The following is a 113,917-nucleotide window of genomic DNA, read 5'->3' as shown; positions in this document are numbered from 1 at the left end:
CATTTCCAGCTGCAGGCTGACCAGGTTGGTGGCCATCGGGCGCAGCAGCAGGTTGGCATACTCGGTGTCGTTTTCATCGACATCCACGCCAATCAGCAACTGGCCGCGGCCGTCCTGCTGAATCCACACTTCCTTGCCTTGCCAGACCACAGCAAAACGGGTGCAGGAGGTTTCCAGCTGGGTGCCGTCTTCGTCTTCGAGGATCAGGCGCAGGGCATCGGTCATTACTTAGTCTCTCTTCAAGGTTGGCGTTGGAACGGATAGACCGAACCCAATTTCAGAATCTGGGTCAACTCATCCAGTGCCGTACGGCATTCGACCAGCAGTTGCGGATCGGCCAGCTCCGCTTCGCCAAGGCGATCGCGGTAATGCTTGTCGACCCATTGCAGCAGGGTGTCGTACAGCGGCGCGGTCATGATAACGCCTGGATTCACCGCCGCCAGTTCCGATTCCTTCAATGCCACGCGCAGACGCAGGCAAGCAGGGCCTCCGCCGTTCTGCATGCTCTGCTTGAGGTCGAACACTTTGACCTCTTTGACCGGGCCGCCCTGCTGGGTCAGTTGTTCCAGGTAGGCCCAGACGCGCTCGTTACTGCGGCACTCCTCCGGCACTACCAGCAGCATGGAGCCGTCGTCACGGCTGAGCAGCTGGCTGTTGAACAGGTACGAACGCACGGCGTCGTCTACTGCCACCGCCGCACGCGGCACTCGGATGGCCTGGAAGTTGCCGCCCTTGTGGGCCAGTTTAGCTTGCAGCTGGCCAAGCACCGCTTCGGTCTCGAGGAAGGCGTCCTCGTGGTAGAACAGCACCTCGCCGTTGCCCACCGAAATCACGTCATTGTGGAACACGCCCTGGTCGATCACTGCCGGGTTCTGTTGAGCGTAGACCACGCCGTCGTCGCGCAGGCCGTGCAGCCGCACCACGGCCTGGGAAGCCTCCAGGGTTTGCCGTGCCGGGTACTTCTGCGGCGCAGGGTAGCGGCTGTCGAAGGCGCTGCGGCCGTAGACGAAGAATTCGACGCCCGCCTCGCCGTAGCTGCGACAGAAGCGGGTGTGGTTGGCCGCGCCCTCGTCACCGAACTGCGCCACCGCCGGCAATGCCTCGTGGTGGGCGAAGTGTTTGTCATCGGCGAACATCGCCCCCAGCACACGGCTGGTGGTCGGGTGCTCGATGCTGCGGTGGTATTTGCAGTTGAGGTTGGCAGCAGTGAAATGCACGCGGCCATCGGCGGTGTCGGCACTGGGGCTGACCGTGGCAGCGTTGGCCACCCACATGCTCGAGGCCGAGCAGCTGGCCACCAACAACGGCATGGCCTGCTTGGCAGCGCGCTGGATCACCTCGGCATCGCTGCCAGTGAAGCCCAGGCGGCGCAGCGCAGCCACGTCCGGGCGCTCCTGCGGGGCCAGCACGCCCTGCTTGAAGCCCATGTCGGCCAAGGCCTTCATCTTTGCCAGGCCCTGGCGCGCCGCTTCACGCGGGTTGGACGCCTGCTGGCTGTTGCTTTGCGAAGCCACATTGCCGTAAGACAAGCCGCCATAGTTGTGGGTAGGCCCCACCAGGCCATCAAAATTCACTTCATAGGATTTCATCGGCTAGGCTCCGAGACCGTTTGTTATAGGGTGACGCCCGGCGTCAAGGTTGCCGGCAAGGCGAGGCTGGCGGTCTCCAGCGAAGCCACGGGGTAAGCGCAGTAGTCGGCCGCGTAATAGGCGCTGGCGCGGTGGTTGCCGCTGTTGCCGACACCCCCGAACGGCGCGCTGCTGGCGGCGCCGGTCAACTGTTTGTTCCAGTTGACGATGCCCGCCCGGCTGCGCAGCCAGAAGTACTGGTAACGGGCGCGGGAGTCGGACAGCAGACCGGCGGCCAGGCCGTACTGGGTGTTGTTGGCCTCATCGATGGCGGCCTCGAAATCGGCGTAGCGAATCACCTGCAGCAACGGGCCGAAGAACTCTTCGTCCGGGCGGTCGGCAACGGCGCTGACATCGAGAATGCCTGGCGTCAGCAACGCGGCATCGGCCTCGGGTTGGGTCATTTCCAGCAACTTCACGGCGCCCTTGCCCACCAGCTCGGCCTGGGCTGCGATCAGCGCCTGCGCTGCCTGCAGCGAAATCACCGAACCCATGAACGGCGCTGGCTGCTGGTCGAAAGCGCCAACGGTGATGCCTTTGCACACCTCGACCAGCCGCGTGATCAACGAATCGCCCCACGCCCCTTGCGGCACCAGCAGGCGTCGTGCACAGGTGCAGCGCTGGCCAGCAGAAATGAAGGCCGACTGGATGATGGTGTACACCGCGGCGTCCAGGTCCTTGACCTCGTCCACCAGCAACGGGTTGTTGCCGCCCATTTCCAGCGCGAGGATCTTGTCCGGGCGCCCGGCGAACTGCTGGTGCAACAGGCTGCCAGTGCGGCTGGAGCCGGTGAAGAACAACCCGTCGATACCCGGGTTGGCCGCCAGCGCCACGCCGGTTTCACGCGCGCCCTGGACAAGGTTGAGCACTCCGGCAGGCAGGCCAGCGGCGATCCAGCAGTTGACCGTCAGTTCGGCCACCTTGGGCGTCAGTTCGCTGGGTTTGAAGACCACGCAGTTGCCCGCCAGCAGTGCCGGCACGATGTGCCCATTGGGTAAGTGGCCGGGGAAGTTGTAGGGCCCGAACACCGCCACCACACCGTGGGGCTTGTGCCGCAGCACGGCCGTGGCATCGGCCAGTGGGCCGCTTTTTTCACCGGTGCGCTCACGGTAGCTCTGTACCGAAATCGCCACCTTGTTGATCATGCTGGTGACTTCGGTCGCTGATTCCCACAGCGGCTTGCCGGTTTCTTCGCCGATGCAGTGCGCCAGCGCTTCGGCATGCTGCTTCAGCTGTTCGGCAAACTTTTCCAGCACATCGATACGTGCCTCCAGGCTCAACTGTGCCCAGGCCGGAAAGGTCTGGCGCGCAGCCTTCACGGCAGCGTCAACCTGGCTGGCGTCGGCGCCCTGCCCGTCCCAGACAACCGCCTGGGTCACGGGGTTGAGCGATTGCAGGGGTGCTCCCTGGCCGGCCTGCCAATGGCCGGCGATGTAATGCGTAGTCATTTACTGGGCCTCCCGGCTCGCCGACAGCGGCACGGCACGCACGTTGTCGCCAGCCCCCATGCGCAGGCGCTTGGCGGTCAGCGGGTCGACCACTAGGGTGCCAGCCGCCAGGCGTGCAGGCGCGGCCGTGATGCGGCAGTCGTCGCGTTTGCGGTTGTGGATGATGTAAGGGGTGGCGTCATCGCCCGGGGTACCGACCGCCAGCACCAGGGTCTGGCTTTCGCGCACGGCACGAATCTTGGCGGTCTCGCACTCGATGGCGGGGCCTGCGTCGAAGATGTCGACATAGCCCTGGTAGTTGAAACCTTCCTGCTTGAGCATGGCCAGCGCAGGCTCGGTGTCGGTGTGTACACGCCCGATCACGTTGCGCGCGGCTTCGGAGAGGAAGCAGGTGTACAGCGGGAACTTGGGCATCAGCTCGGCGATGAACGACTTGTTGCCCACCCCGGTCAGGTAGTCGGCCTGGCTGAACTCCATCTTGAAGAAGTGGCGGCCCAGGCTTTCCCAGAACGGCGAGCGGCCCTGCTCGTCGGACATGCCGCGCATCTCGGCAATGATCTTCTTGCCGAACAGCTCCGGGAACTCGGCGATGAACAACATCCGCGCCCGCGACAGCAAGCGGCCATTGAGGCCAGAACGGTAGTCACTGCGCAAAAACAACGAGCACAGCTCGGAGTTGCCGGTCAGGTCGTTGGCCAAGAACAGGGTGGGGATCTCGCGGTAGATGTTCAGCTCCTGCGAGGCGCTGACGGTGAGCCCGACCCGGTAGTTGTACCAAGGCTCACGCAGGCCAACGGCCCCGGCGATGGCACTGATGCCCACCACCAGGCCCTCGTCGTTTTCCAGCACGAACAGGTAGTCGGTATCGCCCCGCTCGGCTTCGCCACGGAAGCTCTTCTCGGCCCAGCCCACGCGATGCCCAAGGCGCTCTTCGTTGGCTGGCAGCGTGGTCAGCCCGGTGGTACCAGTGCTGCGAGCCAATTCGATCAGCGCGGGTAAATCGCTGCTGCGTACGGGACGAACGATCATGCTATCTCCTTGAGCGGCGACCTCTGCCACCGCGAAACGCTTCGTTTCGAGCTTGCTGTTTCGAGCTGCCTGCGCAGGCTCACGCCTTACACGGCAACCAGCCGCACGCTTGCACCCTCACCGACACCCAGGGCCTCGGCCGCGTCGCGCCCCAGGCTGACCGGTTTGCCGGGCACCCAGTCGAGCTCCAGCAACACCGCGCGGTAGTCCTGCAACTGGCCGTTGCATACCAGGTACGGGCGCCCACCCTTGGCCGGGGCCTCCTCCAGCTTGACCGGTACTACACGGCTCTGGGCAATCGAGCGGATGCCCGAAGCCCGTGCGTGCAAGGTCGGCCCGCCGTCGAAGATGTCGATGTAGTGCTCGGTCTCAAAGCCTTCACGCATCAGGATGTCGAAGGTGATCTGCGCGCGCGGATGCACTTGGCCCATGGCCTCCTGGGCTTCGTCGGGCAGCAGCGGCACGTAGATCGGGTAGTGCGGCATCAGTTCGGCCAGGAAGGTACGGCTCTTCAGCCCGCACAGGCGCTCGGCATGGGCGTAGTTGAGGTCGAAGAAGTTGCGGCCTATTGCATCCCAGAAGGGCGACTCGCCCTGATCGTCGCTGTAACCCACGATCTCGGTCACCACCGAATCGGCAAAACGCTCCGGGTGCGAGGCCATGAACAGCAGGCGGCCACGCGAGTTGAGCTCGGCCCAGCCGCTGCCGACCAATTCGGGCAGCACGTAGAAGCTGGTCAGCAAGCTGTTGCCAGTCAGGTCGTGGCACAGCGAGAGAACGTGGATCTTGTTGTGGATCTTCAGCTCGCGCGAGGCGTGCACGAAGGTCTCGTTACGGAAACTGTAGAACGGCTCGGAGTAACCGGCCGAGGCGACGATGGCCGAGCAGCCGGCAAGCTTGCCGGTGTCGCTGTCTTCGAGCACGAAGAAGTAGCTTTCTTCGCCATTGAAGCTGACCTCGGCGGCGAAGGAGGTTTCCGACGCGGCGATCTTGTCGCCAAGACGGGCGGTATCGTCCGGCAGCGAGGTGACACCAATGGGGCTGTCGGCAGCCATGCGCTGCACTTCGTTCAGGTCAGCCATTTGCGCGGGGCGCATCACCAGCATGGTGTCACTCCTTTGGTAAAGCGGGCCGTTCTTGACGGCGCGAAAAAACGGCGGGCGCGTGATTGAAACGGCAAGCACGCGCCCGCACTGGAATTCAGCTATCGCCGGCCCGCTAAGGGCCGGCGAAGGGACCGCTGGCGAATCAGCCTTGGGTCAGTTTGGCCACGGCGCGCTCGAAGCGGTTCAGGCCTTCATCGATGTCGGCGTCTTCGACCACCAGGCTAGGCGCGAAACGCACCACGTCCGGGCCGGCCTGCAGCACCATCACACCTTCTTTCTCGGCGGCGTTGAGCACGTCCTTGGCCTTGCCCTGCCAGGCGTCGGTCAGCACGCAACCGATCAGCAGGCCGACGCCACGCACCTGGGAGAACAGGCCGTACTGCTGGCCGATCTGCTCCAGGCGGGTTTTGAAGCGTGTGTGCTTGGCCTTGATGCCGGCCAGGGTTTCAGGGGTGTTGATCACGTCCAGCACCGCGCAGGCGACGGCGCAACCCAGTGGGTTACCGCCATAGGTGGTGCCGTGGGTGCCGACGGCCAAGTGTTTTGCCAGCTCCGTGGTAGTCAGCATGGCGCCGATTGGGAAGCCGCCACCCAGACTCTTGGCGCTGGTCAGGATATCTGGGGTTACACCGTAGTGCTGGTAAGCGTACAGCGAACCGGTACGGCCAACGCCGGTCTGCACTTCGTCGAAGATCAGCAGGGCATTGTGCTCATCGCACAGCTTGCGTGCGCCTTCCAGGTACGCCTTGTCGGCCGGTACCACACCACTTTCGCCCTGGATCGGTTCGATTACCACGGCGCAGGTCTTGTCGGAAATCTGTGCTTTCAGTGCTTCCAGGTCGTTGTACGGCACATGGCTGATGCCGGTGATCTTCGGCCCGAAGCCATCGGAGTACTTCGGCTGGCCACCGACGCTGACGGTGAACAGGGTACGCCCGTGGAAGCTGTTCACGGTGGCGATGATTTCGTGCTTTTCAGGGCCGAAGCGGTCATGGGCCACGCGACGGGCCAGCTTGAAGGCGGCCTCGTTGGCCTCGGCACCGGAGTTACAGAAGAAGGCACGGTCGGCAAACGTCGCGTCTACCAGCTTGTGCGCCAGGCGCAGGGCCGGCTCGTTGGTGAAGACGTTGGACACGTGCCAGAGGGTGTTGGCCTGCTCGGTCAGCGCCTTGACCAGTGCCGGATGGCAGTGACCCAGGGCATTGACAGCGATACCGCCAGCAAAGTCAATCAGCTCGCGACCCGACTGGTCCCAAACCCGGGAACCCTCGCCTCGGACAGGAATGAAGGCCGCCGGCGAATAGTTGGGAACCATGACCTGGTCGAAATCGGCACGTTGCACCGGGGCTTGCTCAACGGACATCTGAGTCTCCTGAAGAGGAACGCTGGCCTGGAAGTGGCGAGCGATGGGGGGATTGTAAGGACTGATCAGCGCCTGTCCTTGCGGCCAAGCGACAACTTGTTACAGCGCAAAACCCTGTTTTACCCAGGCTTTCGGCAATGCGACAAACACTGTCGCAATCGCGCAGTGTAACGGGAGTGGATGGCTGGGTGAACGGGTGTTCACAAGGGATTCGGTGCCTTTGGGCGTACGCCGATAGTTTAGCGGCGCCTGGGAGATCGAGCGCCGCCCTCACCCCCAAGGCATTCGCCCGAACCCAACCAGAATCTCAGCCTTTTTCAGCCGGCGCCGAGCTCAACTCGAACGGGCTGCTGTTACGCCGCTGGTTGCGATCTTCCCGCGGCGTCGCGCCAAAGAAGTTACGGTAGGCACTGGAAAAATGCGGCCCCGAAGAGAACCCGCACGACAAGCCGATCTGGATGATCGACTTGCTGGTCTGCATCAGCATCTGCCGCGCCTTGTTCAGCCGCAGCTCAAGGTAATACTGGCTAGGCACGCGGTTCAGGTACTGCTTGAAGATTCGCTCCAACTGCCGACGCGACACGCACACATGCTGGGCGATCTCGTCGGTGGTCAGCGGCTCTTCGATGTTGGCTTCCATCAGCAGCACAGCCTGGGTCAGTTTGGGGTGGCTGGAGCCCAAGCGGTTTTGCAACGGAATGCGCTGACGCTCGCCGCCCTCGCGAATGCGCTCGACCACCAGCTCCTCGGACACCGCCCCCGCCAGCTCCGCGCCATGATCACGCGCCAGCACGGCCAGCAACAGGTCGGTCACCGCCATGCCACCACAGGCAGTCAGGCGGTCGCGGTCCCAGTCGAACAGGTGGCTGGTAGCGATGACCTTGGGGAAGCGCTCGGCAAAATCATCCTGCCAGCGCCAGTGCACCGCCGCGCGGTAACCGTCGAGCAGGCCAAGCTGCGCCAGCGGATACACACCGGCAGACAAGCCACCGATCATGCAACCACTGCGCGCCAGTTGCTTGAGTGCAGTCGACAGCACCGAACCCACGGCCTGCGGCGGCTCGTCGGCCAGCAACAAGAGCTTCTGGCACCCTTCGAGGCGGCCATTCCACGGCTCGCCCGGCAGGCGCCAAGCGCCCTCCACCGCAGGCTCCGCCTGCAGAAACGCCAAGTCGTAGACCACGTCCGGATGCACCCGCTGGGCCACCTGCAACACTTCCTCGGCCAGCGCCAGGGTCAAGGGCTTGGTGCTGGGCCAGATGAGAAAACCGATTCGCTGGGTGGTCATAGGGTGCGGTCCGAAACCTTGGGGGCGTTCACGTCAGTGGCACAGGGTCAGGCTGCGCTCGCTGCGCAGCATGCCCTATTCTGGTGCAAAGATGCAGCCTACTTTACTTGAGGCTGCCGGAGAGGAATTGCTTGAGCCGCTCCGATTGCGGGTTGGCCAGCACCTCGCGCGGGCAGCCGGTCTCTTCGACCAAGCCTTTGTGCAAGAACACCAACTGGTTCGACACCTCGCGGGCAAAGCCCATCTCGTGGGTCACCACCACCATGGTCCGGCCTTCCTGGGCCAGCGCCTGCATGACCTTGAGCACATCGCCCACCAGCTCGGGGTCAAGGGCCGAGGTCGGCTCGTCGAACAGCATCACCTCAGGCTCGACGGCCAGGGCACGGGCAATCGCCACGCGCTGCTGCTCACCACCGGACATGTGCCCCGGGAAGGCATCCTTGCGGTGGGCCACACCGACCTTGGCCAGGTAGTACTCGGCCTTTTCCAGGGCTTCTTTCTTGCTCACCCCAAGCACGTGCACGGGGGCTTCGATGACGTTCTCCAACGCGGTCATGTGCGACCACAGGTTGAAATGCTGGAACACCATCGACAGGCGCGAGCGCATGCGCTGCAACTGGCGCGCGTCGGCCGCCTTGAGCGCGCCATCTTTGCCGGCGACCAGTTTCAGCTCTTCGTTATTGAGCAGAATCTTGCCGGCGTGGGGCTGCTCCAGCAGGTTGATGCAGCGCAGGAAGGTTGACTTGCCCGAACCGCTGGAGCCGATGATGCTGATCACATCGCCTGCCTTGGCCGCCAGGGACACGCCCTTGAGCACTTCATGGCTGCCATAGCGCTTGTGCAGGTCTTGGACTTCGAGTTTGTACATGCTGTCGATTCTCACAAAGCGGTCAGTGCTTGCGCGGCGCCAGGTAGCCGAGCCAGCGGCGTTCGGCCATCTTGAACAGGCGCACCAGGATGAAGGTCAGGCACAGGTAGAACACGCCCGCCGTGATGTAGGCCTCGAAAGGCAGGTAGTACTGGGCATTGACCGTGCGCGCCGCACCCGTGATGTCGATCAGGGTGACGATCGACGCCAGGCTGGTGGTCTGCAGCATCATGATCACTTCGTTGCTGTACTGCGGCAATGCCCGGCGCAAGGCCGAGGGCAGCAGGATGCGGCGGTACATCTTGAAGCGCGACATGCCCATGGCCTTGGCCGCTTCGATCTCGCCATGGGGCGTGGCCTTGAGGCTGCCGGCGATGATTTCTGCGGTGTAGGCGCTGGTGTTGACGGCAAAGGCCAGGCAAGCGCAGAAGGTCGCACTGGACAGCAGCGGCCAGAAGATACTCTCGCGCACCGCTTCGAACTGGGCCAGGCCGTAGTAGATCAGGAACAACTGCACCAGCATCGGCGTACCGCGGATCACATAGGTGTACAGCCAAGCGGTGAGGTTCACCAGCGGCTGCTTGGACACCCGCATCAGCCCCAGCGGAATCGCCGCGAGCAAACCGAACAACAGCGACAGCGCCAGCAGCTTCAGGGTGGTCAGCAACCCGCCCAAGTACAGCGGCATGGCCTCCCACACCACGTTGTAGTCGAAGATCATAGCTCAACCACCTTGACGCCTACCGAGTAGCGTTTTTCAAGATACTTCAGCGCCAGCAGCGAGACACTGGTCAGCACCAGGTACAGGGCCGCCACCGCCAGGAAGAAGGTGAAGGGTTCACGGGTAGCGTCCGCCGCCTGCTTGGCCTTGAACATCATGTCCTGCAGGCCGACCACCGAAATCAGCGCCGTAGCCTTGGTCAGCACCAGCCAGTTGTTGGTGAAGCCCGGGATGGCCAGGCGGATCATCTGCGGCACCTGGATGCGGAAGAACACCTGACGGTTGCTCATGCCGTAAGCCACGCCGGCTTCGGCCTGGCCCTTGGGGATGCCGAGGAAGGCGCCGCGGAAGGTTTCCGACATGTAGGCGCCAAAAATGAAGCCCAAGGTCCCGATACCCGCCGCCAGCGGATTCAGGTCGATGTAGTCTTCGTAACCGAGCAGCGGCGCTACCCGGTTGATGATGTCTTGCCCGCCGTAGAAGATCAGCAGGATCAGTACCAAGTCCGGAATACCACGGATGACCGTGGCATACATATCGCCCAGCCAAGCCAGCCAGCGCACCGGCGACAAGCGCAGCGCCACACCGATCAGGCCGAGCACGATGGCCAGGGCCATCGACGACAGGGCGAGCTGCAGCGTCAGCCACGCCCCGTCGAGGATGACTGCCCCGTAGCCTTTCAACATGATGAGGTCCTCGACCTAGAGAATGAAAAATGGTGCAAACCTCAGAGCCCTCTGCTGTTTGCACCATTGCACAGGTTTAACCCGACGTCTTACTTCGAGTCTGGACCGTAGATATCGAAATTGAAGTACTTGGCTTCGATTTGTTTGTACTTGCCGTTGGCACGGATGGCGTCGATGGCCGCGTTGATGCGGTCGACGTTGGCCTTGTCGCCCTTGCGCACGGCAATGCCGATGCCGTCACCGAAGTACTTGGCGTCGGTGAATGCGGGGCCTACGAACGCGAAGCCTTTGCCAGCGTCGGTCTTCAGGAAGCCATCTTCCAGCAGGGTGGCGTCAGCCACGGTGCCATCGAGGCGACCGGCCGCGACATCCAGGTAGATTTCGTTCTGGGTGCCGTAAGGGACCACGGTGGCACCTTTGGCGCCCAGCACTTCCTTGGCGAAGCGGTCATGGATCGAGCCACGCTGCACGCCGATCTTCTTGCCCTGCAGTTCGTTGAGGTTGTCGCTGACGGTGGTGCCTTCCTTCATGACCAGGCGCGCTGGGGTCAGGTAGTAGCGCTTGGTGAAGTCGACCGATTTCTTGCGGTCTTCGGTGATCGACATCGACGACAGGATAGCGTCGATCTTGCGCACCTTCAGTGCCGGGATCAGGCCGTCGAACTCTTGCTCGACCCAGGTGCACTTGGCTTTCATCTCTTCACACAGGGCATTGCCGATGTCGTAGTCGAAACCGGCGATGCTGCCGTCCGGCTGCTTGAAGGCGAAGGGTGGGTAAGCGGCTTCGATGCCGATTTTCAACGGTTTTTCATCGGCCTGCGACACCAGGGAAAACACGGACAGCGCCAGGGCGCCAAGCAGTGCGAGCTTCTTCATCAGGTAACTCCATCGGTACGGGGCAATACAAGGCAGGGTAACAACTGCCCGATATGCGAATGGGTACAACGCGAGCCGCGCAGGGTTCGACCAAGGCCGCAGACCACGAGCGAGTGAGTGGCATTTTAACGACAGCCCGGTAGTCGATATTTCTTCAAAGCGACAACTACTTACAGAAGCGCTTGAAACCACTGCGGGCGATGTTGACAGCCATTGCAAAACATGCAAAGGCGCAAGGAAAATAACCTATAGACCTAGCAATTACTGGGCCTATTATTCGCAAAGCCTTGTACGACGGCAAGTGTAGCGTGCTGTGTTGCAGAAAATGGCTCGGCGAACGCACCGAAACAGGTCATAACTGTTTCCGCTCGCCCCGCGCCTGTGCGTAATCGGTGACAGAAGAGTTACCGATGAATGTCGGGTAACAGTAAAGCAAAAAACCCCGCCGGTTGCCCGTGCGGGGTTTCTACTTGGAGGGGACTGCGCTGCAGTCCAATCGCCGGCAAGCCGGCTCCCACAGGTTCGGCGGTGCTCCTGAATACTCTGCACCCCCTGTGGGAGCCGGCTTGCCGGCGATAGGGCTGCAAGGCAGCCCCGCTCATAGCATCAGGCCGTAGCCAGGTTCATGGCCTTGTGCGTGTCGATCAGATGCTGCACCACACCCGGGTCGGCCAGGGTCGAGATATCACCCAGCGAGCCGTATTCCGCCGTGGCGATCTTGCGCAGGATACGCCGCATGATCTTACCCGAACGTGTCTTCGGCAGCCCTGGCGCCCACTGGATCACATCCGGCGAGGCAATCGGGCCGATCTCCTTGCGCACCCAGTTCTTCAGCTCCAGGCGCAATTGTTCACTAGGCTCCACGCCGGCATTGAGGGTGACATAAACATAGATGCCCTGGCCCTTGATGTCATGCGGCACGCCCACCACTGCCGCTTCGGCAACCTTGGAATGGGCAACCATGGCGCTTTCGATCTCGGCAGTCCCCATGCGGTGGCCAGACACGTTGAGCACGTCGTCCACGCGCCCGGTGATCCAGTAGTAGCCATCCTCGTCGCGGCGCGCGCCGTCGCCGGTGAAGTACATGCCCCGGAAGGTTTTGAAGTAGGTGTCGACGAAGCGGTCGTGGTCACCATACAGCGAGCGCGACTGGCCCGGCCAGGAATCGAGAATCACCAGGTTGCCTTCGGCAGCGCCATCGATCAGGTTGCCCAGGTTATCCACCAGCGCCGGCACCACGCCGAAGAACGGACGGGTCGCCGAACCCGGCTTGAGACCAGTGGCGCCCGGCAGCGGGCTGATCAGGATGCCGCCGGTCTCGGTCTGCCACCAGGTGTCGACGATCGGGCAACGCTCCTTGCCGACGGTCTTGTAGTACCAGTTCCACGCTTCGGGGTTGATCGGCTCGCCGACCGAACCCAACAGGCGCAGGCTGGAACCATCAGCACCCTCTACCGCAGCCTGCCCTTCGGCCATCATGGCGCGGATTGCGGTCGGTGCGGTGTAAAGGATATTGACCTTGTGCTTGTCGACGATCTTCGACACACGGGTGATGTCCGGGTAGTTCGGCACGCCTTCGAACAGCAAGGTGGTGGCGCCGTTGGCCAGCGGGCCGTAGACGATGTAGCTGTGACCAGTGACCCAGCCAACGTCGGCGGTGCACCAGTAGACTTCACCTGGGCGGTAGTCGAACACGCGCTCGTGGGTCAGCGCGGCGTAAACCAGGTAACCCCCGGTGGTGTGCAGCACGCCCTTGGGCTTGCCGGTGGAGCCGGAGGTGTAAAGGATGAACAGCGCTTCTTCAGCGCCCATCTCTTTCGGCGCGCAGTGGCTGGAGGCCACTTTCATCAGGTCTTCGTACCAGATGTCGCGGTGTTGGTGCCAGGCGATATCGCCACCGGTGCGCTTGCACACGATGATCTTCTGCACGCTGCTGGTCTCAGGGTTGGTCAGCGCCAGGTCGACGTTGCCTTTGAGCGGCGTACGGCGCCCGCCACGCACACCTTCGTCGGCGGTGATCACCACCTTGGACTTGCAGTCGATGATTCGGCCAGCCAACGCCTCAGGGGAGAAGCCGCCGAACACCACCGAGTGGATTGCACCGATGCGGGCACAGGCCAGCATGGCGACCACGGCCTCGGGGATCATCGGCATATAGATAGTCACCACATCGCCACGGTGCACGTCTTGGCCGCGCAGGGCGTTGGCGAACTTGCAGACCTGCTCGTGGAGCTCGCGGTAGGTGATGTTGCGGTGCTCGGAAGGGTCGTCGCCCTCCCAGATGATCGCCAGTTGGTCGCCACGCTCTTCGAGGTGACGGTCCAGGCAGTTGGAGGAAACGTTCAGAGTGCCGTCGGCAAACCACTTGATATCGACATGGTGGTCATCGAACGAGGTCTGCTTGACCTTGGTGAACGGCTTGATCCAGTCGAGACGCTGGGCCTGCTCGCGCCAGAAGCCGTCCGGGTTGATCACCGATTGCTGGTACATGGCCTTGTAGGTGGCCTCGTCGGTCAGGGTAGTAGCCGCAACCTCGGGACGAACGGGATACAGTGGAGCCGCACTCATCTGTGTTACCTCGGTGTAATAGTTGTTTTTGTATGGAACCGTTTGTAACTGTACCAGAGCGGCAAAAGCCATTCGACGTTGGTAGTAAAGCAGCAGATTTTGGTACTGACGTACGAGCAAAGCGCTCTAGCACGCGGCTCGCAGCCCTGGGCAGAAAGAATCGCAGTTTTTTTCGCGTGATTGTTACAGATTCTGTCAAAACACTTTATCAAAAGTCCCACTGTTTCAGCGGTTGCCACCTGCCTAGAATTCATCTCGCCAACAACGGCAAGGCGATTAACTTCTGGCAACAGCCCCCACGAAGGCAAGCGTTAATCACCCGCTTAATCCCGATCGTTAAAACTAGCAGCACTCGCGGCGCCACAAGCGCCGCGCACCCCCTCACGACCTTAGACAGGTAAATAGAAAATGAAAGCGTTACTGGTATTGGTACTTGGCAGTCTTTGCGGCGCGGCAATGGCCGGCGAAGCAAACGATGCCGAGCAGATTCCGGTTGAACAGTACAGTTACTCGCAGCACTTGGACATTGCCCGCGTCATCTCCATGAGCGAAGTGCCCAACGTCTGTGAAGTCGTGCCCGCCCGCATGACCTACGAGGACTCCCAGGGCCAGAAGCACATTCTTGAATACCGCGTGATGGGGAACGGTTGCTCTAACGGCTAACCCTTGAGATCGGGGCCCCGCTGGGGCCCTTCGCGGGTTTCCCCGCGAACAAATAAACCCAGTCGGCTGGCATTATTCAGTTGACTTTCCCAATGCATAATCCCGCAACTTATTGGCAATCGTGGTGTGCGAAACACCCAGTCTTTTGCCCAGCGCGCGACTACTTGTAAATTCCCCCATCAAACTTTCCAGCACGGCTTTTTCAAAACGGCCGACAATCTGTGAAAGGTCCCCTTCCAATGAAAACTCTCCCAACGGTTGCCGCACACCGTAGTCCGGCAACCGTATATGTTCACTTTTAACTACACCGCCTTCACATAACGAAACCGCCTGGAACAATACGTTTTCCAGTTGCCGTACGTTGCCTGGCCAGTGGTATTGGCTTAGTTTATCCATCGCGGCCGGTAATAACCGTGGCAAGGCGCAGCCGATCTGCCGGCTGGCCTGGTCGAGAAAGTGCTGCACCAAGCCTTCCAGCCCGTCCATGCACTCACGCAATGGCGGAATGTGCAGCGACAGCACGTTGAGGCGGTGGTACAGGTCCTGGCGGAACTCACCGCGCGCGCACAGCTCGGACAAATCCACCTGGGTGGCGCAGATCACTCGCACATCCAGGTACACCTCTTCATCACTGCCTACGCGGCGAAAGCAACCGTCCTGCAGAAAGCGCAGCAGTTTCACCTGCAAACGCGGGCTCATCTCCCCTACCCCGTCAAGGAACAGCGTGCCGCCGGCCGTCAGCTCCAGCAGGCCCAGCTTGCCCTCGGCCCGCGCACCCTCGAAAGCACCCGGCCCGTAGCCGAACAGCTCGGTCTCGGCCATGGATTCTGGCAACCCCGCACAGTTGAGCGCCATTAACGGCGACTGCCCACGCGGGCTGGCCAGGTGGCAGGCACGTGCCAGCAACTCCTTGCCGGTGCCGGTCTCCCCTTCGATCAGCAAAGGGGCATCCAAGGGCGCCATGCGCCGTGCCTCCCGCACCACCGCCGCCATCACCCGCGAGCTCTGGAAGATACTGTCAAAGCCGCGCAGTTCCTGCTTGCGCACGTTGTAGATGCGCTCACCGATACGGTCCGCGCGGTGCAGGGTCAGCACTGCGCCGGCCAGCGCCTCGCTGTCGTCATGCTCGGATTGCAAGGGGGCGATGTCGGCGAGAAACACATCCCCTTTCACCTTGACCCGCAGGCCATTGATGCGTGACTTGTTGGCGCGCACCAACTCGGGCAGGTCGAAGTCTTCCACATAACGCGCCAGCGGCATGCCCGGCACCTCGTCGACGCGCACCCCGAGCAACTGCGCCGCAGTGCGGTTGGCGGCGACGATGCTGCCGCCCATGTCGATCGACAGCACCGGAAAGTCCAACGCACCCAGCAACGCGTTCAGCTCCATGTGCCGGCGCTCGCTGGGCATCAAGCCGACGCGTTTGACGCCGAACACCCCGGCAATGGCTTCGAACTTGGGCCGCAGTGCCTGAAACTGCAAGTTGATTAGGTTCGGGCAGTGCAGGTAGATGGCGTTGCCATGGTCGCCGCCCACCTCACCACGCAGCACGTTGATGCCGTACTCCACCAACAGGTTGAGGATGTCGCGAAGGATGCCGATGCGGTTCTGGCAATGCACTTTGATACGCATGAACGCTCTCGAAGCGCCGAAGTTTTTCAACCCGACGCAGAAAATTCGTAAAGATAAGCTGACAAAAACCCGTAAACCATCAGCCCTTTGCCCCGGATTTTCCGACACCTACGCCTTTTTGTAAAATTATCGTTACGAACCAGGACCGATCCTGGACCGGGGTGGCTGCCCTACCCCCGTGCAAATCGGGCAATGAGGGGATATTCCTTAGGTATGTCGTGGACATAACAAGAAAAGCCCTCACCAGGAGAGCCACATGAAACAGACGCAATACGTGGCACGCGAGCCCGATGCGCATGGTTTTATCGACTACCCGCAGCAAGAGCATGCGGTGTGGAACACGCTGATCACGCGTCAGCTGAAAGTCATCGAAGGCCGTGCCTGCCAGGAATACCTGGACGGCATCGATCAGTTGAAGCTGCCCCACGACCGTATCCCGCAATTGGGCGAGGTCAACAAGGTCTTGGGCGCCACCACCGGCTGGCAGGTTGCCAGGGTGCCAGCGCTGATCCCCTTCCAAACGTTCTTCGAACTGCTGGCCAGCAAGCGCTTCCCGGTCGCCACGTTCATCCGCACGCCGGAAGAGCTGGACTACCTGCAGGAGCCCGACATCTTCCACGAGATCTTCGGCCACTGCCCGCTGCTGACCAACCCGTATTTCGCCGAATTCACCCACACCTACGGCAAGCTCGGCTTGGCTGCGACCAAGGAACAGCGCGTTTACCTGGCGCGCCTGTACTGGATGACCATCGAGTTCGGCCTGATGGAGACCCCGCAAGGTCGCAAGATCTATGGCGGCGGCATCCTCTCTTCGCCGAAAGAAACGGTCTACAGTCTGTCGAACGAACCGGAACATCAGGCGTTCGACCCGATCGAGGCGATGCGCACGCCGTACCGTATCGACATTCTGCAGCCGCTGTACTTCGTGCTGCCGAACCTCAAGCGCCTGTTCGACCTGGCCCATGAAGACATCATGGGCATGGTGCAGCAGGCCATGCAGTTGGGCCTGCACACCCCCAAGTTTCCACCCAAGGTTGCTGCCTGAAGCCACCTGATAACAACTCGAACTGGAAAAAGACACCATGAATGCCTTGAACCAAGCCCACTGCGAAGCCTGCCGCGCCGACGCCCCGAAAGTCAGTGACGAAGAGTTGGCCGAGCTGATTCGCGAAATCCCGGACTGGAACATCGAAGTGCGTGACGGCCACATGGAGCTGGAGCGCGTGTTCAAGTTCAAGAACTTCAAGCACGCCCTGGACTTCACCAACGCCGTGGGTGAAATCGCTGAAGCCGAAGGCCACCACCCCGGCCTGCTGACCGAGTGGGGCAAGGTCACCGTGACCTGGTGGAGCCACTCGATCAAAGGCCTGCACCGCAACGACTTCATCATGTGCGCGCGCACCGACAAGGTGGCCGAGACGGCCGAAGGCCGTAAGTAACAAGCGAAAACGGGGCCGCAATGGCCCCGTTTTTTGTAAGGCAAATGTCCGCTATTCGCCCGTAAAACCGACAAACGAACGGGAAAAATTTCAAACTGTCATCCAGACTGCTGTATCCTGCCCCAGCTTTTTAAAGCCCCATACGCGCCTGGCGCAGCCTTTTCACTCACACTTGCGAGGAACGACGAGATGCATGAAATCCCGAATCTTCCCTTCCCAAGCCTGAACCCAGAAGAGCAAACCGTTACCGTCCATGCCGAGCCGACGCCTGCCGTCGACCAGGATGGTGACGATCAATCCAGCGCTGACCAGGAATAACTGCGCATCCCCCGACTGTGTGAAAACGGCTGACCTGCGGGCCACCCCCGTCATCACGTTTTCACACCGTCCAGAACTCTGCCACGAAGGCCCCCATGCCCCACTCACCGCGCCCTCTTGCGGTCACCCTGCAAGTCGTCTCCATCGTCCTCTTCACCTTTATTGGCTACCTGAACATCGGCATCCCCCTGGCCGTATTGCCCAGCTATGTGCATAACGACCTGGGCTTCAGCGCCGTGGTCGCTGGCCTGGTGATCAGCGTGCAATACCTCGCCACGTTGCTCAGCCGCCCGACGGCCAGCCGCATCATCGACAACCTCGGCAGCAAGAAGGCGGTGATGTATGGCCTGGCCGGTTGTGGGCTCAGCGGCGTATTCATGCTGGCTTGCGCCTTTCTCACCCACCTGCCCTGGCTGAGCCTGACCTGCTTGCTGATCGGCCGCCTGGTGCTGGGCAGCGCCGAAAGCCTGGTGGGCTCTGGCGCGATCGGCTGGGGCATCGGCCGGGTGGGCGCTGAGAATACCGCCAAGGTCATCTCCTGGAACGGCATTGCCAGCTATGGCGCTCTGGCCATTGGCGCGCCGCTGGGTGTGCTGATGGTCAAGACACTGGGGCTATGGAGCATGGGCGTGAGCATCATGCTGCTGTGCGCGGCCGGCCTTCTGCTGGCCTGGCCCAAGCGCGCGGCGCCCATCGTCAGCGGCGTGCGCCTGCCATTCCTGAGCGTACTGGGCAAGGTGTTCCCGCATGGCTCAGGCCTGGCCTTGGGCTCGATCGGCTTTGGCACCATCGCCACGTTCATCACCTTGTACTACGCCAGCCGCGACTGGCCGAATGCCGCACTGACCTTGAGCCTGTTCGGCGCCAGCTTCATCAGTGCCCGCTTGTTGTTCGGCAACCTGATCAATCGCATCGGTGGTTTTCGCGTGGCGATCGCCTGCCTTTCGGTAGAGACCGTGGGGTTGTTGATGCTGTGGCTGGCACCCAGTGCCGAGCTGGCATTGGCAGGTGCGGCACTGAGTGGGTTTGGTTTTTCGCTGGTGTTCCCGGCGCTGGGCGTGGAAGCGGTGAACCAGGTGTCGGCGGCCAACCGCGGCGCGGCGGTTGGGGCGTATTCGCTGTTCATCGATTTGTCGCTGGGCATTACCGGCCCGCTGGTGGGCGCAGTGGCGGCGGGGTTCGGGTTTGCTTCGATGTTCTTGTTTGCGGCAGGGGCTGCGGCGTGCGGGCTGGTGTTGAGCCTTTATCTGTACAGGCAGGCGCGCCGGGCTCGGGATACCCTGGAGCTGTCCTGATGATGCAGTGGCTGTACCGGCCTCTTCGCGGGCTTGCCCGCTCCCACAGGAATCACCACAACCGTCGAGCCAACGGTATCCCTGTGGGAGCGGGCTTGCCCGCGAAGAGGCCGGTGCAGGTTTAACGCTGCGCGTACTGCAACACCACTTCCAGCGGATGGCGCATCTGCCGTTCGGTCATGCGCTTGACCTGACTGCGGCACGAATACCCCGTCGCCAGCGGTTCGTCTTGCTTGTCCAGCTTGGTCGCCCAGGACTGCTCGAAGATGGTCCGCGAGGTCTCCTGGTTTCGCGCTTCATGCCCATAAGTACCGGACATGCCACAGCAACCCGTAGCCTCGGTCACCAGCTTCAAGCCCAGGCGGGCAAACACTTGCTCCCATTGACGGGTGCTGGCCGGCACGTTGGTCTTCTCGGTGCAGTGCGCCATCAGGCGGAAGCTGCCAGCATTGGCCGCCGCTTGCTCGGGCAATGCATCCATCAACCATTCCTGCGGCAACAGCACCTTCGGGCAGTCTTCCAGGCCTGGCACCTTCTGGTACTCCTGGCGATAGACCAAGGTCATCGCGGGGTCCAACCCCACCAGCGGTACACCACAATCGGCCAGGGCCTTGAGCTGGGTGCCATTACGGATCGCCGCCTTGGCGAACGCGCCAAGGAAGCCCTGTACGTGCAGCGGTTTGCCGTTGGCACTGTACGGCGCCAGGAACACCCGGTGGCCAAGACGGTGCGCCAGGTCGATGAACGCGGCCAGCAGCGGCGTCTCGAAGTAACGGGTGAAGGCATCCTGCACCAGCACGATGCTGCGCTCACGCTGGGCCGGGGTCAGCTCGCGCAGCGCTGGCACGCTGGCCACGCCAACGCGGCAGCGGGTCAGGGTCGCCTGGAAGTTGAAACGACTGATCAGCGGGCTGTCGACCATGCCGACCTTGTCGGCCAACAGCTTGCTCACCCACTTCGAGCCCATCACCGCGTTATACAGCCCCGGCGCATGCGCCAGGTACGGAATGGTGAACTCCAGCGAACCGATCAGGTAATCCCGCAATGGGCGCTGGTAGCGGCCGTGGTACAGCTCGAGGAAACGCGAGCGGAAGTCCGGCACGTTGACCTTGATCGGGCACTGCCCCGCGCAGGACTTGCACGCCAGGCAACCGGCCATGGCGTCGTAGACCTCGTGAGAGAAGTCCGCCTGCCCCTGGTCACGCCCGCGGTTGTTGCGCAACCGTGCCGGCAGGCCCTTGAGCCAGGACACCTTGTTACGCGCCGCCGCCAGCACGTCGATATCCGCCGCGCCTTGCAAACGCAGCCACTCACGCATCAACGAGGCACGGCCCTTGGGCGAATGCTGACGCTCCCGGGTGGCCTTCCACGACGGGCACATGGCATCGTTGGGGTCGTAGTTGTAGCAGGCGCCATTGCCGTTACAGTGCACAGCGCTGCTGAAGTCCTGCCAGACACGCTCGTCGATGGTGCGGTCGAGGTCGCCGCGCAAGGTCACGCCATCGACCCGGGTCAGGCCTTCGGCGCTGTCGGGTGGGGTGCAGATCTTGCCTGGGTTGAGCTGGTTGCGCGGGTCGAAAGCGCCTTTCAGGCGCTGCAGCGCCGGGTACAGCTCGCCAAAATATTCGGGCACGTATTCTGAACGCAGGCCCTTGCCGTGCTCACCCCACAGCAGGCCGCCGTAGCTTTTGGTCAGCGCCGCCACGGCATCGGAGATCGGCTTGACCAGCGCGGCCTGGGCCGGGTCTTTCATGTCCAGCGCCGGGCGCACGTGCAGTACACCGGCATCGACGTGGCCAAACATGCCATAGGCCAGGCCGTAGCCATCCAGCAATGCGCGGAAGTCGGCGATGTAGTCGGCCAACTGCTCCGGTGGTACTGCGGTGTCTTCAACGAACGGCTGCGGGCGCACCTCGCCCTCGACGTTGCCCAGCAGGCCCACCGAGCGTTTGCGCATGGTGTAAACGCGGGTGACCGCCTCGGCGCCCTCGGCCAGGGTGTGCCCCAGGCGCTCGACGCTGGTGTCGTTTTGCAGGTGCTGGATGAACGCCTGCACCCGTGCATTGACCTCGTCCGGCTGATCGCCGCAGAACTCCACCAGGTTGATACCCAGGGTCGGGCGCTCGGGGTCGGCCGGGAAATACTCGGCGACGCTGTGCCAGACGATGTCCTTCATGGCCAGCATCAGCACCTTGGAGTCGACCGTTTCGATCGACAGCGGCTTGTGCGCCATCAGCGCATTGGCGTCACGCAGGGCGTCCATGAAGCTGGTGTAGCGGACGTTGACCAGCACCGCGTATTTCGGAATCGGCAGCACATTGAGCTTGGCTTCGACCACGTAGCCCAGCGAGCCTTCGGCGCCGCACAGCACGCTGTTGAGGTTGAAGCGCCCCTGTTCATCGCGCAGGTGTGCCAGGTCGTAGCCCGTCAGGCAGCGGTTGAGCTTGGGGAAGGTGCTTTCGATCAGCTCGGCCTGGGTTTCCTGGATCACGCGGGCCACACGGTAGACCTCGCCAACCCGGCCTGGCGCTGCGCAGGCCTGCGCCAGCGCAGCGTCATCGATGGGCAGGCTGTGCAGGCGCTCACCGCCGAGCAGCACGCTGTGCAGTTCGAGCACGTGATCGCGGGTCTTGCCGTAGGTGCAGCTGCCCTGGCCGCTGGCATCGGTGTTGATCATGCCGCCGACGGTGGCGCGGTTGGAGGTGGACAGCTCAGGGGCGAAGAACAGCCCGTGGGGCTTGAGCGCGGCATTGAGCTGGTCCTTGACCACACCGGCCTGGACCCGCACCCAACGCTCCTCGGCGTTGATTTCGAGGATGGTGTTCATGTGCCGCGACAGGTCGACGACGATGCCATCGGTCAGCGACTGGCCGTTGGTGCCGGTGCCGCCGCCACGCGGGGTCAGTTTGACCTGGGCAAAGCGCGCCTCGGCCATCAGCGTGGCGACCCGCGCCACGTCATCGGCGTCACGCGGGAACACCGCTGCCTGGGGCAGGCGCTGGTAAATCGAGTTGTCGGTGGCCAGCACGGTACGGGTGGCGTAATCGGCACTGATCTGGCCACGGAAGCCGCTGTTACGCAGGGCCTCGAGGAATTCGGGGTAGTTGGCGGTCGGTGCACTTGTAGGCAGCTGGGCGATCATCGACGGATGGCCTCTTGATATGGGCTAATTCACGGAAAACCTGTCAAGCCGGCATGGGTTGTTTCACACCAGATGACGAATAGGCCAATGTTCCTGTAGTTTCGCGCCAAGGGCAAACGGATAATCCTGCCGCTATCGATGACTTTTATGAATGAATTACCGCCACCTGACACCGTCCATGTCGCTGCTGCTGGCGTTCGAGGCTGCCGCCCGGCATGAAAGCTATACCCGCGCCGCCGCCGAACTGTCGTTGACCCAAAGCGCTGTCAGCCGCCAGGTGCAGGCACTGGAGCAGCAATTGGGGCTGACGCTGTTCCGCCGTGAAGGGCGCCAGGTGCAGCTGACCGACGTCGGCCGGCTGTACCAGCGCGAGCTGAGCGAAGCCTTGGGGCGCATCCGCAGCGCCACCTTGCAGGCGCTGGCCTACCAGTCGGGTGTCGGCACGTTGCGCCTGGCCACCCTGCCCACCTTCGGCTCGAAATGGCTGCTGCCGCGGCTGCATGCGTTCTACAGCGCCCACCCGGGCATGCTGGTGCATATCCATTCACGGATCGAAGCGATCAACTTCGACACCAGCGAGATCGATGCGGCAATCGGCGTGGCGAGCCACGACCTGCCGGGGCTGATCTGCCACCGCCTGCACGCCGAAGAGCTGCTGGTGATTCTGCCGCCAGAGGCCGGCGCCGACGCGCATGGCTGGAGCCCTGCCCGGGTCAGCGAAGAAGTGCTGCTGAACGTCGCCAACAACCCGCATGCCTGGGGCGAGTGGTTCTCGCACCACAGCCTGCCGCACCGGGCGATGCGCCTGGGGCCGAGCTTCGAGCTGACGTCGCATTTGATCCAAGCGGTACGGGCCGGCATCGGCATCGGCTTGGTGCCGCGGATACTGGTGGAAGAGGAACTGGCCAAGGGCGAGCTGTTCAGCCCCGGCGAGGCGTTTGCCAGCCAACGCAGCTATTACCTGATCTATCCGCCACGCAACGAAGCGCTGCCGTCGTTGCGGGCGTTTCGCAGTTGGTTGCTGGAGCAGATCTGAGTTTTGTGCTGGTTGCACTGGCCTCTTCGCAGCACAAGGCTGCTCCTACAAGGGGCGCGTAACAAAAAAAACCCGATGCCAGTCACCTGGCATCGGGTTTTTCGTGCCGCCTATGGCGATTACTTGGCCACAGTACCGGCAGCCCCGTTAGCCTGTGCGTCACGCTTAGGCTTGATGAGGTAGAAGAGGAACATCACCACCACCCACACCGGGATCGCATACACCGAGATCTGGATACCCGGGATCTGCAGCATGATGCCCAGGATCAGCACCACGAAAGCCAGGCAGATGTAGTTGCCGTAGGGGTACCACAGCGCCTTGAACAGCGGCTTCTGGCCGGTGCGGTTCAGGTGCTGGCGGAACTTCAGGTGCGAGTAGCTGATCATCGCCCAGTTGATCACCAGGGTCGCCACGACCAGCGACATCAGCAACTCCAGCGCGTTCTGCGGGATGAAGTAGTTGAGCAGCACGGCAATCAGGGTCACCGCCGCCGAGACCAGGATCGAACGCACCGGCACACCGCGCTTGTCGACCTTGGCCAGGGCCGCCGGGGCATCACCCTGCTCGGCCATGCCCAGCAGCATGCGGGCGTTGCAGTAGGTGCCGCTGTTGTACACCGACAATGCTGCGGTCAGGACCACAAAGTTCAGCAGGTGGGCGGCCACATCGCTGCCCAGCAGGGAGAACACCTGCACGAACGGGCTGCTGCCGTAGCTGCCGCCGGACGCGTCGATGCTGGCGACCAGGTTGTCCCATGGGGTCAGCGACAACAGCACGACCAACGCGCCGATGTAGAAGATCAGGATGCGGTAGATGACCTGGTTGATAGCCTTGGGGATCACGGTTTTCGGTTTGTCGGCCTCGGCTGCGGTAAAACCGAGCATCTCCAGGCCACCGAAGGAGAACATGATGAACGCCAGGGCCATGACCAGGCCGCTGACACCATGCGGGAAGAACCCACCGTGTGCCCACAGGTTGGTCACCGACGCGTCCGGGCCACCGCTGCCGCTGGTCAGCAGGTAGGCACCCAGGCCGATCATGCCGACGATGGCCACGACCTTGATGATCGCGAACCAGAACTCGGCCTCACCGAATACTTTCACGTTCATCAGGTTGATGAAGTTGATCAGCAGGAAGAAGCCCGCCGCCGTGACCCAGGTCGGGATCTCCGGCCACCAGTAGTGGATGTACTTGCCGACCGCCGTCAGTTCCGACATGCCCACCAGGATGTACAGCACCCAGCAGTTCCAGCCCGACATGAAGCCCGCGAAACCGCCCCAGTATTTGTGGGCAAAGTGGCTGAACGAACCGGCCACCGGCTCTTCGACGATCATCTCGCCCAACTGGCGCATGATCATGAAGGCGATGAAGCCGCAGATGGCGTAACCAAGGATCATCGACGGGCCGGCGGATTTCATCACGCCTGCCGAGCCGAGGAACAGACCCGTACCAATCGCACCGCCGAGAGCGATCAACTGGATGTGGCGGTTCTTCAGGCCCCGCTTTAGCTCGCCTGAATGCATGTTTTGTCCACTCATGAACGAAGTCACCTGCATTGTTTTTATCTGTGACGAAATCGGACCCACCGCGCTCGTGGCGCAGCGGAATGGGCAAGGTGGTTACCTTGGGTTTCTTGAACGCGGGCGCCGCCGAGGCGGTTCAGCCGGGTGTGATCAAGAGTGCGCGGTACGCAAGAGGGTCACAGGTAAAACGCGGCGCACTGTATACCCCTGCAAGCGCGCAGGCGTCAACGCGTTGCGTCATTTCCTTGGGAAAAAACGCAGCGATCCTGTGGTGTGAGCCTTGAAAGGCGGAGTGATCGGCGTACATGGCGCCTCCATTTGTTGTTTTGTCAGCACGCCTCTGTGGGCGGGCTCTTGCACACGGCAATGCCTGCTATATCAGCGTGTGGCGGGGGTTTGGGCAATAGGTGGCCACGGTATAGGGGGAGCGCTGGCGACATTGGCGCGGCAAGTTCTGTTTACAGGTGTAGGAAAATGCGCATTCGATGGCCGGAAAGGGATGATTTTGTATAAAAAACGTTACACGGTGGTTTGCCAGCTTTCCACTCGTCAGAAAAAGGTTGATTGATCAATGAGTTGGGCCCGCTTTACGCCCCAGGTCCGCGCTTCATTCGGGTTGGGTGGAGGCGAAAAAAAACCAGCCCGAAGGCTGGTTTTTTATCTCACGCTGCGGATCAACCGCGCGGCTTGCCGCGGCCACGGCCTGCCGGCTTGTCGCCCTCTGGCTTGCCGGTACGCTTGCGCATCTCGCTCGGGCGCTCGGCCACCGTGCTGCCACGGTTGCCTTTGCGTGGCGCTTCATCACGCGACGGGCGCGCTGGGCGCTCGGCGGCGGTGTCACGCGGCTGACGCGCTGGGCGCTCGCCAGCCGTCGCATCGCTGGCCGGGCGCAGGTTACGCACGCGCTCGCCACGCCCCATCGGACGGCTCGACTTGCGCTGCATGCGCTCCATCTTGTCCTTGGCCTTGAGGTTCAAGGTCGGCAGCGCCACCGGCTGCAGGCCCACTTCGGCGGCCAGGATGTCGATTTCGCCCTGGGTCATTTCGCGCCAGCGGCCCATCGGCAGGTCGGAGTTGAGGAACACCGGGCCGAAACGCACGCGCTTCAGGCGGCTGACCACCATGCCCTGGGACTCCCACAGGCGACGCACTTCGCGGTTACGGCCTTCCATCACCACGCAGTGGTACCAATGGTTGAAGCCTTCGCCGCCCGGGGCCTTCTGGATGTCGGTGAACTTGGCCGGGCCGTCTTCGAGCATCACGCCCGCCTTCAGGCGCTCGATCATCTCGTCGTCGACCTCACCCCGTACACGCACCGCGTATTCACGGTCCATCTCGTAGGACGGGTGCATCAGGCGGTTGGCCAATTCACCGTCGGTGGTGAACAGCAACAGGCCGGTGGTGTTGATGTCCAGGCGGCCGATGTTGATCCAGCGCCCTTCTTTCGGGCGTGGCAGGCGGTCGAACACCGTCGGGCGGCCTTCCGGGTCGTCACGGGTGCAGATTTCGCCGTCGGGCTTGTTGTACATGATCACGCGGCGGGTGGCCTCGGCGGCTTCCTCGCGCTTGATCAGCTTGCCGTCGACAGCGATGGCATCGTGCAGGTCGACGCGCTGGCCGAGGGTGGCGGCAACGCCATTGACCTTGATCCGACCCTGGCTGATCCAGGCCTCGACGTCACGGCGCGAACCAACGCCGATGCGCGCCAGTACTTTCTGCAGCTTTTCGCCGGATGGAGGGGTAATTTCGGTATTTTGCAGGTCTTGCTCACTCATCTGGGCACCTCCCGGTGTAGGAATGAAAAAGGGGTCTTGGCGACGAACGCGCCAAAGGGCCGCGCATCATACGCGGTTCGTGTCGGGAACGCACTGGAGCGTAGTGGGTTTTGTGGGGGTGGCAGTGATTTTCAGCCCAGTGGTTCTTTAGTGGGCTGTACCGGCCTCTTCGCGGGTAAACCCGCTCCCACACAGAATGCCTGAAGCTTGCTACTTACCTGTGGGAGCGGGTTTACCCGCGAAGAGGCCGGCACTGGTGGTAGAGAGCTCAGGGCTGTACCGGGTCTTCACCCTCAACCGAAGGCTCTGGCTCAACCACGTCCTGCTCGCGCAAATCATCGAAGTCAGTCTTCAACCCTTCTTCCATCGCATCCAACTCCACCAGCAAGCTGCGGAAGCTGGTCTCATCCTTCGGCGCCTCGGCTTCAGCCTCATCCCCAAGGCTTGCATCGGCCAACGCCTGAAGGTGCGCAGGCACCGGCGCCTCGTCGGGGTCGAGCAAGGGTTCGGGCTCCAATTCGCGCAACTCGGCCAACGCCGGCAGCTCCTCAAGGCTCTTGAGGTTGAAGTGGTCGAGAAAGGCCTTGGTGGTGGCGAACATCGCCGGCCGGCCCGGCACTTCGCGGTAGCCGACGATGCGGATCCACTCGCGCTCCATCAGGGTCTTGATGATGTTGCTGTTCACCGCCACACCGCGCACGTCTTCGATTTCGCCACGGGTAATGGGCTGGCGGTAAGCGATCAGCGCCATGGTCTCGAGCAGCGCACGGGAATAGCGCTGCGGCCGCTCCTCCCACAGGCGCCCGACCCAAGGGGCAAAGTCTTCGCGGATCTGCAGGCGATAACCGGTGGCCACTTCCTTGAGTTCGAAAGCGCGGCCATTGCACGACTTGCCAAGTACTTCCAGGGCCTTCTTGAACACCTTGGGCTCCGGGCGCTCCGCCTCTTCGAACAACTCGTACAGGCGCTCAAGGGACTGCGGTTTGCCCGAGGCAAGCAGAAAGGCTTCGATCAGCGACGCCAGGTCGCGGGGTTCATTCAGGTTCATCAGGTTCTTCAACAAACTCGGCGCGAAGCCGCACGTGGATCGCGGCGAAAGCCTCATTCTGCACCAGTTCGATCAGCGATTCCTTCACCAGCTCAAGAATCGCCATGAACGTCACCACGACCCCCAGCTTGCCCTCTTCTGCCGTAAACAGCTCGATAAAGGGCACGAAAGCGCCGCCCTTGAGGCGGTCGAGCACCTGGCTCATGCGCTCGCGGGTCGAGAGCGTCTCGCGGGTGATCTGGTGGCTTTCGAACAGGTCATTGCGGCGCATGACGTCGGCCATCGAGACCAGCAGCTCCTCCAGGCTGACCTGTGGCAGCAGCTTGCGCACCTTGGCCTGGGGGGCCTCCAGGCGTGGCACGACAATGTCGCGGCCCACCCGTGGCAACGTGTCGATACCTTCAGCCGCCGCCTTGAAGCGCTCGTATTCCTGCAAGCGGCGGATCAGCTCGGCGCGCGGGTCGCCCTCTTCTTCCTCGACCTCGGTGGAACGCGGCAACAGCATGCGCGATTTGATCTCGGCCAGCATGGCAGCCATGACCAGGTATTCGGCAGCCAGCTCCAGGCGCACGCTTTTCATTAGCTCAACATACCCCATGTACTGGCGGGTGATCTCTGCCACGGGGATGTCGAGGATGTCGATGTTCTGTTTGCGGATCAGGTACAGCAGTAAGTCCAACGGGCCTTCGAACGCTTCAAGAATGACTTCCAGGGCGTCCGGTGGGATGTACAAGTCCACCGGCATCTCGGTCAGGGCTTCGCCGTAGACCAGGGCCAGTTGCAACTGTTGAGGCGACTCGACCTCCTCGGCCGGCGCCTCGGGCGCTTCCACCTGGCTCACGCGTTGACCAGGAACGGGGTCGGGTCGCCGCAGCCTTCGCGGATCAATGCAGGCTCATCGCCCGTCAGGTCGATCACCGTGGACGCCTTGAGGTCGCCGAAGCCGCCATCGATGATCAGGTCGACATGGTGCTCCAGGCGTTGGCGGATCTCGTAGGGGTCCGTCATGGGTTCTTCATCGCCCGGCAAGATCAGACTCACACTCATCAACGGCTCGCCCAGCTCCTCGAGCAGCGCCAGGACGATGGGATTGGAGGGCACGCGCAAGCCGATGGTGCGGCGCTTCTCGTGCATCAAGAGCCGCGGCACTTCCCGGGTGGCGTTGAGGATAAAGGTATAGGGCCCCGGAATGTGCGCTTTGAGCAGACGGAACGTGGAGGTATCGATCTTGGCAAACAGGCCCATTTGCGACAGGTCGCAGCACAACAGGGTGAAATTGTGTTGCTTGTCCAACTGGCGCAGACGGCGGACCCGTTCGATGGCGTTCTTGTCACCGATCTGGCAGCCCAGTGCATAGGCCGAGTCGGTGGGATAGACCACCACACCGCCCTTGCGAATGATTTCGACGGCCTGTTTGATCAGGCGCGCTTGCGGGTTTTCCGCATGTATCTGGAAAAATTGGCTCACATAGTCTTCCTGTTCATACCGCCATAGGCTGTTCATGGCTGAATCGGCGCCACAGAGGTGGCAGGTCCTCGGGCAAAGGCCGGTAGGCACCGATCTCTCCCCAGGTGCCGGGGCCGTGGAAGTCACTGCCAGCGCTTGCCAGCAGGCCGAACTCACGGGTGAGGATAGACATCGTGCCCACCTGCTCGGCTGGCATCATCCCGTTGACCACCTCAAGTGCTTGCCCGCCTGCCTGAATATAGTCGGCAATCAGCCGTCTGCGCTTGCTGCGGGTCAGATCGTAATGCATCGGATGGGCCAGGCTCACCCAAGCATTGGACTGGCGAAGGGTCGCAATGGTTTCGTCCAGGGTCGGCCAATGCTGCTTGACGTCGCCGAGTTTGCCGGCGCCCAGCCACTTGCGGAAGGCCTCGCCGCGGTCCTTGACGTGCCCCGCGCGCACCAGAAACTCGGCAAAGTGCGGGCGCGCTGGGGCGTTGCCGCTGTCGCCGAGTTCTTGTTGCACGGCCCTGGCACCGTCGAGCGCACCCGGCATGCCCTTGACCGCCAGCCGTTTGTCGATTTCCTCCGCGCGCAGCCAGCGGCCACGGTGCAACGCCTCGATGGCGTCGAGCAAGGGCGGTGCGTCGAGCGGGAAGTCATAGCCCAGCACATGGATGGTTGCCCCGCCCCAGGTGCACGACAGCTCTACCCCGCTGACCCAGTGCATGCCGTGCGCGTGGCAGGCCTGGCGTGCTTCGACGAGCCCTTCGAGGGTGTCATGGTCGGTCAGTGCCAGCGTTTGCACCCCGTGCTCATGGGCCCGGGCGACCAGGACCGTGGGCGACAGGGCGCCGTCGGAGGCCGTGCTGTGACAGTGCAGATCAACATTCATGGAGGAGCGCTACCGCTGGAATCGATGTTTGTTATTATGCCGTCACATCCCGATTCTGGCTGCCATTGTGAAACAATTCATCGATTTCATCCCGTTGCTGCTGTTCTTCATCGTCTACAAGCTCGACCCGCGGCCCATGGAGGTCGCCGGCCACAGCTTCGAATTCGGCGGTATCTACAGTGCCACGGCCATGCTCATCGCCAGTTCCCTGGTGGTGTACGGTGCCCTGTTCCTGCGCCAGCGCAAGCTGGAAAAAGGCCAATGGCTGACCCTGGTCGCCTGCCTGGTGTTCGGCGGCCTGACCCTGACCTTCCACAGCGAAACCTTCCTCAAATGGAAAGCGCCAGTGGTCAACTGGTTGTTCGCCCTGGCGTTCGCCGGCAGCCACTTCATCGGTGACCGGGTGCTGATCAAGCGCATCATGGGCCACGCCCTGACCCTGCCCGATGCCATCTGGACCCGCCTGAACCTGGCCTGGATCTGCTTCTTCCTGGTCTGCGGCGCAGCCAACCTGTTCGTCGCCTTCACCTTCCAGGCCTTCTGGGTCGATTTCAAGGTGTTCGGCAGCCTGGGCATGACTGTGATCTTCCTGGTTGCCCAAGGTGTCTACCTGTCGCGTCACCTGCACGACGACCCTTCTACCTCCAAACCCAAGGATTGACATGCTCTACGCCATCATCGCCAGCGACGTCGCGAACTCCCTGGAAAAGCGCCTGGCTGCCCGCCCTGCGCACATCGAGCGCCTGCAGCAACTCAAGGCCGAAGGCCGCGTGGTGCTGGCCGGGCCACACCCTGCCATCGACAGCAATGACCCAGGTGAAGCCGGTTTCAGCGGTAGCCTGATCGTGGCTGAGTTTGATTCACTGGCCGCTGCACAGGCCTGGGCCGATGCCGATCCGTACATTGCCGCGGGCGTGTACGACAGCGTCATCGTCAAGCCATTCAAGCAAGTTCTGCCTTGATTCAAGGCCGTGTCGCCTGCTTTCGCGGGCAAGCCCGCTCCCACAGGGAAAGCGCAAGCTTCGCGCTTTGCGCAAACCTGCAGGTGCGAGCTTGGCCGCGAAAGCAGGCCACGCGGTGCTGCTGGTTACACACTTGCCATCAGTCTGCGGTATCTTTGCCACTGGCGGACCAATATGACGCCGTCGATGGTTGAGTTGAGTGAGTCATGAGTGAGCTGTTACTGATTGATGATGACCAGGAGCTGTGCGAGCTGCTCGGCAGCTGGCTGACCCAGGAAGGTTTTTCTGTACGTGCCTGCCACGATGGCCTGAGCGCTCGTCAGGCCCTGGCCGCGCATGCGCCAGCGGCGGTGGTGCTGGATGTGATGCTGCCTGACGGCAGCGGCCTGGAGCTGCTCAAACAACTGCGCAATGACCATGCCGAGCTGCCGGTGCTGATGCTGTCGGCGCGCGGCGAGCCGCTGGACCGCATCCTTGGCCTCGAACTGGGCGCCGACGATTACCTGGCCAAACCCTGCGACCCCCGCGAGCTCACTGCCCGCCTGCGCGCCGTGTTGCGCCGCAGCCACCCGGCCGCCACCACCACCCAGGTAGAGATTGGCGACCTGATCTACAGCCCGGCACGTGGGGTGGCCAGCATCGATGGCCGCGAGATGACCCTGACCCTGTCCGAAAGCCGCATCCTCGAAGCCCTGCTGCGCCAGCCCGGTGAACCGCTGGACAAGCAGGAACTGGCGCAGATTGGTCTTGGCCGCAAGCTGACCCTGTATGACCGCAGCCTGGACATGCACGTCAGCAACCTGCGCAAGAAAATCGGGCCCCATGCCGATGGCCGCCCGCGCATCGTTGCGTTGCGTAGCCGGGGCTATTACTACAGCTCGTGAGATCGCTGGGGCTGCGCAGCGGCCCCAAAATCTCAGCCACCATCTTTACCCAGCCTTTACCCTCCCCTGACCGCCCTTGACGGTGAGCTGCGTAGACTGTGCTCATCCGGTAACCACCGGCCTATGAAAGGAGAGACACCATGCGCAAGACCCTTATCGCCCTGATGTTCGCCGCCGCCCTGCCGACCGTGGCCATGGCCATGCCTGAAGGCGGCCCGCGTCACGACGGCCCGCATCATCGCGGTGATGCGCCTTTCGCCCAACTGGACCTGAGCCGCGACCAGCGTCAGCAGATCGGCAAGCTGATGGGCGAGCAGATGAAGCAACGCCGCGACATCACCGAGCGCTACCTGTCCAAGCTGCCTGCCGCCGACCAGAAGGCCATGCAGGATGAACTCAAGGCCAGCCACGACAAGACCGACAGCCAGGTCCGCGCCCTGCTCAAGCCTGAGCAACAAAAGCAGTTCGACGAACTGCAGAAAGAGCGGGCTGCGAAGAAAGCCGAATGGCAAGCGTTCCAGGCCTGGAAAGCTGAAAAAGCCGCGAAGGCCCAGTAAGCTAACCGCCCGACGCCCGGCCCGCACCCCTGCGGGCCGGGCTTTTCCCGTTTGCAGGAGGTGCACTTGCGTTCACTGTTCTGGCGCATCCTGGCCAGTTTCTGGCTGGCCATTACCCTGGTTGCCGGGCTGTCGATCCTGTTGGGCCACATGCTCAACCAGGACGCCTGGATCCTCAGCCGCCACCCGGGCCTCAACACCCTCGCCAGCCACTGGGCCAAGCACTACGAACAGGAAGGCACGGCCTCGGCGCAGCAGTTCCTCGAACGCCGCAAGCAGCGCTTCAAGATCGATGTGCAAGTGCTCGACGACAGCGGCGAGGCGGTGGTGCCCGGCACCTTCCCGCGCCGCGCAGCGGCCTTCGAGGCGCGCCAGCACAATGACGAGCGGCGCTTGCCGTGGCGGCGCCTGACCGAGGAATACACCAGCCCCTACAGCGGTGAGACGTACCTGCTGATTTACCGGATCCCGCACCCCGAACTGGACGCGTGGCACCGCGAGAGCCTGCTCTGGCCACTCAGTGCACTGGGCATCGCCTTGGTGGTACTGACCTTGTTCAGCCTGTTGGTGACCCTGTCCATCACCCGCCCCTTGAGCCGCCTGCGCAGCGCAGTGCACGACCTCGGCCAGACCAGCTACCAACAGAACAGCCTGGCGCGCCTGGCCGCCCGGCGCGACGAGTTCGGGGTCTTGGCCAACGACTTCAACAAGATGGGTGCCCGCCTGCAGAGCACCATCGGCAGCCAGCGCCAGTTGCTGCGCGACGTCTCCCATGAACTGCGCTCACCGCTGGCGAGGCTGCGTATCGCGCTGGCCTTGGCCGAACGGGCTGAGCCCGAGCAGCGTCAGGCGCTGTGGCCGCGCCTGACCCGCGAATGCGACCGGCTGGAAGACCTGATCAGCGAAATCCTTGCCCTGGCCCGTGTCGATGCCGAGCAGGCGCATGCCGAGCCGGTCGACCTCAACGCCTTGCTGGGCGGCGTGCGCAAGGATGCGTTGCTCAGCGCGCCGGAGCAGGAGGTCCGCCTGCAGGCGCAACCTGGGCTGACCTTGCAGGGTTGGCCAACCTTGATCGAGCGCGCCGTCGACAATCTGCTGCGCAATGCCTTGCGCTTCAACCCGGTCGGGCAGCCGATCGAAGTCAGCGCCGAGCGTGAGCAGGGCCGCATCGTGCTGAGCGTGCGTGACCATGGGCCTGGGGTGGCGGCAGAACACCTGGCGCAGCTGGGTGAGCCGTTTTTCCGCGCCCCGGGGCAGCAAGCCGCTGGGCATGGATTGGGGCTGGCGATTGCGCGCAAGGCGGCCGAGCGCCATGGCGGCAGCCTGGTGCTGGCGAACCATCCGCAAGGGGGATTTGTGGCACGGCTGGAGTTGCCTGTGGCACAGGTTGTTGGTTGAGCCTGGGGCGGGGCCGCTTTGCGCCCCATTCGCAGCACAAGGCTGCTCCTACACGGGTTACGCGATAGCGGCCCCAACCCTCTCAGCGTTTACTCGCCCCAGGCACTGACAAAATCAGCAGTGTCCAGCACGGGCGCGGTACGCGGCTCGTTCACCGGCGTGCCGACATACAGGTAACCGATCAACTCCTCATGCTCGGCCAACCCCAGCCCTTTGTGCACATGCGCATCGAACGCCATGTCACCGGTACGCCACACCGCACCGACACCCTGGGCATGCGCCGCGATCAGAATACCGTGGGCCGCACACCCGGCCGCCAGGCGCTGCTCGGACTTGGGCACCTTGAAATGGTCCTGCAGCTTGGCGATCACCACAATCAGCAACGGCGCACGCAGCGGCATGGCACGTGCCTTGTCCAGCGCTGCCTGGCTGGCATCGCCCTTGTGCTGCACCGCTTCGGCGAACAGCTCGCCCAGCTTCTCACGGCCCTGGCCTTCGATGGTCAGGAACCGCCACGGGCGCAGCTGGCCGTGGTCCGGTGCACGCAATGCAGCCTGGAACAACGCCTCACGCTGGGCATCATTTGGCGCGGGGTCGGTCAGACGTGGCACGGAAACACGGTTGAGCAATGCGTCGAGAGCCTCCATCGGCTACCCTCCTGGCAGGTGAATGTGCGGCCATTCTAGCGTTTACATCACCAGACCCATAGGTAGAATGGCGCCCTTCCGTTCAGAGTCAGAGCAGATCACATGGCGTTGCCGACCTTAAGGATCATTGGTTTCATCATCGGCATCTTCCTGATCACCCTGGCCGTCAGCATGGTCGTGCCCATGGCGACCCTGGTGATCTTCGAGCGCACTGGCGACATGCCGTCGTTCCTCTGGTCCAGCCTGATCACCTTCATCGCCGGCCTGCTCATGGTCGTGCAGGGCCGGCCCGAGCACGTGCACCTGCGCCCGCGCGACATGTACCTGCTGACCGTCAGCAGCTGGCTGGTGGTGTGCGTGTTCGCGGCCTTGCCGTTCCTGTTGACGCAACACATCAGTTACACCGACGCCTTCTTCGAGAGCATGTCCGGCATCACCGCGACTGGCGCCACGGTGCTCAGCGGCCTGGACAGCATGTCGCCGGGGATCTTGATGTGGCGCTCGATGCTGCACTGGCTTGGCGGCATCGGCTTTATCGCCATGGCCGTGGCGATCCTGCCGCTGCTGCGCATTGGTGGCATGCGCCTGTTCCAGACCGAGTCCTCGGACCGCTCCGAAAAGGTCATGCCGCGTTCACACATGGTCGCCAAGTCGATCGTCGGCGTGTACGTCGGTTTCTCCGTGCTCGGCGCGCTGGCCTTCTGGTGGGCCGGCATGCGGCCATTCGATGCCATCAACCACGCCATGTCGGCGATTTCCACCGGGGGCTTCTCGACCTCCGACCAGTCGTTGGCGAAATGGGATATCCCTGCTGTGCATTGGGTCGCGGTGGTGGTGATGATCCTCGGCAGCCTGCCCTTCACCTTGTATGTGGCCACCCTGCGCGGCAACCGCCGGGCGTTGATCCGTGACCAGCAGGTTCAGGGGTTGCTCGGCATGTTGGTGGTCACCTGGGTCGTGCTGGGTACCTGGTATTGGGCCACCACCAACCTGCACTGGCTGGATGCCTTGCGCCACGTGGCGCTGAACGTGACCTCGGTGGTCACCACCACCGGCTTCGCCCTGGGCGACTACAGCCTGTGGGGCAATTTCTCGCTGATGCTGTTCTTCTACCTGGGCTTCGTCGGCGGCTGCTCCGGCTCGACCGCAGGCGGTATCAAGATCTTCCGCTTCCAGGTCGCCTACATCCTGCTCAAGGCCAGCCTTAATCAGTTGATCCACCCGCGCGCGGTGATCAAGCAGAAGTACAACGGGCACCGCCTCGACGAAGAAATCGTGCGCTCGATCCTGACGTTCTCGTTCTTTTTCGCGATCACCATCTGCGTGATGGCGCTGCTGCTGTCGCTGCTGGGCGTGGACTGGATGACCGCGCTGACCGGTGCTGCCGGCACCGTGTCGGGCGTAGGCCCAGGGCTGGGCGAAGTGATCGGCCCAGCCGGCAACTATGCGACGCTGCCGGACGCCGCCAAGTGGATCCTCGCCGGCGGCATGCTGCTCGGCCGGCTGGAGATCATCACGGTGCTAGTGTTGTGCATGCCGGCGTTCTGGCGTCACTGACCCCTTCAGGCTCCGCGCCCAGGCGGGCGCGGTATTCGCTGGGGGTGGCATCAAACCAGCGGCGGAACGCGCGGTAGAAATTGCTCGGGTCGGCGAAACCCAGCAGGTAGGCGGTTTCCAGCAGGGTCATGCCGGGCTGGGCCAGGTACTGCTCGGCCAGCTCACGGCGGGTATCGTCGAGCAAGGTCTGGAAGCTGGTGCCCTCCTCTTGCAGGCGCCGCTGCAAGGTCCGCTGAGACAGGTGCAGGGCCTGGGCCAGGGTTTCACGCTTGGGCTCGCCCTGGGGCAGGATGCGGCACAGCACCTGGCGCACCCGGTGGGTGACCCGGCTTTCCGAAAAGCGCGCCAGGTACTCACCGGCAAAACGGTCGTGCAATATGGCCATGGCCTCGTTGGCCGTCGGCAGTGGCGCTTCCATGTCGGCACGCTCGAACACCAGCGCATCGTGCGGTGCATCGAACACTAACGGTGAATGGAAGGCGACCTTGTAGGGTTCGATGTTCTTCGGCTGCGGCCCCTGCACCAATACCCGGCGAGGCTGTATGACCCGCCCGCTGAGCCAGGTGCACAACGACAGCGCGCAGGCCAACGACGCTTCGGCGCTGTGCCGGGTCGGCGGCAGATGGTCGCCATGCACGGTCAGAATCAGCGAATAGCCCTCAGGGCCAAGGCGGAAGCTCAAGTCGGAGCTTTCGGCAATGATGCGCTGGTAACGCACCAGCCGCTCGAAGCCTTCGGCCAAAGTGCGGCTGGACATCAACGCATAGCCCACCACATGGAACGAAGCCGGGCGCACTACCCGCGCCATGTTCAGGCCGATGGCTTCGTTGCCCGACAGTTCCACCGCCAGCTGCCAGAGCCGGGTCATGGAATCCTGAGGGAAACGCGCGTCGGGGTCGTCGAGGGCGGCGAAGTCGAGCCCGAGTTGCTTGAACATGGCTGGGCAATCGAGCCCTTCCAGCTCGAGTGCCTTGACGATCCCTGATGCCCAGCTGGCTGACGTGGTTCTTTCACTCATGACAGGCTTCTTATGCTGACCGCTCCTGCGGTGAACCCCAAGGATACTCAATTGGCGCCTATTGTCACTGGTAGGCCCCGCCAATGACTCTAGACTCGATTCAGGCTCCACGCCGTGCATCTTATCCAGAAGTATTAATCCCGGAGCAGTGCCATGAACAGCACAGCGCAGTTTCGCAGTTTTGCCGAGTTCTACCCCTACTACCTGGGCGAGCACAGCAACCCCACCTGCCGCCGCCTGCATTTTGTCGGGACAAGCCTGGTGATTGCCTTGCTGGCGTACACCATCGGCAGCGGCAAATGGTTGCTGCTGCTGGCCGTGCCGCTGTTTGGCTATGGCTTTGCGTGGGTCGGGCATTTCTTCTTCGAGAAGAACCGGCCGGCGACGTTTACCTATCCGCTTTACAGCCTGATCGGTGATTTCGCCATGTTCCGTGACATCTTGCTGGGCAAGATCAGCCTTTAACTGGCCTGGGCCGCCTTGCGGCCTTCAGCGTGTCGCGCCTGCGCATCCGCCAGGCGATACAGCTCGATGCTGCCATCCCAGTGCTCGATCAAGGCCGTGCACGACTCCACCCAATCCCCGCAATTGAGGTACTCCACCTCCCCCACCTTGCGGATCTCGGCATGATGGATGTGCCCGCACACCACCCCCTGAAACCCGCGGCGGGTGCACTCGTGGGCAATGGCATCCTCGAAGTCGCTGATGAAGCTCACAGCGCCCTTCACTTTGTGCTTGAGGTAAGCCGACAACGACCAGTAGCCATAGCCGTAACGTGCACGCCAGTGGTTGAGCCAACGGTTGAGCACCAGGGTGAACTCATACGCGCGGTCACCTAGAAACGCCAGCCAGCGGTGGTAGCGGGTTATTACATCGAACTGGTCGCCGTGGATCACCAGCAGGCGGCGCCCATCAGCCGTCAGGTGCTCGGCCTCATCTACCAACTGGATGTTACCCAGCATCAGCTTCGAATAACGGCGCAGGAATTCGTCATGGTTGCCGGTGACATAAATGACCTCGGTGCCTCGCTTGCTCATGGTCAACAGGCGCCGGATGACGTTGGTGTGCGCTTGCGGCCAATAGATGCCGCCACGCAGCTTCCAGCCATCGATGATATCGCCGACCAGGTAGATGCGGTCGGCCTGGTAGCCCTTGAGAAACCGCGACAGGTGCTCGGCCTGGCAGTCACGGGTGCCCAGGTGCACATCGGAAATCCACACGGTGCGCACACGTTGCTTGCGCGAGGGACGGGAGAGTTCAGCGTGGGTCATGGGCGGGCTCCGGCGCAGTTTGCTGGAGACTGGCAGGCGCGGATGACAGCGCTGTGGCAAAACCATGACGGGTGATGGCCTGCAGTGAATGAGGCACAATGCGCGTCTGCCCTGCGAGGACGCCCCCCATGACCACAGGCCCGATCCTCTCGCTGCGCCACTACCGTGACAGCCTGATCGCCCACAGCCACGAACACCCGCAACTGGTGTTCGGCCTCAGCGGCCGCCTGGAATTCGAGGTCCAGGGCCACGGTGCACGGGTAGATCGTCAGGCCCTGATGGTGGTGCCGGCGGGTGCGCACCACACCTGCTCCAGCGGTGCTGGCAGCGACTGCCTGGTGCTGGATGTGCCTGGGGAGCACTGGTTGCGCGAGCAACTGGGCGAGCATGCCGATGCCAGCCGCCGGCTGCTCGATCGCCCCGCGGCCTTGGGCCTGGACGCTCGCCAGCAGCAGCTGGTGGACTGGCTGGCGGCCAGCCCCATGGGCGACCCGCTGATCGCCCGCCAAGGCGCGGCACTGCTGTTGGCCAGCCTTACGCCGCCGGCAGCCGCCAGCATCAGGGCCAGCCAGCGCCTGCCTTATGCAGCGTTCGATGCGCATATCGAGCAACATGCTGCCTACCCGTTGCAGGTCGCCGACCTGGCGCGCCTGGCCGGATTGTCCACTGCTCGCCTGCATGCACGCTTTATTGCCGAATGCGCGATGACGCCGATGGACTACATGCGCCAGCGGCGCTTGCTAAAGGCGCGACAACTGGTGGAGCAGACGGTGCTGCCAATGGGGGAGATTGCGGCGCGGGTGGGGTACAGCTCGCAAAGTGCGTTTTCGGCAGCGATGTTGCGGGCGTTTGGCTGTACGCCTTTGGCGCTGCGGCGAGAGTCTGGCGATAACGGACGCTAGTTGGGCGACAGAACGGGTTTGCCTGAAGACCTACACTGTGCCTGCACTGGCCCTTTCGCGGGGCAAGCCCGCACATGCTTCGGGGGTTGCGCCGTACCTGTGGGAGCGGGCTTGCCCCGCGAAAGGGCCAGTACTGACATACTCTTGCTCAAGGACCACCATGAACCACCGCACAGCCCTAGGCGCCCTGCACATTGGCGCGCTGTTCTTCGGCCTTACCGGCGTCTTCGGCAAGCTGGCCGCCAGCGCCAGCCCGGCCATCATCGTTTTCGGCCGCGCCGTTTTTGCAGTCCTGGCCCTGGCCCTGTTCGCCAGTTTTGCCCGCCAAGGCTGGCACCGGCTCAGTGGCCAGGATGTGCGCCGCCTACTGCTCGGCGGCGTGCTGCTGGCGGGGCACTGGGTCAGCTTCTTCATCGCCGTCAAGGTGGGCGGCGTGGCCATCGCCACCCTGGGCTTCGCCAGCTTCCCAGCCTTTACCGTGATCCTCGAAGGCCTGCTGTTCCGCGAACGCATCCGCCGCAATGAAGCCGTGCTGGTGCTGCTGGTGAGCATCGGCCTGGTGCTGGTCACACCGGCCTTCGACCTGGCCAGCGAGGCCACTGGCGGCCTGCTCTGGGCGCTGCTGTCGGGGCTGTTGTTCTCGTTGCTGTCGCTGACCAACCGCGCCGGCTCCGGCCGCTTGCCCGCCGTGCAGGCAGCACTGTGGCAAAACCTTGTGGTCAGCCTGTGCCTGTTGCCGTTTGCAGCACCCGGGCTGGGCGCGGTGACGCCGATGGACTGGTTGTGGATCGCCCTGCTCGGCGTCTTCTGCACGGGCGTGGCCCACAGCCTGTTTGTCGCCAGCCTGGCTGTGATCAAGGCGCGCACGGCTGCCGTGGTGTTCGGCATGGAGCCGGTCTACGGCATCGCCGTGGCCTGGGCCGTGTTCGCCGAAACGCCCACCGTGCGCATGCTGCTGGGTGGCGCGCTGATCATTTTCGCCATCGTGCTGTCCAGCCGCCTGGCCGCCGAACAACCCGTAAAGCCACGGCCGCTGGCCGAAGGCGCCTGATCAGCGATCGTTGTGGCCCAGGTCGCGCTGCGGGTCGATCTGGTCACGCACCCGCTGCTTGAGCACCTTGGCCTCCGGGAACCCACCGTCGGCCTTGCGCTCCCAAATCTGCACGCCATCACAGGTGATGCGGAAGATGCCACCGGTACCCGGCTCCAGCGCTACCCGACCAAGGTCGTCGGCAAAGGTGCTGAGCAGTTCTTGGGCCAGCCAGGCGGCGCGCAGCAGCCATTGGCACTGCGTGCAATACGTGATGACGATTTCAGGCTTGCTGATGGCCATTGCGAAGCATCTCCAGGTAAGGGGCCGCTTATACTAGCGGTCTTTTGCCCACGGTTTGAGACTCACGATGCGCCGTTTGCTGTTCTGTTTTTTGCTGATGCTGGTTGCTGCCACGGTCAATGCCGCCGAGCAGGTACGCCCCAAGGTTGGCCTGGTGCTCTCTGGCGGCGCTGCCCGCGGCCTGGCCCATATCGGCGTGCTCAAGGCCCTGGAGGAACAAGGCGTGCACATCGACGCCATCGCGGGCACCAGCATGGGGGCGGTGATCGGCGGGCTGTACGCCTCGGGTTACAGCGTCGAAGAACTGGAGAAGCTCGCCACTACCCTGGACTGGCAACAGGCCTTGTCGGATGCGCCACCGCGCAAGGACGTGCCGTTCCGGCGCAAGCAGGACGACCGTGATTTTCTGGTCAAGCAGAAGCTAAGCTTTCGCGACGACGGCAGCCTGGGCCTGCCGCTGGGCGTGATCCAGGGCCAGAACCTGGCGCTGCTGCTGGAAAGCAAGCTGGCCCATACCGCCGACACCCGCGATTTCGACAAACTGCCCATCCCCTTCCGGGCGGTGGCCACCGATATCGCCAGCGGCGAAAAGGTGGTGTTCCGCCGCGGCCACCTGCCCCAGGTGATCCGCGCCAGCATGTCGATCCCCGCGGTGTTCGCCCCGGTCGAGCTGGATGGCCGCTTGCTGGTGGATGGCGGCATGGTCGACAACATCCCGCTGGATGTGGCCCGCGACATGGGTGTGGACCTGGCCATCGTGGTCGACATCGGTACGCCGCTGCGTGACCGCAAGCAACTGGCCACGGTGGTCGATGTGCTGAACCAGTCGATCACCCTGATGACCCGGCGCAACTCTGAAGAACAATTGGCCAGCCTGCACCGCGACGACATCCTGATCCAGCCGACGCTGGCCGCGTTTGGCGTGACCGACTTCGGCCGCGCCCGCGAGATGATCGAGGCCGGCTACCGCGCCACCCGCCTGCTCGACCCGCGCCTGGCTGCGTTGCGCCAGCCCGAGGGCGACAGCAGCCTGGCCGTTGCCCGCTCGCCGCGTCAACGCACGCCGGTGATCACTGCGATCCGGGTGGAAAACGACTCCAAGGTCAGCGATGACGTGATCCGCTCCTATATCCGCCAGCCGATCGATGCGCCGCTGGAGCTCGACCGCCTGCAGACCGACATGGGCACGCTGTATGGCCTGGACTACTTCGACCGGGTGCAGTACCGCGTGGTGCACAAGGGCGCTGATAACACCTTGGTGATCAATGCCCGCGGCAGACGCGGTGGCACCGACTACTTGCGCCTAGGCCTGAACCTGTCGGATGACCTGCGCGGCGACAGCGCCTTCAACCTCGGCGCCAGCTACCGGGTCAACGGCATCAACAGCCTGGGCGCCGAATGGCTGACCCGCGCCCAGATCGGCGACCAGCAAGAGCTTTACAGCGAGTTCTATCAGCCGCTGGATGTGGGCTCGCGCTACTTCGTCGCGCCCTACCTGGACATAGGCTCGCGCAACATAGAGGCGACCCTGGACAACGACCCGATCGCCGAGTACCGCCTGGAACGTTATGGTTTTGGCCTCAACCTCGGCCGGCAGATCGGCACCTATGGCGAAGTACGCCTTGGCGCGGGCAAGGCCTGGGGGGAAGCCGAAGTGCGTATCGGTGACCAAGACCTGCCCAAGGTCAGCTTCAATGAAGGGTTCTACGAGCTCAAGTACTCGTTCGATACCCTCGACAACGTGTACTTCCCGCACAGCGGCGAAGACATCGGCCTAACCCTGCGCAAGTACGACAAATCGCTCGATTCCGACCAGGACTACCGCCAGTGGCTGTTCAACCTGGACAAGGCCATCAGCAGTGGCCCGAATACCTGGGTGCTGGGCGGGCGCTACGGGCGCACGCTGGATGATGCCGAGGTGGTGACCTCAAGCTTCGTGATGGGCGGCGCGCGCGAGCTGTCAGGGTTCCGCCAGGACTCGGTGTCGGGGCAGAACATCAGCTTGCTGCGCATGGTCTATTACCGCCGCCTGACGCCACGGGCCTACGTGCCGCTGGACTTCCCGTTGTACATCGGCGGCTCGCTGGAACGTGGGCGGGCGTGGAACAACGACAATGAGTTCGACAGTGGCTACATCAATGCGGCGAGTATCTTCCTGGGGCTGGAGACACCGTTGGGGCCGTTGAACTTGAGCTATGGGGCCAACAGTGCGCATGAGCAGGCGGTGTACCTGAACTTGGGGCATACCTTCTGAATCAATGGGGCCGTATCCGGCCCCCGCAATCAGGATTTTTCGAGGTTACCCAGAATCTTCGCATGCACCCGCATGCACACTTCCAGGTCCGCCTCATCCACCCCGGTGAACAGCTCTACCCGCAGCGCGTTGGCAATGGTCTCGATCTGTTCGATCAGCGGCTTGGCCGGTGGGCACAGCAAAATCTTCTTCGCCCGCCGGTCTTCAAGCACTGCCTGCCTGCGCACCAAGCCCTGCGCCTCCAGGCTGTCGAGCAAGCGCGCCAGGGTCGGGCCTTCGACACCCACACTCTGGGCCAGCTCACGCTGGGTCGGTGCTTCTTCGAAACGGGCCAGGTGCAGCAACACCAGCCAGCGCGCCTGGGACAGGTTTAACCCGGCCAGGCGGCGGTCCAGCTCGGCACGCCAGCCCCGGGACATCTGGGCCAGCTGCATGCCGAAGCGGTGTTGGTTGTCGGTCAGGGGCATAAGCAACTCATTGAATAGATCTAATTATTAGGCAGCTAACCATGCCCCGGACCACGTGGCAAGGCTCGGGCGCTTGCCAGTGTTCGATAATCGTCAAAAAGCATGACAAAGGTCAGCAGTTGGCGGTTCTGGCCTCGAACCTGCCGGCTGTTAAACGTCGAACTCCGCGGCCAATGCTGCACGTATGCAATACAACACCCCCTCCGGTACCCGTGGCCCGAATAAGGGCGCGATAGTCGACACCGGCGGCAGCTCACCTTCGCCGTCGAGGAAAGCGTCCTGCACCTCCATCATCAGGTCTTCCGGCAGGTCGAGGGCCTGATCGAGGCTCAGTTCCTGGCGGCCGATGGCCTCGGCCAGCAGGCTGTACACGTTCTTTTCGCTGCAATTGAGCTGGCCGGCGATCTGCGCGGGGGTCATGCCCGCGCGCGCCAGGCTGACCAGCTCGTGGCGCAGGTCGAGCACCACCTTGGGCGCCTCATCGGTGCCACCGCTGTTGTTGAGCACCTCCAGGAAGGCCTGACCGTAGCGCTCCAGCTTGCGCGCACCCACGCCGCTGACCTGGGCCATGTCGCTGAGGCTGGCGGGCTGGCTGCGCAGCATTTCGAGCAGCGTCGAATCGGGGAAGATGACGTAAGGCGGCACGCTGTGCTCCTCGGCCAGCTTGCGCCGCAAGGTACGCAGCGCCTCCCACAGCTCGCGTTCTTCGGCACGCACCAACTGGCTGGCCGGGCTGCCGCCGCTGCCAGCGCTCTTGGCCACCGTCTGCGGCTTGAGGTCGCGGCGCAGTTGCAAGGTCACCTCGCCGCGCAACAGCGGCCGGCAGCTGTCGGAAAGGCGCAGGCCCCCGTACCCTTCGAGGTCGATATCTACCAGGCCGCGTGCAACCAGCTGGCGGAACAACGAACGCCACTCGACCTCGGCCAGCGACTTGCCGACACCGAACACCGAAAGCTTCTCGTGGCCGAAATTGCGCACTTTCTCTGTGTCCTTGCCCAGCAACACGTCCACCAGGTGCCCGACACCATAGCGCTGGCCGGTACGGAATACGGCCGACAGCGCCTGGCGGGCAGGTTCGGTGGCGTCCCAGGTCTGCACTTGGTCGATGCAGTTGTCGCAATGCCCGCAGGGCTGCTCCAGGGTTTCGTCGAAATAGGCCAGCAACGACTGGCGGCGGCAGCGGGTTTCTTCACACAGGGCCAGCATGGCGTCGAGCTTGTGCTGCTCGACGCGCTTGTGGCGCTCGTCGCCCTCGGAGTTTTGCAGCATCTGCTTGAGCATCACCATGTCCTGCAGGCCGTAGGCCATCCAGGCATCGGACGGCAAGCCATCACGGCCGGCACGGCCGGTCTCCTGGTAATAGGCCTCAAGCGACTTGGGCAGGTCGAGGTGGGCGACAAAGCGCACGTTGGGCTTGTCGATGCCCATGCCGAAGGCAATGGTGGCGACCATGATCAAGCCTTCCTCGTTGAGAAAGCGGTGCTGGTTGGCGGATCGCGTTTCGGCAGCCAGGCCGGCGTGATACGGCAGCGCCGGGAAGCCCTGGTCGCAGAGGAAGGCAGCGGTCTCGTCGACCTTCTTGCGCGACAGGCAGTAGACGATGCCTGCGTTGCCGCGACGCTCGCCGAGGAAGGCCATCAGCTGCTTGCGCGGCGCCTCCTTGGGCACGATGCGGTAGAAGATGTTGGGCCGGTCGAAACTGGAAAGAAAACGCTCGGCGCCCTGCAGGTGCAGGCGCTGGACGATCTCTTCGCGGGTGCGCATGTCGGCGGTGGCGGTCAGGGCGATGCGCGGTACATGCGGGAACAGCTCGGCCAGTTGGCCCAACTGCAGGTATTCCGGACGGAAATCGTGGCCCCATTGCGACACGCAGTGGGCCTCGTCGATGGCGAACAGCGAGATGTCCAGGTCGCGCAGGAAGTCGAGCATGCGCGGCTGAACCAGACGTTCAGGCGCCAGGTACAGCATCTTCAGCTCACCGCGGCGCATGCGCCCGGCCAGCTCACGTTGCTGCTCGGCGCTCAGCGTCGAGTTGAGTGCGGCCGCAGCCACGCCAAGCTCGTCGAGCGTGGCGACCTGGTCGTCCATCAACGCAATCAGCGGCGAAACCACCACGGTCAGGCCTGGGCGCAGCAGCCCCGGCACCTGGAAGCACAGCGACTTGCCGCCGCCGGTGGGCATCAGTACCAGCGCATCGCCGCCGTTGGCCACGCATTCGATGATTGCTGCCTGGCGCCCACGGAAACTGTCGTAGCCGAAGATATCCTTGAGAACGCGCTGAGCCTGTTCGAGCATGTGCAACTCCACAAATCGCCGTACCATCCTGGAGACAGGCTGGACGAAAAACCCGCCCCGCACACGCCGAATGCGTAAGCGGTTTTTACTAGACGGCCGACAAAGACCGCCCCTGGATGAAAAATCGCGGATTATACCCCAGTGCTAACCCACGCAGGGTGCCGCTGTGACAGACGTTCCCTTTGCCCCGCCAACGCTGCAAGGTGCTAGAATTCGGTATCGTTTATTCCCCAAGGTAGCCCTGTAATGTCCTTCGCCGAGCAACTCACCCGCCTGCAAGCCTTCCTCGACGCCGACGAGCTGCACGAAGAAGCGCTGGACTACGTCGCCGCTCACGGCTACCTCACGGCCCTGTCGATCAATGCCGAGGACGTACCTGAGCGCGAGTGGATCGACGCCCTGTTCGCCGAAGAACCCCACTACGCCAGCGATGCCCAGCGCACCGAGATCGAAGCGACCCTGGTGGCACTGAAGGCGCACATCGCGCGTCAACTGGCCAGCGACGAAGAATTCGACCTGCCATGCGACCTGGACCTGACCGACGAGCCGGACGATTCCGACCTGCGCGGCTGGTGCATCGGCTTCATGGAGGGCGTGTTCCTGCGTGAAGAGGCCTGGTTCGAGAACGCTGAAGAAGAAGTCAGCGAGATGCTGCTGCCGATCATGGTCGGTTCGGGCCTGTTCGACGAGCAACCAGAGTTCGCCGACATCGCCAGCAATGCCAACCTGCAGGACGACATGATCGTGCAGATCCCGGAAGCACTCAGCGCGCTGTTCCTGCTGCTGCACGCTCCTGATGAGAAGCCGGCGCTGCTCAAGCCACGCCACCACTGAGTCGGCTGTGCGCTACCTGCTGCTGGCCGTTGGCTGGCTCAGCGTTGCGCTGGGGGTGCTGGGGATATTCCTGCCGGTGTTGCCCACCACCCCTTTTCTGCTACTGGCGGCGGCGTGTTTCGCGCGCAGCTCGCCCCGCTTTCACTACTGGCTGGTCCATCACCCGAAGCTCGGGCCGTGGATCCGTGATTACCTCAGTGGCGAAGGCATACCGCTAAAAGGCAAGGTCTACGCCATCAGCCTGATGTGGGCCAGCATTGGCCTGTCGTGCTACTTGGTACCGCTGTTCTGGGCTAGAGCGTTCATGCTCACCAGCGCGGTGCTGGTCAGTCTCTATATCCTCAAGCAAAAGACCCTGCGCAAGCAGTGATCAATGCTGCGTGCGCCAGTAATAGCACCCTCTCGATGAACACATAGCGGGCCTAAATCCTTGCGCGTCATTTTTTTGTCGCCAAATATCTATTTCGCCTATCCAGCCTTTTTTTTAGCTGCAAAAGTTCTGGAACTCGCTGTAAACCTTGAAAAACGAGACTTTCAGCCGCTTTGATTTCGGTGGTCCTTCAGCGTCGCCCGCGCCCTCTTAGACCTGATAAGTCAATTATCAATATCTGTTATGAGAAAATCTTCTTATCACTTTGATTGAATGTTCTTAGCTCTGTTGTTAAAAACCTGAAACGATTTGCATGATAACTATATCGTCATTTTTTTGGCGACCAGCAGGACTTATTTTAGGATCAGGGAGAGGTACCCATGCGCGTTTTGACCCCCATCACCAGTGCATTACTGTTGGCAATGGCGTGTGCCAACGTACAGGCGATGTCGATTACCGAGGCTGTTCAGAGCGCCGTGGACTACCATCCGCAGATCAGCTCCAACCGCAACAGCAAGCTGTCTGCCGATGAAGACGTGAAATTCGCGCGCGGCGGCTACTACCCTTCCGTTGACCTGGTCGCAGGCTATGGCCGCCAGCGTTCGGACAACCTCAATACCCGCGGCACCAACCCCGACGGTACGCGCAACCATGACAAGGCCACCCTCAGCTACACCCAGTCTGAGCTGCGCCTGCGGCAGATGCTGTTCGATGGCTTCAACACCTCGAACGAAGTAGGCCGCACCGAAGCGGTCGCCACCTCCCGCGCCTACTACACCCAGGCGGTCGCCCAGGATGTTGCCCTGCGCGCAGTGGAGGTTTACCTCGAAGTGCTCAAGCGCCGTGAGCTGGTGACGCTGGCCAAGAACAACCTGCAAGCCCACCTGCGGGTAAACGACCAGATCGGCCTGCGCACCGAGCGCGGCGTCGGCAGCACCGCCGACCTCGATCAGTCCCGCGCCCGCCGTGCCTTGGCGGAGAACAACCTGGACACCGCCGAAGTCGACCTGGCCGATGCCGAGGCCAACTTCTTCAGCGTCATCGGCAAGCACCCCGATGAACTGGAAGGGCCGCAATCGATCAAGGTTGAAATTCCTGGCACCCTCGACGATGCCCGGGAAGGCATGCGCCAGAACAACCCTTACATCAAGTCCGCCCAGGCCGACGTCAATGCGGCCGAGCGGCAGTACGAAGTGGCCAAGTCGACCTTCTACCCACGCCTGGACGCTGTGCTGGCCACGGGTGCCAACAACAACCTTGGCGGTGAAAAAGGCCACAGCAATAACGATTGGCAGGCCGGTGTCGAGCTGAACTACAACGTGTTCCGCGGCGGCAGCGACAAGGCCCGCCTGCAGTCCGATGCCCACAAGATCAACCAGGCCCTGGACATCCGCAACAACGCGCTGCGCGAGCTGACCGAGAACCTGAGCCTGGCCTGGAACGCCATGAACAACGCACGCAAGCAGACCCCGACTGCGCGTGAATACGCCGAAACCACCAAGCGCGTGCGCGCGGCTTACCAGGATCAGTTCGGCCTTGGCCAACGCACCCTGCTCGACGTGCTCGACAGTGAGAACGAGCTGTACAACGCCGACCGTCGTTACACCGAAGTACGTTACACCGAGGAATTCTCGATGTACCGCGTGTTGGCAACCATGGGTGAGCTGTTGAGCAAGCAGCGTATTTCGCTGCCGCCAGAAGCCATCGCCAGCAATGAGGTGAAGACCGACGCACAGCTGCCTGAGATGCGTTGATCAACAGTCGGGGCAACCTGACTGTTGGCTGATACACGTGTAGGAGCAGCCTTGCGCTGCGAAGAGGCCGGTGAAAACAGCCAGGATTAACTGCGTTTTCACCGGCCTCTTCGCAGCGCAAGGCTGCTCCTACACGTTTATGGGGTACCGTGATTGCGCTGGAACGTCTCGGCGCCCATGGCTTTGATCTGCCCCTCGATCAGGGCTTCGAACGGTTTAAGCAATGCATCGAAGCTGACAGGTTGCTCCAGCACGTTCAGCGCCTCGACCACCGCCTCGAGGGTCGACAATGCCCCCGGCTCCGGCGCCTTGCGCAACCGGTAGCGCGAAGGCGCGACCGCCCCCAGCGTCACACGCGGCAGGGCCTCCAGCAACGGATTCAGGTACAGCAGCTTGCGTGCCTTGCGCCAGGTACCGTCGGGCACGATCAACAGCAAGGGCCTGTCATCCCCCTCACCATAAGCCGTCAGCACCTGGGCATGCTCACCCGGGAACAGCAGCGCCGGCCGGTAGCCTGGTGTCTGCAGCAATTCAACGAGGTCGTCGAACACCTCGCCAACGCGCAATTCGGCATTGACCAGGCCAAGGGCGGCCAGGCGGGCGGTATTCAGGGCGTGCGCGCTTTCACTGGGGTGCTGCAGCAGAACCACGCGGGTGCGGCTGTCGAGCGAGGGTATCAGTGGGCAAAGGCAGTGGTCGAGCGGGCGCTGGCAGCGCTCGCAGCGGGGTCTGGGCATCGGCTTCTCCTTACCGGGCGCAGTGTGCCATAGCCCTGCAGAAAAGCCCCACTTCCTTGTGGGATACGCTGAACGTCAGCGGTTGAAACGCTCCGCCAAGCTATGCAGATACTCCGCCATACGCTCCAGGTCCTGGCTGATTTCCGCCCCTTGCCTGGCCTGCCCGGCGCTCTGATCACACAGCTGTGCAATCCTCACGATCTGCTGGTTGATATCCTCGGCAACATGGCTTTGCTGCTCAGAAGCCGTCGCCATCTGCTGGCTCATGCCGGTAATCCGGCTGACCGCCTGGGCGATACCGGTCAACGCCGCTTGCACCGCTTCGACACTGTGTACGCTGTCGCGCGAAATCTGCTCGCCGCGGCTGGCCGTGCTCACTGCCCGCTCTGCCCCTGCTCGCAACGAGGCGATGATCTGATGGATCTCCTCGGTCGAGGCACGGGTGCGCTGGGCCAAAGAGCGGACCTCATCAGCCACCACGGCAAAGCCGCGCCCCTGCTCCCCGGCGCGCGCTGCTTCGATGGCGGCATTGAGCGCCAGCAGGTTGGTTTGCTCGGCAATCGAGGTGATCGTATCGACCACGCTACCGATCGACTGGGTTTGCTCGGCCAACGCGTTGACCGCCTGGCCGATGTCGTTGACCGCATCGCTCATGCTGCCCATGGCCTTGAGACTCTGCTGGGCCAACTCACTGCCTTGCTGCGCCAACTGGTCGGCATCGCCTGCCGCATGGGCAGTGCTTTGCACGTTGTGGGTAACCTCTTGGATAGTCGCCGCCATCTGCGCGATGGCCGTGGCGGACTGGTCGGTCTCGTTGCGCTGGCGGTCAAGCATCTGCGCCTGGGCGTCGGACAGGTCAGCCGACTGCGCCGCCCGCGACTTAACCCCAACGCCGGCATCAACCAGGCGGGTCAAGGCGGTTTGCAAGCGGGCCTCTTCGCTGATGATGGCCATGTCCAATTGGCCCTGCAGGCCCAGGTTGTCGCTGTAGGTCAACGCCACCAAGGGGCTGGTGAAGGCTTTCGGGTGCTCGCCAAGTGTGCGCCGAATGGCCTGGCTGTGGTGATGCTCGACCAGGTACCAGGCCAGCAACAGGCTGCTCATCAGCACCCCCAGGGCCGCGTAGGGCGGCAGCCACAGGTAGCTTGCCGCCGACAGCAGGCCCGCGCCGATCAGTGGCCAGCCGTGCCCCAATTCATGCCCTAGCCGCGCCGCCCACGACACCGGCGAACGGCCGGCACGCAAGCGCGCGTAAAGCGCTTCGGCACGGCGAATCTGCTCACGTGTCGGCACTGAACGCACCGACTCATAGCCACTGACCCTGCCCTGCTCATACACCGGGGTGACGTAAGCGCTGACCCAATAGTAATCGCCGTTTTTGGCGCGGTTCTTGACCACGCCCATCCAGGGTTTGCCTTGCTTGATGGTGTCCCACATGTGCCCGAACACCGCCGGGGGCATGTCGGGGTGACGCACCAGGTTGTGGGTCTGGCCGACCAGTTCGTCGTAGGTAAAACCGCTGATCGCCACGAAGGCGTCATTGCAGTAGGTGATGCGGCTGTTGAGGTCCGTCGTGGAGATCAGGCGTTGATCGCTGGAGAAGGTTCTTTCGTGCTCAGTGACGGGCAAATTCATGCGCATCTTGGGCGATCCTTGCAGGATGAAATAGGGAGGAATCATCAGCGCAAGTTGATGTTTAGCAGAGCGCTATCAGGTTAGCGGTCATGTTCTGTAGGAATTGAGCCCGTCCCGACGGAATGCATGGACAGGCTGTGTATCAGCCCACGTTGAGCTGGCTTTTAAGCAGGTCGCGGAACGTCTGAATCAACGGCTCGCGGCTGCGGCCACGACGAATGATCAACGAAAAGGGCGCCTGATAGCCGAAGGTAGAGGGCGACAACACCCGTAGATCGCCCTTTTCCACCCAAGCCTGGGCGTAATGCTCTGGCAGGTAGCCAATGTAGGCACCGGAGAGAATCAGGATCAGCTGCGCCTCCATGCTTTCTACCGTCGCCGCACTGTGCTTGAAACCATGCCGGGCCAGCTCTGCCTGGCTCCAGTAGCCGCGCCCGACCATGCGCTGCTGGGTCACCACCTGCTCAGGGATGCGCCGCTCGTTGAACAACGGATGGCGGCTGCTGCAGTACAGCCAGTGCTGCTCACGGTACAGCGGCTGGTAAACCAGGCCGCTCATGCGCGAAGAGAACGCCCCGATGGCCAGGTCGAGGCGGTTGTCCTGTACACCCAATTGCAGTTCGTACGGGCTGGACACCGACAGGTGCAAGTGCACCGCCGGGTGCTCCTGGCTGTAGGCGCCGATGGCTTCGGCCAGGGGCAGCGCACGGTCACCCACGGTGGAGTCGATCACGCCTAGGTTGAGCGTGCCGCGCAGTTCACCCTTGAGGGCTGCGGCATATTGCTCAAAGCCATCCAGTTCGGCCAGCAGGCGCAGGCTCTCCTGATGAAACAGCTCGCCCTTGCTGGTGAGGCTGAAACCGCCGCGACCACGGTGACACAGCACAATCCCCAACCCGCCCTCCAGCTGGCTCATGTAGGTGCTGATGGCTGACGTCGACAGGTTCAAATCGCGTTGGGCGTTGGCGAAGCCCTGGTGACGCACCACGCTGACGAAGATGCGTAGCAGTTTCAGATCGGGCAGGGTCGAGGTCATGGTGCAACGGTTCCGCAACAGTAAATGCGTGAAGTCTAACCGGTTGCGCGGGCATTAGTTCAGAAATTCCTGAAGTAAGTATTTGCCGGTAGCGATTCTTCCTACGCACTACCTTGCGCAAACTCGGCCGAAATGTCCTGCCCGCCGGCACAACCAGACTACACAGGCGCGCCGCGGCACAGGTTCGAACAAACACAACAATCGACCGACTGATGAGGCCCACCGTGGACAAGACTCTCCACCAACCACTGGGCGGCAACGAAATGCCGCGTTTCGGCGGCATCGCCACCATGCTCCGCCTCCCCCACCTGCAAAGCGCCGCCGGCCTGGATGCCGCATTCATCGGCGTGCCCCTGGACATCGGCACTTCGCTGCGCTCCGGCACCCGCTTCGGCCCGCGTCAGATCCGCGCCGAGTCGGTGATGATCCGCCCGTACAACATGGCTACCGGGGCTGCGCCATTCGACTCGCTGTCGGTCGCCGACATCGGTGACGTGGCCATCAACACCTTCAACCTGCTCGATGCCGTGCGCATCATCGAAGAAGCCTACGACGAAATCGTCGAGCACAACGTTATCCCGATGACCCTGGGCGGCGACCACACCATCACCCTGCCGATCCTGCGCGCCCTGCATAAAAAGCACGGCAAGATCGGCCTGGTGCACATCGATGCCCACGCTGACGTCAACGACCACATGTTCGGCGAGAAGATCGCCCACGGCACCACCTTCCGCCGCGCCGTGGAAGAGGGCCTGCTCGACTGTGACCGCGTTGTACAGATCGGCCTGCGCGCCCAAGGCTACACCGCCGACGACTTCAACTGGAGCCGTCGCCAGGGCTTCCGCGTGGTGCAGGCCGAGGAATGCTGGCACAAATCGCTGGAACCGCTGATGGCCGAAGTCCGTGAAAAAGTCGGCGGCGGCCCGGTTTACCTGTCCTTCGACATCGACGGTATCGACCCCGCTTGGGCCCCTGGCACCGGCACGCCTGAAATTGGAGGCTTGACCACGATCCAAGCGATGGAGATCATTCGCGGCTGCCACGGCCTGGACCTGATCGGCTGTGACCTCGTCGAAGTCTCCCCGCCTTACGACACCACCGGCAACACCTCGCTGCTCGGCGCCAACCTGCTGTTCGAGATGCTCTGCGTGCTGCCGGGCGTCGTGCGTCGCTGATCCTGGCGATAGCACGGCACCGCTTGACTGCAATACCCCGGCAGGAGCCATGAGGGAGGGCCACTGAGGCCCGCCAACACAAGACTAGACCGCCGGGTGGCGCTAAGCCCGTGCGGTCGATCTCGCCATAATAAAGATAATCGGGAGACCCCCAATGGCCTTGGACATCATCGTTGTAATGATCTATACCGCCGGCATGCTCGGGCTTGGCTGGTATGGCATGCGTCGGGCAAAAACCCAGGAAGACTACCTGGTGGCCGGACGCAACCTCGGCCCGACCCTGTACATGGGCACCATGGCCACTACCGTACTCGGCGGCGCCTCCACCGTCGGCACTGTGCGCCTGGGCTATGTCCACGGCATTTCTGGCTTCTGGCTGTGCGCAGCCCTGGGCCTGGGCATCATCGCCCTCAACCTGTTCCTCGCCAAACCGCTGCTGCGCCTGCGCATCTATACCGTGACCCAGGTTCTGGAGCGGCGCTACAACCCGATGGCACGCCAGGCCAGCGCGGCGATCATGCTGGCATACGCGCTCATGATCGGCGTGACCTCGACCCTGGCCATGGCGACCGTGCTGCAAGTGCTGCTCGAGTTGCCGTTCTGGATGTCGCTGATGCTCGGCGGCGGCGTGGTGGTGCTGTACTCGACCATCGGTGGCATGTGGTCGCTGACCCTGACCGACATCGTCCAGTTCGTCATCAAGACCGTCGGCCTGATGTTCATCCTGTTGCCGGTGTGCCTGTACAAGGCCGGTGGCTGGGACACCTTGGTGGCCAAACTGCCTGCGGCCAGCTTCCAGCTGACCACCATCGGTTGGGACACCATCATCACCTACTTCCTGATCTACTTCTTCGGCATCCTCATCGGCCAAGACATCTGGCAGCGCGTATTCACTGCCCGTGACGAGAAGGTCTGCCAACGTGCCGGTACCACCGCAGGCGTTTACTGCGTGGTGTACGGCCTGGCCTGCGCCCTGATCGGCATGGCCGCGCACGTACTGATGCCCGACCTGGCCAACCCAAACAATGCCTTTGCGGAGATGATCAAGAGCACCCTGCCCGATGGCATTCGTGGCCTGCTGATGGCGGCGGCCCTGGCGGCCATGATGTCGACTGCCAGCGCCGGCCTGCTGGCCGCGTCCACTACCCTGACTGAAGACCTGCTGCCCAAACTGCGCGGCGGCAAGCAGTCGAGCCTGGCCATCAGCCGCCTGTTCACCCTGCTGACCGGCCTGGTGGTACTGGGTATCGCCTTGGTGGTGAACGATGTAATCAACGCCCTGACCCTGGCCTACAACCTGCTGGTCGGCGGCATGCTGATCCCGCTGATTGGTGCGATCTTCTGGAAACGCGCAACCACCGCAGGCGCCATCGCCAGCATGTCGCTGGGCTTCGCTACTGCGCTGCTGTTCATGTTCAAGGATGGGCTGGAAGCCAACACGCCGATCTACTACAGCCTGGCAGTTGGCCTGGTGAGCTTTGTCGCAGTCAGCCTGATGTCGCGTAAATCGATGGCAGCAGTCAAGCTGGCCTGATACGCACTAGGCCATACAGACGATTCGCCGCAACAAAAAGGCCGCAGCATCAGCAATGATGCGGCGGCCTTTGTCATTTCAGCGACGACGCGGTTGGCGCTTGCGCTGCTCTTCATCAGTCGGGATCGGCACCGGCTGCAGGGGGGGTGGAATCAACCCCAGTGCGACAGCCAAGTCGTGGAGCCAGTTGAACAGTGGTTTCTTCATAGTGCCCCCTTGACGGGTCAGCCTCACGGTCAATCAATCCAGTGATGTTTCATACAGATCATAGCCCGATGTCCTGTATTGCGCATGCATCTGGTCTTAGAGATAAGGGCCATTTTGACGCGGATCAAGCCTGAACGGCGCATTCCGACGATTGGTTAATCGTTTCGCTTTGTTGCAGATCGATCCAGGCCTGCAAATTTGCCCCACGCATGCCCTGGCGCCACATCAACCACGTGACCGCCTGATCGAAGGGTGCCTGCAGCCGGTGGACCCGCACCCGGTCGCGCCCAGGCAGGCTGTCGAGCATGGATTGCGCCATCATGGCCACACCTGCGCCGGCAATCACGCAAGCCAGCATGCTCTGGTACGACTCGATCTCCATCACCCGGCCCATCGGCGTATGGGCGTGGGCGTACCAGGCCTCAAGGCGCATCCGGTATGAACAGCCCTGGCGGAAGGTGAACACCGCTTTGCCTGCCACGTCTTTTGCCGTGTGCACGGGCGGGTGTTCGGGGCTGGTGATCAGCACCAGCTGTTCCTCGCACAGCGGCACACCGTCCAGCCCGGCCAGGCTCGGCGGGCCATCCACTAAGGCCGCGTCCAGGCCATGGCTGAGCAAGCCCTCGAACAGCTCACCGCTGGGCGCTGCACGCACCTGCAGGTTCACCGCCGGGTACGCCTGGTGATAACGCGCCAGCAACGCTGGCAGGTGGGTGGCTGCGGTGCTGTACATGGTGCCCAGCACAAACTCCCCCGCCGGCTGGCCACCTTGCACGGCCGCCATCGCCTCGTCACGTAGCGCCGACAAGCGGTTGGCGTAGTCCAGCAGCACCTTGCCTGCGGGCGACAATTGCAGGCGCTGGCGCTCGCGCAGAAACAGCTCCACGCCCAATTGCTCTTCGAGCTGGCGCAGGCGCGTCGACAGGTTCGACGGCACCCGATGCAGGCGCTCGGCGGCGCGTGTGACCGAACCTTCCTCGGCCACCGCCTGGAAGATGCGCAGTTGGCTGAACTCCATACCTTTCTCCAAAACAGAACAACTTCATCATCATTATTCAATTTTAATGAAAATGAAACCGGCCTAACCTGCCATCCATCGCTTACCAACGTGCAGGAGCCCTTCCATGTCGCCCCGTATACAACTGCTGGCCAGCGCCGTGGCGCTGATGATGGCCATGGGCATCGGCCGCTTCGCCCTGACCCCACAACTGCCGCAACTGATCGCCGAAGGCCAGTTCGACCTCACGGCCGCCGGGCTGGTCGCGGCGGCCAATTACCTGGGTTACTTCATCGGTGCGGTGGATGGCATGTTCGCCCGCAAGCCTGCCCAGGTACGCCTGCGCCTGCAGGGTGGCCTGTGGCTGTGCGTGCTGTTGACCTTGGCCTCGTGGGCCGCCGATGGCTTCTGGAGCCACCTGCTGTTGCGCTTCGGTACCGGCGTGGCCAGCGCCTGGGTATTGGTGATGATCACCAGCCTCAGCCAGCAGGTTGCCAACGCACACCATCAACCCCGCTTGGGCGCCTTGGTGTTTGCCGGGCCGGGCCTGGGGATCGCCGTTACTGGGCTGTTGGCACTGGTTGCGCATGGGCTGGGGCTGGGTTCGGCAGCGCTGTGGCTGATCTACGCGGTGGCGGCGCTGATGATGCTATTGGCCGTACGGCCCTGGTTGCCGCAGGCGCAAGCGCAAACGGTGCAGCCGGCCACTGCGCAGCCCGGTAGGGTAGGTAATGCCGGGATTGCGCGCCTTGGGCTGGTCTATGCCTTGTACGGCGTGGGTTACATCCTGCCGGCCACCTTCTTGTCACAGATGGCCAACCAGCAGTTTCGCGGCCAGTGGATGGCCGACCTGTTCTGGCCGGCCTTTGGCCTGGCAGCCGCGCTGGGCGTGCTGCTGGTGAGCGTGCGCCGGGCCGGCCGGACCTCTGCCTGGCTGACCGCCACCCTGTGGCTGCAAGGCCTCGGCGTGCTGGCATGCCTAATGGGCGGTGGCCTTGGCTTGGGGTTGGGTGTGGTACTGTGCGGCGCGCCGTTCCTGGCCTGCATGCAGCTGGTGATGCAGCGCTCGCGGGAGCTGGCGCCACACGCGACGCAGCGTAATGCCGGGCTGCTCACTGCGTGCTTTGCGCTCGGCCAACTCAGCGGGCCGTTGTTGGCGGCAGTCAGCAACCACTACTCGGGGAGCCTGCAACTGGCGTTGCTGCTGGCTGCGAGCGGGTTGGCAGTGGCCGGGGTGTTGGTGCTGACTGCAGCCCATGCCAACCCCAGCTGCCTGGCGGCCCCTTCAACCACCGCGCAATCCGTGTAGGAGCAGCCTTGCGCTGCGAAGAGGCCAGTCGCAACAACGTAGATGCTCGCTGCTGCCACTGGCCTCTTCGCAGCGCAAGGCTGCTCCTACAGGGGTTTCGGTTGACGGTCAGTGAAGCCTAGGGCAGCGGCTATCACCCCACCCATTTGCGCAATTGCTGCTTCACCCAAGGCTCGGCGCTCACCAGCACTACGCCAAGCAACACCATCACCGCGCCAAGTACAAAGTTCACGCTCAGCGGCTCATCCAGCAGCAGCACGCCGAACGTGACGCCGAACAGCGGCGTGATGAACGAAAACACCGCGAGGTTAGACGCCAGGTATTTGCGCAATAACCAGAACCAGGTCAGGTAGCTGACAAACGACACCACGACCCCCTGGAACAGCACACTGCCCACCGCCAAAGGCGTCAGCGACACCGCGCCGATCTGGCCGCTGAGCAAGGCAATCAGCAGCAGCCCGGCAAAGCCCACCGCCAACTGATAGAACAGGGTCAAGGTCGCCGGCGCTTCCGAAAGCCGGGAACAACGCACCACCACCGTCGTCGCACCCCAGGCCAGCCCCGCCACAACGCCAAAGGCATCGCCCAGCAACGTGCGGCTGTCCATTTCTTCAAACGACATGCCACCGGCAAACGCGGTGGCGATCCCACCGAAGGCCAGCAAGATCCCCAACCACTGCAGCAGCCGCAGCCGCTCACTGGGCAGCATGAAGTGCAGGCCCAACGCCGTGAAAACGGGTGCCGTGTAGAGGAAGACCGACATGTGCGCTGCCGACGTCAGCTTCAACCCTTCAGCGATGAACAGGAATTCGACACCAAACAACCCGCCCGCCAACAGCCCGGCGCGCCAAGTGCTGCCCACCTGCTCCCAACCACCGCGCCAGCAGATCATCAGGCCCACCAGCACGGCGGCGATGCAGTTGCGCAAGGCGGCCTGCATGACCGGAGCGATGTCGACGGCAGCCGTCTTGATCAGCACTTGCTGGCAGCCCCAGATCAGGCATAACCCAAGCATGACCTGGAAAGCGAAGGCGTCGGGGTTCTTCCGGGCCGCGCTCATCGGCGGGCCTTTGGGGTAATCATTGGCATGGGATCAGCACGGCAGTCTTCAAAGACTGCCGATTATCGGGTTTACAGGCCCACCCGTGCCACCCTCAAAACGACCTCAAGCAATCTGTGCCTTCGATGACACCTGCTCAAAGGTCGCTTCATCCAGCGCATCGGCTTGTTCATCCAAGACCTGACGCGGGTGCTCGAAGCCCGGGATGCTGCTGTCGATCAGGCTCAACAGGCGCGAACCGCGTTCGCTGAGGACAAAGTTTTCGCCGTTGCCCCCCTCTTCATCAGGCCGACTTTCGATGAAGCCGCGTTCGAACAACAGTTTTTCGTATTCGCAGGCCCGGGTCTTCAAGTGGTCCAGATCGCCTATCGGCTGGCCTTTGGCGGCTAGCGCTGCGGCGTGCTGCTCGGCGTAGGGGCGTGGCGTAAAGCTGTGACCGGCGCTGTTCTGCACTTCATGCAGCAAGCGTTCGATCAAGTCCCAGTCGTAGGTGGTGCTCATGGCGGCAGGCTCCTGCTGTGGACGGAAGGGGTACACAGGTTGGGACCTGCCTGCGGCGGGTCGTGTTCAGAAAAAAACGGAAACCATTTGATGCGCTAGCCCCGTGTGATTAATAAACTACATTCACCCAATGAAGAAGATCGAATCCAGCAGCTTCAGAGGGATGCAAAATGACTGAAACATTTTTTGAGTTCGATGCGGCCGATTACCTGACCACACCGCAAGCCATTGCTCAATTCATGTCCGATGCGCTGGAGACGGGTGATGCCAGCTACGTGGCCAAAGCCGTTGGCGTAGTGGCTCGTGCAAAAGGGATGAGCGATCTGGCGAAAGAAACCGGCTTGTCTCGTGAGCAACTTTACCGGTCGTTCAGCGAACACGGCAATCCGACCCTTAAATCGTTCCTCGCAGTCATGAAGGCGTTGGGTATAGACATGACGGCAAAACCTCACCTTGCACACTAACTGTTGGTTATCTTGCACCTGCGGGTTATCGAGCCCGCCGGTCGTCCAGGCTGAACTTCAAGGCATGTACCGCCCTCCACCAGGCATAGCCAATGCCGGAGGTATGAAGGATGAAATCACTGCTGCGCATCACTTGTGCAACCGCCCTGTTCTGCGCCCTGCCCGCTTGGGCCTGCACGCCGGAGGAGGCCACTCAGAAGCGCGAAGAACTGGCCGGGCTGGTCAGCCAGCTGACCGAACAGAACCCGCAGAAGGCCAAGGAGATCAACGATGAGCTCCAGGGTATGGAGCTGGGGACGGCGAGCAAGGACCTGCCGGACAAGTGCCAGCTGATCGATACGCGAATCAAGGAATTGAAGACAGCGGAGAAGAAAGCGGAGTGACGCAGAGGCGGTAAAGGCCCTATCGCCGGCAAGGCGGCGATAGGGCTGCAGACGGCTTACTCAGCCGCTGGCGTGCGCTTTTTCAGCGGCGCCATGCCGTCGGAGCTGGCCAGTGGCGCGTTGGCCTTTGGCTTGGCGGTCGGCTTGCGCTTAGCGCCAGCCTTCTTGTCACCCGACTTCTTCTCGACCTTTTTCTTCTTGGTACCGGCAGCCTTGCCCGACGCCTTGACCTTTTTAGGCCCGGTGTAGGTGCCTTTGACTTCCTTGATCACCCGGCGCTCGAACTGCTGCTTGAGGTAGCGTTCGACGCTCGACATCAAGTTCCAGTCGTTGTGGGTGATCAACGAGATCGCCAGGCCTTCGCCCCCCGCACGGCCGGTACGGCCAATACGGTGCACGTACTCGTCACCGCTGCGTGGCATGTCGAAGTTGATCACCAGGTCCAGGCCGTCGATGTCCAGGCCACGGGCGGCAACGTCGGTTGCCACCAACACGTTGGAGCTGCCCTGCTTGAAGCGCTCAATGGCCAGCTTGCGGTCTTTCTGGTCCTTCTCACCGTGCAGGACGAAGGCCTTCACGTCCTTGGCCACCAGGTGGCCATAGATACGGTCGGCCAGGGCACGGGTGTTGGTGAAGATGATCGCCTTCTGGTAGGTCTCGTTTTCCAGCAACCACTGGACGATCTTCTCTTTGTGTTGGTCGTGGTCAGCCATGATGATCTGCTGACGGGTGCCTTCGGCCAGCTGCGAGACGCTGTTGAGCATCAGGTGCTCAGGGTCTTTCAACACCTTGCCGATGATGTCGCGCAGGGCCGCGCCGCCTGTGGTGGCGGAGAACAGCAGGGTCTGCTCACGGTTCTCACACTCCTTGCACAGGCGCTCCATGTCTTCGGCAAAGCCCATGTCGAGCATGCGGTCGGCTTCATCGAGGATCATGACCTTGACGTGGGACAGGTCCAGGTTGCCGGCGTTGAGTTGCTCGAGCAGGCGGCCCGGGGTGCCGATCAGCACGTCCGGCACCTTGCGCAGCATGGCGGCCTGTTCCTTGAAGTCCTCACCGCCGGTAACCAGGCCAGCCTTGATGTAGGTGAACTGGGAGAACAGTTGCACCTGCTTGAGGGTTTGTTGCGCCAGCTCACGGGTGGGCAGCAGGATCAGCGCACGGATTTCCACGCGCGGGCCGCTCAGGTCGACCAGGCGATTGAGCATTGGCAGGACGAATGCCGCGGTCTTGCCGCTGCCGGTCTGCGCGGTCACACGCAGGTCACGCCCTTGCAGGGCCAGGGGGATGGCCGCTGCCTGCACCGGGGTCGGCTCGACAAATTTAAGCTCGGCCACGGCTTTAAGCAGGCGTTCGTGCAGGGCGAATTGGGAAAACACGGAGGTAACCTCAGGCAAGTGCGGGAAATTCAGTTGCATAGGGTAACGTTTTCTGCCGCCATAGCCGAATTTCTTTTGGCAACTTTATCGGCATCCGCGCTCTAATGGCGCTTCGTTTGGCAATACAGACTGTTCAAAACCCCATGGATATCCAACGAATCTGGCGTGACTCCCTCGACCTCTGGGGCACCCTCGATCAACATCCCATGCTCCACGCCGCCATCGGCCTGGCCGTCCTGCTGCTGATTTCTCTAGTCGTCGGCCGCCTTTCGCGCTTCCTGATGCTGCACGGCACCCGCCTGCTGGCGCGCCAACAGGCGCTGAAATGGCTGGATGACCTGCGCCACAACAAAGTGCTGCACCGGCTGGCCCAGACCACACCGTCGCTGGTGCTGCAGTTTGGCCTGAAGCTGGTGCCAGAGCTGTCCGACACGGCGCAGCACTTCCTCGGCAACGTTGCCCTGGCCTTTACCCTGCTGTTCATGACCATGGCCCTGTCGTGCCTGCTGGATGCCTTGCTCGACATCTACGCGCGCACCGAGCATGCCCGCACCCGCTCGATCAAGGGCTATGTGCAACTGGCCAAGATGATGCTGTGGATCTTCGCCTCCATCGTCATCGTCGCCACGCTTATCGACCGCTCTCCGTTGCTGCTGCTGTCGGGCCTGGGTGCCATGTCGGCGGTGCTGCTGTTGGTCTACAAGGACACCCTGCTGTCGTTCGTGGCCAGCGTGCAATTGACCAGTAACGACATGCTGCATGTGGGTGACTGGATCGAAATGCCCCAGGTCGGTGCCGATGGCGATGTGGTGGACATCACCTTGCACACGGTGAAGGTGCAGAACTTCGACAAGACCATCGTCTCGATCCCGACCTGGCGTTTGATGAGCGAATCGTTCCGCAACTACCGCGGCATGCAGCAGTCAGGCGGCCGGCGCATCAAGCGCAGCCTGTTCATCGACGCGGCGGGTGTGCGTTTTCTGACCCGCGAAGAGGAACAGCGCCTGACCCAGGTGCGCCTGCTGGGCGACTACCTGGCTGGCAAGCGCCAGGAACTGCAAACCTGGAACGAAGCGCTGGGGCCGGTGGCCGAGCTGTCCGCCAACCGCCGCAAGCTGACCAATATCGGCACCTTCCGCGCGTTTGCGCTGGCTTACCTGAAGAACCACCCCAATGTGCATCAGGGCATGACCTGCATGGTCCGGCAGATGCAGACCGGCGCCGAGGGTGTGCCGCTGGAAATCTACTGCTTCACCACTACCACGGTGTGGGCGGAGTACGAGCGGATTCAGGGGGATATCTTCGATTACCTGCTGGCGGTGTTGCCGGAGTTTGGCTTGAGCTTGTATCAACAGCCGAGTGGCAATGACATGCGGGTGGGGTTGAGCGGGCGAGTGCCGCACCGGTTGGAAGAGATGAGCGAGGCTTGAGATCGCCGGAGCTGCTTTGCAGCCCATTCGCAGCACAAGGCCGCTCCTACCGGAGGTACGCGCTCCCTGTAGGAGCAGCCTTGTGCTGCGAATGGGGCGCAAAGCGCCCCCCAATCACCCCGCATAACCCAGCAGGTACAACAACCCGGTCAGGGTTACCAACGAAGCCACGGTCGACAACAGGATCGTCTGCGAAATCAACCCCGCCTCGCGGTTGTAGTACTCCGCCAGCATGTACGGCCCGGTCCCGGTCGGCAGCGCCGCCAGCAGCACCGCCGAAGCCGCCCACATGCTCGGCAGGCTGAATACCTTGTACGCCAGCACCCAAGTCAGGGCCGGCTGCCCAACCAGTTTCAATCCCACCAACGGCCACGGGCTGGCTTGCGCACCCGCGCGCTTTTCTGCCAGGAATGCGCCCAGCGATATCAAGGCGCACGGCGTGGTGGCCAACGCCAGCATGTCGAGAAAATGCATCACCGGCTCGGCCAGCCCCAACCCGCTCATGGCCCACCCCGCCCCCACCACCGGCGAAATCACCAGCGGGTTCTTCGCCAGCGCCTTGCTCACCACCAGCACCGCCCGGCCGACCTGCCGCTCTTCCTGCAGCCCGACCTCAATAAAGGTCAGCGAAATGGCGAACACCAGGCACACCACGATCAACGACGAGATCAGCGCCGGCTGCAAGCCCGCCTGGCCGAACAGCAACAGGCACAGCGGGATGCCGATGTAGCCGGTGTTGGCATACCCCGCACTGAGCCCGTCGATGCTCGCCGCGACCAGGCTATGGCCGCTGTACAGCCGCCACGCCAGCGTGATCACGAACATGGCCAGGGCGCCCGTGCCAAACGCCACGATGAAGCCTGGGTGCCAGATCTCGCTCCAGGTCGCAGTGGCGGTCACCTTGAACAGCAAGGCCGGCAGGCAGAGCCAGACCACCATCTTGTTGATTTCGGCTGCGGCCTTGTCGCCGAGCTTGTTGGCGCGACGGCACAGGTAGCCGACCAGAATGAGGGCAAAGATCGGCGCGACGATGATAAAGAGGGTATGCATATCAGGCCTTGCGGATCAGCGCGGCGTCAGTGCGGCTACCCAACCGGCTCATCCACACCGACGCAAGAATCACCGCGCCGCCAATAAGCAACCGCCCCAGTGGCTCGTGCTGGTTCCAGATCAACAGGTTGAGCAACAGCCCCACCGGCACATGCAGGTTGTTCATCACGGCCAGCGTCGCCCCGGAAACCAGGCACGCGCCCTTGTTCCACCAGTACAGGCCCAGCGCGGTCGGGCACAACCCGAGGAACAACAGCACCAGCCATTGCACATCGGTGCTTGGCAGGTGCTGGGCATTGCCGAACAGCAAAAACGCCGGCAGCACGACGATCAAGGCCCCGAGGTAGAAGTAGCCGAAGCGCTTGTAGTGCGGCAGGTCGCTGGGGTTTCGGGCGATCAGGTGACGGTACAGCACCTGGCCGGCGGCATAGGTGAAGTTGGCCAGTTGCAGCAGCAGGAAGCCGATGAAGAACTCACCACTGATGCTGTCGAAACGAATCACCGCGGCTCCCGCCACGGCCACCAGCGCGGCCAGCAAGGCCCATGGGTTGAAACGCCGGTTCAAGGCATCTTCGATCAGGGTCACGTGCAACGGCGTGAGGATGGTGAACAGCAGCACTTCTGGCACGGTGAGCACGCGAAAGCTCAGGTACAGGCAGACATAGGTAATGCCATATTGCAGCGCACCGATCAGCAGCATCGAACGCATGAAGCGCGGCTCGACCTGGCGCCAGCGGGTCAGCGGCAAGAACACCAGGCCCGCCAGCAGCACCCGCGCGAGCACGGCAAAGTAGCTGTCGACGTGCCCGGCCAGGTACTCGCCGATCAGGCTGAAGGAAAACGCCTGAATCAGCGCGACGATAATCAGGTAGCCCATGGTTGCCTCTCGTGGATCAAGGCGGCGACCTTAGCGGGTTGCGCCGCGTGAGTTCAACCATGAGAAGTGTGGGGGCTGTGCCGGCCCTTTCGCGGGCAAGCCCGCTCCCACAGGTACACCACGGGCCTTGAGAACAGTGAATTCCCTGTAGGAGCGGGCTTGCCCGCGAAAGGGCCGGCACAAGCAACCGAGAAATCCCAGGCAAAAAAAAACCCGGCCATCAGGCCGGGCAGGTACACCCAAAGGAGCAAAAACAGGTGTCAGGGTTGGGAATTCGTTGACGCTCAGGCCACCGCAGCCAGCTTGGCCTTGGCCTGGTTGATGCCCTTCTCGTGGAAGTCGCCGCTCATGTTCAGGCCTTCGGCATGGATGAAATTCACATCGTGAATGCCGATGAACGCCATCACCTGGCGCAGGTAGGGTTCCTGGTGGTCGCTGGTGGCGCCGGCATGAATGCCACCGCGGGCGGTCAGGACGATGGCGCGCTTGCCAGTCAGCAGGCCCTGCGGGCCGGTCGGGGTGTACTTGAAGGTGATGCCGGCGCGCAGCACGTGGTCCAGCCAGGCCTTGAGGGTGCTGGGGATGGTGAAGTTGTACATCGGCGCAGCCATCACCAGCACGTCGGCCGCCAGCAGTTCATCCGTCAGCTCATTGGAGCGGGACAGCGCTTCGAGCTCGGCGGCACTGCGCTGATCTTCGGGCTTCATCCAGCCACCGAGCAGGTTGGCATCCAGGTGCGGCACCGAGCTCACAGCCAGGTCACGTACGGTGATCTCATCGCTCGGGTGGGCGGCCTGCCATTGCTGGATGAAGTCGCGGGTCAGTTGACGGGAAACGGAATCCTGCTGGCGGGCGCTGCTTTCGATGATCAGTACGCGGGACATGGGGTGCCTCCATCGGCAAAAAGGGTGCGATTCGATGGAGGTGAGATTAAGGCTTGACCTATCGATAAAAAAGCGTAAAAAGTGGGTTCAATCAATCGATTAATCCGTTTATTCCGCTGTACAGTTCACGCTGATCCGCAATTTGATGATCTGGCGATTGAACTTGGCGGTGACGTCGACGCTTTTACCTGCCGGCACGTTCACCCGGCGCACCCGCGGCGCTTCCGGGCCGTTGCGGAACATCACCTTGCAAGCTGCAGGCACCTGCCCATAGTTGTTGAGGGTGATGGCGCCAATGTCGTAGGCGGTATCGTAGGCCGTGTAGTCGAGCTTGACCCCGTCCTTCAATTGCTTCTCCACATCGATGGGGTAAGCCATGGCACCGAGGGGCAGGCACATCAGTATTGCCGCACAACATTTCTTCATGGGGCGCTCTCCTTGGAAGAGCGCAGCTTAGGACAACAGGAGCGAAACATGAAAGCGCCGCGCGTAACCCTTGATCAGTGGCGAACACTGCAAGCAGTGGTCGATCACGGGGGGTTTGCCCAGGCCGCCGAGGCGCTGCACCGTTCGCAGTCGTCGGTCAGCTACACCGTGGCCCGCATGCAAGAGCAGCTCGGTGTTCCGCTGCTGCGCATCGATGGGCGCAAGGCGGTGCTCACCGAGGCTGGCAACGTGCTGCTGCGCCGTTCACGCCACTTGGTCAAACAGGCCAGCCAGCTCGAAGACCTTGCCCATCACATGGAGCAAGGCTGGGAAGCCGAGGTGCGCGTGGTGGTCGACGCCGCCTACCCCAGCGCCCGGCTGGTCCGTGCGCTGAGTGCGTTCATGCCGCAAAGCCGCGGTTGCCGGGTACGCCTGCGTGAAGAGGTGTTGTCGGGCGTCGAGGAAGTGCTACGCGAGGGCATCGCCGACCTGGCCATCAGCAGCTACAGCATCGGCGGCTACCTGGGCGCCGAACTGAGCGCGGTAGAGTTCATCGCCGTTGCCCACCCCGAACACAGCCTGCACCGCCTGGGCCGTGAAATTACCTTCCAGGACCTGGAAAGCCAGCTGCAGGTGGTGATCCGCGACTCTGGCCGCGCCCAACCGCTGGATGTCGGCTGGCTCGGCGCAGAACAGCGCTGGACCGTCGGCAGCTTGGGCACCGCCACCACCTTCGTCAGCAGCGGCCTGGGCTTTGCCTGGCTGCCGCGGCACATGATCGAGCGCGAACTGCGTGAAGGCGTGCTCAAGCCGTTGCCGCTGGATCAGGGTGGCAGCCGTCACCCACTGTTCTACCTTTATTCGAGCAAAGAGAAGACCCTGGGCCCGGCTACGCAGATTCTCATCGACCTGCTGCGCAACTTCGACACCGCGCCTCTGGACGTGCCCTTCGCAGCCCCCCCACAAGCCTGAGAGGACCGCGCCCATGGCCTATTTCGAACACGAAGGATGCTTACTGCATTACGAGGAATACGGCCAGGGCGAACCCTTGGTGCTGCTGCATGGCCTGGGCTCCAGCTGCCAGGACTGGGAGCTGCAGATACCACTGTTGAGCCGCCACTACCGGGTCATCGTCATGGACATCCGCGGCCACGGCCGCTCCGACAAGCCCCGCGACGGCTACCAGATCGCCACCTTCAGCGAAGACCTGCTGGCCCTGCTCGAGCACCTGCAGACCGGCCCGGTGCACTTCGTGGGCCTGTCGATGGGTGGGATGGTCGGCTTCCAGTTTGCCGTCGATCACCCGCGCTGGCTGCGCAGCCTGTGCATTGTCAACAGCGCCCCGGAGGTGAAGCGCCGCACCCGCAGCGACTGGGCCTGGTGGGCCAAGCGTTGGGGCCTGGCACGCCTGCTCAGCGTCGAGACCGTGGGCAAAGGCCTGGCCCAACGCCTGTTCCCCAAGCCCGGCCAAGCTGACCTGCGCCAGAAGATGGCGCAGCGCTGGGCACGCAACGACAAACGTGCCTACCTCAAGAGCTTCGACGCCATCGTCGACTGGGGCGTGCAGGAACGCATCGGGCAAATTCGCTGTCCCACGCTGGTGATTGCCGCCGACCACGATTACACGCCGATACATCTGAAAGAGCGCTACGTAGCCCTGATGCCGCAGGCCAGGCTGGTAGTCATCGACGATTCCCGGCACGCTACGCCCCTCGATCAACCCGAGGTCTTCAACCAGACCCTGCTGCAGTTTCTTGCAGCGGCTTCTACCTCTCAAGGATCTTTGAGCCCATGCTGAAAAAACTCCTGCTCACCGCCTGCTCGGTCGCCTTCGCCACCAGCGTCATGGCGTCCGACAATACCCCTCATGTGTTGCTGGACACCAGCTTCGGTCAGGTCGAAATTGAGTTGAATGCCGAGAAGGCGCCGATCAGTACCAAGAACTTCCTGCAGTACGTCGACAGCGGCTTCTACAACAACACCATCTTCCACCGCGTGATCCCGGGCTTCATGGTCCAGGGCGGCGGCTTCACCGACCAGATGGTGCAGAAGGACACCAAAGATCCGATCCGCAACGAAGCCAGCAATGGCTTGCTGAACACCCGCGGTACCCTGTCCATGGCCCGCACCTCGGACCCGAATTCGGCCACCAGCCAGTTCTTCATCAACGTGGCTGACAACGACTTCCTCAACCCAGGCCGTGACCGTGGCTATGCCGTGTTCGGCAAGGTGACCAAAGGCATGGAAGTGGTCGACCAGATCGTCAACTCACCGACCACCGTGAAAAAGGGCATGCGCGACGTGCCGGCCGATCCGGTCTATATCAAGTCCGCCAAACGTATCGACTGAATGCAGGTTTCACAGGGACGTGAACCCGCCTGAAGGCCGGACCAACAGGAGTGTTGTCACCCATGCTGTACCGCCGTTTCGAACGACTCATCGACATTTTTCGCGAGGCACCGAGCGAAGCACCGCCGAGCACGGTGTGGCCGTTCTACCTGTATTACCTGCGCCAGGTCTGGCCAAGCTTCGCCGCCCTGCTGGTGGTCGGCCTGGTCGCTTCGTTGATCGAAGTGGCGATGTTCAGCTACCTGAGCCGCATCATCGATCTGGCCCAAGGCACGCCCAATGCCAACTTCTTCAGCGAACACAGCGGTGAGCTGATCTGGATGCTGGTGGTGATCCTGCTGCTGCGCCCGCTGTTCTTCGGCCTGCACGACCTGCTGGTGCACCAGACCATCAACCCAGGCATGACCAGCCTGATCCGCTGGCAAAACCACTCCTATGTGCTCAAGCAGAGCCTGAACTTCTTCCAAAGCGACTTCGCCGGGCGTATTGCCCAGCGCATCATGCAAACCGGCAACTCGCTGCGCGATTCGGCGGTACAGGCAGTGGACGCCCTGTGGCACGTGCTGATCTATGCCGTCAGCTCACTGGTCCTGTTCGCCGAGGCCGACTGGCGCCTGATGCTGCCACTGTTGGCGTGGATCGCCTGTTACATCGCCGCGCTGTTCTACTTCGTGCCGCGGGTTAAGGCGCGTTCGGTGATTTCGTCCGACGCACGCTCCAAACTGATGGGGCGCATCGTCGACGGCTACACCAACATCGCCACCCTCAAGCTGTTCGCCCACACCGACTACGAACAGCAGTACGCCCGTGAGGCGATCCGCGAGCAGACCGAAAAAACGCAACTGGCCTCGCGGGTGATCACCAGCATGGACGTGGTCATCACCACCCTCAACGGCTTGCTGGTGGTCGGCACCACCGGCCTGGCACTGTGGCTGTGGAGCCAGTCGCTGATCACCGTGGGGGCAATTGCCCTGACCACCGGGTTGGTGATCCGCATCGTCAACATGTCGGGCTGGATCATGTGGGTGGTCAACGGCATCTTCGAGAACATCGGCATGGTCCAGGACGGCCTGCAGACCATCGCCCAGCCGGTCACCGTCACTGACAAGCCCAATGCGCCGGCATTGAAGGTGAGCCGTGGCGCGGTGCATTTCGACGATGTGGACTTCCACTATGGCAAAGCCAGCAACGTGATCGAAGGGCTCAATCTGAACATCCGCCCGGGCGAGAAGATTGGCCTGATCGGCCCTTCTGGCGCGGGCAAATCGACCCTGGTGAACCTGCTGCTGCGGCTGTATGACGTGCAGGGTGGGCGCATCCTCATCGATGGCCAGGACATTGCCGAAGTGAGCCAGGCCAGCCTGCGTGCGCAGATTGGCATGATCACCCAGGACACCTCGCTGCTGCACCGCTCGATCCGTGACAACCTGCTGTACGGCCGCCCAGAGGCCAGCGAAGCGGCACTGCTTGAAGCCGTACGCCGCGCCCGCGCCGACGAGTTCATTCCGCAGTTGACCGACGCCCAAGGGCGTACCGGCTTCGATGCGCATGTGGGCGAGCGTGGGGTCAAGTTGTCTGGCGGCCAGCGTCAACGTATCGCGATTGCCAGGGTGTTGTTGAAGAACGCACCGATCCTGATCATGGACGAGGCCACTTCAGCGCTGGACTCTGAGGTTGAAGCCGCGATCCAGGAGAGCCTTGAGACACTGATGCAGGGCAAGACCGTGATCGCCATCGCCCACCGGCTTTCGACCATTGCCCGGATGGACCGGCTGGTGGTGCTGGACAAAGGGCATATCGTCGAGAGTGGCAGCCACAGTGAGTTGCTGGCGCAGCAAGGGTTGTATGCGCGGTTGTGGCATCACCAGACCGGCGGGTTTGTTGGGGTGGATTGAGATGAGCGGTTGCCTGCGCCGGCCTCTTCGCGGGGCTTGCCCGCGAAGAGGCCGGCGCAGGCAACGTGTTATTCAGTCCCTGCGGTAAGGCAACATCCCCCGCGCCTCTTCGGCATACCCCTGAACCCCTTCCCGCTCCTGCAACAAAAACCCTTCCACCGCCCGCCGCAACCCGGGATGCAGCAGGTAATGCCACGACCGCGTCAGCACCGGCTCGAACCCTCGGATCAGCTTGTGCTCACCCTGAGCCCCCGCATCGAACCGCTGCAAGCCTTCAGCAATGGCAAAGTCCATGCCCTGGTAGAAGCACGTTTCAAAGTGCAGCCGGTCGAACTCATCCAGGCACCCCCAGTAACGGCCATACAGGCTGTCACCGCCCACCAGGCTCAGGGCCATGGCCACGTCACGCCCGCCTTGCCTGGCCATCACCACCCGCAGCGCGTCGGGCATGCGCTCGGCCAGCAGGCTGAAGAACTCACGGGTCAGGTACGGCGCACGCCGGCGCACTGCATAGGTGTTGGCGTAGCACAGGTAGACGAAGTCCCACTGCGCCTCATCCAGTTCATCACCCCGGTACCACTGAAAGTCGATGCCCTGCCCGGCCACTTGCTCGCGCTCTTTGCGCATCTGTTTGCGCTTGCGCGAGCTGAGCGTGTCGAGAAAGTCCTGAAAGTCCCGATAGCCTCGGTTGCGCCAGTGAAACTGGCAACCCAGCCGCTCCATCCAACCTGGCAAGCCGGCCATCTGCTGGTCCAATGCCGGGTCGGTGAAGTTGATGTGCGCGCCAGAGAGCCCGCCCTTGCCCAGGTACTCGGGCAATGCTTGCAGCACCAGCAAGCCATCGGCGGGGTCGGCGGCCAGCAGGCGCGGGCCACTGACCGGGCTGAACGGCACGGCGCCCAGCAGCTTTGGGTAGTAGGCAATGCCTGCCCGCTCACAGGCATCGGCCCAGCCGTGGTCGAACACGTATTCGCCAAACGAATGCCACTTGCGGTAGGCCGGCAGCACGGCGCGTACCTGCCCTTCACGCTCCAGCACCAAGTGCTCGGCAGCCCAGCCGGTCGAGGGGGCAACGCTGCCGCTGTCCTCCATCGCGCTGAGAAAGGCGTGGCGCAGAAACGGTTGGCCCGCAGGCACCAGGGCATCCCAGGTGGCCGCGGGAAGATCACGCAGATGAGCAAGGCTGTACAGACTGGTCACGGTTTCGACTCGCTGTCTTAAGGCCCTCAGTATCCCGGAAGAATGGCCCATCACTCAAATGACGATCACCTGGCCAATCCGTTCATTGCCGATTACTTAACAACAGTGCCACTAATTAGACATTAATCTGTCATTCCCCCCCGCAATACTTGCGCCTGTTTTCCGGAACCCCAGAACCTGTCTATTCAGGCCCTTTCCGAAGACATGCCAACACAGGGGCGGGCGCTGAGCCTCCCCCATTTTTTTCTAGTAGGGAGAACCTTATGCGTCTTGTTTCTACACTTACCGGAGTGAGCCTCACCGGCATGATGCTGGCTCTGAGTACTCCGGCCAGTGCTGCTGTCGACGCCAAGCTGCTCGAAATGCTCCGCGCCAATGGCTCGATCAACCAGGCGCAGTACAACGAACTGCAAGGCGATCTGGCAAAAGAGACCAAGGAAAAGGCCGACCAGAAAGCGCAGTCCGAGCGTATGAGTTCCTTTGAACAAAAAGTGGCATGGGCCGCCAAGACCCAGATCAAGGGTGATGTGCGCCTGCGTTACGAAGACGTCAACGTTGACGACCCGAACAGCAGCAGCGGCAACCAGGACCGCCAGCGCGTCCGTGCCCGTGTCGGCTTCTACAGCGAAATCAACCCGCAAGTCGATGCTGGCGTGCGTATCGCCACCGGTAGCAGCGCCGACCGCCGCTCGACCAACCAGAGCTTCGACAACTATTTCGACAAGAAATCGCTGTGGGTCGACCTGGCCTACCTCGACTGGCACCCGACCGCAGTGCCAAACCTGCACCTGATCGGCGGCAAGATGCCACAGCCGTGGGTGAGCATGGGCGATATCATCTGGGACAGCGATATCAACCCGGAAGGCGTGGCCGCGACCTACAAGGCTGACCTGGGCGGCGCCGAAGTGTTCGCCAGTGCCGGTCAGTACACCCTCAAGGACAACGTCGATGGCGACGGCGTGCAGTACAAGCACGATGCGCAGGTCTACCACGGCCAGCTGGGCGCCAAGTTCGCCCCTGCCGACGTGCTGAAAGTCACTGTGGGTGCGAGCATCTATGGCTACGACAACGACAAGGAAGCGGCCATTCTGCAGTCGTTCGGCAACACCACCAATGAGTTCAACCTGGTGGAAGGCTTCGGTCAGCTCGACTTCACTGGCTTCGCCATCCCGCTGTCGGCCTACGGCCAATACGTGAAAAACACCGAGAGCACCGACGGTGAAGACCAAGCCTGGCTGGCCGGTCTGAAAACCAAGGTCGGCGCTTGGAGCCTGGACTACAACTACCGCGATGTTCAACGTAACGCCGTGGTCAGCCTGTTCACCGACTCCGACTTCGGCAACGGCTTCACTGGCTCTCGCGGCCACAAGTTCAAGGTCGGTTACGAGATCGACAAGAACTTCTCGCTGGGCGCGGCGTACCTGATGGCCAAGACCGACCTGTCGCAGCTGCCGAACAGCAATGCTGACGTAGACACGCTGCAGGTAGACCTGGAAGCCAAGTTCTAAGCAACCGCTTCACTGCTTCACTGCTTCACTCAAGGCGGGAAATGCCGACCCCATCCGGTATTCCCTGCCTTTTTTTGTGTGTGACATTGTAGGGGGCTGCTTTGCAGCCCATTCGCAGCGCAAGGCTGCTCCTACCGGTGCGGTTCGCGTTCCCCTGTAGGCGCAGCCTTGTGCTGCGAAAGGGCCGCAAAGCGGCCCCGGCAATCAGCGTTTGCGCAGAATCACGCTACCCACCGAATACCCCGCACCAAACGAACTCAGCACGCCCACCGCACCCGCGGCCAGGTCATCCTGGTACAGGTGGAATGCAATCACCGACCCCGCCGAACTGGTGTTGGCATAACGGTCCAGAATCACCGGTGCCTCTTCCTCGGTGGCTTCACGCCCCAGCAGCTTCTTGACGATCAAGTGGTTCATGCTCAGGTTGGCCTGGTGCAACCAGAAGCGCTTGACGTCGCTCGGCTGCAGGTCATTGGCTTCAAGGTGCTCACCGATCAGCTCAGCCACCTTCGGGCACACTTCACGGAACACCTTGCGGCCTTCCTGGATGAACAACTTGTCCGCAGCACCTTCCCCCTCCTCCGCCGCGCGGTTGAGGAAGCCGAAGTTGTTACGGATGTTGTTGGAAAAACCGGTCCACAACTTGCTGCTGACAATCTCGAACTGGTGCTTCGAGGTGGCCTGGTCGGCACGCTCGATCAGCACGGCGGTGGCGGCATCACCGAAGATGAAGTGGCTGTCGCGGTCGCGGAAGTTCAGGTGGCCGGTGCAGACCTCGGGGTTGACCATCAGTACCGAACGCGCCTGGCCCAGCTGCACGCTGTTGGCGGCGGTCTGGATGCCGAAGGTGGCTGACGAGCAGGCCACGTTCATGTCGAAGGCAAAGCCCTCGATGCCCAATGCATTTTGCACTTCGATGGCAATGGCCGGGTATGGGCGCTGCAGGTTGGAGCACGCGACGATCACACCATCGACATCGGCAGCGGTACGGCCCGCACGTTCAAGCGCCTGGCGAGCAGCGGCCACAGCCATTTCACACAAAATCGACGGCTCGTCATTGGAGCGCTCTGGCAGGCGTGGCTTCATGCGTTGCGGGTCGAGGATGCCGGCCTTGTCCAGCACGAAGCGGCTCTTGATGCCCGAGGCCTTCTCGATGAAAGCGGCGTCGGACAGCGGCGCTGCCTCGACCTCGCCGCGCTCGATGGCGGCGGCGTTGTCGTGGTTGAACTGCTGCGCCCACGTGTTGAAGGACTCCACCAGTTCTTCGTTGGAAATGCTCTGGGCCGGGGTATACAGGCCGGTGCCGCTGATCACGACGTTATGCACGGTCGTTCCTCTGGTCAAAGGCCATCGCCACGGGGCGCTGGCTGGAAAATGCGTAATAGCACTTTAGTGCCAACTCGAAGGCGAGGGCGTTGCCCTCGTTCGCAGGTAAACCCGCTCCCACAGGGGCCGCCAGGCGACCCCAAATTGCATCAATATTGCCACATCTTCTGCGGTTTAGGCTTCCACCTGACTCCACTGTTTGCTGAGACGCTTGTCAGAAATCGGCACTTTGGTACCCAACTGCTGAGCGAACAACGACACCCGGTATTCCTCCAGCAACCACCGGTACAGCGTCAGTTGCTCATCACGCTTGCCCTCCTGGGCGTGCTTGTCGGCACGTGCCTTGTACTGGGCCCAGAGGTTTGCCAGCTCGCCACTCCAGACGCGGTCCTTCTGCACCTGCGAGCCGAGCTTCTCCAAGCGTAACTCCACGGCCTTGAGGTAACGCGGCAACTCCTTGAACCAGGCGCCCGGGGTTTCGCGAACGAAGCCCGGGTACACCAGGTTGGCCAGCTGTTGCTTGATGTCGTTCAGCGCCACCGCCTGGCTCAGGTCGATCTTGCCTTTGAAGCGCTTCTGCAGCCCGTGCCACAACTTGAGCACTTCCAAGGTCTGGCGCGCCAGGCGTTCAGCGTGCTCGGCCCAACTGCCACGTTTGCGCTCGGCCAACCCGGCCAAGGCGGCACCGTCGCGCGGCAGCGGGTGCTCACCCTCAAGGATGCAGCTGTCCAGGCTGGCCAGCAGAATGTCTTCGACCAGTGCCTCGACACGGCCCAGCTCGCGGTACAGCAAGCCCAGTTCGGTCAGCCCGGGCAGCTTGCCACGCAAAAACTTGGCAGGCTCCGCCAACTGCTGCAGCAACAGGCGCTGCAAGGCGCGACGGTGCTGAAACTCGGCTTCGGCCTGGGTCGAAAAACGCCCTTCGCGCACGGTGCCGTTTTCGTCCACCAGCGCCGGGTAGACGGTCATCGACAGGCCGGCGATCTTCTGCTGGGTGCTCTGCGCCACTTCACTGAAGGCCTTGGCCTGCACCGGGCGTTCGGCGTTTTCGCTGCGTGGCACGGCCAATGCGGCCTGGCTGGCGGCGACAAAGCGTGCGGTCAGCTCGGCCAGGTCGCGGCCTTCGCCGAGGAACTTGCCCTGGCCATCGACCACTTCGATGTTCATCCGCAGGTGGCCTTCGACCAAGTTGACCGATTCTGCCCAGGCCTCGTCGGACACACGCGCACCGGTCATGCGCAGCAGCTCCTGGCCCAAGGCCTGGGGCAACGCGCCCTGGCCGAAGGTCATGCGCGCCAGCGCGGCCTTGACAAAGTCCGGTACCGGCACGAAATTCTTGCGCAGGGCCTTGGGCAGGTTGCGCACCAGCGCCACGCACTTGGCTTCGATCAGACCCGGCACCAGCCATTCCAGGCGCTCGCCCGGCAAGCTTGGCAACAGCGGCGCCGGTACGCGCACGGTCACACCGTCGCGGGGGTGGCCCGGTTCGAAGTGGTAGGTCAACGACAGGCGCAAGTCCCCTACCTGCAGGCTGTCCGGGTACTGCGCCGCGGTGACCTCACTGGCTTCACGCGCCAGCACGTCTTCTTCGCGCATGATCAGCAGGTTGGCGTCCTTCTGGCTGGTCATGCGGTACCAGGCATCGAAGGTCGCGGTCTGGTGGATTTCCTCGGGCAGGCGCGCTTCGTAGAACGCGTAGAGGGTCTCTTCATCGGCGAGAATATCGCGCCGACGGGCCTTGGCCTCCAGTTCGTCGAGCTGTTCGAGCAGGCGTTTGTTGGCCGCCAGGCACTTGGCCCGCGACTGGATCTCGCCGCCCACCAGCCCCTCGCGGATGAATAGCTCGCGGGAGGTCACCGGGTCGATCGGGCCAAAGTGCACCGGCCGGCGCCCCACCAGAATCAGCCCATACAAGGTGATCTGTTCAAAGGCCACCACTTGCCCGCGCTTTTTCTCCCAGTGCGGTTCGAAGTGGTTCTTCTTGACCAGGTGGGTGGCCAGCGGCTCGATCCAGTCGGGCTCGATCTTGGCGACCACTCGCGCATACAGTTTGGTGGTCTCTACCAGCTCGGCCGCCATGACCCACTGCGGGCGCTTGCGGCCCAAGCCCGAGGACGGGTGGACCCAGAAGCGCCGCTGACGGGCACCTTGGTAGTCGCCCTCTTCCGTCTTCTGGCCGATCTGGCTGAGCAGGCCGCTGAGGATGGCCTTGTGCATGCGCTGGTAATCGGACGGTTCCTTGTTGACCGTCAATTGCAGGTCACGGCAAATCAGCGCCAGCTGGCGGTGGGCATCGCGCCATTCGCGCAGGCGCAGGTAATTGAGGAAATTCTTCCGGCACCAGTTACGCAACGGGTTGGCCGTCAACGCCTGGCGCTGTTCTTCGAAGCCACGCCACAGGTTGACCAATGCGGCGAAGTCGGAATCGACGTCCTTCCACTGAGCATGCGCCTGGTCGGCCGCCTGCTGGCGCTCCGGCGGCCGCTCGCGCGGGTCTTGCACCGACAGGGCGCTGGTGACGATCAACACTTCCTGCAAGCTGCCCTGGCGGGCGCCTTCAAGCAGCATGCGGCCCAGCCGTGGGTCGATCGGCAAGCGCGCCAGCTGTCGCCCAAGCGGGGTCAACTGGTTCTCGCGGTTGACCGCCGAAAGCTCCTGCAACAGGTTGAAACCGTCGCTGATGGCCTTGCCATCCGGCGGCTCGATGAACGGGAATGCGTCGATCGCACCCAGGCGCAGGTGCAGCATCTGCAGGATCACCGCCGCGAGGTTGGTGCGCAGGATCTCAGGGTCGGTGAACGCCGGCCGGCCGTTGAAATCCTCTTCGCTGTAAAGGCGTACACAGATGCCCGGTTCGACCCGGCCGCAGCGGCCCTTACGCTGGTTGGCGCTGGCCTGCGACACCGCCTCGATCGGCAGGCGCTGAACCTTGGCGCGGTAACTGTAGCGGCTGATGCGGGCGGTGCCGGTGTCGATCACATAACGAATGCCCGGCACGGTCAGCGAAGTCTCGGCGACGTTGGTGGCCAGGATCACGCGGCGCCCGGTGTGCGACTGGAAAATGCGCTGCTGCTCGGCGGGCGACAGGCGCGCATACAGCGGCAGAATCTCGGTATGGCGCAGTTGCGCCTTGCGCAAGATCTCGGCGGCATCGCGAATTTCCCGCTCGCCCGGCAAGAAGATCAGCACATCGCCAGGCCCCTTGCCCTCGCTGCGCTCATGCTGCGCCAGTTCGTCCAGGGTGGCGAGGATCGCCTGGTCGACGGTGAGGTCTTCCTCGATCTGGTTGCCTTCCTCGTCCTGCTCGCTGGTCAGCGGGCGGTACCAGGTTTCGACCGGGAAGGTGCGCCCCGACACCTCGATGATCGGCGCGCCATCGAAGTGCTGGGAGAAGCGCTCAAGGTCGATGGTCGCCGAGGTGATGATCAGCTTCAGTTCCGGGCGGCGGTGCAGCAGGGTCTTGAGGTAGCCGAGCAGGAAGTCGATGTTGAGGCTGCGTTCGTGAGCTTCGTCGACGATGATCGTGTCGTAGCGTTCGAGGAAGCGGTCGTGCTGGGTTTCGGCCAGCAGGATGCCGTCGGTCATCAGTTTGACCAGGGTATTGGCATCACTCTGGTCTTCGAAACGCACCTGGTAGCCGACCAGCCCGCCCAGCGGCGTGCCGAGTTCTTCTGCGACACGGGTAGCGACGCTGCGCGCGGCGATACGGCGTGGCTGGGTGTGAGCGATCAGGCCATGGCTACCGCGCCCCAGCTCGAGGCAGATTTTCGGCAACTGAGTGGTCTTGCCCGAGCCGGTCTCACCGGCAATCACCAGCACCTGGTGCTCGGCCAGCGCCTTTTTGATCTCGTCACGTTTGGCAGCAATCGGCAGGCTGTCGTCGTAGCGCACGGTTGGCACGCTTTGCTGGCGTGCGGTGACCTGCGCGCAGGAGGCCTGGACCTTTTCCACCCACTGGGCGAGCTTCGCTTCGTCCGGGCGTTTGCGCAGCTCGTGCAGTTGCCGACGCAGACGGTGGCGGTCGGCGATCATGGCGTGATCGAGGTTTTTCAGGAGCTGGTCGATGGCTTGGTCTGTCATGGGGCTTTTTAGTGATGCAGGTGAGCCTGCTTTTTCATGATCGGCATTTGAAGAGGCGCGATTGTCGCAGATTTGCGGGTTCTTTGCTGTCCGCGCTGGCCGCACCTTTGTGTGTAGGAGCAGCCTTGTGCTGCGAAGAGGCCGGTGACAACAAAGGTGATGTCGGTTGCTATCACCGGCCTCTTCGCAGCGCAAGGCTGCTCAACGATCAGGCAGGCGCGCTATGTTTAGTGAAGGCTGATGTAAAGGTTGCCATTCACTGCTTTAATCAACCTTACGCCGCATGTGAGTATCAAAGGCATGACTCCCGCCCAGCCTATCGCCCCACCGTCGTCCCGCCCTTCGCTGCCGAAGGCCCGGAGCCGTGCTGGGGAAAATCCGCTGGTCCACATCATCCTCGCCTTCTGGGCTTTGTGGCACTGCCGCCACGCGCGCCCACCGGACACTTCGCTCACGCCATTGTGACCCAACCCGGCCACCGTCTGGCCGTTTGACTCAACTGGGCCGCCTGCATGCGCGGTGGCCCTGTGCGCCCGTGAGCGAATTCATCATGCACTTTGCACCCGTAGAGCACGCCAGCCAATTCCTGGCCGACAACCCCGATATCGAGCTGTTCGAGCTGTTCATCCTCGACGCCAATGGCGTCCCCCGCGGCAAGCTGCTACACCGCGAGGAACTGCTGGCGGTCTACCAGACCGGGCGCCCGCTGCCCAGCACCATCCTGGGCCTGACCCTCAATGGCGATGACGTCGAAAACTCTGGCCTGGTCTGGGACGTTGGCGACATCGACTGCCGCGCCTACCCGCTGGAAGGCAGCTTGGTGCGCCTGCCCTGGCGGCGCGTACCCACCGCTACCGTGCAGGTCAGCATGCACCCCAGCGAAGGCCTGCCGGCGAGCATTGCCGACCCACGCCATGTGTTGCTGCGCACTGTCGAAGCGCTCAAGGCCGATGGCTACCACCCGGTGATGGCGTGTGAGCTGGAGTTCTACCTGCTCGACCAAAAACGCGATGCCCAGGGCCGCCCGCAGCCGGCCCTGGACAACGACGGTGGGCGCCCGCGCAGTACGCAGGTGTATGGCCTGCGTGAACTGGAACAGATCGAGCCCTTCCTCGCCGACCTTTACGCCGCGTGCAAAGCCCAGGGTATCCCCGCCCGCACGGCGATCTCCGAGTACGCACCTGGTCAGGTGGAAATCACCCTTGAGCACGGCGATGCGCTGCTGGCCATGGACCAGGCCGTGCGCTACAAGCGCCTGGTCAAAGGCGTGGCCCATGCGCATGGCATGCAGGCTTGTTTCATGGCCAAACCCTTTGCACAACTGGCCGGCACCGGCATGCACATGCACCTGAGCCTGGCCGACAGCGCTGGCAACAACCTGTTCGCCAGCGAGGACAAGGCCGGTACGCCGTTGCTGCGCCAAGCGGTGGCCGGCATGCTGCGCCACCTGCACGATTCGCTGCTGCTGTTTTGCCCCAATGCCAACTCGTTCCGCCGCTTCCAGGCCAACAGCTACGCGCCACTGGCGCCCACCTGGGGCGTCGACAACCGCACGGTCAGCCTGCGCGTACCGGGCGGCCCGGCCAACAGCCGACACGTGGAGCACCGCATCTGCGGTGCCGATGCCAACCCGTACCTGGCCGCAGCGGCCATCCTCGCCGCCAGCCACCGCGGCATCCGTGAACAGCTGGACCCCGGCGCCCCCGTTGAAGGCAACGGCTATGCCCAGGCCACCGAGCACTTGCCCACCGACTGGCTGACCGCCCTGGATGCTCTGCAGCATTCGGACTGGGCCCGAGAGGCACTGGGCGCTGAATTTCTTGGGGTGTACCTGAAGGTCAAGCGCGCCGAGTACCGCCAGTTCATGGCCGAAGTCAGCGAACAGGACTGGCGCTGGTACCTGCACCAGGCCTGAGCCCCATTCATAACAAGGAACACCCATGAACGCAGTATTGAACAAGGGACCGGCCCAACGCGCGCCGTCTTATTACAGCGCCACCCTCAATGACCACACGCAGTACCCGACCCTCAAGGGCACCGTGCACGTCGACGTGGCCATCATCGGCGGTGGGTTCACCGGCGTGGCCACCGCTGTGGAATTGGCCGAGCGCGGCCTGAAGGTGGCCATTGTCGAAACCAACCGCATCGGCTGGGGCGCCAGTGGGCGCAATGGCGGCCAGGTGACCGGCAGCTTGTCGGGCGACGAAGCCATGCGCACGCAAATGCGCGATCGCCTGGGCAGCGAGGTGGATGATTTCATCTGGCACCTGCGCTGGCGCGGGCACCAGGTCATCGAGCAACGGGTGGCACGCTACGGCATCGACTGCGACCTCAAGCGCGGCCACCTGCATGCCGCGATGAAGCCGTCGCACTTGAACGAACTGCGCGGTTTCGCGGCCGAGGCAGAGCGTCGCGGCATGGGCGATCAGGTCGAGATGCTCGACCGCAGCGCCATGGCCCAGCACCTGCAGAGCCCGCTGTACCTGGGCGCCTTGAAAAACCGCCGCAACCTGCACCTGCACCCGCTCAACCTGTGCCTGGGCGAGGCCCGCGCCGCCCACAGCCTGGGCGCGTTGATCTTCGAGCATTCAGAGGTGCTGGACATCGTCCACGGCCCGCGCCCGGCAGTGGTGACCGCCGAGGGGCGCATCGAAGCCCGCCAGGTGATGCTGGCCGGCGATGTCTACCACAAGCTGGAGCAACGCACGCTCAAGGGCAAGATTTTCCCGGCCATGGGCGGCATCGTTACCACAGCGCCGCTGGGTGAACTGGCCGAGCAGATCAACCCGCAGGACCTGGCGGTGTATGACTGCCGCTTTGTCCTCGACTATTACCGCCTGACCGCCGACAAGCGCTTGCTGTTTGGCGGCGGCGCCAACTACTCCGGGCGTGATTCACGCGACATCGAAGGTGAACTGCGGCCCTGCATCGAACGCACCTTCCCGGCGCTCAAAGGGGTGCCGATCGAGTTCCAGTGGAGTTGCGCCATGGGCATCGTGGTCAACCGCATCCCGCAATTGGGCAAGCTCTCGGACAATGTCTGGTACTGCCAGGGTTACTCCGGGCATGGCATTGCCACCAGCCACATCATGGGCGAGATCATGGCCGAAGCGCTGACCGGGACACTGGAGAAGTTCGACACTTTCGCGCAGTGCAAGCACGTGCGGGTGCCGATGGGGGACTTGCTGGGGAATCCGCTGTTGGCGGCAGGGATGTGGTACTACCAGATGCTCGAGAAATTGCGCTGATTTCAGCGGCCCTTTCGCGGGCAAGCCCGCTCCTACAGTGAGATACCTGTGGGAGCGGGCTTGCCCCGCGAAAGGGCCAGCAAAGCCAGCCCAGAATACAGCCTCAAGCGATCTTCTTGAGCCCTTGCTTCTTCAGCTCTTCATCGCGCAACTCACGGCGCAGGATCTTGCCCACGTTGGTGGTCGGCAACGTATCGCGGAACTCGATGTAGCGCGGCACCTTGTAGCCGGTGACGTTGGCACGCATGTGCTCCATCACCTGCTCCTTGGTCACGGTCATGCCCGGCTTGACCACGATGAACATCTTGATCACTTCGCCCGACTTTTCGTCCGGCACGCCGATGGCCGCACACTGCAGCACACCTGGCAGGCCGGCCAGCACGTCTTCCAGCTCGTTGGGGTACACGTTGAAACCGGAGACCAGGATCATGTCCTTCTTGCGGTCGACGATGCGCATGTAGCCGTCCGGCTGGATCAACGCGATGTCGCCGGTCTTGAGCCAACCCGCGCTGTCAAGGATCTCGGCGGTGGCGTCTTCGCGCTGCCAGTAGCCCTTCATCACTTGCGGGCCCTTGATGCACAGCTCACCCACCTCGCCCAGCGGCAGTTCATTGCCACTGTCGTCGATGATCTTGCACAGCGTCGAAGGCACCGGAATACCGATGGTGCCAACCTGGTTGGCCTCGGACGGGTTGACGGCGGCCACCGGGCTGGTTTCGGTCATGCCGTAACCTTCGCAGATGGCGCAACCGGTAACGGCCTTCCAGCGCTCGGCCACGCTCAATTGCAGGGCCATGCCGCCAGACAAGGTGATTTTCAGCGCAGAGAAGTCCAGCGCGCGGAACCCCTCGTTGTTGCACAGGGCGACGAACAAGGTGTTGAGGCCAACGAAGCCGCTGAATTTCCACTTGCTCAGCTCTTTGACCATCGCCGGCAAATCACGCGGGTTGCTGATCAGCACGTTATGGTTGCCGATCAGCATCATTGCCATGCAATGGAAGGTAAAGGCATAGATGTGGTAAAGCGGCAGCGGCGTGATCAGGATCTCGCAGCCTTCATGCAGGTTTGAGCCCATCAGCGCCCGGCATTGCAGCATGTTGGCCACCAGGTTGCGGTGGGTCAGCATCGCGCCCTTGGCCACGCCCGTGGTACCGCCGGTGTATTGCAGCACGGCGACATCGTTGGGTTGCGGGTTGGCCTCGGTGACCGGCTGGCCCTTGCCCAGCGCCAGGGTGTCGTTGAAGCGCACAGCACGCGGCAAATCATAGGCCGGCACCATCTTCTTGACGTACTTGATCACACTGTTGATCAGCAGGCGCTTGAGCGGCGGCAGCAGGTCGGCCACTTCGGTGACGATGACATGCTTGACCTGGGTCTTGGGCACTACTTTTTCGGCCAGGTGGGCCATGTTGGCCAGGCACACCAGCGCCTTGGCACCGGAATCGTTGAACTGGTGCTCCATCTCCCGCGTGGTATACAGCGGGTTGGTGTTGACCACGATCAGCCCTGCACGCATGGCGCCGAATACCGCTACCGGGTATTGCAGGACGTTTGGCAGTTGCACGGCAATGCGATCACCCGGTTTCAGGTCGGTGTGTTGCTGCAGCCAGGCGGCAAACGCCCCCGACAGCGCATACAGTTCGCCATAGGTGATAGTCTTGCCCAGGTTGCTAAAGGCCGGTTTGTCGGCAAAGCGTTGGCAGGATTGCTTGAGTACCGCCTGGATATTGGGGAATTCGTCAGGATTGATTTCCGCCGTAATCCCGGCTGGGTATTTATCCTTCCAAAAATGTTCGATCATGGAAGCCCACTCCTTCAGCAACAGCGAAGTTCGATTCACGCGTCGATGCGCTTATTATTGATATGTGATGGCGGCTCATTGCAAACCGGATCATCTGAAAGCGGCCCGAGAGTAACAGCTTTGCCAGGGGTCGCCTAGAGGCCAAAACAGGCCTCACGGTCACAAAAATGACTCAATGAACGATACAAGTCATTTTTAGAGTATTTATCCAAAATGTCGCAAAACGGGCCAAAAGGCCCGTTCCAGAGGCGCCCTGCATCCCTGTCAGGCGATGTCACGCAACTCGCGCCGCAGGATCTTGCCCACCGGGGTCATCGGCAGCGACTCGCGCAGCACGATGTGCTTGGGCACTTTGTAGCCGGTGAAATTGGCTTTGCAGTACGCCTTCAGCTCATCGACGCTCAAGCCGCCCTCGCGCGGCACCACGAACAGTTTCACCGCCTCGCCAGAACGCTCGTCCGGCACACCGATGGCCGCGCAGTTGGCCACCTGCGGATGGCCCATGATCACGTCCTCGATTTCGTTGGGGTACACGTTGAAACCCGAGACGATGATCATGTCCTTCTTGCGGTCGACGATGCGGGTAAAGCCATCCGGGTCGATCACCGCGATATCACCCGTCTTCAGCCAGCCTTGTGCGTCCAGGGTCTGCGCGGTGGCCTCGGGTTGCTGCCAATAGCCCTTCATCACCTGCGGGCCCTTGATGCACAGTTCACCCCGCTCACCCACCGGCAGCTCGTTGCCGTCGTCGTCGATTACCTTGAACGCCGTACCTGCCACCGGGATACCCACCGTACCCAGCCGCGCCAACTGGCCATAAGGGTTGGTACTGGCGACCGGCGAGGTTTCGGTCAGGCCATACCCTTCGACGATGCGGCAGCCCGTGAGGCTCTCCCAGCGCTCGGCGGTGGCCTTGACCAGCGCGGTGCCACCGGAGTTGGTGACCTTCAGCGCAGAAAAATCCAGTTGCCGGAAGCCGGGGTGGTCCATCAGCGCGACGAACAGCGTGTTGAGCCCCAGCAGGCCGGAAAAACGCCACTTGCCCAGCTCCTTGATGAAGCCTGCAATGTCTCGCGGGTTGGTGATCAGCACATTGTGGTTGCCGGTGACCATCATGCACATGCAGTTCGCGGTAAAGGCATAGATGTGATAAAGCGGCAGCGGCGCGATCATCACCTCCTGGCCTTCTTTGATCATCTTCTGCCCGTCTGGCCCGTGCTGCGAGAAACACGCCAGTACTTGGAGCATGTTGGCCACCAGGTTGGCATGGGTGAGCATCGCGCCCTTGGCCAGGCCGGTGGTGCCGCCGGTGTATTGCAGCACGGCGATATCGTCCAGGCTCAGCGGCACCGGCTTGTGGCTGAGCGAGCGGCCCTCGCGCAGCACCTGCTTGAATGACACCGCCTGGGGCAATTGATAGGCCGGCACCATCTTCTTCAGCTTGTCGACCACGGTGTTGATCAGCCAGCCCTTGGCGGCGGGCAGCAGGTCGCCCATTTTCGCCTCGATCAAATACTCGATACCGGTATCGGGCAGCACCTCCTGCACGCGCTTGCCGAACATGTTCAGGTAAACCAGCGCGCGGGCGCCGGAGTCCTTGAACTGATGGCGCATTTCACGCTCGGTGTAGAGCGGGTTGGTGTTGACCACGATCAGCCCGGCACGCAACGCGCCGAAGACCGCGATCGGGTACTGCAGGACGTTGGGCATCTGCACGGCGATGCGGTCGCCCGGTACCAGGTCGGTGTGCTGCTGCAGCCAGGCGGCAAAGGCCGCCGAATGGCGTTCCAGCTCGGCGTAGGTCAGGGTCACGCCCAGGTTGCTGAACGCCGGGCGGTCGGCGAAGCGCTTGCAAGAGCGCTCGAACACCTCGACGACGGAGGTGTAGGCATGGATGTCGATGGTGGAAGGCACGCCCGCCGGGCGCTTGTCATTCCAGAAGTCGGCTTGCATTTATTATTGTTCCTCTGCCTGGACCTGCTGCGGGGGGTGTAGCGGGTCGTTTAGTCCTTTGACCTGATCGCCAATGGCAAACAGGCGTTTAACCGACGTTAGCAGGTAAGCCCAAGGCGGCATATACGCCAAGCTCCGCCATTAACATTGTGAATCTTATTTGTGCCCTTCCTGCAATCCAGCCGGTTGCGCATACACTGTGCTCGTACCCCCCGCGCAAAGGACCGGCCATGCCCCACGACGCCTTCTGGCTGCCCGCCAGCGAGCATTGCAGCCTGTACGTACACCAATGGCTGCCGGCCACGCCGGTCAAGGCCGTGGTGCTGCTGGCCCATGGCATGGCCGAGCACGCCGGGCGCTACCAGCGCCTGGGCCATGCGCTGAGCGAGGCCGGCTTCGCCCTGTTCGCCCCCGACCTGCGCGGCCACGGGCGCACCGCCGAACTGGGCAGCCTCGGCCTGTTCGCCCGCCATCATGGCTGGAATGCCGTGGTCAATGACCTCGGCTTGCTCGCCCAGCACATCGGCCAGCAATACCCCTGCACGCCGCTGTTCCTGTTCGGCCACAGCATGGGCAGCTACATTGCCCAGGCGTACCTGCTGCACCACAGCGCCAGCCTGCACGGGGCGATCCTCAGCGGCTCGAACTTCCAGCCCGCGGCGCTGTACCGCGTGGCGCGGCTGCTCGCCCGGGTCGAGGCCTGGCGCCAAGGGCCGCTGGGCAAGAGCGCGCTGATCGAGTGGCTGTCGTTCGGCTCGTTCAACAAAGCCTTCAAGCCAAACCGCACCGCCTTCGACTGGCTGAGCCGCGACCCTGGCGAAGTGGACCTGTACGTGAATGACCCCCTGTGTGGCTTTCGCTGCAGCAACCAGTTGTGGCTCGACCTGCTGCAAGGCTTGGCGCAGATCAGCCGGGCAAGTAACCTCGCGCAGATCGATCCGAACCTGCCCCTGCTGGTGATTGGCGGTGAATGTGATCCGGTCAGTACCGGCAAGCGTCTCACCCATCTGGCCGACGCGTTACGCGCGACCGGCAACCAGCATGTACAGCTGCGCATCTACCCAGAGGCACGGCACGAAGTGCTCAACGAAACCAACCGTGACGAGGTCACCGCCGATATTCTCGGCTGGCTCGAACAGGCGCTGGCCCTTGGCCGCCCTGCGCGCAGTGAATGATAGCCGCCCTCGCCCACCGCTTAAGGAAGCCCCGATGTCCCAGGTCACCAACACGCCTTACGAAGCCCTTGAAGTCGGCCAGACAGCCACCTATGAAAAGTCTGTGGAAGAACGTGACATCCAGCTGTTCGCCGCGATGTCCGGTGACCACAACCCGGTGCACCTGGATGCCGAGTTCGCGGCCAAGAGCATGTTCCGTGAGCGCATTGCCCATGGCATGTTCAGCGGCGCGCTGATCAGTGCGGCGGTGGCGTGCACGCTGCCTGGCCCTGGCACCATCTACCTGGGCCAGAAGATGAGCTTCCAGAAGCCGGTGAAGATTGGCGACACCCTGACCGTGCGCCTGGTAATCCTCGAGAAGCTGCCCAAGTTCAAGGTGCGGATCGCCACCAATGTGTACAACCAGAACGATGAGCTGGTGGTCGAGGGCGAGGCCGAGATCCTGGCGCCGCGCAAGCAGCAGACGGTCGAGCTGGTATCGCCACCGAATTTCGTGGCCAGCTGATCACGTTTTTTCAGCCGGTTTTTGATGTAACCGGCACAGGCGCTATTCGCTGGCAAGCCAGCTCCCACACGGTTTGTGCAGACTCCAAACCTGTGGGAGCCGGCTTGCCGGCGATAGGACCTGTGCTGCCCGCTCATTTCAGGGCCTGGAGCCGCCGCTCGATATGCCGCCGCTCCGGCGCCTGCCGGGTCAAGGCCAACGCCTGCTGCCATGCCGCGCGGGCCTCTTCGACATGGCCCAGTTGAGCATGCAACTCTGCCCTTGCCGCATGCGCCAGGTGATAGTCGTGCAGCTCACCCGCCGCCAGGATCGCTTCAACCTCTGCTAACCCCACCTGCGGCCCATCCCGTTTCGCCAGCGCCACTGCCCGGTTGAGCGCCACCACCGCCGACGGCCAATGCCGTTGCAACACGTCATACAGCCCGACGATCTCGTCCCAGTCCGTGTCATCCGCCGTGGCCGCCTCGGCATGCACCGCGGCTATCGCCGCCTGCACGGTATAGGCGCCATAGCCGCGGCTTCGCAGGGCATGGCGCACCAGCTCACAGCCTTCTTCGATCCGCTCACGGTCCCACACGCTGCGGTCCTGCTGTTCAAGTACCACCAGGTTGCCCTGCGCGTCGATGCGCGCACGCTGCCGCGATGCCTGCAACAGCATCAGCGCCAGCAAGCCGATCACCTCCGGGTCTGGCAGCAATTGCCCCAGCAGGCGGCCGAGCCGGATCGCTTCGTCTGTCAGGTCCTGCTGCAGCAAGGCGTCGCCGGACGAGGCCGAATAGCCTTCGTTGAACACCAGGTAAATCACCCGCAGCACGCTCTCGAGGCGCTCGGGCAACTCATCGAGCGCCGGCACCTGGTAGGGGATGCCCGCGTCGCGGATCTTGGCCTTGGCGCGCACGATGCGTTGGGCGATGGTTGCCGGGCTTTGCAAAAACGCCCGGGCAATCTGCTCGGTGGTCAGGTCGCAGACCTCGCGCAGGGTCAGCGGCACCTGCGCGTCGGCGGCCAAGGCCGGGTGGCAGCAGGTAAAAATCAGCCGCAGGCGATCATCGCTGAGCAACGCTTCTTCGCTGGGGTCTTGTACCTGGCCTTCCAGCAGCATGATCAGGTCCGCCTGAGAGCGGTCGAAGCGGGCACGTCGGCGCAACGCATCAATGGCCTTGAAGCGGCCGGTCGACACCAGCCATGCCCGAGGGTTAGCGGGGATACCATCGCGCTGCCAGCGCTCAACAGCGATGAAGAACGCATCGTGCATGGCCTCCTCGGCCAGGTCGAAGTCGCCCAACAAGCGGATCAAGGTCGCCAGGATGCGCCGCGAATCGCGACGGTACACCGCCTCGACTTCGGCGCGCACCTGCGCCAGCCCTGCCATCAGTCCGGCATCCGCTGGGTCACCACCTCCACCAGGCGGTCCAGGCTTTCTCCCCAGCCTTGGTGAAAGCCCATTTCTTCATGGGCTCGGCTGTCGGCGGCGCTCCAATGCCAGGCGCGGGCGGTGTAACGGGTCTTGCCGTGCTCCTCGTCGAAGGTCACCACAGCGGTCATGAACGCTTTGTCAGAAGGTACCCAGCCCGGCCCGAAGGCGTCGGTAAACACCAGGCGCCTCGGCGCGGCAATCTCCAGGAACACGCCCTGGGTCGGGTACTCGGTGCCATCCGGGGCCCGCATCAGGGTGCGGAACAGGCCACCGACCCACAGTTGCATTTCGCATTCCGGGGTGGTCATGCCGTGCGGCCCCCACCATTGCATCAGCCACTGGGGCTCGGTCCAGGCGCGGAACACCTTGGCCGGGGGCGCGTCGATCAATCGGCTGATGGACAACTCGTGCTGCGCTTGCGCAGGGTGTGCAAGGCTCATGCTGGTGGTTCTCCGTGAGTGTCAGGGTTGCAGTTCGCGCACAGGTCGCACTTCAACGCTGCCGACCCTTGCGGCGGGGATGCCTTTGGCGATGTTCAGCGCCTCGTTCAGGTCTCGGGCATCTACCAGATAAAAGCCGGCCAGTTGTTCCTTGGTTTCGGCGAACGGGCCATCGGTGAGGCTCATGTGCCCACTGCGCACACGCACCGTGGTGGCGGTTTGCACCGGCTTGAGCGCCTCGGCCGCGAGCATGCGCCCAGCGCCCTGCAACGCCTCGGCATAGGCCATGCATTCGGCGTCTTCCGGGCTGTCGGGCAGGCTGTGCAGCAGCCCTTCGTCACAATAGACCAGGCACAGGTATTTCATGGTCGCCTCCAGGGCATTGGCAAAGTGCGTTTGGCGATATCAGATCAGGGCTTCAGATCGAACAGGGCTTTCTGCGTTTCCATGTCGAACGGTGCCGACCAGTGTTCATGGATGACTTGCCATTGCCCGCCCTGGCGACGATAGCCGACCGTGGCGCGCATGAAGCCGCATTGGCTCTCGTCGTCCGACGGGCCGCAGCGGTTCAACCAGTGCGCCAGGCCCAGGTCGCCGTCGGCGTATACGGTGAGCTCGGCCAGCTCGAAGATCATCGGGCCGGTGCACAGGCCCATGCACATTTCCCAGTGGGCCTGGTAAACAGCCTTGCCTTTGAATTGCAGGGTTTTGATGGCATCGAAGGCGACGATGTCGTCGGCATAGGGCGCAGTGATGCCGGGGATGTCACGGTCGCGCACGGCCTGCATCCAGCGGTCGATCAATTGGCGGAGTTCGTTTTCGGCTGCGGTGCTCATCGGGGGGGCCTCCGATCGTTTGTCAGGTTTGGGCACAGGTGGGGCCTGTGCTTTCAACTGTTAGTCGAACGGTAGCGGGGGAAATCGACAGGCCGGTGAAAATAAATGGGCTTGAGATTGGGTGAGGGCTACCAGGTGCTTGCCTCGGGTTATTTAGCGCCTGGGAGATCGAGCGCCGCCCGCGCGGCGCTCGATCTCCCAGGCGCTGAAAGACCCAAGGCATGCACCCTGCCTACGCCCCAGGGCTGGCAAGAATGAACTCGCGATACCCCGAAACAATCACGTAAACCGCGAAATAGCAGAAAATCGCCGCCGACAGCAGGTACGACCAGGTCAGCAATCGATCCCCCAGCAATCGCCCTCCGTGGCTGGCAATGCCGCACAGGCTCAGGCACCAGACCAACCCCGCCGCAAAAAAGCCGCTGAGGAACAACCCGGCCTCCAGCAAGCTGCCACCACCGGATCGGGAAATCAGCACCCCACCGACCGCCGCGAACCACAAAATCGCGGTGGGTGAGGACATGGCCAAAAAGATCCCGCGCAAGAACTCGCGCCAGCCCGACTCCACCACCACGTCTGCCCGCGTGTCCATGTGCCCGCCGCGCCACGCCGCCAGCAGCATCTTCACTGCGAACCACACCAGCAGCGCAGAACCGCCCAGCCACAAGGCCCAGCGCACGCTTTCAAACTGCAGCAGCACGGTCATCCCGGCCAGTGCGGCAACGGCATAGATCAAATCCCCCACACAGGTCCCCAGCCCCAGCCAGAAACCCTTGAGAAAACCACGCTGCATGGCCAAGGTGATCATGGCGATGTTGGCGATGCCGATGTCCAGACACAGGGACAGGCTGAGGAGAAAACCATTGGAGAAAGGCATTGAGCACTCGATGACCGGCCAATTAAGCGCCGTAGAGCCTGCCACGAGTGATCAGGGGATGGGAAGAAGAAGTGTTCGATCAGGCAAAGGCCGCCTGCTCGAATACCTCATCCGCCCATTGGTTCAGGCTCTTGCCGGCGGCCCGGGCGGCAATGCTGGCAGCAGCGTGGACTTCTGGCCGGATACGCAGCATGACCTTGCCTGATGCCGGCTTTTCAGGGGTGATGCCCTGTTCTGCACAATCAGCGAGATAGTCCTCGAGCGCTTCACGGAAGGCTTCATGCAACTCAGGAACGGAGCTTGCGTGAAAGCTGATGATGTCGCGCATGCCAAGCACGCGACCCACGAAAATGTCGTCACGCTCATCGTATTCGATTCGGGCGGCATAGCCCTTGTAGCGCATGCAACTCATAGGCTGACTCCTGCCCGCAGCAAAAATTCGCGGGCTTCTTCAATCTGATACCGCCTGGCTTCCTTGCCTGGGTGGGGGCGATGGCATCTCCAGTATTGGCCGCCAAGCACCAACTTTACCCTGGAGCCTTGTCGCTCCAGCACCTGCCCTCCCAGATGAAGCACCAGCGCCTCGATCTCGGAAAAGGCCAATGACGACGTGGTTGGCGTCCTGGAGATAGCGTCGAGAATTTTTCGGTATCGAGTGTTCATCGAAAAATGCTATCAGATTAAGATAGCACTTATTCCTCGATATTCATTCAGGATTTTTCATCACCCGCCAGCACCCGCGCAAAACGCGCGCGATCCACGTTCGCCCCGCTCAGCACCACGGCCACCCGCCGGCCCACTTGCCGCTCGCGCTCCTGCATCAACGCCGCCAGCGCCGCAGCGCCCGCACCTTCGGCGGTGTTATGCGTGGCCTCGTGGTACACGCGCATGGCTTCGGCGACTTCACTGTCACTCACCCGCACGATGCGCGCGGCATGCTCGCACACCAAGGCGAACGCCTCCGGGTGCGGTACCCGGCAGGCCATGCCATCGGCGAAGGTGTCGGCAGTGGCAGTGGTGACGATGCGCCCGCGCTCGAAGCTTTGCGCATAGGCATCGGCCGCGCTAGACACCACCCCCACGATCTCGGTCTTCAACCCCAGCAGGTTGCGTGCCTGGATCAGCCCGCAGATGCCCGACCCCATGCCGATAGGCACGTATACACAGTCCAGCTCAGACACGGCCTCGAACAGTTCCAAGGCATAGGTGGCTACCCCGCGCACCAGCTCCGGGTGAAACGATGGCACCATCATGTAGCCCAATTCGTCAGCCAGCCGGGCCGCCTCTTCACGGGCCACATCAAAATCGACACCGTGCTCTACCAGCTCGGCACCCAGGGCGCGCATGGCGGCGTTCTTCTCGGTGGAGTTGCCTTCGGGCACGACGATCACCAAGGGTATGCCCGCCTGGCGTGCGGCCAGTGCCATGCTCTGGCCATGGTTGCCGCGCGTGGCGGTGACCAGGCCACGGGGCGGCGCGCCATCCGCCAGCAGCGAACGCACGTAGACCAACCCGCCCCGCACTTTGAACGCCCCGGTGGGCGCGTGGTTTTCATGTTTCACCCACACTTGGCAGCCCAGCCGCTCGGCCAGCAAAGGCCAGGCGTGCTGGGGCGTTGCGGGTACATGCTGGTGAACGAAATCGGCGGCTTCGCGCAGGGCTTTCAAGTCAAACATGGCGATCATCCCTCATCGGTAGGTGGTTGATCCGATCCTAAGCGCCGGGCATTGTATGGGTACAACCTTATATTGCATGGGTAGCAATTTCGTGTGGATCCCAACGCTTGTGGATGATGACCAACCCCGCTACCTGGCCTTGGTCGATGCCATTGCCGACGCCATAGCGCGTGGCGAACTCAAGGTCGGCGACCGCCTGCCACCCCAGCGGCGCCTGGCCTGGAAGCTCGACCTCAACCCCAGCACCACCCAGCAGGCCTACCGTGAAGCTGCCGAGCGCCACCTGGTGGCAGGTGAAGTCGGCCGCGGCACCTACGTGCTGGCCGGCAGCAAGGAAGCGACGCTGTTTCGGCTCAAGCACCACGATGGGCAACAGCCGCTGATCGACCTGTCGACCAACGTCCCGGTGGCCGACCCGCACAATCAGGACCTGCAAAGCAGCCTGCGTAAGCTGCTGGAACGGCACGAGAGTGGCCTGCTGGATCATTACCTGGGGCCCGAGCAGTTACTGCTGGGCCGCATTCATGGCGCGCAATGGCTGGCCAATCGCGGCTTGGCCCTGCCCCCGGATGCACTGCTGCTCAGTAGCGGTGCGCAACAGGCACTGACCCTGGTGCTGCAGTCGTTCTGCCAGGCCGGTGAGCCGGTCATGCTCGAAGCCTTGACCGCACCCGGCATCAAGGCGGCCTGCCGGCAGTTGCGCTTGCCCGTGCATGGTGTGGCGTTGGACAGCCAAGGCCTGCGCCCCGACGACCTTGACCGGGTCGCCCGCGCCAGCGGTGCCCGTGTGCTGGTGACCACACCCACCCTGCACAACCCTACCGGCGCCTGCATGGATGACGCTCGCCGCGAAGCGCTCGCTGCGGTCGTCAAACGCCTGGGGCTGCTGGTGATCGAGGACGATGTCTATGGCGCACTCAGCGACAGGCCGCCGCTGTACCCCCTGTTGGGCGAGCAAGGGATTTTCATCAGTAGCTTGTCCAAGACCGTGGCTGCCGGGTTGCGCCTGGGGTGGATCGTGGCCAGCCCTCAGTTGCTGGCACAGGTCGACCCGCATGCCCAGGCCAGCCACTGGCCTGTATCGCCGTTGAACCTGCACATCGCCTGCCAGTGGATCGAAGACGGTACGGCTGCGCAGCGGCTGGCCTGGCAGCGGGCGGAAATTACCGAGCGTTGGCGCCTTGCGCGAAGGCTGCTGGGCGATGGGCTGCACAACACAGCGCAGCCTTCACCTCACGCATGGTTGGCCACACCGCAGGGTGCGGAGGGGGTGGTAAGACGGTGTCGCGAGCAGGGTGTGGAAATCGTCCCGGCCAGTGTCTTCGCCATGGGTGCGACCGAGGTGCAGGCGGTGCGTATCAGCCTGTCGGCGGCGGCTAGCCGAGCCGAACTGAAACGCGGGCTGGAGGTGGTGCGCCAGGTAATGTCCAGCCCATGACACCGAGGCCGGCCTGGCCACCTCTTCGCGACGGCTCGGCGCGAAGAGGTGGTTGGCGTTGCAGCATCAACCCTGCTGGCAACCCTCGCCCATGGCGCGGTACTGAATGGTGTGCACCTGGCCTTGGTGGTCTTCGTAGGTCATGGTCGCAGGCACTACTTCGCAGACATTGGGGATGGTCGACAGGTTGATGACCCGTTTGATATCCAAGTTCATGGAGTAGTCGTATTGCTGGGCCACGGGCTCGTTGGAGACAGGTTTGACCTCATCGGCGAGGGCGAACGAGGACATACCGACCAATGCAAGAATCAGTAATGGTTTCATGTGGGTTTGCCTATAACGCAATCAAGCTGATCGATTGACTTCTAATGCCGTCACTGGCGCGGAGAAGTTGTCATCGACTGCAAAGATGACACGAAGTACCGATCCCGCTTCGTCGTACTGCTGGTGGGATGAGTAAAAGTCTACTCCCGGTTTGCAATAGTTGAACCCCGAAGTCGGATATTCACCCTTGCCGGTTTTGCAACAATCTGCGACATAATGGGTTGAAAATAGTGGGATAGAGCCTTTGGCATGAACTTGCCGGTGTTGGCCGTTTAAACAAGGGATACACGCCATTTCTGATTATCTGCATTGCTCCGAGTTGTCGGACACGGAGCGTCGCCTGCTCGATCACTTCTACCGCCAGCACGGCTCCCCCATGCGCGCAGCACGTGATGCTGCACTGTGGGTGGCGCGGGCCAGCGGCATCATTGCAGGCATGAGCCTGACCGCTGTCGGCGATGGCTTCTGGCTGACCGGGCTGTTCGTCGCCCCGCCACAGCGTGGCCAGGGTGTCGCCGGGCGGCTGATCGACAGTGCGTTGGCGCAAGCGGCTGGGCCGACCTGGCTGTTTTGCCACCCCGACCTTGTGCCCTTTTACCAGCGCCTGGGCTTCGACGAGGCGCAAACGCTACCCGAGCCCTTGGCCGCGCGCCTGCAGCGCTACCAACGCAGCAAGCGCCTGGTGGCACTGGTGCGCGGTCAGTCGTCGCTGGCGTCCAGCCCGGGGAACAGCACCTCGGTGTAACCGAATTTGGCGAAATCCTGGATGCGCGAGGGGTACAGCCGGCCGATCAGGTGGTCGCACTCGTGCTGCACCACACGCGCATGGAAGCCATCGGCAAAGCGGTTGATCGGGTTGCCCTGAGGGTCGAGGCCTTCGTAGCGAATGTGCTGGTAACGCGGTACTACACCGCGCAGGCCGGGCACCGACAGGCAGCCCTCCCAACCGTCCTCGACCTCGCTCGACATCGGCGTGATCAGCGGGTTGAGCAGGATGGTCTGCGGCACTGGTTCGGCATCCGGGTAACGCTCGCTGCGTTCGAAGCCGAAGATGACCAGTTGCAGGTCGATGCCGATTTGCGGCGCAGCCAAACCCACACCCCCGACATGGCGCATGGTTTCGAACATGTCGTCGATCAGTTGCTGCAATTCGGCGCTGCCGATCATCTGCGGGGGCACCGGCGGGGCGATGCGCAGCAAGCGTTCGTCGCCCATCTTGAGAATGTCACGGATCATCGGGGATTCGGCTCGGTGGTTTGCGGCTCGACGGGGTGTTCATGGCCGAGCACAGTGATGGTTTCCTTGGGCTTATCGCCGTCGAAATCCTTTTCGCCAGGGTTCTTGCCCTCGGCCGACATGTGTTCGATCACGGCGTTCATTTCCGCGCCAAGCAACAGCACGGCAGCAGAAATGTAGAAATACAGCAATAGCACGATGATTGCACCGATGCTGCCATACATGGCGTTGTAATCGGCAAAGGTTTTCACGTAGTAGGCAAAGCCCAGGGAGGCGACGATCCACACCACCACGGCCAGCACCGAGCCTGGGGTGATGAAGCGAAACTTCTGCTTAACATCGGGCATCACGTAATAGATCAACGCCACCGCCACCATCATCAGGATGATGATCGCCGGCCAGCGCAGAATGGTCCACACCGTGACGATGACTTCCTGCATGCCGACCTGGGCGGCAATCCACTCCATCACCTGCGGCCCCAGCACCATCAACGCGGCGGCGGCCAGCAGCATGACGGCGATGCCCACGGTGTAGAAAATGGACAGCGGAATGCGCTTCCATACTGGGCGGCCTTCGGGTACGTCGTAGGCGGCGTTCATGGCGCTCATCATCAGCCGCACACCTGCCGAGGCTGTCCACAGGGCAATCACGATACCCACCGACAACAGCCCACCCTTGGACTGTTGCAACTGGTCGATCACTGGGTTCACCTGTTCCAGAGCCTGGGGCGGCAGCACCAATTCTGATTGCAGGCGCAACCAGGAGAAGAAATCTGGCAAATGCAGAAAGCCGATCAAGGCAATCAGAAACAACAGGAAGGGGAACAGCGAAAACAGCATCTGGTAGGCCAGCGCGGACGCATAGGTGGACATCTCGTCGTCAAGAAACTCTTTGACGGTGCGCACCAGCACGCGGTGCAAGGGCAAACCTTGCAGGGCGGAAAAAATCATAGCGTCTCCTTTCGCCGCTCGATCGATACAACAGACAAGTCTAATAGACCACGCCGTTGCTGTGCTGCTCCCGAGGGTTTAAAAGAAAATGCCTACATTAAACATAATCCTTGTAGGAGCAGCCTTGCGCTGCGAAGAGGCCGGTAGCAACTTACATAATATTCATTGCTATCACTGGCCTCTTCGCAGCACAAGGCTGCTCCTACAGGGCGACGCCTATACCCTGGCGAACAGGGCAGGATGCATCAAGGCTTTTTCACAGCGTCCTTCACATTGCCTTTGATCTGCTGGGCTTCACCCTTCAGTTCCTGCGCCTTGCCTTCGGCCTTGAGCTTTTCATTGTCGGTCACTTTGCCGATGCCTTGTTTCACGTTACCGATTGCTTCGTTGGCCAAGCCTTTCGCTTTGTCTTTAGTACCGCTCATGGCAAAACTCCTGCAAATGGAGACACGTGAACCGTGTCGACAGTCTGTGGACCTGAGGCCCTTCGCAAGAGTTTCAACCAATTTGCCACGATCAAGCCGAGCGGCAAATCTGCGGGCGAATACCGCACCAATTCCCGCCAACCACCTGCGCAGGGCCGACTGCCTGCCCTAGAATCCCCGCATACGACCGCCTGCAATAAAAACAACGACTTATCGGAAAACCCGCCCCATGCGTTTGATGCCTGTGCTCGTGGCCATGCTGCCACTGCTCCCCCTGCCTGCCCTCGCCGCCTCGCCGGCCGTCACCGAAGCCCTGCGCGTCGAGCGCTATGCCGATGACGGCCAACCCGGCAGCCTGCGCTGGGCGATCGAGACCAGCAACCAGAACCCCGGCCACTACCGCATCGAGATTGCCGCGGTGGGCCAGGCGCCCTATGTGATTAAACCCACGCGCGCGCTGCCTGAAATCAAAGGCCCGGTGAGCATTACCGGCCTGGCTTGGGCCCGCGACGGCCAGTACATCGCCATCGACGGCTCGGGCTATATCAAAGACCAGGGCGTGCACACCTGCCCCGGCGCCCTGCCCGGCCAGTTCGGCACCAACGTACGCACCACAACCCACCCGGGCCTGGTGCTGCGCGACACCCAAGGCGTGCACCTGAGCGGCCTGGAAGTGCGCAACTTCTGCATCGGCATCCTGGTCAACCGCGCCAGCGGCAACGTCATCGAAGACAACCGTGTCATCGCCAACAAAGGCGGCGCCGGCATCATGCTCACCGGTGACGACGGCGCCGGTAACCCCACCGCCACCAGCACGGTCAACAACAAGGTGCTGCGCAACCAGCTGATCGACAACGGCGACGGCCTGGAGCTGACGCGTGGTGCGGCCTTCAACCTGGTGGCGGACAACCTGTTCCGCTCCACACCGGCCAACCCCGAGCCGTCCCAGGGCATCGAGATTCTGCTGGGCAATGACAACACGGTGGTGCGCAACCGTTTCGAGAACTACTCGGACGGCCTGCAGATCAACTGGGGCAACCGCAACTACCTGGGCGCCAACACCTTCACCGGCAACTCGATCGGCGTCAGCGTCACCGGCGAGGGCAACATCCTCGATGGCAACCTGATCCACGGCAACCGCATCGGCGTGGCCTTGCGCCCAGAGCCGAGCGTCACCGCCACACGCCTGAGCGCCAACCGCATCTGGAATAACAGCCAGGACATCCGCCGCTGCGAGGCCGGTGGCTCCTGTGTGCCGAACCAGCGCACCGGCGCCATCATCTTCGGCGTGCCAGCGCAGGCGCATGCGTTGTATGTAGGGTCGCGCGGGGTGGGTGCGGAGCTGGCGAAGAAGGACCAAGCGATCATCTGCGATGCCAAGGGCGAACCCCAGCCTTGCCAACCGTTGCCTAACCACAACCAGCAGCCACCTCGGCTGATTGCGCTTGAGGGAAATGTGATTCGCGGCGAAGTGCAGGGGCCGGCGTCGAGCCTGTTGCGCGTCGAGTTGTTCGGCAATGCGCAGGCTGCGGGCAGCGAAGCGGAGCAGTATCTTGGGGAAGTGCTGGTGAACAGCGATGCCCAGGGGCAGGCGAGGTTTGCCCATCCGCTGGAGAATATCGGCGGGTTGCGCAGCTTTACCGCGACGGTGACCACTGCCGATGGGGCGACCTCCGAGTTGAGCCTGCCGGTTAGTCGCTGAGGCAAATGGCCTCTTCGCGATCCGACTTGCCCCGCGAAGAGGCCGGCTCAGGCAAAGCAACTGGCAAACCTTGCTCAGCTAACCGCCACCCCTCACAATGCAGGCCTTATCACGCGTCAACCCGCAGGAACCTGCATGAAACTCGACAAACCCGCCGCCATCGCCCGGCGCAACGAAGCACTGGCCCGGCCCGTGCTGACCAGCAGCAACACCCTGTTCGCCATCCTCGACCCCAGACGCAACCTGTGGTGGTTCGAAGTGCCGGTAGCGCTGTTGGGCAAAGGCCAGCCCGATTGGGTCAACCTGCTGCTGCACACCCCGGACAGCGATGAGCTGCAGCACCTGAAAGTACCGACCAACTTCCTCAAGGCTCACCTGGAGCAGATGGAAGTGCGCAAGCCAGGCAAACGCCGTTCGACCATCAGCCTGGCCCTGAGCGCTGACCGCGACTCGCTGCTGCGCGACACCCGCCCGGGTGGCGAGCAGCTGGACTTCCGCACGTTCGTGCAGGCCTGATCAGACCCGCTCGATGCGATCGTCATGGATGACGATGCGGCCTTGCTTGAACAACGCACCAATGGCCTTCTTGAAGTTGCCCTTGCTGACGTTGAACAGCTTGGTGATCACTGCCGGGTCGCTCTTGTCGCACACCGGCAGCACACCGCCTTCGGCGTCCAGGCGCGCCATGATCTGCTCCTGCAGGCTGTCAGCCAGGGCAGCGCCCACCGGTTGCAGGCTCAGGGCGATCTTGCCGTCGTGGCGGATTTCCTTGATGAAGCCCTTCTCGTGCATCCCCGAACGCAGGAACTTGAACACCTCGTTCTTGTGGATCAGGCCCCAGTGGCGGTTGTTGATGATCGCCTTGAAGCCCATCGGCGTCTCGCCGGCCACCAGTAGCTCAACCGGCTGGCCGACCTGGTAATCGGCCGGGGTACGGTCCAGGTAGCGGTCCAGGCGCGCGGTCGCGGTGATGCGGCGGGTACGCTTGTCGAGGTACGCGTGCACCACGCAGTAGTCGCCGATCTTCAGTGGCCGCAACTCTTCCGAGTAAGGCATCAGCAGGTCCTTGGACAGGCCCCAGTCGAGGAAGATACCGGCACCATTGATGTCCTTGACCTTGAGGCTGGCGAACTCACCGACCTGCACTTTGGGCTTCTCGGTGGTAGCAATCAGCTGGTCTTCGCTGTCCAGGTAGATGAACACGTTCAACCAATCGTCTACCTCGGTCTCGGCGTTCTTCGGGATGTAACGCCCCGGCAGCAGAATCTCGCCATCGGCGCCGCCGTCCAAGTAGAGGCCGAATTCCACGTGTTTAACGATTTGCAAACTGTTGTAACGCCCAAGCAGAGCCATTTCCGATGTTCCTCAAGACAAGACGGCTATTCTACACCTGAAGCCACCGTACTGCCCGACCGCTGATTCGGTGGAACCGTCATCTTCCCCCTTGCGTCTACCGACTGGCCAGCCACTGCAAGGATCAGCACATGCCTCGACGCCTGCTCAAGCCCCTGCTCATCACCGTCGCGCTCGCCCTGGCCCTGGTCGCGTGCAGCCGCATCGACCTGGCCTACCGCAACCTGGACCGCCTGGTGCCGTGGTCGCTCGGTGACTACCTGGACATGAACCGCGACCAAAAGGTGCTGCTCGACGAGCGGCTCAGGCAGCATCTGGCCTGGCATTGCAAAACCCAACTGCCCAGTTACCTCGACTGGCTGGACCGGGTGCGGGCCATGGTCGCCGAAGACCAGGTGACCGACCAGGCGTTGCAGCAGCGCACCCGCGAAGCGCGCGAGGCGATTGGCCGGGTTGCCGAAGAAATCACCCCCTCCGCCACCGAACTGCTGCGTGGCATGAGCGACGCGCAGGTGGCGGAAATGCGCGAGGCGTTCCGCGACGACATCAGCGAACGGCAAAAGCAGTATGTCGATACGCCTTTGCCCAAGCAGATTGCCCGCCGCGCCGAGCGCATGGAAAAACGCCTGACGCCCTGGCTGGGTGAGCTCAATGCAGCGCAACGGCTACGTGTGCTGAGCTGGTCACAGGCGCTGGGCGATCAGAACCGCCAGTGGATCGCCAACCGTGCCCACTGGCAGCAACAGCTGGTGCTGGCAATGGACAAACGCAGCGATGCCAGCTTCGAACCGCGCCTGGCGCAGTTGCTGCAGCGCAAAGAGAGCCTGTGGACCCCGGAGTACCGCATCGCCTACCAGAACACCGAGCTGCAAGCACGCAGGTTGCTGGTCGACCTGATGCACTTGAGCACCCCGGAGCAGCGTCAGCTACTGCAGGCGCGACTGAGCAAGGTGCGCACCGATTTCAGCGAGTTGAAGTGCCTGAAGGGCTGAAACCCCAGACGTGCGTGGCGCTGATAGTTTGCGGCCGCAGCGCAGCCCCAGCGGTTACCGCACCTTACGCCGATACGGGAACACATCGATCACCTTCCCGTCGCGAATCGTTGCCTGCAAACCCTTCCAGTAATCCGCGTCATACAACTCGCCATGCAAGCGGCTGAACAAACGCCGCTGGCCCATATCGGCAAACAGAAACGGCGGGAACTCTTCGGGGAACACGTCATGCGGCCCGATCGAGTACCACGGCTCGCCTGACATCTCGTCTTCCGGGTAGCGCGCTGGCGGTATATGGCGGAAGTTCACCTCGGTCAGAAAACAGATTTCGTCATAGTCGTAAAACACCACCCGGCCATGGCGGGTGACGCCGAAGTTTTTCAGCAACATGTCGCCGGGGAAGATGTTCGCCGCCGCCAGTTGCTTGATGGCCAAGCCGTAATCTTCCAGCGCTTCGAGCACTTGGCCTTCGCTGGCGTGCTCCAAGTAAAGGTTGAGGGGCGTCATGCGCCGCTCGGTCCAGCAGTGGCGGATCAGCACCGTGTCGCCTTCCAGGGCAACCGTGGACGGCGCCACTTCCAGCAGCTCGGCCAGGCATTCTGGTTCGAACTTGCTGCGCGGAAAGCGAAAATCGGCGAACTCCTGGGTATCGGCCATGCGCCCTACCCGATCGACGCTTTTCACCAGGCGGTATTTGTCGATCACCGTGGCGCGGTCAACGGTCTTCGATGGTGAGAAACGGTCCTTGATGATCTTGAACACGGTGTTGAAGCCCGGCAGCGTGAACACGCTCATGACCATCCCACGCACCCCAGGCGCCATGATGAAGCGGTCGTCACTGCTGGCCAGGTGGTTGATCAGCGCCCGGTAGAACTCCGACTTGCCATGCTTGTAGAAACCGATCGAGGTGTACAACTCGGCAATGTGCTTGCCGGGCAGGATGCGCTTGAGGAAGTTGACGAACTCCGCCGGCACCGGCACATCGACCATGAAGTAAGAGCGGGTGAAGGAGAAGATGATCGACACCTCCGCCTCGTCGGTGATCAGCGCATCGGCCTCGATGCCATGGCCTTCGCGGTGTAACAAAGGGATCACCAGCGGCCACTGCTCGTCGCGGGTGTACAGGCGGCCGACCAGGTAGGCACCCTTGTTGCGGTACAACACTGGCGAAAACAGCTCGACCGCCAGGGCCGGGTCCTTGCACACCCAGTCCGGCAGGCATTCGCGCAGTTGTTCTTCCAGCCGTGTCAGGTCGCCCTCAAGGTCACCATAGGGCACATCGAACGGGTAATCGGCGAAGATCGCCCGCAGCAGGCCCTTGAGCCCGTCCTCAAGCTGATAGGTGCGGGTTTGCGCCGCGCGCTCGTGGCTGCGCATGGAAGGCCGGGTGGTGTGGATGAACATGCAGCCGTCGCTGATCTGGTCATGGCTGAACAGGCTGCAGAACAGCGAGTTGTACCAGGTCTCGGACAACTCGTCGTCGAGCCGTGGGTCGATCAGGTGGATGTAGGCGCTCTTGACCAGCGGCCACTGCTCCACATCCAGCAGCACCTCATCGGCAACGCTCTGCCGTAGCCGGCCGTTGGCCTCGGCCACCTTTTCTTCATAGAGGTTGATACGCGCCGCCGCTGCGCGCTGGATGTCTTGCCAGCGCGCCTGCTCGAAGCGCTCACGGGCGCCGAGGGTGATGCGCCGAAAGTGTTCGCGGTAGTCATCGAAGCCATCGAGGATCATCCGGGCGATTTCGCTGGCAGGCCAGTGCTGGGACATGCAGGGCATCTCGGTGCAGGGTGAGAGATACAGCTTAGCCGGTCCACAGCCCGCCTAGATTCACAGCGCAAGAAAGCACAAGAATCCCACTCCCCCCTGGCGTAAACTCGCGCCCTGCCCAAAACCCGGAGACCGTTGTGACCCCCATTGCCCTAGCCCGCCTGCTGACCCTTGCCGCTGTCTGGGGGGCGAGTTTTTTGTTCATGCGCATCATCGCCCCCGAACTCGGCACCGTGCCGACCGCGTTCTTCCGCGTGTCGATCGCCTGCCTGGGCCTGGTCGCCATCGTCGCCGCCGCGCGGGTACGCTGGGACTTCCAAGGCAAGCTCGGCGCCTGCCTGGTGCTGGGCATGATCAACTCGGGCATCCCGGCGACGTTCTACTCCGTGGCCGCGCAAGTACTGCCAGCTGGCTACTCGGCGATTTTCAACGCCACCACACCGCTGATGGGCGTACTGATCGGCGTGCTGTTCTTCCGTGAACCGATGACCCTGCCCAAGCTCTGCGGCATCTTCCTGGGCCTGTTCGGCGTCGGCGTCCTCAGCGGCGCTGGCCCCGTCGCGCTGGACCTGGCCTTGCTGCAAGGCGCCCTCGCCTGCCTGGCGGCCACCACCTGTTATGGCTTCGCCGGTTTTCTCGCCCGCCGCTGGGTCAGCGGCCTGGACAGCCGCCTCTCGGCCCTGGGCAGCATGCTCGGCGCTACGCTCCTGCTGAGCCCGCTGTTCGCCTGGAGCGCCCTGGTTCAGCCCCCTGCCAGCTGGGGCGGCTGGCAGGTGTGGCTGTCGCTGCTCGGGTTGGGCCTGCTGTGCACCGCATTCGCCTACATCCTGTACTTCCGCCTGCTCGAAGAAATCGGCCCAGTCAAAGCCAGCACCGTGACCTTCCTGATCCCGGTATTCGGCGTATTGTGGGGGGCATGGTTGCTGGATGAACCGCTGTCGATGGCGCACCTGTACGGCGGTGTGCTGATTGGCGCGGCCTTGTGGCTGGTGCTGCGGCCGACGCGCCATTGAAGCGGGGCACACGATGAACAGTGCATACAAGAAGGTGTTGTTTCGCCTGGTGCAGGACGCAGACGGTTACCCGCCGGCCTCGGTCGAGGGCCTGTGGGCCAAGGCAGTCGACGGCGGCTACCAAGTCGATGGCATCCCGTTCTATGTCTACGGCATTGCGCCGGGCGACATCATCGACACGCGGGAGGACAGCGGTGAAACCTGGTTCGACAGCTTGCGCATCAGCAGCGGCCGCTCGGTGTTCCGGGTGATCGTCAAGCCACCGGAAACCCTCGACCAGGTGCGCGCAGCCCTGCAAGACTTCGGCTGCAACTGCGAAGCAGAACAGGCGGTGAGGATGCTTGCCGTCGAAGTCCCCTCGCAGCGCGCGCTCGACACCTTGCTCTACTACCTGCTGACCCAACGCGAAGCCGACCTGCTGGACTTCGAGGAAGGCGTGCTGCGGCACACCATCCCCGAAGAGTTTCGCTAGAGCGCTACGCTTACGCCTCCGCCAACCGCGCAGCCGGCTTGCGGAACACGAACAGCAAGCCCACCACGATCAGCCCCATCCCCAACAGGCTCAGCGCTGCCAAACGGTTACCGAAGATCAGGAAATCCATCACCGCAGTCACCGCAGGCACCAGGTAGAACAGGCTGGTGACATTGACCAGATTGCCCTTGGCGATCAGGCGATACAGCAGCAGGGTGGCCAGCAACGACACCACCAGCCCCATCCACAGGAGTGCACCGACGAAGCCGCCGGTCCACTGCACGTGCAACGGCTGCAAGGGGGCGAACAGCGCGCACAGGGCAAACCCTGCCAGGTACTGCAACGGCAAGGTGCCCATGGGGTTGTCGGTGATGCGTTTCTGCAGGATCGAACCCAAGGTCATGCTGCCCAGCGCCAGCAGCGCGAACAGCATGCCGGCCAGGGACACCCCACCCAGGTTGATGCTTTGATAGACCACCATCACCAGGCCAGCAAGGCCCAGCCCCAGGCCGAACAGCCGGCTCCAGGAACGACGACACTCCATCAGTACTACGGTGAGGATCGGTTGCACCCCCATCACCGTGGCCATCACGCCAGGGGTGACATGGGTATTGAGCGCCAGCAGATAGAAGATCTGGTAGGCCCCCAACAACACGCAGCCGGTGCCCAGGGCGCGCAGCACCGCCCCACGACTGCGCGGCCAACGCAGGCCCAACAACGGGCCGATCATCAACAGGCCCGCGAGGGCCAGCGCCGAGCGCAATAACAGGAAAGCGAACGGGCTGGCGTGCGCCAGGCCCAGCTTGGAGACGATGGCCCCGCTGCTCCACAGCAGGACGAACAGGCTGGTGGTGGCCGCCGAGGCCACGGATGCTTTGGAAATGACAGACATGTATTGCCACCTTTCGGGCGAATGAGCCGAACGGAGGGCGTACGCTTCAGCGAGGGAAGTAGCCGACCGTGTTCAGTAGGTTGCGAGTGCGGTGGGATGCGGCCAGAAGCCGATCAGCCCAGCACGACCACGCAAAGAGGCGGAGCTACGCCGCCTACAACGCCACTGACAGGTGGTGGGTAGTGACTGATCATGGCCGGCTGCTGGCTTCCACGCACGACCTCGCCCGCGACTGGCGCGAAGGCAAAGCATGAGGTAGAAGGGATGGCTGGCATGAACAGGTCTTCAGGATGAGATCAATGGCCTGGACTATAGCCCGGCGTTTTCTGGCTGGCAACTGGCTAAACCGACCTTTGTAGGCGCGGCCGTTGGTTAATTTTTCACCGCCTTGGCTCGTCTGAATGCGAAACGCCGCACGCATTCACCCGCTCCGAGGACCACTCATGAACGCAAAAGCCTGGCTCTACCGGCCAGCCCAGATCACCTGCCTGCTGCTGGTCAGCGCCTACGCCCACGCGGCCAAGCCAGGTGATGTATTCCAGGACTGCAAGGACTGCCCAGAGATGGTGGTACTGCCCGCCGGCAGCTACGTGATGGGCGCACCCGATGACGAAGCCGGCCGCCAGCCCGACGAAGGCCCGCTGCACACCGTGACCTTCGCCAAGCCTTTCGCGATGAGCCGCTACCAGGTCACTGCCGGCGAGCTGGACGCCTACATCAAGGCCACCGGCACCGTCATCAAGAGCGGCGACGACCGCCCCGGCCGCTGGTGCGAAGCCAGCAAGCCCACCTACAAACAAACGGCCCGCCAACCTGCGGTGTGCGTCGACTATGACGAAGTCCAGGCCTACACCGTATGGCTGGCAAAAAAAACCGGCAAGCCCTACCGCATGGTCAGCGAGGCTGAACGTGAATACGCCGCCCGCGGTGGCTCTACCGGCCCGTTCCCCTTCCCGTTCGACGCGCCGGGCAAGTACGAGATCAGCAAGCACGCCAACACCTATGGCCCCCGTGACGGCTACACCTTCACCGCCCCGGTGGGCAGCTACCCGGCCAATGCCTTCGGCATGTACGACATGCACGGCAACGTCTACGAGTGGGTCGCCGACTGCTACCACGAAAGCTACGAAGGCGCCCCTAGCGACGGCAGCGCCTGGATCCAAGACCCCAAGTGCATCCGCGCGCACATGCGCGGCAACGACTGGGGCGAGCCACCGATCTTCTCGCGCTCGGCCAACCGCAACGACCGCCTCAAGACCACCCGTGGCGACTTCCTCGGCTTTCGCGTAGCCCGCGAACTCTGAACGTTGTGACGCGGTTAACAGCACCTGCGGAAAAACAGTCAATAAGAATCGTTCCGGTTTTTCACAGGTGCTGCGTCACATACAGCACATAGAAAAAACCCCTCTGCCAACGAGAACGCAACAGATGTCCATGCCATTGCCCAGTGCGCTCAACCCGCTTGCCAAAGCCTTACTGATTCGACATTCCCTTCGCCCCCAGCGTGCGCTGTCACGCATTGGCCTGGGCCTGGCGCTGTCCTCTGCGCTGGTTGCACAGGTGCAGGCACAGGAATGGACCCTGGATATTCCCGCGCAGTCGATGAACTCGGCGCTGCAGGCGCTGGCCAAGCAGACGGATACTCAACTGCTGTACAGCCCACAAGATATCAGCGGGCTGCGTTCTTCGGCACTGAAGGGGCGCCATGACCTGGCGTCATCGCTGCGCATCCTCTTGCAAGGGACGGGGTTGAGGTACCAGATCGATGGCAACTCGGCGACGGTGACCGCGAGTTCGGCCGCAAAGGAAGGCCAGGTCGAGCTTTCGGCGACCAACGTCAATAGCGTGGGCCTCGGCGCTACTACCGAAGGCACCGGTTCGTACACCACAGGTATCACCAGTACAGCCACGAAGATGAACCTGTCGCTTCGTGAAACGCCTCAATCGGTCACCGTGATGACGCGTCAACGCATGGATGATCAACACCTCAGCGCCATCACCGATGTGCTCAAAGAGACCCCAGGGATCACCATGTCCCAGGATGGCGGGGAGCGCTTCAACATCTACGCCCGCGGGAGTGCCATCGATACCTACCAGTTCGACGGCGTCAATACCAGCCAGGAAAACCAGACGCGCAACATGCCCAGTACGCTACTGGACATGGCCTTGTATGACCGGGTCGAGATCGTCCGTGGCGCCACGGGCCTGATGACCGGTGCCGGCGAGCCTGGCGGCGTGATCAACTTGATCCGCAAGAAGCCGACCCGCGAGTTCAAATCCTATGTCAAGGGCAGCGTTGGATCCTGGGATAACTACCGCAGCGAAGTCGATGTCTCCGGCCCACTGACAGAAACAGGTAACGTCCGAGGGCGCATGGTTGCGGCCAAGCAAGACAACCACACGTTCATGGACTGGTATGACCAGAAGCGGGAAATCCTCTACGGCGTCGTCGAAGCCGACCTGACCGACACGACCCTCGTGCGTTTTGGTGTCGACTACCAGAAGTACAAATCGACGGGCGCGCCGGGTGTCCCGCTGCTGTTCACCAATGGCAAGCAAACCGATTTCTCACGATCCACCAGCTCCGGCGCTCGGTGGATGTACGATGATTTCGAGACCATGAACTACACGGCGACCTTGGAGCAGCAGTTGGTCAACGACTGGAAGCTCAGGGTGGTGGCCAATTACATGGACGTCGATCGCGATGCTGACCTGGGCTGGTACCGCAGCACGTCCGGGGTCACGTACTTGAACGAGGAAACCGGCGCTGCAAGCGCCGAACGGGCAAAGATTTCCGCCGATCAAACCCAGAAGGGCTTGGACGTCAACCTCGCCGGCACTTACGAGCTGTTCGGCCGTTCCCACGACTTGGTCGTGGGGTACAACTATTCCGAATATGAAAATGACCACCACTCGCAGACCGGTGGTATCGCCACGTTCAATTTCTACACCTGGGATAACTACCTGGCCCGCGACGGCTACCGGCCCTCTCTGATTTTCAACATCAAGACACGACAAAGCGGTTACTTCGTGGCCAACCGTTTCAACATTACCGATGACCTGCACCTGCTGCTGGGTGCACGGGTTTCGCAATACACTTACGACTCCGACCTGACCTCGCTGATTGCCAACACCAACACGGTCAGCAAGATGCGTGAAACCGGCCAGGTAACCCCCTATGCCGGTGTGGTCTACGACCTGACCCCTGAACAGTCTGTCTATGTCAGCTATACCGACATTTTCAAGCCGCAGACGTCGATGGACAAAGACGGCAAGGTACTCGAGCCTGTGGTCGGCAAGAACTACGAATTGGGGTGGAAAGGCGAGTTCTTCGATGGCCGCCTGAATACCAGCGCCGCCGTGTTCATGGTAGAGCGGGACAACTTCGCTGAAATTGATCCGGGCCAACTCACACCAACCAATGGCCAGGCGTACCGTGCCGTAGACGGCGCGAAAACCAAGGGCTTTGAGTTTGAAATCGCGGGTGAGATCGCGCCTGGCTGGAATGTACAAACCGGCTACAGCCATGCCCGTACCGAGAACGCCGACGGCGACCGTCTGACGACCCAATTGCCCATGGACACGTTCCGCCTGTGGAGCACTTATCGCCTCCAGGGCAACTGGGACAAGCTGACCGTAGGCGGCGGCGTCAACTGGGATTCCAGCAAAGCGTTGACGTTCACCAACTTCAACAATGCCAAGGTCAAGGATGACGACTATGCCGTGGCCAGCCTGATGGCGCGTTACCAGGTCACCGACCACTTGGCGGCAACGCTGAATGTGAACAACCTGTTCGACGAAAAGTACTACTCCGGCATGGCCGGCAGTTATGGCCACTATGGTGCACCGCGTAATGCCACGCTCGACCTGCGCTACGACTTCTGATGGCGTTCATCTAGCCAGGCGGGTCTAGCCGGCCACGGTCCACACGACAGGCCTGTTGAAAACGGCGCTTCCCTAACCGGAGCGCCGTTTTTTCATGCCCAGCCTTTGCGAAGGCGAGTGCCATTTACGCCTGCATACAAAAAGGGGCTATCCCGTACGGATAGCCCCTCTTGGTACTTCTACAAGGCCGTTGTTACGCGACCGTATCCACCTCCCTCAACTTAGCCACCAGGCTCTCGATCACCTCTGCATGCTTGAGGATGTCATAGTGGCCAGCTAAGACAGCGTTGCTTTCAGCATAGGCATGGGTCCAGGCAGGGCTCACGCTGCCGCCTGCCCACCAGCACGATGCCAATGCCTGGGTGGCCGGAAGCGGCTCGACCCCTTGCGACAACACCTTCAGCCGCATGGCAACGATGAATGTATGAGCCAATTCAGCGCTGCCGACTTCGGCAAACGCTGACTGCCCACCCTGCATCGCGCAGACCTCGTCGATCACCTGCTCCAGCATTGCAGTTGCAGTACCGGCTGGCACTGAGCCAATAGCCAGTTGTTCCTTGGGTACGCCCAACACGACACCCAGGAAGCCGCGTAGGTCATCGCTCCAGTCACCTTGCACGTCATTTGGCTCGGTCCCCGGCATGAAGCTGTCGACCAGCCCGAGCAACGATACCTGCTGGCCCTGGCTTTCCAGCTCCTGGGCCACCAGCACGGCCAGCGTCCCCCCCAACGACCAACCCAGCAGGCGGTAAGGCCCTTCGGGCTGCTTCTGGCGGATGTACTGGGCGTAATCGATGGCCATCGACTGAAGCGAATCGTCCACCCAGTCACGGTCGAGCAGCATTCGGCATTGCACACCGTATACGCTGCAGCGCCCCTCCAGGCGTCGGGCCAGTGGTTCATAATCGAACACCGTACCAAAGCCCGCGTGCAGGCAGAACAGGGGGGCCACATCGGGCACCCGGCTGTTGAGCAGCAACAAGGGATCGAGGCTTTCATCAGCGGCGGCATAGCCACTGAGTTCACCGATGGTCGGTTTAGCCATGACGTCCCGCAGTTTCAGCTCTATCGGAATATCATCGCTGGCGCGGACCTTCGACAACATCTTGAGCACCCGCAGCGAGTCACCGCCAAGCTCGAAGAAGTTGTCGTCCACACCCACACTTTGCACGCCCAGCACCTCTTGCCAGATGTTCACCAAGGCCTGCTCCACGGCATTGCGCGGTGCAATCCGCTGCCGCTGTGCTGCAAACTCAGGGGCAGGCAATGCATTGCGATCGATTTTGCCATTGGGTGTGAGCGGCAGCGTCGGCAACAGCACCAACTGCGCAGGCACCATGTAGTCAGGCAGCTCGGCGCGCAGAGCCTCACGCAGCTGCATCGCATCGGTTGCGGCCGTACCGGTGACCACATACCCGACCAGCTGTTTGCCGGCAGCGCCCTCGCGCGCCACGACTACGGCATCCCTGACATCGGCCAGGTTACGCAAGCGCGCTTCGATCTCGCCCGGTTCAATACGGAAGCCGCGCACCTTCAACTGGCTGTCCAGTCGCCCAATGAAATCGATCACCCCGTCGGCACGGCGGCGCACGCGGTCCCCCGTCCGATACAGGCGCGAACCTTCGGCGAAGGGGTCGGCCACGAAACGCTCGGCCGTCAGGGCACTGCGCTGGTGGTAACCCCGCGCCACACCCTCGCCCCCGATGTACAGCTCACCCGCGACACCCTCTGGCAGCGGGTTGAGGTCATCATCGAGAACATGCAACGTGCGCTGGCCGACCCGATCACCGATCGGCGCATACACCGCCGCGCAACGCTGCTGTGCCGATACCTTCCACAGCATCGGCGTCACTACCGTTTCTGTAGGCCCATAACCATTGGTCAAGTACTGAGGTTGCAAGGTGCGCTTGACCAATTCGAACAAGGCATCGGGTACCGCATCCCCGCCGAAGCAATAGATGCGTACCGCAGGTGGCGCCTCTGGCTGACTCTCGGCGAATTCGGCCAACTGCTGCAGGTAGGCTGGCGGGAAGCACGCAATATCGATGCTTTGTGCCTGCAGCACCTGCCAGGTTTCTTCCGCGGTCCACAAGCGGTTCTCGCGAACCACCAGGCAACCACCGGAGGACAGGGTGGAAAGCCACCGTTCCTGGGCTCCGTCGAAGGCAAACGACATGAACAACAACTCGCGCGTGGCCTCGCCCATCTCATACAACTGGGCGATGGCCTGGCAGTGCATGCGGATTTGCCCATGGCTTACCGCCACACCTTTCGGCTTGCCGGTAGAGCCAGAGGTGTAGATCAGGTAAGCGAGGTTGTCTTCCTGTACCTGAAGTTGAGGTGCAGTCGACGGCAGCTGCGACAGCGACAACTGGTCCAGTGCCACCACGTGTTGTACGTCACCCAAACGCTCACGCAGGCTGCTGCTGGTCAGCAGCAGGTGCATGTGCGAATCCTCCACGATCCACTGCAGACGTTCCTGCGGGTAGTCAATGTCCAGTGGCACATAGGCCGCGCCGGTTTTCATCACGGCCAGGAAGGCCACGATCGTCTCGACCGAACGCTCCAGCGCAACCCCCACGGTCGCTTCTGGCTGCGCGCCCAGGCCGATCAAATGGTGCGCAAGGCGGTTGGCGCGTTCGTCCAGTTGCGCATACGTCAGTTGCTGCCCAGCACAGATGACAGCCACGGCTTGCGGCCTGGCTACCGCGTGTTGGGCAATGCACTCAGCCAGCAACGGCAGGCCCTGTTGCTTAGGTTGCAGTTGGTTGCGCTCGCGTGCCTTGAGCGACTGCATCGGCGTGAGCATGTCCAGGCTGCCTATCGCTGCGTTCGGGTTATCCAGTATGCCGGTGAGCAAGCGCTCAAAGCTGCCGCGGATCATGTCCGTTGCCGCATGAGTCAAGCGGTTTCGCAGGTACAGGAACTCGACGGACAAGGTCTCGCCCAGGTGTACGGCGAGGTCCATGGCATAGTTGGTCACGTCACGGCTACTGACTTCACCGAACCGCAGCGTGCCAGCCCCTTCCTCGCGCAGACGCTCATCGACTGGATAGTTCTCGAAGACCACGATGCTGTCGAACAGCGGTTGCCCCGCGCGCCCGGCCCAACGCTGGACGTCAGACAAGGCTGCATGTTCATGGTCTCGCAGTTCCAGGTTGTAGGCCTGAAGCTGACGTACCCACTCACCGACAACGTGATGAGGTTGTGCTGACTGCACCACTGGCAAGGTATTGATGAACAGCCCGAGCATCTCATCGGCGCCGGCCAAACCTGCTGGCCGCCCCGCTACCGTGGCCCCGAAGCACACCGTGGATTGACCGGTATAGCGCTGCAAGAGCAACAGCCAAGTGGCCTGAATCAAGGTGTTCGGGGTGACGCGCAGACGCTGTGCCTGTTCGCGTAAACGGGAAGTCTGCTGGCGGTCCCATTTCAGATACAGGGCATCATGGCCAACCTGCTTGGCATCAGGCTGTGGCGCTATGCTGCCCGCCAGCAGCGTCGGGCTTTCCAGCCCTTGCAACTTACTGCTCCAGAACGTCTCCAGCGCGCTTTGCGGCTGCTCGCCCAGCCAACGGATGTAGTCAGCGAAGCGGCCGAGCGGCGCCTTGGCAGCATGACCGTGGTAATGCTGCAGCACCTCGCCCAGCAGGCGTGAGTTGCTCCAGCCATCCATCAGGATGTGATGGCGTGTCCAGATCAGGTGCAAGCGTGCGTCTTCGAGCTTGACCAATGTCAACCTCATCAGCGGTGCAGCCATCAGGTCAAAGCCTTCTGCCGCCTCCCTTGCAGCCAGGTCTTGCAATGCCTGAGCGGTATCATCACGGCCGCGCCAGTCAAGCACTTGCACAGGCAGGGTGGCGTGGCGATGGACCACTTGCAGCGGCTGGTCTGCTTTGGCAGACAACCAGAAGCCGGTACGCAGGATGTCATGGCGCGCAATCACATGGTTCCAGGCCGCGATGAAACGCTCGACTTCAAGGCCTTCGACTTCTACTGCGGTCTGGTTGATGTAGAGCGCGGCTTCCGAGCCCTGCAGCGTGTGGAAGAGTATGCCCTGCTGCATCGGGGATAGCGGGTAGAGATCGGCAATGTCCGCAGCTGCAACCGGCAAGCTGTCCAGCTGAGCCTGGGTAAGGCCCGCCAATGGGAAGTCCGAGGGTGTGACACCTCGATGGGACGGTTCGCAGCAGTGGGCCACCAACGCTCTCAACTCATCGGCATACGCGTCCGCCAGCTGCTTGAGTGTCGCCTCGTCGAACCGCTCGCGGCTGAAACTCCAGCTCACCTTCAATTCGCCGCCATACACCTGGCTGTTCACTGTCAGCAAGCTGGGCAATGGCGCGTCTGCGTCCTGGTTAGCACCCGCGTACTCCTTGGCAGGCACGAACAGGCCCGACTCGCCGTCAAAGCTACCGTCGAACTGCCCCAGGTAGTTGAACACGATTTCCCCCTGGGGCAGCGCCGCGAGCACATCACGCGCGTTGTCCCCGCCCAGGTATCGCAGCAGACCATACCCGACCCCTTTATTGGGTACTGCGCGCAATTGCTCCTTGATGGCCTTGATCGAGTCGGCCAGGCCAGCGTGAGGGCGCAAGGTGATCGGATACATGCTGGTAAACCAGCCTACCGTGCGGCTCAGGTCGATGCCATCGAACAGGTCTTCCCGACCATGGCCTTCCAGGCGCACCAACACGTCCGGGCGCCCCGTCCAACGGCCCACTACCCTGGCCAGCGCAGTCAGCAGCAAGTCGTTGATCTGTGTGCGATAGGCCACCGGGGCTTGCTGAAGCAGTTGCCGCGTGGTCTCACGGTCCAATTTGGTGCTGACCGACGCCGCATGTTTGAGCAGGTTTTCGCCTTGCGGGTAGTCACACGGCAGCGCGTCATTGGCGCCCTGCAGTTGTGTTTGCCAGAAGCCCAGCTCGGCCTGCAACTCAGGGCTGGTGGCATGACGCTGTACATGCTCCGCCCAGACTTTGAACGCGCAGGTCTTGGCCGGCAAGCACAGCGCATTACCGGCCCGCAGTGCTTGGTATGCCTGTTGCAAATCCTCCAACAGCACCCGCCACGACACACCATCCACAACCAGGTGGTGGATCACCAGCAGCACGCGTTGGCTGCCATCGGCGAGGTTAGCCAGCACCGCCCGCACCAGCGGGCCCTGCTCCAGGTTCAAGCTGCGCTGGGCTTCTTCGACAAGAGGCTGAAGGTCGTCTGCATTAACGGCTGAGCGCGTCCACAGTTGATGGGGTAGCGCTTCGCGGAACTCGGCTTGCCAGGCGCCCCCCTTCGACTCGAAGCGCAAGCGCAGTACATCATGGTGCTCGACCAGTGCGAGCAAAGCTGCGTCCAGCGTATCCGAGTCCAGTCGTTCACTCGGTGTCAGCAGTACCGACTGGTTCCAGTGGTGTCGTTGAGGAATATCCGCCTCGAAGAACCAGTGCTGAATCGGTATCAGCGGCGTGACGCCGGTTACCGGCCCTTGATCGATGACAGCACTCGCCGCGCGGCGGGCCACGGCTGCCAGGCCTTGAACTGTTTGAGCCTGGAACAATTCCTTGGGTGTGAACTGGATGTTTTGCAGGCGTGCGCGACTGACCACCTGCAGCGACACGATAGAGTCGCCCCCCAACTCGAAGAAGTTGTCACTCAAGCCGACGCGTTCCAACCTGAGTACATCTGCCCAGATCGCCGCGATCTGCTGCTCCATTTCGGTCTGGGGTTCGATGTATTCGCCTTGCAGCAAACTGGCATCCGGTTGCGGCAGGGCCTTGCGGTCCAGCTTGCCGTTCGGTGT

102 protein-coding genes (1 of these 102 only partly in view) are annotated in these 113,917 nt (G+C 62.5%); 43 read left to right on the top strand and 59 right to left on the bottom strand.

Translation table 11 applies throughout. The annotated features are described in order from the left end of the window. The 12 genes from QOS90_RS05355 to acs all read right to left on the bottom strand — a co-directional run. Positions 1-225, bottom strand: the 5' portion of a protein-coding gene (locus tag QOS90_RS05355; RefSeq protein WP_027593079.1) for a hypothetical protein. The gene continues 66 nt to the left of window position 1, outside the view; the window shows 225 of its 291 coding nt (coding positions 1-225); the start codon lies at positions 223-225; its stop codon lies beyond the left edge, outside the window. A 14-nt stretch (positions 226-239) separates the two neighbouring features. Then, on the bottom strand, positions 240-1,589 hold the full coding sequence (gene astB / locus QOS90_RS05350) for an N-succinylarginine dihydrolase (protein ID WP_085272487.1): 1,350 nt from the start codon (positions 1,587-1,589) through the stop codon (positions 240-242). A 23-nt stretch (positions 1,590-1,612) separates the two neighbouring features. Further along, complete coding sequence (astD, locus tag QOS90_RS05345; protein WP_085272486.1) at positions 1,613-3,076, bottom strand: succinylglutamate-semialdehyde dehydrogenase; 1,464 nt, start codon at positions 3,074-3,076, stop codon at positions 1,613-1,615. Continuing rightward, positions 3,077-4,105, bottom strand: a complete 1,029-nt coding sequence (gene astA, locus QOS90_RS05340; protein ID WP_027593082.1) for an arginine N-succinyltransferase — start codon at positions 4,103-4,105, stop codon at positions 3,077-3,079. It lies immediately after the preceding gene. Positions 4,106-4,191: 86 nt separating this feature from the next. Further along, positions 4,192-5,211: an arginine/ornithine succinyltransferase subunit alpha gene (gene aruF / locus QOS90_RS05335; protein ID WP_027593083.1), complete on the bottom strand. Its 1,020-nt coding sequence runs from the start codon at positions 5,209-5,211 to the stop codon at positions 4,192-4,194. Positions 5,212-5,353: 142 nt separating this feature from the next. Further along, positions 5,354-6,574 (bottom strand): aspartate aminotransferase family protein, encoded by a 1,221-nt coding sequence (locus QOS90_RS05330; protein WP_085272485.1) that lies wholly within the window; start codon positions 6,572-6,574, stop codon positions 5,354-5,356. A gap of 307 nt (positions 6,575-6,881) precedes the next feature. Further along, positions 6,882-7,862: a transcriptional regulator ArgR gene (argR, locus tag QOS90_RS05325; RefSeq protein ID WP_027593085.1), complete on the bottom strand. Its 981-nt coding sequence runs from the start codon at positions 7,860-7,862 to the stop codon at positions 6,882-6,884. 103 nt (positions 7,863-7,965) lie between these two features. Then, a complete protein-coding gene (aotP, locus tag QOS90_RS05320) occupies positions 7,966-8,730 on the bottom strand; it encodes an arginine/ornithine transport ATP-binding protein AotP (RefSeq protein WP_027593086.1) in 765 nt (254 codons plus the stop codon). A gap of 22 nt (positions 8,731-8,752) precedes the next feature. Beyond that, the gene (locus QOS90_RS05315; RefSeq protein ID WP_027593087.1) at positions 8,753-9,451 is read right to left on the bottom strand and encodes an ABC transporter permease; all 699 of its coding nucleotides are present in this window, start codon (positions 9,449-9,451) and stop codon (positions 8,753-8,755) included. Beyond that, positions 9,448-10,137, bottom strand: a complete 690-nt coding sequence (locus tag QOS90_RS05310) for an ABC transporter permease (RefSeq protein WP_085272484.1) — start codon at positions 10,135-10,137, stop codon at positions 9,448-9,450. Before QOS90_RS05310 ends, QOS90_RS05315 begins: the two co-directional genes overlap by 4 nt. A gap of 89 nt (positions 10,138-10,226) precedes the next feature. Further along, positions 10,227-11,012 (bottom strand): L-arginine-binding protein AotJ, encoded by a 786-nt coding sequence (aotJ, locus tag QOS90_RS05305; protein ID WP_085272483.1) that lies wholly within the window; start codon positions 11,010-11,012, stop codon positions 10,227-10,229. Positions 11,013-11,618: 606 nt separating this feature from the next. After that, positions 11,619-13,580: an acetate--CoA ligase gene (gene acs, locus QOS90_RS05300; protein WP_027593090.1), complete on the bottom strand. Its 1,962-nt coding sequence runs from the start codon at positions 13,578-13,580 to the stop codon at positions 11,619-11,621. 408 nt (positions 13,581-13,988) lie between these two features. Here acs and QOS90_RS05295 point away from each other — a divergent pair, with 408 nt between their 5' ends. After that, complete coding sequence (locus tag QOS90_RS05295) at positions 13,989-14,243, top strand: DUF2790 domain-containing protein (protein WP_027593091.1); 255 nt, start codon at positions 13,989-13,991, stop codon at positions 14,241-14,243. Between the two features lie 72 nt (positions 14,244-14,315). Here QOS90_RS05295 and QOS90_RS05290 read toward each other — a convergent pair whose 3' ends face one another. After that, complete coding sequence (locus QOS90_RS05290; RefSeq protein WP_027593092.1) at positions 14,316-15,875, bottom strand: sigma-54-dependent phenylalanine hydroxylase transcriptional regulator PhhR; 1,560 nt, start codon at positions 15,873-15,875, stop codon at positions 14,316-14,318. Between the two features lie 256 nt (positions 15,876-16,131). On the opposite strand from QOS90_RS05290, the gene phhA reads away from it, so the two are divergent. The 4 genes from phhA (at position 16,132) to QOS90_RS05270 (ending at position 18,927) form a co-directional block, all read left to right on the top strand. Then, complete coding sequence (phhA, locus tag QOS90_RS05285) at positions 16,132-16,920, top strand: phenylalanine 4-monooxygenase (protein ID WP_027593093.1); 789 nt, start codon at positions 16,132-16,134, stop codon at positions 16,918-16,920. Between the two features lie 37 nt (positions 16,921-16,957). After that, the gene (locus QOS90_RS05280; RefSeq protein ID WP_027593094.1) at positions 16,958-17,314 is read left to right on the top strand and encodes a 4a-hydroxytetrahydrobiopterin dehydratase; all 357 of its coding nucleotides are present in this window, start codon (positions 16,958-16,960) and stop codon (positions 17,312-17,314) included. 189 nt (positions 17,315-17,503) lie between these two features. Then, positions 17,504-17,632, top strand: coding sequence for a hypothetical protein (locus tag QOS90_RS05275; RefSeq protein ID WP_256214942.1), 129 nt, complete (start codon positions 17,504-17,506; stop codon positions 17,630-17,632). 95 nt (positions 17,633-17,727) lie between these two features. Beyond that, on the top strand, positions 17,728-18,927 hold the full coding sequence (locus tag QOS90_RS05270; protein WP_027593096.1) for an MFS transporter: 1,200 nt from the start codon (positions 17,728-17,730) through the stop codon (positions 18,925-18,927). A gap of 121 nt (positions 18,928-19,048) precedes the next feature. On the opposite strand, the gene ydiJ is transcribed toward QOS90_RS05270, so the two are convergent. Further along, a complete protein-coding gene (gene ydiJ, locus QOS90_RS05265; protein ID WP_085272482.1) occupies positions 19,049-22,069 on the bottom strand; it encodes a D-2-hydroxyglutarate dehydrogenase YdiJ in 3,021 nt (1,006 codons plus the stop codon). Positions 22,070-22,220: 151 nt separating this feature from the next. Here ydiJ and QOS90_RS05260 point away from each other — a divergent pair, with 151 nt between their 5' ends. Then, the gene (locus QOS90_RS05260) at positions 22,221-23,105 is read left to right on the top strand and encodes a LysR substrate-binding domain-containing protein (RefSeq protein WP_027593098.1); all 885 of its coding nucleotides are present in this window, start codon (positions 22,221-22,223) and stop codon (positions 23,103-23,105) included. A 119-nt stretch (positions 23,106-23,224) separates the two neighbouring features. Here the strand turns inward: QOS90_RS05260 and QOS90_RS05255 are convergent, their stop codons facing one another. The 6 genes from QOS90_RS05255 to QOS90_RS05230 all read right to left on the bottom strand — a co-directional run bounded on the left by QOS90_RS05255 (position 23,225) and on the right by QOS90_RS05230 (position 29,792). Further along, positions 23,225-24,643, bottom strand: a complete 1,419-nt coding sequence (locus QOS90_RS05255; RefSeq protein WP_172960378.1) for an amino acid permease — start codon at positions 24,641-24,643, stop codon at positions 23,225-23,227. 659 nt (positions 24,644-25,302) lie between these two features. Further along, entirely contained in the window at positions 25,303-26,403 is a 1,101-nt protein-coding gene (rluB, locus tag QOS90_RS05250; RefSeq protein WP_027593100.1) for a 23S rRNA pseudouridine(2605) synthase RluB, read from the bottom strand. Positions 26,404-26,671: 268 nt separating this feature from the next. Continuing rightward, entirely contained in the window at positions 26,672-27,451 is a 780-nt protein-coding gene (gene scpB, locus QOS90_RS05245) for an SMC-Scp complex subunit ScpB (RefSeq protein ID WP_027593101.1), read from the bottom strand. Next, positions 27,438-28,292, bottom strand: a complete 855-nt coding sequence (locus QOS90_RS05240) for a segregation and condensation protein A (RefSeq protein ID WP_085272481.1) — start codon at positions 28,290-28,292, stop codon at positions 27,438-27,440. The genes scpB and QOS90_RS05240 overlap by 14 nt, the downstream gene beginning before the upstream one ends. Continuing rightward, positions 28,289-28,918 carry an L-threonylcarbamoyladenylate synthase gene (locus QOS90_RS05235; protein WP_033694002.1) on the bottom strand — a complete coding sequence of 210 codons (630 nt, stop codon included), beginning with the start codon at positions 28,916-28,918 and terminating at the stop codon, positions 28,289-28,291. Before QOS90_RS05235 ends, QOS90_RS05240 begins: the two co-directional genes overlap by 4 nt. Positions 28,919-28,931: 13 nt before the next feature. Then, the gene (locus QOS90_RS05230) at positions 28,932-29,792 is read right to left on the bottom strand and encodes a PHP domain-containing protein (protein ID WP_085272480.1); all 861 of its coding nucleotides are present in this window, start codon (positions 29,790-29,792) and stop codon (positions 28,932-28,934) included. 67 nt (positions 29,793-29,859) lie between these two features. Here QOS90_RS05230 and QOS90_RS05225 point away from each other — a divergent pair, with 67 nt between their 5' ends. The 5 genes from QOS90_RS05225 (at position 29,860) to QOS90_RS05205 (ending at position 33,593) form a co-directional block, all read left to right on the top strand. Beyond that, on the top strand, positions 29,860-30,453 hold the full coding sequence (locus QOS90_RS05225) for a septation protein A (protein WP_027593105.1): 594 nt from the start codon (positions 29,860-29,862) through the stop codon (positions 30,451-30,453). 1 nt (position 30,454) lies between these two features. Continuing rightward, positions 30,455-30,754, top strand: a complete 300-nt coding sequence (locus QOS90_RS05220) for a YciI family protein (protein WP_027593106.1) — start codon at positions 30,455-30,457, stop codon at positions 30,752-30,754. A gap of 206 nt (positions 30,755-30,960) precedes the next feature. Further along, complete coding sequence (locus QOS90_RS05215; RefSeq protein ID WP_085272479.1) at positions 30,961-31,638, top strand: response regulator transcription factor; 678 nt, start codon at positions 30,961-30,963, stop codon at positions 31,636-31,638. 140 nt (positions 31,639-31,778) lie between these two features. After that, the gene (locus QOS90_RS05210; RefSeq protein WP_027593108.1) at positions 31,779-32,195 is read left to right on the top strand and encodes a Spy/CpxP family protein refolding chaperone; all 417 of its coding nucleotides are present in this window, start codon (positions 31,779-31,781) and stop codon (positions 32,193-32,195) included. A 60-nt stretch (positions 32,196-32,255) separates the two neighbouring features. Then, complete coding sequence (locus tag QOS90_RS05205) at positions 32,256-33,593, top strand: sensor histidine kinase (RefSeq protein ID WP_027593109.1); 1,338 nt, start codon at positions 32,256-32,258, stop codon at positions 33,591-33,593. 89 nt (positions 33,594-33,682) lie between these two features. On the opposite strand, the gene QOS90_RS05200 is transcribed toward QOS90_RS05205, so the two are convergent. Further along, positions 33,683-34,240 carry an NAD(P)H nitroreductase gene (locus QOS90_RS05200; protein WP_027593110.1) on the bottom strand — a complete coding sequence of 186 codons (558 nt, stop codon included), beginning with the start codon at positions 34,238-34,240 and terminating at the stop codon, positions 33,683-33,685. A gap of 102 nt (positions 34,241-34,342) precedes the next feature. On the opposite strand from QOS90_RS05200, the gene QOS90_RS05195 reads away from it, so the two are divergent. After that, complete coding sequence (locus tag QOS90_RS05195) at positions 34,343-35,797, top strand: TrkH family potassium uptake protein (RefSeq protein ID WP_085272478.1); 1,455 nt, start codon at positions 34,343-34,345, stop codon at positions 35,795-35,797. On the opposite strand, the gene QOS90_RS05190 is transcribed toward QOS90_RS05195, so the two are convergent. Then, positions 35,754-36,815 carry an AraC family transcriptional regulator gene (locus QOS90_RS05190; RefSeq protein WP_027593112.1) on the bottom strand — a complete coding sequence of 354 codons (1,062 nt, stop codon included), beginning with the start codon at positions 36,813-36,815 and terminating at the stop codon, positions 35,754-35,756. The genes QOS90_RS05195 and QOS90_RS05190 overlap by 44 nt on opposite strands. Before the next feature lie 153 nt (positions 36,816-36,968). Between QOS90_RS05190 and QOS90_RS05185 the strand changes: the two genes are divergently transcribed. Beyond that, entirely contained in the window at positions 36,969-37,280 is a 312-nt protein-coding gene (locus QOS90_RS05185; protein ID WP_027593113.1) for an Mpo1-like protein, read from the top strand. Here the strand turns inward: QOS90_RS05185 and QOS90_RS05180 are convergent. After that, a complete protein-coding gene (locus QOS90_RS05180; RefSeq protein WP_085272477.1) occupies positions 37,277-38,086 on the bottom strand; it encodes a UDP-2,3-diacylglucosamine diphosphatase in 810 nt (269 codons plus the stop codon). The genes QOS90_RS05185 and QOS90_RS05180 overlap by 4 nt on opposite strands. Positions 38,087-38,214: 128 nt before the next feature. Between QOS90_RS05180 and QOS90_RS05175 the strand changes: the two genes are divergently transcribed. Together QOS90_RS05175 and QOS90_RS05170 are read left to right on the top strand one after the other, a co-directional pair. Next, positions 38,215-38,988: an AraC family transcriptional regulator gene (locus tag QOS90_RS05175; RefSeq protein ID WP_085272476.1), complete on the top strand. Its 774-nt coding sequence runs from the start codon at positions 38,215-38,217 to the stop codon at positions 38,986-38,988. A 160-nt stretch (positions 38,989-39,148) separates the two neighbouring features. Continuing rightward, on the top strand, positions 39,149-40,039 hold the full coding sequence (locus QOS90_RS05170; RefSeq protein WP_027593116.1) for a DMT family transporter: 891 nt from the start codon (positions 39,149-39,151) through the stop codon (positions 40,037-40,039). On the opposite strand, the gene QOS90_RS05165 is transcribed toward QOS90_RS05170, so the two are convergent. Then, a complete protein-coding gene (locus tag QOS90_RS05165; protein WP_027593117.1) occupies positions 40,040-40,321 on the bottom strand; it encodes an Rdx family protein in 282 nt (93 codons plus the stop codon). A gap of 67 nt (positions 40,322-40,388) precedes the next feature. Between QOS90_RS05165 and QOS90_RS05160 the strand changes: the two genes are divergently transcribed. Continuing rightward, positions 40,389-42,575, top strand: a complete 2,187-nt coding sequence (locus QOS90_RS05160) for a patatin-like phospholipase family protein (RefSeq protein ID WP_027593118.1) — start codon at positions 40,389-40,391, stop codon at positions 42,573-42,575. 29 nt (positions 42,576-42,604) lie between these two features. On the opposite strand, the gene QOS90_RS05155 is transcribed toward QOS90_RS05160, so the two are convergent. Continuing rightward, on the bottom strand, positions 42,605-43,042 hold the full coding sequence (locus QOS90_RS05155; protein WP_027593119.1) for a MarR family transcriptional regulator: 438 nt from the start codon (positions 43,040-43,042) through the stop codon (positions 42,605-42,607). Between the two features lie 150 nt (positions 43,043-43,192). After that, positions 43,193-45,337, bottom strand: a complete 2,145-nt coding sequence (gene recQ, locus QOS90_RS05150; protein ID WP_085272475.1) for a DNA helicase RecQ — start codon at positions 45,335-45,337, stop codon at positions 43,193-43,195. Positions 45,338-45,583: 246 nt separating this feature from the next. Here recQ and QOS90_RS05145 point away from each other — a divergent pair, with 246 nt between their 5' ends. The 3 genes from QOS90_RS05145 (at position 45,584) to QOS90_RS05135 (ending at position 48,295) form a co-directional block, all read left to right on the top strand. After that, positions 45,584-46,171, top strand: a complete 588-nt coding sequence (locus tag QOS90_RS05145; protein ID WP_027593121.1) for a YecA/YgfB family protein — start codon at positions 45,584-45,586, stop codon at positions 46,169-46,171. A gap of 7 nt (positions 46,172-46,178) precedes the next feature. Next, entirely contained in the window at positions 46,179-46,541 is a 363-nt protein-coding gene (locus QOS90_RS05140) for a YbaN family protein (protein WP_085272474.1), read from the top strand. A 380-nt stretch (positions 46,542-46,921) separates the two neighbouring features. Continuing rightward, on the top strand, positions 46,922-48,295 hold the full coding sequence (locus tag QOS90_RS05135) for a TolC family outer membrane protein (protein WP_027593123.1): 1,374 nt from the start codon (positions 46,922-46,924) through the stop codon (positions 48,293-48,295). Positions 48,296-48,432: 137 nt separating this feature from the next. Here QOS90_RS05135 and QOS90_RS05130 read toward each other — a convergent pair whose 3' ends face one another. From QOS90_RS05130 to QOS90_RS05120, 3 genes are all read right to left on the bottom strand, one after another. Continuing rightward, the gene (locus QOS90_RS05130) at positions 48,433-49,032 is read right to left on the bottom strand and encodes a tRNA-uridine aminocarboxypropyltransferase (RefSeq protein ID WP_085272473.1); all 600 of its coding nucleotides are present in this window, start codon (positions 49,030-49,032) and stop codon (positions 48,433-48,435) included. 75 nt (positions 49,033-49,107) lie between these two features. After that, complete coding sequence (locus QOS90_RS05125; RefSeq protein ID WP_085272472.1) at positions 49,108-50,673, bottom strand: methyl-accepting chemotaxis protein; 1,566 nt, start codon at positions 50,671-50,673, stop codon at positions 49,108-49,110. Between the two features lie 136 nt (positions 50,674-50,809). Further along, the gene (locus tag QOS90_RS05120; protein ID WP_027593126.1) at positions 50,810-51,703 is read right to left on the bottom strand and encodes a LysR family transcriptional regulator; all 894 of its coding nucleotides are present in this window, start codon (positions 51,701-51,703) and stop codon (positions 50,810-50,812) included. A 224-nt stretch (positions 51,704-51,927) separates the two neighbouring features. Here QOS90_RS05120 and speB point away from each other — a divergent pair, with 224 nt between their 5' ends. Further along, positions 51,928-52,878 (top strand): agmatinase, encoded by a 951-nt coding sequence (gene speB, locus QOS90_RS05115; protein WP_027593127.1) that lies wholly within the window; start codon positions 51,928-51,930, stop codon positions 52,876-52,878. A gap of 154 nt (positions 52,879-53,032) precedes the next feature. Beyond that, on the top strand, positions 53,033-54,412 hold the full coding sequence (locus QOS90_RS05110; RefSeq protein WP_027593128.1) for a sodium:solute symporter family protein: 1,380 nt from the start codon (positions 53,033-53,035) through the stop codon (positions 54,410-54,412). 78 nt (positions 54,413-54,490) lie between these two features. Here QOS90_RS05110 and QOS90_RS05105 read toward each other — a convergent pair whose 3' ends face one another. Both QOS90_RS05105 and ptrR read right to left on the bottom strand, forming a co-directional pair. Beyond that, a complete protein-coding gene (locus tag QOS90_RS05105; protein WP_256214945.1) occupies positions 54,491-54,619 on the bottom strand; it encodes a PA1414 family protein in 129 nt (42 codons plus the stop codon). 124 nt (positions 54,620-54,743) lie between these two features. Beyond that, a complete protein-coding gene (ptrR, locus tag QOS90_RS05100) occupies positions 54,744-55,637 on the bottom strand; it encodes a putrescine utilization regulator PtrR (RefSeq protein WP_027593129.1) in 894 nt (297 codons plus the stop codon). Positions 55,638-55,743: 106 nt separating this feature from the next. Between ptrR and QOS90_RS05095 the strand changes: the two genes are divergently transcribed. Continuing rightward, positions 55,744-56,925 carry a YbfB/YjiJ family MFS transporter gene (locus QOS90_RS05095; RefSeq protein ID WP_085272471.1) on the top strand — a complete coding sequence of 394 codons (1,182 nt, stop codon included), beginning with the start codon at positions 55,744-55,746 and terminating at the stop codon, positions 56,923-56,925. Positions 56,926-57,058: 133 nt separating this feature from the next. On the opposite strand, the gene QOS90_RS05090 is transcribed toward QOS90_RS05095, so the two are convergent. Together QOS90_RS05090 and QOS90_RS05085 are read right to left on the bottom strand one after the other, a co-directional pair. Then, positions 57,059-57,985: a DMT family transporter gene (locus tag QOS90_RS05090; protein ID WP_027593131.1), complete on the bottom strand. Its 927-nt coding sequence runs from the start codon at positions 57,983-57,985 to the stop codon at positions 57,059-57,061. Positions 57,986-58,090: 105 nt separating this feature from the next. Continuing rightward, positions 58,091-58,486, bottom strand: a complete 396-nt coding sequence (locus tag QOS90_RS05085; protein ID WP_027593132.1) for a hypothetical protein — start codon at positions 58,484-58,486, stop codon at positions 58,091-58,093. Between the two features lie 170 nt (positions 58,487-58,656). Between QOS90_RS05085 and QOS90_RS05080 the strand changes: the two genes are divergently transcribed. Together QOS90_RS05080 and QOS90_RS05075 are read left to right on the top strand one after the other, a co-directional pair. Then, on the top strand, positions 58,657-58,950 hold the full coding sequence (locus tag QOS90_RS05080) for an addiction module antidote protein (protein WP_027593133.1): 294 nt from the start codon (positions 58,657-58,659) through the stop codon (positions 58,948-58,950). 110 nt (positions 58,951-59,060) lie between these two features. After that, the gene (locus tag QOS90_RS05075) at positions 59,061-59,333 is read left to right on the top strand and encodes a hypothetical protein (protein ID WP_027593134.1); all 273 of its coding nucleotides are present in this window, start codon (positions 59,061-59,063) and stop codon (positions 59,331-59,333) included. A 56-nt stretch (positions 59,334-59,389) separates the two neighbouring features. Here the strand turns inward: QOS90_RS05075 and QOS90_RS05070 are convergent, their stop codons facing one another. Then, positions 59,390-60,751, bottom strand: a complete 1,362-nt coding sequence (locus QOS90_RS05070; protein ID WP_085272470.1) for a DEAD/DEAH box helicase — start codon at positions 60,749-60,751, stop codon at positions 59,390-59,392. A gap of 104 nt (positions 60,752-60,855) precedes the next feature. On the opposite strand from QOS90_RS05070, the gene QOS90_RS05065 reads away from it, so the two are divergent. After that, positions 60,856-62,142 carry a mechanosensitive ion channel family protein gene (locus QOS90_RS05065; protein ID WP_085272469.1) on the top strand — a complete coding sequence of 429 codons (1,287 nt, stop codon included), beginning with the start codon at positions 60,856-60,858 and terminating at the stop codon, positions 62,140-62,142. Between the two features lie 114 nt (positions 62,143-62,256). On the opposite strand, the gene QOS90_RS05060 is transcribed toward QOS90_RS05065, so the two are convergent. The 4 genes from QOS90_RS05060 to QOS90_RS05045 form a co-directional block, all read right to left on the bottom strand. Further along, complete coding sequence (locus QOS90_RS05060) at positions 62,257-63,192, bottom strand: AEC family transporter (RefSeq protein WP_085272468.1); 936 nt, start codon at positions 63,190-63,192, stop codon at positions 62,257-62,259. Between the two features lies 1 nt (position 63,193). Next, the gene (locus tag QOS90_RS05055) at positions 63,194-64,069 is read right to left on the bottom strand and encodes a carboxylate/amino acid/amine transporter (RefSeq protein ID WP_085272467.1); all 876 of its coding nucleotides are present in this window, start codon (positions 64,067-64,069) and stop codon (positions 63,194-63,196) included. A 284-nt stretch (positions 64,070-64,353) separates the two neighbouring features. Continuing rightward, the gene (locus QOS90_RS05050; RefSeq protein WP_085272466.1) at positions 64,354-64,953 is read right to left on the bottom strand and encodes an FMN-dependent NADH-azoreductase; all 600 of its coding nucleotides are present in this window, start codon (positions 64,951-64,953) and stop codon (positions 64,354-64,356) included. Positions 64,954-65,061: 108 nt separating this feature from the next. Continuing rightward, positions 65,062-65,379, bottom strand: coding sequence for a 3-phosphoglycerate kinase (locus QOS90_RS05045; RefSeq protein ID WP_085272465.1), 318 nt, complete (start codon positions 65,377-65,379; stop codon positions 65,062-65,064). Between the two features lie 48 nt (positions 65,380-65,427). On the opposite strand from QOS90_RS05045, the gene QOS90_RS05040 reads away from it, so the two are divergent. From QOS90_RS05040 to QOS90_RS05025, 4 genes are all read left to right on the top strand, one after another. Beyond that, positions 65,428-66,351 (top strand): LysR family transcriptional regulator, encoded by a 924-nt coding sequence (locus QOS90_RS05040; protein ID WP_027593141.1) that lies wholly within the window; start codon positions 65,428-65,430, stop codon positions 66,349-66,351. Between the two features lie 13 nt (positions 66,352-66,364). Then, complete coding sequence (locus tag QOS90_RS05035) at positions 66,365-67,177, top strand: alpha/beta fold hydrolase (RefSeq protein WP_027593142.1); 813 nt, start codon at positions 66,365-66,367, stop codon at positions 67,175-67,177. After that, positions 67,171-67,728 carry a peptidylprolyl isomerase gene (locus tag QOS90_RS05030; RefSeq protein ID WP_085272464.1) on the top strand — a complete coding sequence of 186 codons (558 nt, stop codon included), beginning with the start codon at positions 67,171-67,173 and terminating at the stop codon, positions 67,726-67,728. The genes QOS90_RS05035 and QOS90_RS05030 overlap by 7 nt, the downstream gene beginning before the upstream one ends. A gap of 62 nt (positions 67,729-67,790) precedes the next feature. Then, positions 67,791-69,623 carry an ABC transporter ATP-binding protein gene (locus QOS90_RS05025; RefSeq protein ID WP_027593144.1) on the top strand — a complete coding sequence of 611 codons (1,833 nt, stop codon included), beginning with the start codon at positions 67,791-67,793 and terminating at the stop codon, positions 69,621-69,623. Positions 69,624-69,695: 72 nt separating this feature from the next. Here the strand turns inward: QOS90_RS05025 and QOS90_RS05020 are convergent, their stop codons facing one another. After that, positions 69,696-70,823 carry a GNAT family N-acetyltransferase gene (locus QOS90_RS05020; RefSeq protein ID WP_027593145.1) on the bottom strand — a complete coding sequence of 376 codons (1,128 nt, stop codon included), beginning with the start codon at positions 70,821-70,823 and terminating at the stop codon, positions 69,696-69,698. A gap of 263 nt (positions 70,824-71,086) precedes the next feature. Between QOS90_RS05020 and QOS90_RS05015 the strand changes: the two genes are divergently transcribed. Continuing rightward, complete coding sequence (locus QOS90_RS05015) at positions 71,087-72,331, top strand: putative porin (RefSeq protein WP_027593146.1); 1,245 nt, start codon at positions 71,087-71,089, stop codon at positions 72,329-72,331. A 204-nt stretch (positions 72,332-72,535) separates the two neighbouring features. Here QOS90_RS05015 and QOS90_RS05010 read toward each other — a convergent pair whose 3' ends face one another. After that, positions 72,536-73,657 carry a beta-ketoacyl-ACP synthase III gene (locus tag QOS90_RS05010; RefSeq protein ID WP_027593147.1) on the bottom strand — a complete coding sequence of 374 codons (1,122 nt, stop codon included), beginning with the start codon at positions 73,655-73,657 and terminating at the stop codon, positions 72,536-72,538. Between the two features lie 174 nt (positions 73,658-73,831). Further along, entirely contained in the window at positions 73,832-77,737 is a 3,906-nt protein-coding gene (gene hrpA / locus QOS90_RS05005; protein WP_027593148.1) for an ATP-dependent RNA helicase HrpA, read from the bottom strand. Positions 77,738-78,287: 550 nt separating this feature from the next. On the opposite strand from hrpA, the gene QOS90_RS05000 reads away from it, so the two are divergent. Both QOS90_RS05000 and QOS90_RS04995 read left to right on the top strand, forming a co-directional pair. Continuing rightward, positions 78,288-79,652, top strand: a complete 1,365-nt coding sequence (locus QOS90_RS05000) for a glutamine synthetase family protein (protein ID WP_085272621.1) — start codon at positions 78,288-78,290, stop codon at positions 79,650-79,652. 25 nt (positions 79,653-79,677) lie between these two features. Beyond that, complete coding sequence (locus QOS90_RS04995; RefSeq protein WP_027593150.1) at positions 79,678-80,985, top strand: NAD(P)/FAD-dependent oxidoreductase; 1,308 nt, start codon at positions 79,678-79,680, stop codon at positions 80,983-80,985. 103 nt (positions 80,986-81,088) lie between these two features. On the opposite strand, the gene fadD1 is transcribed toward QOS90_RS04995, so the two are convergent. Then, complete coding sequence (gene fadD1 / locus QOS90_RS04990) at positions 81,089-82,786, bottom strand: long-chain-fatty-acid--CoA ligase FadD1 (protein ID WP_027593151.1); 1,698 nt, start codon at positions 82,784-82,786, stop codon at positions 81,089-81,091. Between the two features lie 264 nt (positions 82,787-83,050). Next, positions 83,051-84,739: a long-chain-fatty-acid--CoA ligase FadD2 gene (fadD2, locus tag QOS90_RS04985; protein WP_085272463.1), complete on the bottom strand. Its 1,689-nt coding sequence runs from the start codon at positions 84,737-84,739 to the stop codon at positions 83,051-83,053. 230 nt (positions 84,740-84,969) lie between these two features. Here fadD2 and QOS90_RS04980 point away from each other — a divergent pair, with 230 nt between their 5' ends. Together QOS90_RS04980 and QOS90_RS04975 are read left to right on the top strand one after the other, a co-directional pair. Next, on the top strand, positions 84,970-85,914 hold the full coding sequence (locus QOS90_RS04980) for an alpha/beta hydrolase (RefSeq protein WP_027593153.1): 945 nt from the start codon (positions 84,970-84,972) through the stop codon (positions 85,912-85,914). Positions 85,915-85,948: 34 nt separating this feature from the next. Beyond that, entirely contained in the window at positions 85,949-86,419 is a 471-nt protein-coding gene (locus QOS90_RS04975) for a MaoC family dehydratase (RefSeq protein ID WP_027593154.1), read from the top strand. A 133-nt stretch (positions 86,420-86,552) separates the two neighbouring features. Here the strand turns inward: QOS90_RS04975 and QOS90_RS04970 are convergent, their stop codons facing one another. The 8 genes from QOS90_RS04970 to QOS90_RS04935 form a co-directional block, all read right to left on the bottom strand. Further along, complete coding sequence (locus QOS90_RS04970) at positions 86,553-87,791, bottom strand: RNA polymerase sigma factor (protein ID WP_027593155.1); 1,239 nt, start codon at positions 87,789-87,791, stop codon at positions 86,553-86,555. After that, a complete protein-coding gene (locus tag QOS90_RS04965) occupies positions 87,791-88,276 on the bottom strand; it encodes an SRPBCC family protein (RefSeq protein ID WP_027593156.1) in 486 nt (161 codons plus the stop codon). The genes QOS90_RS04970 and QOS90_RS04965 overlap by 1 nt, the downstream gene beginning before the upstream one ends. A 21-nt stretch (positions 88,277-88,297) precedes the next feature. Next, positions 88,298-88,642, bottom strand: a complete 345-nt coding sequence (locus QOS90_RS04960; protein ID WP_027593157.1) for a YciI family protein — start codon at positions 88,640-88,642, stop codon at positions 88,298-88,300. A gap of 44 nt (positions 88,643-88,686) precedes the next feature. After that, on the bottom strand, positions 88,687-89,112 hold the full coding sequence (locus QOS90_RS04955) for a YybH family protein (RefSeq protein WP_027593158.1): 426 nt from the start codon (positions 89,110-89,112) through the stop codon (positions 88,687-88,689). A 232-nt stretch (positions 89,113-89,344) separates the two neighbouring features. Then, entirely contained in the window at positions 89,345-89,989 is a 645-nt protein-coding gene (locus QOS90_RS04950) for a LysE family translocator (RefSeq protein ID WP_085272462.1), read from the bottom strand. Positions 89,990-90,068: 79 nt separating this feature from the next. Continuing rightward, complete coding sequence (locus tag QOS90_RS04945; protein ID WP_008098794.1) at positions 90,069-90,401, bottom strand: type II toxin-antitoxin system HicB family antitoxin; 333 nt, start codon at positions 90,399-90,401, stop codon at positions 90,069-90,071. Beyond that, complete coding sequence (locus QOS90_RS04940) at positions 90,398-90,652, bottom strand: type II toxin-antitoxin system HicA family toxin (RefSeq protein ID WP_085272461.1); 255 nt, start codon at positions 90,650-90,652, stop codon at positions 90,398-90,400. The genes QOS90_RS04945 and QOS90_RS04940 overlap by 4 nt, the downstream gene beginning before the upstream one ends. A 47-nt stretch (positions 90,653-90,699) precedes the next feature. After that, on the bottom strand, positions 90,700-91,665 hold the full coding sequence (locus tag QOS90_RS04935; RefSeq protein ID WP_085272620.1) for a threonine dehydratase: 966 nt from the start codon (positions 91,663-91,665) through the stop codon (positions 90,700-90,702). Between the two features lie 91 nt (positions 91,666-91,756). Between QOS90_RS04935 and QOS90_RS04930 the strand changes: the two genes are divergently transcribed. After that, entirely contained in the window at positions 91,757-93,103 is a 1,347-nt protein-coding gene (locus QOS90_RS04930; protein ID WP_502944306.1) for an aminotransferase-like domain-containing protein, read from the top strand. Positions 93,104-93,169: 66 nt separating this feature from the next. Here the strand turns inward: QOS90_RS04930 and QOS90_RS04925 are convergent, their stop codons facing one another. Beyond that, positions 93,170-93,427, bottom strand: coding sequence for a DUF2790 domain-containing protein (locus QOS90_RS04925; RefSeq protein WP_027593162.1), 258 nt, complete (start codon positions 93,425-93,427; stop codon positions 93,170-93,172). Positions 93,428-93,767: 340 nt separating this feature from the next. On the opposite strand from QOS90_RS04925, the gene QOS90_RS04920 reads away from it, so the two are divergent. Further along, the gene (locus QOS90_RS04920) at positions 93,768-94,172 is read left to right on the top strand and encodes a GNAT family N-acetyltransferase (RefSeq protein ID WP_349496967.1); all 405 of its coding nucleotides are present in this window, start codon (positions 93,768-93,770) and stop codon (positions 94,170-94,172) included. On the opposite strand, the gene def is transcribed toward QOS90_RS04920, so the two are convergent. From def to QOS90_RS04905, 3 genes are all read right to left on the bottom strand, one after another. Next, a complete protein-coding gene (gene def, locus QOS90_RS04915; protein WP_027593164.1) occupies positions 94,127-94,663 on the bottom strand; it encodes a peptide deformylase in 537 nt (178 codons plus the stop codon). The two genes, QOS90_RS04920 and def, sit on opposite strands and share 46 nt — an antisense overlap. Beyond that, the gene (locus QOS90_RS04910; protein WP_027593165.1) at positions 94,660-95,613 is read right to left on the bottom strand and encodes a YihY/virulence factor BrkB family protein; all 954 of its coding nucleotides are present in this window, start codon (positions 95,611-95,613) and stop codon (positions 94,660-94,662) included. Before QOS90_RS04910 ends, def begins: the two co-directional genes overlap by 4 nt. A gap of 245 nt (positions 95,614-95,858) precedes the next feature. Further along, positions 95,859-96,038, bottom strand: a complete 180-nt coding sequence (locus QOS90_RS04905) for a CsbD family protein (RefSeq protein ID WP_085272458.1) — start codon at positions 96,036-96,038, stop codon at positions 95,859-95,861. A gap of 229 nt (positions 96,039-96,267) precedes the next feature. On the opposite strand from QOS90_RS04905, the gene QOS90_RS04900 reads away from it, so the two are divergent. Next, positions 96,268-97,740, top strand: a complete 1,473-nt coding sequence (locus QOS90_RS04900; protein WP_085272457.1) for a right-handed parallel beta-helix repeat-containing protein — start codon at positions 96,268-96,270, stop codon at positions 97,738-97,740. 135 nt (positions 97,741-97,875) lie between these two features. Then, complete coding sequence (locus tag QOS90_RS04895; protein ID WP_085272456.1) at positions 97,876-98,256, top strand: hypothetical protein; 381 nt, start codon at positions 97,876-97,878, stop codon at positions 98,254-98,256. On the opposite strand, the gene QOS90_RS04890 is transcribed toward QOS90_RS04895, so the two are convergent. Beyond that, the gene (locus QOS90_RS04890; protein ID WP_027593169.1) at positions 98,257-99,093 is read right to left on the bottom strand and encodes a CvfB family protein; all 837 of its coding nucleotides are present in this window, start codon (positions 99,091-99,093) and stop codon (positions 98,257-98,259) included. It abuts the gene before it with no gap. A 131-nt stretch (positions 99,094-99,224) separates the two neighbouring features. Here QOS90_RS04890 and QOS90_RS04885 point away from each other — a divergent pair, with 131 nt between their 5' ends. Then, positions 99,225-100,085 (top strand): DUF6279 family lipoprotein, encoded by an 861-nt coding sequence (locus tag QOS90_RS04885; protein WP_027593170.1) that lies wholly within the window; start codon positions 99,225-99,227, stop codon positions 100,083-100,085. A gap of 54 nt (positions 100,086-100,139) precedes the next feature. Here the strand turns inward: QOS90_RS04885 and aceK are convergent, their stop codons facing one another. Continuing rightward, on the bottom strand, positions 100,140-101,855 hold the full coding sequence (aceK, locus tag QOS90_RS04880; protein WP_085272455.1) for a bifunctional isocitrate dehydrogenase kinase/phosphatase: 1,716 nt from the start codon (positions 101,853-101,855) through the stop codon (positions 100,140-100,142). 137 nt (positions 101,856-101,992) lie between these two features. On the opposite strand from aceK, the gene QOS90_RS04875 reads away from it, so the two are divergent. Continuing rightward, the gene (locus QOS90_RS04875) at positions 101,993-102,868 is read left to right on the top strand and encodes a DMT family transporter (RefSeq protein WP_027593172.1); all 876 of its coding nucleotides are present in this window, start codon (positions 101,993-101,995) and stop codon (positions 102,866-102,868) included. Between the two features lie 13 nt (positions 102,869-102,881). Next, positions 102,882-103,340: a DUF4265 domain-containing protein gene (locus QOS90_RS04870; protein ID WP_027593173.1), complete on the top strand. Its 459-nt coding sequence runs from the start codon at positions 102,882-102,884 to the stop codon at positions 103,338-103,340. Between the two features lie 10 nt (positions 103,341-103,350). Here QOS90_RS04870 and QOS90_RS04865 read toward each other — a convergent pair whose 3' ends face one another. Continuing rightward, the gene (locus QOS90_RS04865; RefSeq protein ID WP_085272454.1) at positions 103,351-104,232 is read right to left on the bottom strand and encodes a DMT family transporter; all 882 of its coding nucleotides are present in this window, start codon (positions 104,230-104,232) and stop codon (positions 103,351-103,353) included. 443 nt (positions 104,233-104,675) lie between these two features. On the opposite strand from QOS90_RS04865, the gene pvdO reads away from it, so the two are divergent. Beyond that, a complete protein-coding gene (gene pvdO / locus QOS90_RS04860) occupies positions 104,676-105,536 on the top strand; it encodes a dihydropyoverdine dehydrogenase (RefSeq protein ID WP_177408585.1) in 861 nt (286 codons plus the stop codon). Between the two features lie 124 nt (positions 105,537-105,660). Continuing rightward, positions 105,661-108,117: a TonB-dependent siderophore receptor gene (locus QOS90_RS04855; RefSeq protein WP_085272453.1), complete on the top strand. Its 2,457-nt coding sequence runs from the start codon at positions 105,661-105,663 to the stop codon at positions 108,115-108,117. A 193-nt stretch (positions 108,118-108,310) separates the two neighbouring features. On the opposite strand, the gene QOS90_RS04850 is transcribed toward QOS90_RS04855, so the two are convergent. Further along, positions 108,311-113,917: non-ribosomal peptide synthetase (locus QOS90_RS04850; protein ID WP_143491062.1), on the bottom strand; the 5,607-nt coding region annotated here is incomplete at its 5' end.

This window comes from Pseudomonas sp. LAIL14HWK12:I10 (assembly GCF_900184205.1).
GTDB classification, from domain to species: domain Bacteria; phylum Pseudomonadota; class Gammaproteobacteria; order Pseudomonadales; family Pseudomonadaceae; genus Aquipseudomonas; species Aquipseudomonas kermanshahensis.
This window is presented reverse-complemented; position numbering and strand designations above follow the sequence as displayed.

Coding starts and splice junctions, on each gene's coding strand:
- QOS90_RS05160 (WP_027593118.1), top strand. CDS start 40,389: ATGCGCCGTTTGCTGTTCTGTTTTTTGCTGATGCTGGTTGCTGCCACG.
- QOS90_RS05055 (WP_085272467.1), bottom strand. CDS start 64,069: ATGGGCTACCTGATTATCGTCGCGCTGATTCAGGCGTTTTCCTTCAGC.
- QOS90_RS05190 (WP_027593112.1), bottom strand. CDS start 36,815: ATGAGTGAAAGAACCACGTCAGCCAGCTGGGCATCAGGGATCGTCAAG.
- QOS90_RS04945 (WP_008098794.1), bottom strand. CDS start 90,401: ATGAGTTGCATGCGCTACAAGGGCTATGCCGCCCGAATCGAATACGAT.
- QOS90_RS04855 (WP_085272453.1), top strand. CDS start 105,661: ATGTCCATGCCATTGCCCAGTGCGCTCAACCCGCTTGCCAAAGCCTTA.
- QOS90_RS04925 (WP_027593162.1), bottom strand. CDS start 93,427: ATGAAACCATTACTGATTCTTGCATTGGTCGGTATGTCCTCGTTCGCC.
- QOS90_RS04885 (WP_027593170.1), top strand. CDS start 99,225: ATGCCTCGACGCCTGCTCAAGCCCCTGCTCATCACCGTCGCGCTCGCC.
- aceK (WP_085272455.1), bottom strand. CDS start 101,855: ATGTCCCAGCACTGGCCTGCCAGCGAAATCGCCCGGATGATCCTCGAT.
- ptrR (WP_027593129.1), bottom strand. CDS start 55,637: ATGGAGTTCAGCCAACTGCGCATCTTCCAGGCGGTGGCCGAGGAAGGT.
- QOS90_RS05090 (WP_027593131.1), bottom strand. CDS start 57,985: ATGAGCGCGGCCCGGAAGAACCCCGACGCCTTCGCTTTCCAGGTCATG.
- QOS90_RS05215 (WP_085272479.1), top strand. CDS start 30,961: ATGAGTGAGCTGTTACTGATTGATGATGACCAGGAGCTGTGCGAGCTG.
- QOS90_RS04955 (WP_027593158.1), bottom strand. CDS start 89,112: ATGAGCACCGCAGCCGAAAACGAACTCCGCCAATTGATCGACCGCTGG.
- QOS90_RS05310 (WP_085272484.1), bottom strand. CDS start 10,137: ATGTTGAAAGGCTACGGGGCAGTCATCCTCGACGGGGCGTGGCTGACG.
- QOS90_RS05275 (WP_256214942.1), top strand. CDS start 17,504: ATGCATGAAATCCCGAATCTTCCCTTCCCAAGCCTGAACCCAGAAGAG.
- QOS90_RS05040 (WP_027593141.1), top strand. CDS start 65,428: ATGAAAGCGCCGCGCGTAACCCTTGATCAGTGGCGAACACTGCAAGCA.
- scpB (WP_027593101.1), bottom strand. CDS start 27,451: ATGAACCTGAATGAACCCCGCGACCTGGCGTCGCTGATCGAAGCCTTT.
- QOS90_RS05270 (WP_027593096.1), top strand. CDS start 17,728: ATGCCCCACTCACCGCGCCCTCTTGCGGTCACCCTGCAAGTCGTCTCC.
- QOS90_RS05255 (WP_172960378.1), bottom strand. CDS start 24,643: ATGAGTGGACAAAACATGCATTCAGGCGAGCTAAAGCGGGGCCTGAAG.
- QOS90_RS05185 (WP_027593113.1), top strand. CDS start 36,969: ATGAACAGCACAGCGCAGTTTCGCAGTTTTGCCGAGTTCTACCCCTAC.
- QOS90_RS04865 (WP_085272454.1), bottom strand. CDS start 104,232: ATGTCTGTCATTTCCAAAGCATCCGTGGCCTCGGCGGCCACCACCAGC.
- QOS90_RS05060 (WP_085272468.1), bottom strand. CDS start 63,192: ATGCATACCCTCTTTATCATCGTCGCGCCGATCTTTGCCCTCATTCTG.
- QOS90_RS04890 (WP_027593169.1), bottom strand. CDS start 99,093: ATGGCTCTGCTTGGGCGTTACAACAGTTTGCAAATCGTTAAACACGTG.
- QOS90_RS05085 (WP_027593132.1), bottom strand. CDS start 58,486: ATGAGCACCACCTACGACTGGGACTTGATCGAACGCTTGCTGCATGAA.
- QOS90_RS05295 (WP_027593091.1), top strand. CDS start 13,989: ATGAAAGCGTTACTGGTATTGGTACTTGGCAGTCTTTGCGGCGCGGCA.
- pvdO (WP_177408585.1), top strand. CDS start 104,676: ATGAACGCAAAAGCCTGGCTCTACCGGCCAGCCCAGATCACCTGCCTG.
- QOS90_RS05050 (WP_085272466.1), bottom strand. CDS start 64,953: ATGTCCCGCGTACTGATCATCGAAAGCAGCGCCCGCCAGCAGGATTCC.
- QOS90_RS04975 (WP_027593154.1), top strand. CDS start 85,949: ATGTCCCAGGTCACCAACACGCCTTACGAAGCCCTTGAAGTCGGCCAG.
- QOS90_RS04895 (WP_085272456.1), top strand. CDS start 97,876: ATGAAACTCGACAAACCCGCCGCCATCGCCCGGCGCAACGAAGCACTG.
- QOS90_RS04950 (WP_085272462.1), bottom strand. CDS start 89,989: ATGCCTTTCTCCAATGGTTTTCTCCTCAGCCTGTCCCTGTGTCTGGAC.
- QOS90_RS05315 (WP_027593087.1), bottom strand. CDS start 9,451: ATGATCTTCGACTACAACGTGGTGTGGGAGGCCATGCCGCTGTACTTG.
- fadD2 (WP_085272463.1), bottom strand. CDS start 84,739: ATGCAAGCCGACTTCTGGAATGACAAGCGCCCGGCGGGCGTGCCTTCC.
- QOS90_RS05170 (WP_027593116.1), top strand. CDS start 39,149: ATGAACCACCGCACAGCCCTAGGCGCCCTGCACATTGGCGCGCTGTTC.
- QOS90_RS04960 (WP_027593157.1), bottom strand. CDS start 88,642: ATGAAATACCTGTGCCTGGTCTATTGTGACGAAGGGCTGCTGCACAGC.
- QOS90_RS05155 (WP_027593119.1), bottom strand. CDS start 43,042: ATGCCCCTGACCGACAACCAACACCGCTTCGGCATGCAGCTGGCCCAG.
- QOS90_RS05180 (WP_085272477.1), bottom strand. CDS start 38,086: ATGACCCACGCTGAACTCTCCCGTCCCTCGCGCAAGCAACGTGTGCGC.
- QOS90_RS04940 (WP_085272461.1), bottom strand. CDS start 90,652: ATGAACACTCGATACCGAAAAATTCTCGACGCTATCTCCAGGACGCCA.
- QOS90_RS05095 (WP_085272471.1), top strand. CDS start 55,744: ATGTCGCCCCGTATACAACTGCTGGCCAGCGCCGTGGCGCTGATGATG.
- QOS90_RS05065 (WP_085272469.1), top strand. CDS start 60,856: ATGGATATCCAACGAATCTGGCGTGACTCCCTCGACCTCTGGGGCACC.
- QOS90_RS04970 (WP_027593155.1), bottom strand. CDS start 87,791: ATGGCAGGGCTGGCGCAGGTGCGCGCCGAAGTCGAGGCGGTGTACCGT.
- QOS90_RS04905 (WP_085272458.1), bottom strand. CDS start 96,038: ATGAGCGGTACTAAAGACAAAGCGAAAGGCTTGGCCAACGAAGCAATC.
- QOS90_RS05290 (WP_027593092.1), bottom strand. CDS start 15,875: ATGCGTATCAAAGTGCATTGCCAGAACCGCATCGGCATCCTTCGCGAC.
- aotP (WP_027593086.1), bottom strand. CDS start 8,730: ATGTACAAACTCGAAGTCCAAGACCTGCACAAGCGCTATGGCAGCCAT.
- QOS90_RS05175 (WP_085272476.1), top strand. CDS start 38,215: ATGACCACAGGCCCGATCCTCTCGCTGCGCCACTACCGTGACAGCCTG.
- QOS90_RS05025 (WP_027593144.1), top strand. CDS start 67,791: ATGCTGTACCGCCGTTTCGAACGACTCATCGACATTTTTCGCGAGGCA.
- QOS90_RS04995 (WP_027593150.1), top strand. CDS start 79,678: ATGAACGCAGTATTGAACAAGGGACCGGCCCAACGCGCGCCGTCTTAT.
- QOS90_RS05080 (WP_027593133.1), top strand. CDS start 58,657: ATGACTGAAACATTTTTTGAGTTCGATGCGGCCGATTACCTGACCACA.
- ydiJ (WP_085272482.1), bottom strand. CDS start 22,069: ATGATCGCCCAGCTGCCTACAAGTGCACCGACCGCCAACTACCCCGAA.
- acs (WP_027593090.1), bottom strand. CDS start 13,580: ATGAGTGCGGCTCCACTGTATCCCGTTCGTCCCGAGGTTGCGGCTACT.
- QOS90_RS04965 (WP_027593156.1), bottom strand. CDS start 88,276: ATGAGCCTTGCACACCCTGCGCAAGCGCAGCACGAGTTGTCCATCAGC.
- QOS90_RS05075 (WP_027593134.1), top strand. CDS start 59,061: ATGAAATCACTGCTGCGCATCACTTGTGCAACCGCCCTGTTCTGCGCC.
- QOS90_RS05120 (WP_027593126.1), bottom strand. CDS start 51,703: ATGACCTCGACCCTGCCCGATCTGAAACTGCTACGCATCTTCGTCAGC.
- fadD1 (WP_027593151.1), bottom strand. CDS start 82,786: ATGATCGAACATTTTTGGAAGGATAAATACCCAGCCGGGATTACGGCG.
- QOS90_RS05230 (WP_085272480.1), bottom strand. CDS start 29,792: ATGAATGTTGATCTGCACTGTCACAGCACGGCCTCCGACGGCGCCCTG.
- aruF (WP_027593083.1), bottom strand. CDS start 5,211: ATGCTGGTGATGCGCCCCGCGCAAATGGCTGACCTGAACGAAGTGCAG.
- QOS90_RS05110 (WP_027593128.1), top strand. CDS start 53,033: ATGGCCTTGGACATCATCGTTGTAATGATCTATACCGCCGGCATGCTC.
- QOS90_RS05330 (WP_085272485.1), bottom strand. CDS start 6,574: ATGTCCGTTGAGCAAGCCCCGGTGCAACGTGCCGATTTCGACCAGGTC.
- astD (WP_085272486.1), bottom strand. CDS start 3,076: ATGACTACGCATTACATCGCCGGCCATTGGCAGGCCGGCCAGGGAGCA.
- QOS90_RS05195 (WP_085272478.1), top strand. CDS start 34,343: ATGGCGTTGCCGACCTTAAGGATCATTGGTTTCATCATCGGCATCTTC.
- QOS90_RS04910 (WP_027593165.1), bottom strand. CDS start 95,613: ATGATTTTTTCCGCCCTGCAAGGTTTGCCCTTGCACCGCGTGCTGGTG.
- QOS90_RS05220 (WP_027593106.1), top strand. CDS start 30,455: ATGCTCTACGCCATCATCGCCAGCGACGTCGCGAACTCCCTGGAAAAG.
- QOS90_RS05260 (WP_027593098.1), top strand. CDS start 22,221: ATGAATTACCGCCACCTGACACCGTCCATGTCGCTGCTGCTGGCGTTC.
- QOS90_RS05200 (WP_027593110.1), bottom strand. CDS start 34,240: ATGGAGGCTCTCGACGCATTGCTCAACCGTGTTTCCGTGCCACGTCTG.
- phhA (WP_027593093.1), top strand. CDS start 16,132: ATGAAACAGACGCAATACGTGGCACGCGAGCCCGATGCGCATGGTTTT.
- QOS90_RS04980 (WP_027593153.1), top strand. CDS start 84,970: ATGCCCCACGACGCCTTCTGGCTGCCCGCCAGCGAGCATTGCAGCCTG.
- QOS90_RS05105 (WP_256214945.1), bottom strand. CDS start 54,619: ATGAAGAAACCACTGTTCAACTGGCTCCACGACTTGGCTGTCGCACTG.
- aotJ (WP_085272483.1), bottom strand. CDS start 11,012: ATGAAGAAGCTCGCACTGCTTGGCGCCCTGGCGCTGTCCGTGTTTTCC.
- QOS90_RS05035 (WP_027593142.1), top strand. CDS start 66,365: ATGGCCTATTTCGAACACGAAGGATGCTTACTGCATTACGAGGAATAC.
- hrpA (WP_027593148.1), bottom strand. CDS start 77,737: ATGACAGACCAAGCCATCGACCAGCTCCTGAAAAACCTCGATCACGCC.
- astA (WP_027593082.1), bottom strand. CDS start 4,105: ATGATCGTTCGTCCCGTACGCAGCAGCGATTTACCCGCGCTGATCGAA.
- QOS90_RS04935 (WP_085272620.1), bottom strand. CDS start 91,665: ATGTTTGACTTGAAAGCCCTGCGCGAAGCCGCCGATTTCGTTCACCAG.
- astB (WP_085272487.1), bottom strand. CDS start 1,589: ATGAAATCCTATGAAGTGAATTTTGATGGCCTGGTGGGGCCTACCCAC.
- QOS90_RS05210 (WP_027593108.1), top strand. CDS start 31,779: ATGCGCAAGACCCTTATCGCCCTGATGTTCGCCGCCGCCCTGCCGACC.
- QOS90_RS04870 (WP_027593173.1), top strand. CDS start 102,882: ATGAACAGTGCATACAAGAAGGTGTTGTTTCGCCTGGTGCAGGACGCA.
- argR (WP_027593085.1), bottom strand. CDS start 7,862: ATGACCACCCAGCGAATCGGTTTTCTCATCTGGCCCAGCACCAAGCCC.
- QOS90_RS05030 (WP_085272464.1), top strand. CDS start 67,171: ATGCTGAAAAAACTCCTGCTCACCGCCTGCTCGGTCGCCTTCGCCACC.
- QOS90_RS05135 (WP_027593123.1), top strand. CDS start 46,922: ATGCGCGTTTTGACCCCCATCACCAGTGCATTACTGTTGGCAATGGCG.
- def (WP_027593164.1), bottom strand. CDS start 94,663: ATGATCCGTGACATTCTCAAGATGGGCGACGAACGCTTGCTGCGCATC.
- rluB (WP_027593100.1), bottom strand. CDS start 26,403: ATGAGTGAGCAAGACCTGCAAAATACCGAAATTACCCCTCCATCCGGC.
- QOS90_RS05070 (WP_085272470.1), bottom strand. CDS start 60,751: ATGCAACTGAATTTCCCGCACTTGCCTGAGGTTACCTCCGTGTTTTCC.
- QOS90_RS05145 (WP_027593121.1), top strand. CDS start 45,584: ATGTCCTTCGCCGAGCAACTCACCCGCCTGCAAGCCTTCCTCGACGCC.
- QOS90_RS05000 (WP_085272621.1), top strand. CDS start 78,288: ATGCACTTTGCACCCGTAGAGCACGCCAGCCAATTCCTGGCCGACAAC.
- QOS90_RS05130 (WP_085272473.1), bottom strand. CDS start 49,032: ATGCCCAGACCCCGCTGCGAGCGCTGCCAGCGCCCGCTCGACCACTGC.
- QOS90_RS05280 (WP_027593094.1), top strand. CDS start 16,958: ATGAATGCCTTGAACCAAGCCCACTGCGAAGCCTGCCGCGCCGACGCC.
- QOS90_RS05125 (WP_085272472.1), bottom strand. CDS start 50,673: ATGCGCATGAATTTGCCCGTCACTGAGCACGAAAGAACCTTCTCCAGC.
- QOS90_RS05045 (WP_085272465.1), bottom strand. CDS start 65,379: ATGAAGAAATGTTGTGCGGCAATACTGATGTGCCTGCCCCTCGGTGCC.
- QOS90_RS05015 (WP_027593146.1), top strand. CDS start 71,087: ATGCGTCTTGTTTCTACACTTACCGGAGTGAGCCTCACCGGCATGATG.
- QOS90_RS05165 (WP_027593117.1), bottom strand. CDS start 40,321: ATGGCCATCAGCAAGCCTGAAATCGTCATCACGTATTGCACGCAGTGC.
- recQ (WP_085272475.1), bottom strand. CDS start 45,337: ATGCTCGAACAGGCTCAGCGCGTTCTCAAGGATATCTTCGGCTACGAC.
- QOS90_RS04900 (WP_085272457.1), top strand. CDS start 96,268: ATGCGTTTGATGCCTGTGCTCGTGGCCATGCTGCCACTGCTCCCCCTG.